This window comes from Marinomonas sp., from assembly GCF_039940335.1.
In the GTDB taxonomy this organism is placed as follows: Bacteria; Pseudomonadota; Gammaproteobacteria; order Pseudomonadales; family Marinomonadaceae; genus Marinomonas.
The window spans coordinates 230,686-346,028 of sequence record NZ_JBDVGW010000013.1 but is presented as its reverse complement, the minus strand read 5'-3'; the positions used below and the strand labels follow the sequence as shown (position 1 = coordinate 346,028).

Below are 115,343 nucleotides of genomic sequence, written 5' to 3'. Positions count from 1 at the left end.
TGTCATGATTACAGGTATGCAAATGGGTGGACAGCTGACCACAACCACAGAAGTGGATAACTGGCCTGGTGATGATCAAGGCGTGCAAGGCCCAGAGCTAATGGAGCGTATGCGTAAGCACGCTGAGCGTTTTGAAACAGAAATCATATTTGATCACGTCAATAAAGTTGATCTAGAAAATCGCCCATTTCGCTTAGAAGGTGACAGCGGTGTTTACACTTGTGATGCCTTGATCATTTCAACCGGTGCCAGCGCTCAATATTTGGGTCTTGAGAGTGAAACTAAGTTCATGGGGCAAGGGGTTTCTGCTTGTGCGACCTGTGATGGTTTCTTCTACCGTAACCAAGATGTCGCTGTGATTGGTGGCGGTAATACAGCTGTTGAAGAAGCGCTTTACCTAGCGAATATTGCTAAATCCGTCACAGTCATTCACCGTCGTGACAAGTTCCGCTCTGAAAAGATCCTAGCAGATAAGATTTTAGAAAAAGCTAAAAATGGCAACGTAAACATCGAGTGGCACTCAGAACTGGATGAAGTGTTAGGCGATGACGGTGGCGTAACAGGTATCCGTGTTAAGAATAACCAAACGGGTGAGAAGAAAGACATCGCAGTCGCCGGTGTGTTTGTTGCTATTGGTCACAAGCCAAACACAGATATCTTCCAAGGCCAGTTGGATATGAAAGATGGCTACTTGAAAGTACAAACGGGCTCAGAAGGCAATGCGACCCAAACCAGTATTGAGGGTGTCTTTGCCGCGGGTGATGTCAGTGATCATATCTATCGTCAAGCTATTACGTCGGCGGGCACGGGTTGTATGGCGGCATTGGATGCAGAGCGCTACTTAGATTCACTAGAATAAGTATTAGGTTTATTTTAGAGCAAAAAAAAATCGATCCTCGGATCGATTTTTTTTGTTTTCGCATCGCTTAAAAGCAAAGCGAGAAAGAAACTTAGGGTTATTCAGTGAGTGCTATTGAGCGTTGTACGCTTCTACGCCTTCAACAATCGCTTTTTTCGCTTCTTCAGCGTTTGCCCAACCTTCTACTTTTACCCACTTACCTTTTTCAAGAGTTTTGTAGTTTTCGAAGAAGTGCTCGATTTGGTCACGTAGCAATTGTGGAATGTCGTTCACATCTTGGATGTGACCGTATTCTTTGCTCAATTTTTCATGAGGAACAGCTACCAATTTTGCATCCATACCTGCTTCGTCAGACATGTTCAAAACACCAACAGGGCGACAGCGAATAACAGCACCTGGAACTACTGGGTATGGTGTAATAACCAATACATCAACTGGATCGCCATCATCGGCTAGCGTATTGTTAACGTAGCCGTAGTTAGCAGGGTAGAACATAGGCGCCGTCATGAAACGATCCACAATTAGGGCGTCCATATCTTTGTCTACTTCATATTTTACTGGGTTAGCTTGTGCCGGAATTTCGATAATTACATTGATATCGTTTGGCGCATCTTTGCCTGCAGGGATATTGCTATAGCTCATTGTAGTGTCTTCCAGAGTGTTAAATATGGGGCTATTATAAAAGCTAGATTGTGTCTATGCCAGTTATGATACCTATCCATAATCAATATTCACCATTTTTACGAAAGAAAAACGTCAAATCCGAGCTTAAAAACGCATAACTTATTGCTTTCTTTCTAGATTTAGCTAGTCTTAGGTAGTGATCAAAATATAGTCGTGAGGAAAAAATGACGAAATCTGAGCTGATAGAACTGCTAATCGATCAGCAATCACACTTGCCGGTCAAAGATGTAGAGCAGTCAATTAAAGCGATGCTGGAACATATGTCTGACGCTTTGGCAAATGGAGAGCGCATTGAAATTAGAGGTTTTGGTAGTTTCTCGCTTCATTATCGAGCGCCGAGAATCGGTCGAAATCCTAAAACAGGTGAATCGGTAGAGTTAACCGCAAAATATGTACCGCATTTTAAGCCAGGGAAAGAGTTGAGAGAGTTAGTCAATTCATTAGATGATGAAATGAACGAACTTAATTAATTTACATCTTATGCCTCGAATTTTTAGTGCTATCACGGCATAATGTTACCATTCTCATATTGGTAGGTTGAATTATGCTCAAATGGTTTAAAAGGGTTGTCCTAACCGTCCTAATCATTTTCTTTTTAGCCGTCGGTGTTTTTTTTGCGATACGCAATCCCCAACTCATTCGTCTAGACTTAGTCTTCTGGCAAGCACCAGAACTGAGTGTGGCTCTTTATACTATTATTGCTTTTTCTTTTGGTGCCATAGTTGCGCTACTGGTTAGCTCCATTACCTACCTACGCTCCGAACGTCAGATTCGTGTTTTACAACGTCGTTATGACAAAGTATTCAACGAATTAGATGCCCTAAGAAAAGACTCTATTACGAAAGAACTATCAGTTCGCAAGGAGTAATGGCGTTGGCCGAAGTCGGGTTATTTCTGGTTCTTTTTATTGCCCTGTTTGTTGGCTGGGCAATGGGGAAAAAAAGCCCTTCGAAGAAACCAAAGCAGGACAAAAAATCGGTTCCTGCAAACTATTTTCGCGGCTTAAACCACCTTCTTAATGATCAGCACTCGGAAGCTATTGATGCTTTTGTAGACTCATTGGAAGTCAATTCTGAAACCTTTGATATCCACCTAACATTAGGCAATCTGTTTCGTAAAAAAGGCGAGATCCAAAAAGCGATCAATATCCATCAAAGCCTTTTAGCCCGCCCAGAAATTTCTCAGCGTGAAATGCGTATGGTGCAACTCGAGTTGGCCAGTGACTTTATGTCTGCAGGCTTACTGGACCGAGCGGGTAGACTATTGCTCAACATGGCCTCTGCTAAGAAAAATGAATTCCAGCCGAAAATTCTTACCTTGTTGGTAGATCTGTACGAGTTTGAACAAAGCTGGGATAAGGCTATTCAAATTGGTGGTGAATTACTGAAAGAAGCGCCGAGTAAAAAAGAGACTAAGCGCCTCGCACATTTCCATTGTGAAATGGCCAATGAAGCTCAGAAAAAAGAGCAGTGGCGACAAGCTTTTCAGTATTACAAGTCTGCCCTAGAAGTTGATCCTAGTTGTGTTCGAGCCAGTATTGGCGCTGCGGATGTGCTTAGTCAGCAGAGTCGATATCGGGATGCGATAAAAGAGTTAAAACACGCTGCGGAACAAGATCCTGAATTTATTTCTATTATTCTACCTAAGCTGCGTGACAGCTATCAGCGCATCTGGGGCAGCAGTGGCTACTTCAAATTCCTTCAAGAGCAAAACCAAAAGAAACCTTCCGCTAGTTTAATTATGGCGTTGGTGGCTCATTATCGAGAAACCGATAAGGACTATGCTGAGATGTTTTTGGTAGAGCAGTTACGTGCTCACCCGACTATTAAAGGCTTTAAAGAACTGATTAACCTGCAATTAGCCGATAGTGATGATTATGACCAACAGCACCTAGTGGTATTGTATGAGCTGATTAATCAATTGGTTGAGGCGAAGCACAAATACCAGTGTCGACAATGTGGCTTTGCTGGACATCAGCTGCACTGGCAATGCCCAAGCTGTAAAAGCTGGGGCATGGTGAAACCGATTCATGGTTTAGAAGGCGAATAGCTTTCTGCCAAGGGGCATTCCTTCAAATACTAGTTTGCCCTGATATTTGAACTTTAGATAAGAGGACATTGAATGAGCTGCCAATCCCCTATAGTGGTTGCCCTAGACTTTCCAACCATGGCGCAATCCATTGAGATGGCGAAACGACTGGATCCAAAACTATGCCGAGTGAAAGTGGGGAAAGAGCTTTTCACTACAGCAGGCCCTGTCATTTTGGATGAGTTGCACAATTTGGGTTTTGATATTTTCCTCGATCTTAAATTTCATGACATTCCAAACACAGTCGCGAACGCTGTGTCTGTGGCGGCAAAGGCTGGCGTGTGGATGGTCAATGTCCATGCCAGTGGTGGTCGCCGTATGATGGAAGCCTCGGCAAATGCGCTACAGCAACTTCCTGATCAAGACACACTACTAATTGCCGTAACAGTTCTAACCAGTATGGATCAATCTGACTTATTGGAAGTGGGTATCGACCTAACGCCAGAACAGCATGTTAAACGCTTGGCAAGCTTGGCTAAGTCTTCTGGCATGGATGGTGTCGTGTGTTCTGCCCAAGAGTCAGCAATGTTATCTACCGAGCTTGGCAAAGATTTTGTCCTAGTGACGCCGGGTATTCGTCCTGTGGGTTCTGCTCAAGGGGATCAGAAGCGTATTATGACCCCAGTCCAAGCTATGGCAGCAGGCAGTCACTATTTAGTAATGGGGCGTCCAATCACGCAAGCAGACGATCCGATTGCTGTATTAACACAATCTAACCAAGATTTAGGGGTGGCAATATAAGCTTACAAATCGTTGCGAATAGCCTTTGAAAGGTAAGCAAGCTAACTTCTATTCTTAAACCGTTTCTCCAATGAGAAGCGGTTTTTTTATGGTTGCAAGCCTCTAACCAAAAGTTCTAATAAGGAAGGATTCTTTATGAAACATTTTATTTATGTCATGCGATCTCTAATGAAGCGCGCTGTGTTTGCTATGAGCGTGCTCTTTATATCAACAAGTTTGTGGGCCGCCACACCTTTAGACATTAATACGGCGAATGCCAAGGAATTGGCGGTGGTGATGAAAGGCGTTGGAGATAAAAAGGCTCAAGCGATTATCGATTACCGAGAACAGCATGGGCTATTCAAGTCCATCGAGGATCTGGTGAAAGTAAAGGGCATTGGCTCGGCTCTAGTGAGCCGTAACCAAACCTTGATTCGGGTGCAAGACGTCGAATAAATTAAGCGTGAGGGTGTTGAACTAGAAGGTGAGTTTCCTTTAATCGGGTCATTTATCTTCTAGTTCCTTAATGGCTTCATGCTGGCTAATGAAAATCTTCCCACTAAGACGCTCGATCAAAGTAGAGTCTTTTAGCCTATCCATAATAGGACCTTTCACCTCAGACAAATGCAGTTTTACCCCTGAATCTTTTAGCCTATCGACTATTTTTTCCAAGCTTTGTAACGCGCTAGCATCGATCATATTGATGGCGGTACACATTAGTACCAGATGCTTTATCTCTCTATTTTGGGAAACTAAGTATTGCAACCTTTCCTCGAACACACGTGCGTTGGCAAAAAAAAGATTTTCATCGATCCGTACCGTCAAAATAGTAGGGTGAGTTTCCACCGCAAAGCGCTGAACATTTCGATAATGCTCAGTCCCCGGTAAGCGGCCGACAATGGCAATATGGGGGTGGCTGGTGTGCCATAGGAAAAACAAGATCGAAAGCACTACACCAACAATCAGGCCCGTCTCCATGCCCTCTACCATGACCACACTGAACGTGATGATCAGTAAGCTGGCTTCTTTCTTAGAGAATCGCCATAAATCTTTAAGATCGGCCACACTGACTAATTGCAGCATTGAAAGAGAGATAATGGCGGCGAGAATGGCTTTAGGTAGGTAATAAAATAAGGGGGTTAAAAATAGCAGAGTCAGCAAAATAAAGAGAGCAGAAATGATACCTGTCATTGGGCTGGTAGAGCCACAATCGGCATTTAACACGGTGCGCGAAAACCCACCCGTCACGGGAAATGCCCCGCAAGCTGCTGAGCCAATATTGGCAAGGCCTAAGCCGACTAGCTCTTGGTTTGGGTCTATGTCTTGGCGTCGTTTGGCTGCAAATGACTGAGCCACGGAAACTGAGCCTATAAAACCAACAATGCTAATGAGCACAGCGCTGGGTAACAGATCTTTCACCAGTTGCCAGCTAAGCTGTTGGAAATTCAGCCCTAAAGGTGTGCTGGGTACAGCGCCAATAATACTTACGCCCATTTTATCTAAAGACAACCAAGCAACCGTCACAGTCGTCAAAACCACCACTAATACTGGCCCTGATTTGCCAAACAGCTGTACATATTGCTGAGAACAACCGCACTTTTCTAAAAAGCGGGCAAAGTAGCGGCGCATAATAAGTAATGCCGTGATTGCGACGGTACTTAATGTCAGGGTAGGTAGGTTGACCTCTGAAGCATGGCCGTAAAGGCTACGAGCTAAGGGGAATAACGTGCTCCCTGAGGATTCAATGCCCACCAAATATTTTATTTGGCCGATAACAATGAGCAGTGCGGAAGCACTAATAAAGCCAGAGACAACCGGGTGGCTGAGTAGGTTGGTCAAAAAGCCTAACTTTAATAAGCTTAATACCAACAAAAACACCCCAGACATAAAAGCCAGTAAAATCGCAATGGTGGCGTAATGCTCACTGCCCGTGGTGGCAAAAGGCAAAATAGCAGAAGCCGTCATGACCGAGGTGAGAGCGACAGGGCCAACGGCCAGTGATCGACTAGTACCAAATAAGGAATACAAAATAGAAGGTAAAATACTGGCGTACAAACCTGTAATGGCAGGTAAACCTGCCAGCATGGCGTAAGCCAAACTTTGCGGAATGACCATGATGGTGAAAATGAGGCTGGCCACGGTATCGTTTTTAAACGAGGTTTTATTGTAGGTTTTTAGCCATACGCTGGCGGGTAGATATTTTGCAAGTTTAGAGGTCATAGATTAAGCCAAAGTGATGGGCGTTTTTAAATAGTGTTGGCCATTGCTTTCTGCTGGAGGCAAATGGCCTGCCCGCATGTTGATTTGTACACTGGGCCAAATCAATTTAGGCATTTTCAGCGTGGCGTCCTTTTGATTGCGCATGTGGCAAAACTCTTCTTGGTTAATGCCAGATCGAATATGTAGGTTGTGTGCTTTTTGTTCTGCGACCGTGGTTTCCCAAGCGTAAAAATCACGGTTTGGTGCTTTGTAGTCGTGACACATAAAAAGACGAGTCTCCTCACCCAAAGCGAATATTTTCTGAATGGATTGATAAAGTTGAGCGGCATTACCGCCGGGGAAATCACAGCGTGCTGTACCGTAATCTGGCATGAATAGGGTGTCACCAACAAAAGCTGCCCCGCCAATTACATAGCAAACACAGGCAGGTGTGTGCCCCGGTGTGTGCAGCACTTTAATACTATGTTGGCCGAGTGATAGTTGGCTTCTCTCATTGACCAATAAATCGAATACGTTTGCTTTGGCCTGATGTTTTTCCTCTAAATTTAGTAGTTTCGAAAAGGTTTTTTGTACCGTATCAATATGTTCACCAATGACGATCTTACCCCCAAGTTGCTTTTGTATATAAGGGGCTGCCGAGAGGTGGTCAGCGTGTACATGAGTCTCTAATAGCCATTGCAGTGATAATTTTCGTTGTTGGATGAATCGAATAATGTTGTCTGCAGATTCAGTACTGGTCTGGCTCGCTCCATGGTCAAAATCCAGAACGGAATCAATAATGGCGCATTGTTGGCTCGTCTCATCTTCAAGAATATAGGTCACCGTAAAGCTGGCTTGATCGAAAAAAGCGTGGACCTGTAATGAGGTGGGAGAGAGTTGGCTTGCTGTAAACATAATTCACCTAAAGGTTATAAGCTTATTTCTTAATGTTATATTTATAGCTGAGCTTAGTAAAGAAAATCTCTGTGTATAAAAAGTGCAAATGCACCGGTTTAACTATGGCGAAAGGGAGGAAAAACCACACGTTAGTAACAAAATTTGTTAATCTGTGTCATTGATTGCACAGCCTAGGAAAGAGTCGTGTCAGAAGAATTTCAAGTCGTTTCATCTTATTCGCCAGCAGGTGATCAGCCTAAAGCCATTGAAAAACTTGTTAAGGGGGTTGAGTCAGGCTTGGCTCACCAAACTTTGTTGGGGGTGACGGGTTCTGGTAAAACCTACACAGTAGCCAATGTTATTTCCCAAGTGAAGCGGCCCACCATTATCATGGCCCATAACAAAACCCTGGCGGCTCAATTGTATGGGGAGTTTAAAGAGTTTTTTCCCAACAATGCGGTGGAATACTTTGTTTCCTACTACGACTATTACCAGCCTGAAGCTTATGTCGCGGCATCCGACACCTTTATAGAGAAGGACGCTTCGGTCAATGAGCATATTGAGCAAATGCGCCTGTCAGCAACGAAAGCCTTATTGGAACGACAGGACGTTATTATTGTTGCCACCGTATCCGCTATTTATGGCTTGGGCGACCCTCAGTCTTACTTAAAAATGATGTTGCACCTAGATCGAGGCGATCGTATTGATCAGCGTGCTGTATTACGTCGTTTAGCAGAATTACAGTACACTCGTAATGATCTAGTGCTAGAGCGTGGTAACTTCCGCGTGCGTGGCGACGTGATTGAAGTCTTCCCTGCCGATTCCGAAGACACAGCGATGCGTATCGAGTTGTTTGATGATGAAGTTGAACAGTTATCACTGATTGACCCACTAACCAATAAAACCCTGCGTAAAGTTCCTCGCATTACGATTTATCCGAAAACCCATTACGTTACACCAAAAGAAACCGTGCAAGCTGCGATAGAGCGTATCAAAGTAGAGTTAGATGAGCGTTTAGAGCAGCTTAAATCACTCAATAAATTGGTAGAAATGCAGCGTTTAGAGCAACGTACTCGATATGATTTGGAAATGATGCAAGAGTTGGGGTACTGCTCAGGAATCGAAAATTACTCCCGCTATTTATCTGGTCGTGAAGAAGGTTCACCACCACCGACTTTGTTCGATTATTTGCCTGACAATGCTTTATTGGTGATCGATGAATCCCACGTCACTGTGTCACAAATTGGCGCTATGTATAAAGGTGACCGCTCCCGTAAAGAAAACCTAGTGGAATACGGCTTCCGTTTGCCTTCTGCGATGGACAATCGACCGATGCGATTTGAAGAGTGGGAACAAATCAAGCCTCAAACCATTTTTGTTTCAGCGACGCCTGGAAAATACGAAGAGGAGCATCAAGATTGGGTGGTGGAGCAAATTGTTCGCCCTACGGGTTTGATCGATCCTGAACTAGAAGTACGTCCGGTGGCCACTCAAGTGGATGATTTATTATCCGAAATTAACCTGCGTTTACCTTTAGGTGAACGAGTGTTAGTAACTACCTTAACCAAGCGAATGGCGGAAGACTTAACGGATTACCTACATGAACATGGGATTCGTGTGCGCTATTTGCATTCAGATATTGATACCGTTGAGCGCGTGGAGATTATCCGCGACTTACGTTTAGGTGAGTTTGATGTGTTGGTGGGGATTAACTTGTTACGAGAAGGCTTAGACATTCCGGAAGTCAGCTTAGTGGCCATACTAGATGCCGATAAAGAAGGCTTCTTGCGGTCAGAGAAATCCTTGATTCAGACTATAGGGCGCGCGGCGCGTAATGTAAAAGGTAAAGCCATTTTATATGCGGATCGGATTACAGGTTCTATGGAAAGAGCGATTAACGAAACGGATCGTCGTCGTGAAAAACAAAAAGCTCATAACGAAGAACATGGCATCATTCCAACCGGTATTAGCAAATCCGTCGAAGATATAATGGAAGGGGCTTATAACCCTGGTGCAGGCAAGCGTGGTAGTAAGGTGAAGAAGGTCGCGGAAACGGCCAAAGACTACCAAGTTGAAAGTATGGAAGATGTGGCTCAGGTTAGAAAAGCTATAGTACAACTGCAAAAAGAAATGATTTTGGCTTCAGAAGAATTGAAGTTTGAATTGGCGGCGGGCTATCGTGATCAAATTCGCCAGTTACAGCGAAAGTTAAAAGATGTGGGTGAAGCCTAAACGGCTTGAGGTGGAAAAATGGCGATTACATTACGTAATTACAATATTATTCGGGTGATTGATAATGGTGTCATCGTCAATTGCACCGTGCTGGAAATGTGCTACGACTATGCATTGGTTAAGTTTAAAGGGAAAAATTACAAAGTGCCTTATCATCTTATTGACCAAGTAATCGGCCACGAATTATTGATTCCTACTTGATCAATTCTATTTTTGAATCTCGTTAAAAAATTGTTCCAAGAGGCTTGTCAAAAGCCCTTTGCTGGGTATAATAGCCCACACTTTTTAGGACTATAGCTCAGTTGGTTAGAGCGCATCCTTGACATGGATGAGGTCGGCAGTTCGAATCTGCCTAGCCCTACCAAATTATAAAGCCTCGACAGTTTGTGTTTATTCACTACGTCGGGGCTTTTTTGTATGTGTAGTTCCTTTCTAACCCTCTATGTCAGTATTTTGTAAGCGATTCATCTAATCCCTGTAATTTGCAAGGGATCATCACGATCTTAACGCTGATGTGATATTTTCGTACAAATTAAGTAACAAGATCAATATTGTTGTTGATACCTATTCTCACTACTGTTATTTTGTGTGCCAATTATCTTCGCTTGCTTGCAAAGCGTTGCCAAGTTTTGTTCATTTAAATAGGAAAAACAACCATGAAAAAGACACTCTTAGGCCTATGTGTAGCATTTTCAGCACACTCCATTGCAGCGGATCAATATGCTTTTGATATCACTCTGCAAGGTTATAAAGGTGATGCAACGTCTTCTGTTTCTTACGGTGGCCAAATTGCACGTCATGCGTTGCATAACTCTTTGAAAAAAGTTGTCAGCAAAGGTGATGAAGCAACTATGCTGCAGTATCTTTCTAGCAAAGCAAGCGGCTTAGAAATTCTAGACCCAGTATCAAAAGATGGTTTCAAGGTTAAACAAACACAAATCGATGAATTGTCGACAGGTAAAGACTTATTATCAAGCGCCTACGATGGTGTGGTAACAGGCTGGCCGGGCAACCCAACGGGTCAAGAACTGCTACAACAGCTTGTGACTTTAGCGGGCAAAACGAAAAACGGTTATGACCCAGTAAACGGTTATGACTACACTCAGTTAGTGTCTAAATTCGCTATGGGCGCCGTGTTTTATAACAAAGCCGTTAACCATTATTTGGAAGAAAAGCTGGAAGCGGATCAGCACCCGAATGATCAAGCTTACAAAAAAGGCACAGCTTACACAGGCAAAGAACACGTTTGGGATGAAGCTTTTGGTTACTTCGGTGCACCGGTAAATGGCATGTCGTTAACGGCGAAAGAAGTGGTTCAGGTTACTAAGCTTAACCCAGCTGTATTCTCCAAAGCCGACGCAAACGGTGATGGTGTTGTCGATCTAAAATCTGAAATGGCTTATGCGCACGCTTACTATGCAGCAAGTGTTGATGCGAGCGCAGGCACTAATTATTTCCACACCATTATGCAAGCCTTTATCGATGGTCGTAAAGTTATCACGTCAGCGAAGGGTGAAGTATTAACGGATGCTCAACGCAATGCGATTAAAGAGCAGGCGAAAATTATTGCCACCGCTTGGCAGCAAGTGATTGCTGAAGCAGCGTACAAATATGCTGGTAGCGTTTACTCAGACATTGAAAAAATCGCCATCATTGAAGAAGCTCACGGTGATGTGAAAAAAGCTTACCGTAACTATGTAAAACATTGGGGCGAGCTAAAAGGTTTTGCTTTAGCACTTGAGGGTGCGGGCCGTGATCTTGGTAACGCTCAAGCGGGTTTAGACCGCTTAATTGGCTTTAGCCCAATTTTGTTTGGTAACACGCAAGTCGTTGCTTTAGACGGCAAAGGTGGCTTCGTTCAAACGAGCGCTGTGACCATGCAAGAATACAAGCTTAATATGATCAAAACTCAGAACTTGTTAGCTCAAGCATTTAATCTAAAAGCGAAGCTTAATGACCGTACTGCGGGCATGAGTGACGTACTGAAGCAAATTAATGCAGCAGGTAATAGCGCTGAAAACGATTAATTTGTCGTTAGTATTATATGTTTGAAGTCTATTTAGGCTGGTTGGAAGAGGAGTTGGCGAGTGCCTTCTCCTCTTTCTTTGATATGGGCAAAAGAGTTTCCTTTGTCTATTTAATCTCTGCGTTCTTTACAGCAGCGGCCATTTTTTATTGGCGCTATGGTAAAGAAGGCTTTGGGCGTATGTCTGCCTTATTATCATGGCGAGTATGGTGGCATCCTTCTGCTCGGGCAGATTACCTCTTATGGATCGCCAATCGTTTCTTGTTGGCACTGATCCTTCCTAAAATGCTCAGCCAAGCAGTTTGGGTGAGCTGGTTATACTTCTTTTGGTTAGAGCAGGGATTCACTGCTTTTTCATTAGGCTGGCCAGACCTTTGGGTGATGGCGTTGTTTACCCTTTGTTATTTTCTTGCCGACGATTTTTCGCGTTTCTTTGTTCATTGGTGCTTGCATAAAAATGCCTATTTGTGGGCTTTTCATCAGGTTCATCACAGTGCCAAAGTGTTAACACCCTTTACCGTGTTTCGAACTCATCCAGTTGAAGGTGTCTTGTTTTTACTACGCTCTTTGTCTGTGCAAAGTGTGTTGATCAGTGTGTTTCTTCTGCTTTTCCCTCAGCAGGTTGGCTTGTGGCAAATCTTCGGGGTGATCGTCAGTTCTTTTGTGTTCAATGCTCTCGGGGCGAATTTGCGCCACTCAGGAATCGCCTTAAGTTACGGTGAAAAAATTGAAAGATGGCTTATCTCACCTGCTCAGCATCAGCTTCATCATTCTTTAGCACGAGAACATTATGATAAAAACTTTGGTGTGATATTAGCCATTTGGGATCGGATGTTCGGTAGCTGGTATAAAGGGGATGATAACCAAGTTATTCAATATGGCACTGGGTTGCTGATTGATCAGCAAGGCTGGCTTGGCCAATGGTTGCTACCTTTGACTCAAGTAAAGGGACTTGTTAGCAAGCGTGTTAAATCTATTTTTTGTATATGTTCCAGATGGGCAAAACGCTCTATCCCGACTAAAGGTCGGTAGATAATCTCTGGTCCATTGGAGGCGGGCAGGAGCTCTCCCGAACAATAAGTTGAGTTGGTAAGGTCATTTCTGGGTTAGGCTTTTTCCCAGATAAGATATCGAGAAGTAGCTTTATGGAGGTTTCACCGATAAGTTGCCGAGGCTGGTGGATGGTCGTTAATTCAGGGTAGCAATATTCACTTAGGGCAAGATTATCAAAACCGATGATGGAGAGTTGCTGAGGAACGTCAAACTCAAGATCTCGTGCTGCTTTTAACGCTCCTATAGCAGCCTCATCGCTATGACAAACAATGGCAGAAGGCGCGTTCTTTAGCGTCAATAGCTGTTTTGCTGCATTGTAGCCATCGATAAACGCAAGATCACTTTCTATTAGATACTCTTCATTATTCACCAATTTCCATTTCTTTAATGTTTCTACGTGGCCCATTATACGAGCGTTGAAAATAGGGCTTTGGCTTTTTCCAGAGATACAGGCGATTTTGTGATGCCCCATCATAATAAGGTATTCCACACCTTTCTTGGCACTGTAGTGATTGTCGATATGTACCGTTGGGATGGGTAAGTTAGAAAAGTACTCTGCCGCAATCACCATGGGTAATTTTACGTCACCTTTATGATTAATAATCATGGATTCAGGTATATCTGCTGTTAGGGATAATATGCCGTCAATTTGTTTGGTCTCATAAAGGTCTAAATAGCTTTGTAGACGTGTTACATCATTCCCTATGTCACCAATTAGCAGTTTATAGTTATGTTTATGAGCAAGGGCCTCGATACCATGAACGACGTCTGAGAAGAACGGACTTTCAATATTGGGCAAGATAACAACGATGGTTCGCGACTCATTTTTCCGCAGATTTCTCGCGAGTATATTGGGTAAGTAATCCATTTCTTTTGCCGCTTTTTCAACTTTTAAGCGGGTTTCAGCTGAAACAATTTCTGGATTAGCCAGAGCTCTTGATACTGTGGCGGTGGATACCCCAGCGAGCTTGGCGACGTCTTTCACTGTTGCCATAAATTAAATACCACTATTTAGGTGATGACTACATCTGCTTTGTCGTCGTGCTATAAGGTTATTTTGGTCTTTTGCACTGTCGATTTAATGCTCGCTTTATAGAAAAACGGCCATTAAGGTTAAAGCCTTAATGGCCTGGCGCTTCAATGTGTAACTCTTTATTAATACGCGGCGTCTTTAAAATAATAATCCGCTGCGTTCTCTTCGGTCACTAGGTCTGCACCTAGAATTACTCGAGATGGCTCATGGTACAAGTAGCCTATTTTTTCATTTTTAACACCGTGTACGGCAAGAGCAATACCTGATGCAATCATAGAAGGGCTGTATGTTACGGTTGCGCGAACCATTTTGCTGCCAGCCTGGATCATTTCAATAATATCTTTCGAGCCAGCACCACCTAATACCGTTTTAATGTCTTTGCGGCCGGATTCTTCGATAGCTTTTAGAACACCTTTTAACATGTCATCATCTTGGCACCAAACTGCATCAATTTTTGGGTGCTTCTGTAAGAAGTTTTCCATGACTGAAAGGGCTTTTTGAGTTGACCAATCACCTGGTTGCGAATCAAGAATGTTAATTTTAGGGTAATCCGCCATAACATCATTAAAAGCGTCTACACGTTGCTTGTTGATCGGGATTTGTAAACCTTCGATCACAACAACATTACCTTTGCCGTCCATTTCTTCTGCAAGCCATTGTGCACCAACGCGACCTAAGCCGACATTATCACCAGCAATGAAGACATTTTGAGCGGGAGTGGCGAGTTCACGGTCTACCACAACGGTATATATGCCTTCGCTGAAAGCTTCTTCGATAATTTTTTGTAGTGTCGCTGGGTTATGAGGAAGGATAACCAAGGCATCGATGCCTCGAATCATCAGGTCTTCAACATCGCCTACTTGTTTGGAGCCAGAGCTTGCAGCAACCACGTAAAACTCTATATCTTTTTCCTGTTCCTTTAGGTCCTTTACGGCTTTATTTGCCCACCATAACAGTCCTGCGGTCCAGCCATGATCAGCGGATGGCACACTAACACCGACTTTATATTTGGCCGCATAACTGGTGCTGACAAAAGCAAACAGCATAGTAAAGACTGCAACGACTTTCATGATTTTATTCTTATATTTCATGGTCTATCTCCGTATTACAGGTTTAGATTATTAAGATGCGTTGTGCACCTTGGATACTTGTTTCTCTCGTTACAAGAAAAACGAAGTGGTTAACGGTCACCTTTAAACTGCACGAGTACAGCGATAAGAATGACTAAGCCCTTCACCATGCCTTGTAGGTAAGGTGAAATGCCCATTAGGTTCATCATGTTATTGATAATGCCGAGAATAATGGCGCCGATCACTGTGCCCCAAATAGTGCCTTTACCACCGGTGAGGGCTGTTCCACCAATTACTACTGCAGCGATGGCGTCGAGTTCATAAAATAATCCTGCATCGCCTGGACTGACTGAATTTAGACGAGAAGCCAGTAGTACTGCAGATATGCCAACTGAGAGGCCAGCAATTAAGAAGGTAAGAAAGTAGACCCAGCGTACTTTTATAGCGGAATAGGACGCGACCTTGGCGTTTGAGCCGACAGCACATACATGGCGGCCAAAAGCACTGTGTTTAAGTAGGATGTGATAAGCGATGGCGAGTAGGATAAAAATCCACACAGGGTAGGGGATTGCCCATAAGTAACCACCACCGATATCTGAAAAGTGAGGGTTTTCAGAAACCATTTCCCCTGCATCACTGATATAAAGCGTCATGGAGCGAAAAATCGACATGGTTGCTAAAGTCGCGATAAAGGAGGCGACCTTACCCTTGGTTATTATTAGCCCGTTTATGGCTCCGAACATGGCTCCTAGTGCAATCGCCGATGATACTGCCATGGCTACTGCCCACCAGCCATCGCCTACGCCATTGATGATCATTATGGACAAGACACCGACTAGGGCGACCATTGATCCTACTGATAGATCTATCCCCCCAGCGATAATGACGAAGGTCATTCCCAACGCAATAATGCCTGTGTAGGAAACCTGTCTTAAGACATTGGTGATATTCCGAGGCATAAGGAAGTGTTCACTGGCTATAGATGAAAATAGCACTAGCAAAACTAAGGCTATAAATGGCGCATAGGTGGCCAAATCCAGCCGTCTTACGCGTGTAAGAATCAAAGACATGAGTAAACCTCTTTTATATTGTTGTTATTTTGAAAATTGGGTATTGGCAAGTCTGCCTATCAGCCGCTGGCGGCCTGCTTTAAACCTGCGGCATACAGCATGATCTCTTTTTCATTGATGGCGTCGCCGGTTAGCTCACCCATGATTTCGCCAGATCGCATAACAATTACGCGATGAGATAAGCCCATTACTTCTTCTAGCTCGGATGAAATGACAATGACTGAAACGCCTTGCTCAGTCAGACTTTGAATAAAGTGATAAATTTCTTTTTTGGTATTCACATCTATGCCACGGGTAGGCTCGTCGAGTATGAGAATACTGGGAGAGGTATCCATCCATTTTGATAGATAGACTTTTTGCTGATTACCGCCACTTAAGTTAATAAGGTTGGAGTGAATAGAAGCCGCTTTAATGTCAAACCGATCAACATAGTCACGAGCAACAGACTTCTCTTTTTTATGCTGAATAAGACCTTTAACATACGCGCTCAGTGAAATCAGAGTGATGTTTTTGGGAATATCAAAGTTCATGATTAATCCCTTACCCTGACGGTCTTCGGAGAGGTACGCCAATTTGTAATGCAGTGCGTCTGAAATATTTTCAATCTTTGCCGGTTGGCCAAAAACTTCTAGGTCACCGCTGTCTTTTTTTCTGAGGCCCATAATCGCCTCAGCCGTTTCTGTTCTACCCGCACCGATTAGCCCAGCGAAACCTAAAACTTCCCCTTTTTTGAGGTGAAAGTTGATGTTTTTCAGCACACCTTTAATTGAAAGGTTGCGAACTTTTAAGGCGTCAGTTTGTTGGTGTTCGGACAGTGGAGGGTAGATTTGATTAAGCTCCCTGCCGACCATTTTTCGAGCCATATCTTCTTCATCGATATCCTTCACATCATCTACGCTGACAAGATGACCATCTCGTAAGATCGCAAGGCGGTCACATAAAAATTTTACTTCTTTCAACTTGTGAGAAATAAAAATAATGGTCACGCCTCTTTGTTTCAAACGACCCACTAAGGCAAAGAAAATCTCAACTTCGTGATCGGTTAAAACCGTTGTTGGCTCATCCATGATGAGAATTTGCGAATCGTTTACTAGAGCCTTCGCAATTTCAACCATCTGTTTCTCTGCCACACTCAAGGTCTCAATGAGCGCTTCTGGGTTGAGTTCAGTCTTTAGTTCTTCCAGTAAGGATTTTGCTTTATTACGCATGGCCGTTTTATCTAACCAGCCTCTGCGTTTAATCTCATTGCCAAGAAAAATATTCTCAAACACATTAAGAGTACTAATAAGGTTGAACTCTTGAGGGATCATCGCTATTCCCAGCTTTTTTGCATCCGTCGCTGATTGAATATTGACTTCTTTGCCATTAATTTTGATGTCACCTGCCGTTTTCGTATAGATGCCACTAATGATTTTTAATAGAGTGGATTTGCCTGCTCCATTCTCACCTAAGATCCCTAGCACTTCACTGCCATAAATATCTAGCGTAATTTTATGAAGTACTCTTACTCCAGAGAACTCTTTCACAATGTTGTGAATTTGCATGATTGGCTCATTCATATTGTTACCCTCATTCATCACTTGTCGTTTCTGTTGGTGTGAGAGGGCACCAAGCGCCGTTATTCTCTGCAGACGCTAACACAGCAGATATAAACTTCATGCCTTCTACTCCGTCGTCAACACTAGGGATTAGGCCCTGAGCGGTATGAATGCTTGTACCACCTTGGATGGCTTCAATGGCGTCTGCAATTTCTAAATAAAGATTGGCAAACCCTTCAAGGTAACCTTCGGGGTGGCCCGCTGGAATACGTGTCAGTGCTGATAGGTGAGGGCTTGAGCCATGGCCCGCACGGGTGATGAGCTGCTTAGGCTCGCCAAACTTAGCTAACCACAATTGATTTGGCGACTCTTGGCACCACTCTATGCCTGCTAGCTCACCATAGACTCGAATTTTTAGCGCATTTTCATTGCCTGGAGCGACCTGGCTTGCCCATAACATGCCCTTGGCACCATTGCCAAATCGCAGCATGGTATGTACGTTATCATCCAGTCTTCTTCCAGGTACAAACGCCGTGAGATCCGACGCGACACTCTTGACTTGTTGACCACTAATAAAGCACGCAAGATTGAATGCATGAGTACCTATGTCACCTAGGCAACCCGCTTTACCTGACTTCTCAGGATCCGTGCGCCATTGGGCTTGTTTGTTATCCGTTGCTTCTGCTTTATCCGTTAGCCAGTCTTGGGCATATTCCACTTGAATGACGCGTAGATCGCCTAGTACCCCTGTATCCACAAAGTGTTTTGCCTGTCGTACCATTGGGTAAGCGGTGTAGTTGTGAGTAAGAGCGAAAAATACCCCCGACTCAGCCACAAGTTTTTGAAGCGCTTGGGCTTCCTGTAAATCTTTAGTGACGGGCTTATCACAGATCACATGGATTTTGTGTGTTAAGAAACAAGCAGCAACTGGGTAGTGCATATGATTGGGGGTGACGATAATGACGGCTTGAATGCCGTCTTCACGCCGTGCTTCTTGTTCTGCCATTTCTTGATAAGTCGCGTAACTACGATCTGGACTAATACCAAGATTCAAAGCGGAATTGAGAGCTCGTTGGGCGTTAGAAGAAAGTGCGCCAGCAACCAGTTCAAAGCGATCATCAATGCGACTAGCAATACGATGTACAGCGCCTATAAAAGCCCCGTCACCTCCGCCAACCATACCAACACGAATACGTTGATGACTCATGTTACTGCCCCTCCTTTAAACCTAATATTCTCCGGTTCATCGCTTGGTCAATCCCACTGCTGGCAAAATCATCAAAGTCACGTTCTGTTACCCGGATAAGGTGATCATTGACAAACTTCACGCCTTCAATGGCTCCGGCTTCAGGGTGTTTCATACAACACTCCCATTCAATGACCGCCCAACCGTCAAAATCATATTGGGTCAGTTTTGAAAAGATGCTCTTGAAGTCAACTTGACCATCACCGAGTGAACGGAAACGGCCAGCTCTATCGATCCAGTTTTGATAACCGCCATAGACCCCTTGACGACCTGTAGGGTTGAATTCAGCGTCTTTTACATGAAACATTTTGATTCGATCGTGGTACAGGTCGATGAACTGCAAATAATCGAGTTGTTGGAGCACAAAGTGTGAAGGGTCAAATAAAATATTGGCTCTTGAATGTTGGTTGACCGCATCAAGAAACATTTCAAAGGTGACGCCGTCATGAAGATCTTCACCGGGGTGGATCTCGTAACAAACATTGACGCCACAATGGTCAAACTCATTTAAGATGGGGAGCCAACGTTTGGCGAGCTCTTCAAAGCCTGCTTCAACGAGGCCTGCTGGACGCTGTGGCCAAGGATATAAGTAGGGCCAAAGTAGTGCCCCTGAGAAGGTTACATGGTTTGTTAAACCAAGATTTTTAGACGCTTGAGCAGATTTTAATAACTGACTTACCGCCCATTCTTGTCGAGCTTTAGGGTCGCCTTTGACTTTATCAGGGGCAAAGCCGTCAAACATATCATCATAAGCTGGGTGGACGGCAACAAGTTGTCCTTGTAGATGAGTCGAAAGCTCGGTAATTACCATGTCATGCTGAGCGAGAAAGTCTTTCAGGTACTGGCAGTACTCTAAGTCCGTTGCGGCTTTATCTAAGTCAAAGATACGTTCATCCCAAGTAGGAATTTGCACGCCTTTAAAGCCGATATCAGCAGCCCATCTTACAATATTTTCAAAGCTGTTAAACGGTGCTTCATCTCCAGCGAACTGAGCTAAGAAAAGAGCAGGGCCTTTCAAAGATCGCATAATATTAACCTCATATTTATTTTTATTGGGCGGAAAATTATTTGCTGTAATCGATTACATATTTTTAAGTTTTGTTACATCGCAGAGTATAGTGAAAAGCCTTTTTATGTAAACGCAGGCCGATTCAAGCTTGCTATGGAACCCCCACATTTCGGCTTAAAAAGCCTCAATGATCTCAGATTTTTGGCACATTATTATGTTTTTTTGTGAAGGTGTGTTGGTGGCTTTATCGCTGTAAAAGCTCGTACTGCATGGTCTTTGAGGTTGTATGTTTTTTACAGGATTGAGAGGGGTTATCATTTTTTGTTTTTTGTAAAAAATTTCCCTTTAAGGCAGTAATGTTGCTCTTACAAAGGTGCTTTAGCCGTTGTCTTCTCTTTCTCGTCCTTTGAGTGGCGTTATCTGCTTTTTTATTTGCTTCAGTGATAGCCCAGTGAAACTTTCCTTCTTTGCATTACAGTAGTTGCGACTTTTAGGGGAAAAATTCTTTAAAAAAATCCCAAAAAAGCTTTTCTTAATTTCAAAATGTGTCATTATGCGGAAATGAAGTTATATTTTATTCCGCAATACGGTATTTACTGGATTAAAGCTCTCTTTTAAAAAATAGTTTTGATAAGGGTTAAAGCACACTTTTTGGATCGCTATCAGAATAGATAGCTTACATTGTCAATAAAGGTTTTACGCCATGAAAAAAATAATAAAGTGGTTGTGGGAATGCATTGATATATTGATAACAACAATTCTCGCAATAATGGTTGTTTTAGTATTCACCAATGTTGTCTTACGTTATGGGTTCTCATCCGGGATCCGTTCTTCTGTAGAGTTATCTAGGCTTGGTCTTGTTTGGATCGTCTTGCTTGGGGCTGCTGTGGTATTACGCCGTGGTGAACACCTTGCGGTTTCGGAGTTCTCTGAGCGCTTCTTTCCATCGGCTGTACCGATTTTGAATCGCCTTATTTGGTTGGTAATTTTAGTCGCGTCTAGCATGTTGTTTATTGGTGCTTTGAATCAGACCGTCGCTAATTGGAATAATATTTCACCTTTAACAGGCTTGCCTTCTGCACTCTTTGCTCTAGCGGGCGTCATTTCTGGTTTGTTAATCGGGTTAATTTCTTTAGTCCGTATTTTTAATCCCAACTGGCTGTTAGATAAGGATACTGAAGAATGACATTAGCTATTTTTCTTAGTGTGTTACTGATCTCTATTTTACTAGGTCTGCCTGTTTCTTTTGCTCTGTTGTTGTCATCAATGGCACTGATGCTTCATATGGATTTGTTTAGTGCAGATATCTTATCCCAAGCTCTAATCAATGGTGTAGATAGCTTTACACTGCTTGCCATTCCTTTCTTTTTAATCGCCGGTGAAGTGATGGCAACAGGTGGCTTGTCAGAGCGAATCGTACGACTTGCGAATACATTTGTCGGTCATCGTAAAGGAGGACTGGGATACGTCGCCATTTTTACATCGATCTTATTGGCGGGTTTGTCTGGTTCTGCTGTTGCGGATGCCGCGGCATTAGTAAGTATTTTGTATCCCATGATGCGAAAAGCAAAATATCCAGAGGGGTCATCCATGGGGTTACTGGCCTCTGGCGGTATTATCGCGCCGGTTATACCTCCATCTATTCCTTTAATTCTAATTGGTGTTGCCGGTGGGATTTCTATTAAAAACCTATTTATAGGAGGCATAGTTCCAGGTCTATTAATGGGAGTAACCCTAGTTTTACTATGGGGATTTATCGTTCGCAAAGAAGAGTTAGCTGTTTCTGAAAAAGCATCATTGAAAGAAAAAATGGCAGCATTAAAAGATGGTATTTGGGCGCTGTTTTTACCAATTATTATTCTTGGAGGTATTCGGTTTGGTGTCTTTACGCCAACAGAGGCAGCGGTAGTTGCTGCGGTATATGCGATGCTGGTCTCTGCTTTTATCTATAAAGAGTTATCAATTAAACGATTAATTTATGTGTTAAAAAGAGCCGCTCGGTCAACGGCTATGGTGATGTTTTTAGTAGGCTGTGCAATGGTCGCAGCCTGGTTGATAACGGTTGCGCAGTTACCTCAACAATTAGCCGTCATACTTGAGCCTTTGATAGATAGTCCTCGTACTCTGATGGCGGTCATAATGCTGCTCGTTTTTCTAGTGGGTATGGTAATGGACTTAAGCCCTACCATTTTGATTCTTGTGCCTTTACTTATGCCGGTTGTAAAAATGGCCGGTATAGATCCCGTCTATTTTGGACTTATGTTCGTCATCAACACCTCAATTGGTTTAATTACACCACCAGTTGGAACTGTTTTAAATGTGGTATGTGGCGTTTCTCGCGTACCCATGTCTACTTCAATAAAAGGCATCCTGCCCTTTATTGGCGCGTATGTCGTGCTATTAGCACTGTTTATAGTGTTCCCCGACATTATTACTGTCCCGATGAAATTTATTATCGGTTAACCCGAGGAGAAAATAATGAAAAAAATAACAACTTTATTTAAGGGTGTTGGTCTTGTTTCTGTCTTGTCTGTAGCGGCATTAGCCAGTTCAGCGCAGGCAGCTACAACGCTCAAGTTGGCGCATGCTGCGCCTGAGACTGACCTTCAACAAGATATGTCCTTGTTCTTTAAAAAGGAAGTGGAGGCTAGAACCAATGGTGAGGTTAAAGTGAATATTTTCCCTCACGGACAGCTAGGTAATGACGCGCAGATGATTCAAAGTACGCGTTTTGGCTTGGTCGATTTTTCGATTGTCGGGCTTAATAATTATTCTGGTTTATTGCCAGAGTCCGCAGCCTTTACTTTACCATTTATGTTCCCTACTCGAGATGCTGCTTATAAGGTACTAGATGGCCCTGTAGGCCAATCTGTTTCTAAAGACTTGGAGCAATTTGGCTTGAAAGGCATGGGGTACCCTGAAAATGGTTATCGCAATATGACGAATAATCGAGCACCTATTCGTAGTCCTGAAGATGTGGATGGATTACGTATGCGGGTTAATGGTTCAAAGGCTCTAAATGATATGTTCAATTCGTTAGGTGCTAATCCAACACAGATTCCGGTGGCTGAATTGTATACAGCACTAGAGACTGGAGTGGTAGACGCTCAAGATCACCCTATTGGTGTCACGTTATCTTTTAAATTTTATGAAGTTCAGAAGTATCTCAGTCTCACTCAGCATGCTTACTCACCTTTGGCATTCACAATGAACTTAAAGTCTTTTAATAAGCTATCGGCAGATGAGAAAACAGTTGTCGAACAGGTCGCCAAGGAAGCTGTCGATATGCAACGTAAATTAAGCATAGCGAAAGAAGACAAAATGATCGCTGAACTTGAAGCAGGAGGCATGCAGGTAAACCGTGATGTCGATGGTGCTGCTTTCCAAGCCGCTGTGAAGCCAGTTTGGAGTGCTTTTATTGAAGAGCATGGTGACAAAATGGTCAATGATATTTTGGCTGCAGCGAAATAGCTCAGCTATCAGACTGACCCTCCCTTAATCGGGTCAGTCTGTACATAAAATTAAGTTTAGGTCCATTGAGGTAACTATGTTTCAAGAATTAAAGCAAAGAGTATTGGAAGCGAACTTGCAACTTCCTAAATACGGGTTGGTGACCTTTACATGGGGTAATGTTTCAGAGATAGATCGAGAAAGAAATGTTATCGCTATCAAACCATCGGGTGTTCATTATGAAAATATGACAGCTGAGGATATGGTAATAATCGACCTCCACGGCAATCGTATTGAAGGTGAGTTAAATCCTTCTAGTGATACAGCGACACATATTGAGCTTTACAAAGCGTTTCCAGCTATTGGTGGCATTGTCCACACTCACTCAAGACACGCCACTATTTGGGCGCAAGCAGGCTTGGATATTCCTGCTTTAGGCACAACTCACGCTGATTATTTTTATGGGGATATACCTTGTACCCGTAAACTGTCGGCAAACGAAATTGCAGAAGAATACGAAAAAAATACAGGTTTAGTGATTGTTGAAGAGTTCTCTCAACGTGGGTTAGATGCAAGTGCAGTTCCAGGAGCTATTATTTCTGGTCATGCTCCATTCTCGTGGGGTAAAGATTGCTTTGATGCTGTCCATAATGCTGTTGTGCTAGAAGAAGTGTCAGCCATGGCAATTGGCACTCGCTCGCTGAATACAGGCATAAAGGTTCAAAGTGAGCTACTAGACAAACACTATTTGCGCAAGCATGGCGAAAACGCTTACTACGGACAGAAGTAGTTCATTATGTATCAGATTTTAGCCCTTGACCTAGATGGCACTGTTCTTAAATCAGACCGAACTATTTCTGCAGATCTAATTCGTACGGTGCAGTATTTGGCTCAAAAAATACCAGTGGTTATTGTCACGGGTAGGCACCATACGACAGCTCGTCCTTATTACCATGAACTTGGGTTAACTGGGCCGATTATTTGTTGTAATGGCGCTTACGTATACGACTATCGGCAAGAAAAGGTTATTCAACATAACGCTATACCTAAGCCGTTAGCGAAGGATTTTTTGCAGCTGGCGCAAGACCAAGGGATGGCAGCCGTACTTTATACAACCCACGCTATGATGCATTCGATAACTCACCCGGTTCCTTATATTGATACCTTGGCCGATTGGGCTGAGCAGTATCCGAAAAATTTGAAGCCACAGATCTACAAGGTGGCCGATTTACGGCAAGAACTGGATGCCAATGATTTTATTTGGAAATTCGTATTAGAAGGTGAAGATGTGGCTTCTTTCGCGGACCAGTGTTTTGTAGCACAGAACTTTAGTGCAGAGCAGTCCTGGCAAGATCGCTTCGATTTTGCCTATAAGGGCAATACCAAAGGGGCTGCATTAGGTGCTTACTTAGCCTCCTTGGGGATCGATCCACAACATATGGTGGCGATAGGTGACCATCATAATGACATTAGTATGCTTAAGTTAGCTGGATTAGGGGTTGCTATGGGGAATGCTGGTCCGGAAATTAAAGCCATTGCTGACCAAGTCGCTGCTGGACATAATGATGAAGAGCTAGGCTTATCTAATACGTTACGGCAGATATTTGGGCTTGATGAGGAGCGCATATGAACTATTTCATAGGGCTAGATTCAGGCGGCACTTTTATGAAAGCCGCATTAATTGATAGTCGCGGACACCAGCTTGCGATTGCAAAAGTCTCTGCGCAAATAATTAACGGTCAACAAGGATGGGTTGAAAGAGAGCTTAACGCCCTTTGGTTTGATGCTAAGACTGCCATTACTAAGTTGCTAGATAAAGTAGCGATAGACCCGTCAGACATTAAGGGAATTAGCATTTCTGCTCAGGGTAAAGGCGCTTACTTATTAGACAAAGATGGAAATGACCTTAGAAATGGCATTTTGTCTTCAGATTCTCGGTCTATTGAGCTCGTTAAGCAATGGCAGGCCGAAGGTATACCAGAAAAAATTTATCCATTAACACTGCAAACTTTATGGACTGGGCATCCCGTCTCTATCGTGCGCTGGTTGAAGGATAACGAGCCTGATAACTATCAACGGCTCGGGGCTATCTTGATGTCCCATGATTATCTGCGTTATCGCCTAACTGGAGATATATCCGCTGAGCTAACCAATATATCCGAGAGTAACTTCTTTAACGCGAACACAGGACAATACGATGCCAAGCTTTTAAAAATATTTGGTATTGAAGAATGTTGGGATGCCTTACCTAAGGTTATTAAATCTGATCAATTAGCAGGTTATATTCGCGATGATGTCGCAGAAGAGACGGGTTTACACTCAGGCACCCCAGTCTTTGGAGGCCTATTTGATGTGGTTTCAACTGCTATTTGCTCAGGTATTAATTCAGATCAGCAAAGTTTGAACTATGTAATGGGGACTTGGGCGGTCACCTCAGGCATTGCTAGTGTCGCAAAACCGCAAGACAATCATCGCTATGTTTATGGTCATTATGTCGCGGACAAGCAGTATATTGTTCATGAAGCGAGCCCTACCTCAGCCAGTAATTATGAGTGGTTTGTCGATTATTTAGGGGAAGGAGGATCGTTTGATCATGAAGACAATCAAGCCTTGGTTAGCGCCCTTCCGGTAGCTGAAAGTGAGTTGCTTTTTGTACCATTTTTATATGGTTCCAACATGGGATTGGGTATTAAATCCGGTTTTTATGGTTTACAAGCCCACCATACAAAAGGGCATCTGATTCAAGCAATTTGGGAAGGCATTTTATTCTGCCATAACCTGCATTTAGAGCGTATGAGAATTCGTTTTCCTAGTGCCACGTTGTTAACTGTGACCGGCGGTTCTACTTCGTCGAGCGTTTGGATGCAGATGCTTGCCGACTTAACAGGTATGACCCTTGAAATCCCAGAACTAGAAGAAACTGGGTCGTTGGGTGCTGCTCTCATTGCAATGGTCGGTGCAGGTCAATATGACAATATCGAGCAAGGCTTGCAGTCTATGTCGATTCAGTCAAAGAGGGTTGAGCCTAACCAAGAGCATTACCAAAAATATCAGAAAAAATATCAACAATATTTGCGACTAGTAAACCTATTTAATGCTTTTGAGGAATCCAAATGACTAAACCATTATTACAAATTGCCCTTGACTCAACGGACATAAACAGTGGTCTACAAACAGCACAAAAAATTGCCAACTATGTTGATGTGATTGAGGTGGGAACAATTTTAGCGTTTGCAAATGGCGTTGAAAGTGTACGTTTGTTACGTAACCAACACCCTGATCATGTTATTGTATGCGATATGAAAATCACCGATGCAAGCGCAATTCTTACTCGAATGGCTTTGCAAGCAGGAGCCAACTGGGTCACGGTAAGCGCAGCAGCGCATATTGAGACCATCAGGGCAGCCTATAAGGTAACTCAAGAGCTTGGTGGTGAAGTCCAAATCGAACTGTATGGTCATTGGACACTAGAAGACGCTAAAGCTTGGGTTGATATGGGAATTAAGCAAGCAATTTATCATAGATCAAGAGATGCAGAGCTGGCCGGTGTGACATGGACGGAAGAAGATTTAATGAAGATGAAAGCCTTGTCCGACTTAGGGATTGAATTATCTATTACTGGTGGAATAGTACCAGAAGATCTCGTGCTGTTTAGAGAACTCAAAGTCAAAGCTTTCATTGCTGGTCGGGCATTGGCAAGTGAACAAGGTCAACAGATTGCTGAATCTTTCCATACTGAAATATCAAAATATTGGTAGGTAAAAATGAGTGAGCAAATAAAGTCACTTCTAAAATCATTAAGTGTTCTTGAGTTTCTTGGGCAGTATCCGAATGGTGCATCATTGCAAAAAATTGCCCAAGAAACTGCAATGACTAAATCATCAGCACACCGCATATTATCTACATTTGAGAGCGCAGGTTACGTAACGCAAATGTCAGGAGGGCGTGACTATCGTTTAACGATGAAGCTCTTGCATGTCGGTCAAGTGGCCCTTAATTCCGATGTGACAGGGTTGGTAAAGCCTTATTTGAAGGCGCTTCAGCATGAAATTAATGAAACCATTAATTTCATTTCTTTTGATGGGGATAACATTGTTTTTAAAGACAAAGTTGAACCGAGTAACGCCTCTTTTCGTACCCGTACTTATGTGGGGTTACATGCTCCAGCTTACTGTTCTGCAGCCGGGAAGTGTTTTTTAGCCCATGCTTCTATGCAAATTAAAGAAGCCTACTGGCAGCGTAATAATCATATGATGGAGCAATTGACAGAAAATACAATTCTAGAAAAGTCAGCTTTTTTGGCTGAGCTAGAGCGGGTAAAAGAACGTGGCTATGCCATCGACGATGAAGAAAACGAAGCGGGGATTTCATGTGTGGCCATTCCTGTTTTTAATCAAGACAATATGCCAATTTACGCGATTAGTGTGTCGTCTCTTACGCCAAGAATTACGCGCTTAGGGGTGGAGGCATTAGCAGGGCAACTTGCGAATACTGCGCAAAAAATACAAGGCAAGTTATTCTAAGGTAATAGTATGATCCATTTTAACAAACCGTTTCGTATCGGCATTTATGAGAAAGCTTTTCCAGTTGAGTTGAGTTGGCATGAACGCTTTGCTTATGCAAAACAATTAGGCTTTGATTTTATTGAGATATCCGTTGACGAAACTGAGCAGCGTCAAGCTAGGTTAGATTGGTCAGATGAAGAAATCTACGCACTGCGCCAGTTAAGCATTGAGCATGACATGCCGTTACAATCCATGTGTTTAAGTGCTCATCGTAAGTATCCTTTCGGCTCCATGGACGAAAATATCCGCGAAAGAGCATTTGAAATTATGGAAAAGGCCATTGCTCTAGCTTACAAACTTGGGATTCGCTGTATTCAAATGGCTGGTTACGATGTTTATTACGAACCTCAGTCAGAACAAACCCACCAACGCTTCATTGAAGGGATGCGTAAAGCAACAAAAATGGCAGAGCGAGCTGGAGTATTATTAGGGGTAGAAATAATGGATACCCCATACTTAAATTCTCTAGCTAAATTTGAAGTTCTAAAGCGCGAGATTCCTTCACCATTCTTTATGGCCTATCCTGATGTCGGCAATATTTCCGGTTGGAATCATCATGTTCCAACTGAATTGAAACTAGGTCAGGATCATATTGTACAGATACATTTGAAAGACACACTGCGAGTATCTCCGACCAGTAAAGGTCAATTTAGAGATCTTGTTATTGGCGAAGGTGAAGTTGACTTCCATAGTATTTTTAAAACCCTTGTTGAAATTAATTATGCGGCGCCATTTGTTATTGAAATGTGGGCCCAAAATGATAATTGGTTTGCCGATATTAAAGCCGCGAAAGCACGCCTTACCGCGATCGCAAATGAAGCTGGGTTACCCCTTTAGTTTTCCCCTAACTCACGTTAAGTAAGTAAATGTCTGCTACTACCTAATGTTCTACTTGGTAGTTAGTAGACCTTTTTACCCACCCTTTGTATGACACTTCTAAAAGAAGAGGATAGTTTGCATCTCCTATTTGTGATTAATTCTTTTAGCTTGTTTGAGGCGAGTGCGAGACCAGTCTAAAAAAATAGAAATTGTTCAAAAAAGCTTCATTTTATTTTTGTTTGTGTCATTATACGGAAGAATAACAACATCGAATTCCGAATTGCGGAATTTAATAAGGAGAGTAAAAATGCCTATCGTATCTGTCGAAACCCTTCAGAGCACTTATGAGAAAGTTCTACTTGCTCGTGACATGTCTCCAGAATCAGCTAAACGCTTAGCAAAAGGTTTTGCTGACATGGGAAATGAAGGGGTGTACTCACACGGCATTAACCGTTTTCCGGTTTTTATTAGTCAGGTCGATAAAGGTCAGATAAACCTTAAGGCAGTGCCAGAGTGTGTGAATCGTATGGGAGCTTTAGAGCAATGGGATTGCCACTATGGTCCAGGTGTTCTAAATGGGCTAGTGTGTGCTGATCGAGCAATGGAGCTTGCTCGAGAGCACGGCATAGGTATGGTAGGGATGAAAAATTCTAACCACTGGATGCGCGGAGGTGCCTATGTTTTAGAAATGGCACGTCAAGGTTTTGCCGGCATTGCTGCCACCAATTCAATTGCCGTTATGCCTGCTTGGGGTGGAAAGGATCATCGCGTAGGAACCAATCCCTTAATTATGGCCATTGCTGGTGATCCGCCCGTTTTAGTTGATTGCTCAATGTCCCAGTTCTCATATGGACAGCTGCAAAATCATGTTTTAGCCGATAAGCCTTTGCCTGTTGTGGGTGGTTATGATGACGAGGGTAACCTGACTCAAGACCCTCATGTGCTATGGAAAAATAAACGTATCTTGCCAATGGGATTTTGGAAAGGCTCGTCTATGTCGATTGTGCTCGACATGATGATTACTGCTATCTCTGGAGGGCGTTCTGTACCAGCAATCACAGAAGATCAGGATGGCGAATTCGGTGTGTCACAGTTTTTGATCGCAATCGACTTAAGTAAGACTATGGAAGCCTCTCAGTTTGCTTCAGAAATGCAACGTATTCGAGATTATGTAATGGCGTCTGAGCCGGCTGAAAGTGGAGAAGTATCGATTGCTGGTTCTAAAATTCAGCGGTTTATAGATAAGCATGAAGCTGCAGGTGGTATCGATATTCATGATGAAATTTGGCAGAGCATACAAAGCTTAGTTGACTAGTGGTTCAACAGAGAGCTTAGTGGCGATACGAATTAATATTAAGCTCTTTAAACACGAACCTATTGACTAACTAGAATAATAAAACTGTTATGTTTAAAACACAGTCGGATTGAATTAAATGCCAAAGGTCATCAACTTTTAAATAGCCCATAGGATTGTTAACATGGATTTTGAACAATATAAGCAATGTTTAGAAAATTTCAGTGAAGGGCGCTTTGAGTCTATACAAACAAGTTATGATGAGATTTGCCAAGCTCAAGATAAGCTTATTGAAGTGCTAGTAGAGCAGGGGGCGAGCATTAAGGGTTGGAAAGTGGTGGAAGATGATGAGTTATTTATCATTTCGCCTATTTTTGATTTCCAGATTTTTGCCAGTCACGGGGCTAAGTTGCCGGAAGAAAAGTTGACGGGTATAGAAGTGGAGATTTGTTATCAAAGCTATGTACCCGTTAACTCAATGGGCATAGAGCCATTATTAGATAAGGCTGAGCCATTAGTGGCGGCAGAAATTATGCGTCCTAAGATCAATTCAGACAGTTACCAATCCTGCGATTTTTATTATAACTACGGTATTGTGGTGTCCCACATTCCCCTGGCTGGGGAACAGTTTTTCCTTGAAAGTGGCAGTGGCAAGGTATTTGAGTACAGTACTGCAGAAGATGGTTTTTTTGATACTAAGTTAGCCATTCTGCGTAAAGGCATTGAAGAGTGTATACGTCGAGGATATGGACAAGAAGAATACTTCTTTATGACAGGAAGCCTGAATGGTTTGATTTCTTTAGATGAAGCGAGCGGAGTTAATCGTTTGGTGCATCAAGCCAATACCATGTTTGAATTTGCCTTAGAAAACTAATGCGCTAGGTATGAATCGTACGACATTAGGGCCTTTTTTAAAGGCCCTTTTTTGTGCCGAAGCCTTAGCTTAACTCCTGTATAAACCATTCTAGTAATGCTTGGTCAATGCTTGCTTGTTGGCGATAAAAGGGACTTAAAAAGTAAAAACCAAAACCACTTTCGTAGCGAATATCTAAAGGGTTGATGAGCTCTTTATTTTCTAATGCTTGGCGGGCAAACAATTCGGGTACTAGGGCGATACCTTGCTGTTGCTTGGCGGCTTCTAGTGAGAGAAAAAAGTGCTCAAAACCGTGACTATAAGTAGCATCATTAAGATGATTGCTGTCTGCTTCTATTTGATGAGCCAGAAACTGAGGCCATAGTTGAGGCCTTGTGACATGGGTGATCAGAGGGTGTTGTAGTAAATCACCTGGGGTATGGACAGCTGCCTTAGCCAGTAAATTAGGGTGTATTACTGGGACAAGAACCTCTTTGCTAAGCAAGCATGAGTTTTCATGGGTCAATGAAAGGGGCAGGCAGCGAATGGCAATATCTGCACTGTTTTGGTGGAATTGAAACTGACCATCTCCTAGAACAATTTGTAAGGATAAATCCGGTAGGTGGGAAGCGAGTTTATCTAATCTTGGGATGAGCCATAAACTGGCTAAAGAGGGAATCAAATTCAGTGTTAACTGTTGATTGTGATGATTTTTCTGTTGTAATTGCGCACTGGAGCTGTGGATAGTTTGTAAAGCATTCATGATGCTGGGCAAATATTGTTTGCCTGCATTGGTTAAGCTAATACCGTTCGCATTACGATCGAAAAGAGCGGTTTGTAAGTGCGCCTCTAATAGCTTTATTTGTTTACTTATCGCCCCTTGGGTAACACATAATTCCTCTGCTGCTTGAGAAAAACTCAATTTGCGTGCCGATGCTTCGAAAGCTTTAAGGGCATTTAGTGGAGGTAGTTTACTTGCCATGACTAACCCTATTACTTTTTTTCATACGGTCAGAGAATATATCGTTTGTTGTTGGGGGTAAAGAGCCCTTAGATTAAGGGCTCTTTCGGTCAATAATTACACACGAGCCCTGCTATGACACATATATTTCAACGCCACTGTCATGCCCAATTGCCTATCGCTACCCGTGGCGAAGGGGTATACCTCTTTGATCAGCACGGTAAAGCCTATTTGGACGCCAGTGGTGGTGCGGCTGTTTCCTGCTTAGGCCATAATCATCCCGCTATTCGACAGGCCTTACACCAGCAAATTGATCAGTTAAGTTATGCCCATAGTGGCTTTTTTCATACCCAAGCTTCTGAGCAATTGGCGGACCGATTGGCTGAACTCGCCCCTGGGGATTTAAATCATGTTTACTTGGTATCGGGTGGGTCTGAAGCGGTTGAATCTGCGCTAAAACTTGCGCGCCAATATTTCGTGGAAATAGACCAACCCCAGCGCCAATGCTTTATTTCACGTCGACAAAGTTATCATGGTAATACGCTTGGAGCATTAGCGGTCGGTGGCAACGCCCTACGCCGAGCGCCTTTTGCCCCTTTACTCATGCCAGTGGAGCATATCAGCCCTTGTTTTGCTTATCGTGGTAAAAGCCCAGAGGAAACAGAGTTTGATTACGGTCAGCGCATGGCCAATGAACTAGAGGAGCGTTTATTAGCCGTCGGCCCAGAAACCGTTATCGCCTTCATTGCAGAGCCTGTGGTTGGAGCAACGGCCGGTGCTGTAACCGCCGAACTGGGTTATTTCAAACGGATTCGTGAAATCTGTGATCAATACGGAGTGTTGCTTATTCTGGATGAAGTTATGTGTGGAATGGGGCGCACTGGTAGCTTGTTCGCGCAAGAGCAAGAAGGCATTGTAGCGGATATTGTGACCATCGCAAAAGGCTTGGGGGCAGGTTATCAGCCTATTGGTGCCATGATTGCGAGCTCAAAAATTTACGATGTCATTGATCAAGGTTCAGGCTTCTTTCAGCATGGTCATACCTATATGGGCCATGCAGTCGCTGCGGCTGGCTCCCTTGCAGTGTTAGACATCATTGGCCAGCAAGAAACTCTACAAGGAGTTATGCGTGCCGGTGATCTATTGCAACAATCACTTACAAACAAATTATTTGATCATACATTTGTTGGTGACATTCGCGGTAGAGGGCTATTTCGCGGTATTGAAATCGTCAAAGATAAAGACAGTAAAACCCCTTTTTCCATTAACAGCCGACTGCACACAAAAGTGAAAGCAAAAGCGATGGAGCATGGATTAATGTGCTATCCCATGTCTGGTACTTGGGATGGCGAGCAAGGGCATCACATTCTGTTAGCCCCACCTTTTATTATTAATGACGACGAAATTGAAGTGTTAGCGGAAAAAATGGCAACTACCATAGATTATGTTACACAGCAGGAATATAAAAATGAAAAAAACTATGCCTGATATAGGTGACATTGAAAATAAAAACCTTATTATTGTCGCCCCAAATGGTGCACGCAAAACAAAGTTAGATCACCCTAACCTACCGTTAAGCCCAGAAGAGCTGGCAGTTGAGGTCGAGAACTGTGTTGCGCAAGGTGCTGCAATGGTGCATTTGCATGCTCGTACAGCACAAGGAGCGCACTCTCTAGAAATTGAAGATAACCTTGCCGTTTATCATGTTGTTAAACAAAGGCTTGGGGACAAGGTGATTATCCAGCTGACGACAGAGGCAGTAGGGATTTATAATCCTGAGCAGCAAATGGATTTAATCAAGGCGATAGAGCCGGAAGCAGCCTCTTTTGCATTGGTGGAATTAATACCGACGCAAGAATCTGAAGAAATTGCCAAACAGTTTTTTCATTGGCTTACATTGCGCAATATAACTTCACAATATATTGTATATTCACCAGAACAATTATCATATTATCTGGATCTAAGAAGACGAGGCATTTTACCGGCTGAACAGCATCATTTATTGTTTGTATTAGGCCGTTACAATGAAAATTTAGAGTCAGAACCTAGTGACCTAGATCCGTTTTTAGAACTCGTTAAGCAGTTAGATGGGGTTCGCTGGGCCGTATGTGCTTTCGGATCGAAAGAGCAGGAGTGCTTGTTAAAAGCCGCTCGATTAGGTGGCGATGTGCGTATAGGGTTTGAGAATAATCTTTACACCACAGAGCAGGTTGTTGCGGACTCTAACGCTTCGCAAGTAAGAGATTTGGTGACTGCTCTTAATCGCGAGGGCGGCACTGTAATGGATGTTGAGACAGCAAGGAAGAACTTGTTTTCCGCATAAGCACTGTTAAAAAGTGCATTCAAAAGTAGGCGCTGTGCGCCTCAAATAAAAAAACCAAGGGGATAACCAATGAAAAAGCTTAAATCTGCATTGTTAGGTGCTGGTATTGCTACCTTATTTACAGCGGCTGCACCTGTTCAAGCCCAAGAGTTCATCACAATTGGTACAGGTGGTGTTACAGGTGTTTACTATCCAACAGGTGGTTCTATCTGTCGTTTGGTCAACGCATCACGTAAAGATCACGGCATCCGTTGTAGTGTAGAAAGTACAGGGGGTTCCATTTACAACATCAATACCATTCGTGAAGGCGATTTGGACATGGGTGTTGCACAATCAGACTGGCAATACCATGCCTACAATGGCACAAGCAAATTCAGCGACAAGGGCGCATTTAAAGATCTGCGTGCTGTCTTCTCTATTCACCCAGAACCTTTCACCGTGGTTGCTCGTGCTGATGCCGGCATCAAGTCATTCGATGACTTAAAAGGTAAGCGTGTGAATGTGGGTAACCCAGGTTCAGGTCAGCGCGGTACGATCGAAGTTCTGATGAAAGAATACGGTTGGACAATGGATGACTTTGAACTAGCTTCTGAGCTAAAAGCTTCTGAGCAGTCTAAAGCACTTTGTGACAACAAAATTGATGCGATGGTTTACGTAGTGGGTCATCCAAGTGGTTCTATTAAAGAAGCGACCACTTCTTGTGACAGCGTGATCGTAAATGTTGCCGGTAAAGAAGTAGACAAGCTAGTCACTGATAACTCTTTCTACCGTACAGCAACTATCCCAGGTGGCATGTACTCAGGTTCTCCTGAAGATGTACAAACATTTGGTGTTGGTGCGACATTCGTAAGTTCTACAAACGTTGCTGACGAGCTTATTTATAATGTTGTAAAAGCGGTTTTCGAAAACTTCGAAACCTTCAAAAAGCTACACCCAGCTTTCGCCAATCTTAAGAAAGAAGAGATGGTTAAAGATGGTTTGAGTGCTCCGCTTCATCCAGGTGCTGTTAAGTACTACAAAGAAGCAGGCTTAATGTAATCCGCAGCTTATAGCGCATTACATTAAAATAGCAGGGGCGTAAATGCCCCTGCGTTTTTCCGAATCGCATTAGGATAGCTTTTTATGACTTCAAAACATTTATCCGATACCGACGCGAATAATGAACAAGCAACAAATGTAGCCGATGAGTTTCTAAGCTCCGAAACCGGTAGTCGCCAATTCCACGGAAAAATGGCGACCATAGTTACAGTTGTTTTGATTGCTTGGGCTGCCTTCCAACTTTGGTACGCCTCACCATTACCTTTTATTTTTAATTTCGCGGCCTTCAATGAAGATCAGGCGAAATATATACATTTAGCGTTTGCCACATTTTTGGCCTTTTTTCTTTTTCCAGCCTCAAAAAGCTCCAGTAAAGATTCTGCCTCGATAGTAGACATATTGTTGGCGTTAGCTGCCTCTGGTACCTGTTTATATCTTCTGGTCTTTCGTAATGAATTAGCGACTCGTATGGGGGCGCCCACTACAGCCGATGTCGTGGTGGCTGTCGTTGGTGTGATCACTCTCTTAGAAGCGACTCGTCGCTCTTTAGGGCCACCATTGGTTGTGGTCGCCGTTGTCTTTTTGACCTTTACCTTCGCTGGCCAATATATGCCAGAGGTTATCTCTCATAAAGGTGCAAGTCTTAATAAAGTAGCGTCACACCAGTGGATTACTACAGAAGGTGTGTTTGGTGTTGCGATTGGGGTTTCAACAGCGTTTGTATTCCTTTTCGTTTTACTCGGTTCCTTATTGGATAAAGCCGGAGCGGGTAACTACTTGATTAAGGTATCTTTCTCACTGCTTGGTCACATGCGTGGCGGCCCTGCGAAAGCGGCAGTTGTTGCATCAGGATTAAGTGGCATCATTTCTGGATCGTCCATTGCTAACGTTGTAACCACGGGTACTTTTACCATTCCTTTGATGAAGCGGGTGGGTTTTCCGGGTACCAAGGCTGGTGCGATCGAAGTAGCGGCTTCGACGAATGGTCAGCTTACACCACCTATTATGGGGGCTGCGGCATTCTTGATGGTGGAGTATGTAGGTATTCCTTATATCGAAGTCATTAAGCACGCCATTCTACCATCTATCATTTCTTATATTGCTCTTGTGTACATAGTGCACTTAGAAGCGCTTAAGTTGAACATGCAGGGTATTGAACGTCTGCATAAGCCAACGTTCGCTCAGCGTATGTTGTCTTGGATGAGTACCTCGGTGATCTTATTGGTGCTGGGTATTGTCGTATATTACGGCTCAACCATACTTGAATCCTTATTAGGTGGTGCTGCAACTTTAGTCATGTTGGCGGCGATTATCGCAGCGTATTTTGCTTTGGTTAAATTGTCCGCGGCTTACCCTGATTTGGCGGATGATGAAGCCAGCATTACCTTAGATAAGCTGCCAGAAACGCGTCCTACTGTGTACTCGGGCTTGTATTTTGCGTTGCCTATCGTGGTCCTACTATGGGCATTAGCGGTTAAGCAATACTCTCCACAACAGTCTGCCTTTTATTCGGTTGCCTTCTTGATCGCTGTGGTACTAACCCACAGACCAATCAAATCTTGGTTCCGCAAAGAAGAGAATTGGGCGTCTCAGTTTAAGGTGTGTTGGAACGAATTTGTCGACGGTATGATCACCAGCTCACGTAACATGGTGGGTATTGGTATCGCCACTGCGGCGGCCGGTATCATAGTAGGTACAGTAACGCTCACCGGTCTTGGTCAGATGATGACAGAGTTTGTGGAGTTCATTTCCGGGGGCAATCTGATACTGATATTAGTGTTTACCGCTATCATTTGTATCGTCCTTGGCATGGGGCTACCAACCACAGCTAACTATATCGTGGTATCCACCTTAATGGCGCCAGTTATTGTGTCTTTAGGGGCAGAAAACGGTCTAGTGGTTCCGCTTATCGCTGTGCACTTGTTCGTGTTCTACTTTGGTATCTTAGCAGATGACACACCTCCGGTGGGGCTTGCGGCCTTTGCGGCAGCAGCTATCAGTGGTGATGATCCGATTAAAACCGGTATTCAAGGTTTTATCTATGACATTCGAACGGCAATTTTGCCTTTCATGTTCATCTATAACACTCAGTTACTTTTGATCGGTATTGGTTCTTTCTTTGATCTGGTTCTTACTATTGTCAGTGCGATTGTCGCCATTCTTGTGTTCTCTGCGGGTACGCAAGGCTACTGGTTGGTGAAAAGTCGCTTGTGGGAATCTTTAGTATTAGTCTTGATCGCTTTCTCTTTATTCCGTCCAGGGTTCTGGTGGGATATGGTTTACGAGCCGAAAGCGCAACTGCCGAGCAGTGCTTTGGTAGAGCAAATTGAAGGGCTGGAAAACGGCGGTTTTATTCAATTACAGGTAGAAGGTATTACCCTTGAGGGTGATGAAGTGAACAAGACGATCCCTATTCAACTAACCAATGCTTCCGGTGACGGTAATGCGCGTCTACAGTCTTTGGGGCTTAACATGAGCTACATGGATGATATTTGGACGGTGGATTACGTGGACTTTGATAGTCCTGCCGCCAAAGCAGGAATTGATTTTGGTTGGCAAATCACGGGCATCGAAGTGGAATCTGATCGTCCACCGAAAGAATTGGTATTTATACCGGCTATCTTGGTGCTACTGCTGATTCGCAAGTTACAGCAAAAACGAATGGCCAGCGCAGCAATAGCTTAGGGAGTTGATATGTACAATTCTGTATTAGTTCCAGTGGATCTTGCAGAGCAAGGTTATACGGATAGGGTAATAGAACATGCGCTGCATGTTCTAAAACCAGGTGGTAATCTGATTTTACTTACCGCCCTTGCGGGCTATCAAATGCCTATTGTTGGCAGTTTTTTTCAACCAGGTACCTTTGATAAAGCGGTTCGCACTGTGCATCAAAAATTGGTTGAGTTTGTGAACAATGAACTGCCAATTGAGGCGGATACCTGTACCATTAAAGTGGTTGAAGGGAAACCTGCTGAAAGCATCTTGAAAACGGCTCAAGAGCAAAATGTTGAAGCAATTGTGATGGCAAGTCACAAACAATCTCGTATGAGTAATATGATGATTGGTTCGGTCGCAAATAAAGTTGTGTGTCAGGCAAGTGTGCCTGTGATGGTCGTAAAAGGCTAAAGCACACTTGAACCGCTCGTTGAAGAAAGCTTTTTTATCTTGTATAAAATCGCTATATTCAGCGAGCGGTTTTTTTATGACCCCAAGAAACCAATAGCGCTATTTGAGGTCAAATTTCACTGCTCGCGGTTTTATAGCGATGCGAATGTGTGTATCAACCTAAAAGAGATTATGGATTATGACAAAACCTTATAACCCACTGAACGATCTGGAAACCCATGTGATCCTGAATAAAGGCACAGAGCGACCATTTACGGGTGAATACACCGATACTATGTCAGCGGGACTTTATCTTTGTCGTCAATGTGATGCTCCTTTATACCGATCAGAGCATAAGTTTCTTTCTCATTGTGGCTGGCCAAGTTTCGATGATGAGATTGCTGGCGCTGTTTGTCGCGTACCAGATGCAGATGGGCGCCGCATCGAGATTATTTGCAGCAACTGTGAAGGGCATCTAGGGCATGTGTTCGAAGGCGAGCGTTTAACCGAAAAGAATGTTCGTCACTGTGTGAACTCTATTTCAATGAAGTTTGTTGCTCAGGGCGAGCAATAAATACATATTCTTACCCCCTTCTTATCGTTAGAAAGGGGGCGAGTCAAAAATTTGATCTATCATTTGTGCCAAAGGAAGTTGCCCATCGTAGGCCTTTGAATAAGTACGAAGTCCTGCAATTTGAATTTGCAGGTGTCGAGCCATAAGGGCGCAATCTTTATCTAAGCCGATTTCGCCTTGTAGTTGAGCTTTTTCTAATTGAGTTTGAAAAGCGGACTCAATGGTCTTGAGAGAGCTTTTCGCCTCATCTAATAGTTCTGAATTGTCATTGGTGAGTTCGCCTATGGTTTTTGCAAGCATGCACATACTACTTGGTGCTTGTTCCGCTTGCACTATGATCAGTTCTTTAACAAAAGCTTTTAACCCAGCAAGAATAGAGTGTTCTGTTGTGCAGCACCTTTCTAATGTCAGAAGACCTTGTTGAGTGTAATGAGCGAGAGTTTCCTTAAATAACCCTTCTTTACTGCCAAAGGCTGCATAAATGCTGCCAGGGCGCATGTCGATAACATCTTGTAGCTGGCGCATGGAGGTTCCGTGAAAGCCTTTTTGCCAATATAAATTAGTCGCTTTATCTATTACTTGTTCGCGATCAAATTTGGTGCTTTTTGTCATCTTGGGTATCTCATGAAGGTTATTTTGAACATACGTTCAATTTTATATTGAACGATCGTTCATTTCTAGTTATATTGTCAGCATCTTGGTTGAGCTTAATCCGCTCAGCTTTCTAAATCGGACAATATAAAGGGCGTATCCATGAAAGATTTCACTATCCACACAATTGAGTCAGCACCAGAAGCTAGTAAGCCGTTATTAGAAGCTTCAGTAAAAGGCTTCGGCATGATTCCTAATTTACACGGCGTGATGGCCGAAGCACCTGGTTTGTTAGAGGGTTATCAATTACTACATAAATTGTTTTCGGAATCTTCTTTTAACGCAGAAGAGCTAACGGTTGTGTGGCAAACTATTAACGTTGAGCACGAATGTCATTACTGTGTACCAGCTCATAGTGCCATTGCTCAGATGATGAGTGTAGACGGTGCTTTAACAGACGCGTTGCGTAACGGTACTGCTATGCCAACAGAAAAACTGCAAGTGTTGCATGATACGACGCTAGCGATGACACGTAGCCGTGGTGTACTGACAGACGATGAATTGGCGGCCTTTTATGGTGCGGGCTATGGTCAGCGTCAAATTTTGGAAATTGTCTTAGGGCTTTCACAAAAAGTGATGAGTAACTATACGAATCATCTAGCGAAAACCCCAGTAGATGCGCCATTTGAGCCATTTCTTTGGAAAAAGTAATCGTTTTTAGCGTGCAAGAACGCTAATAATCTAGCCCAGTTTGAAAACCTTAAGTCAATGATGGAAGGTTTTTTTACTGGGCTTTTTTGCGTCTATAGATAATGAAGTAGTGGCTGGAATGAAGTTGAGGGTCTTCTAAGCTTATGTAAATCAACTTCCAATTGTATTATAATACCATGAATAAATATTAGAATAGACTATTCCAATAACTATAAACCAAGATAAGTTAGCGTAAGCAAAGAGGCTAAATCTATGCATTCAGTGTTGTTTTCTATGGATGAACTGGCACCGTTACGTAGCCAAGTTGGCGCGTCCAGTTTGATGGGCAAAACGATAGCAGGGCATGTGCAAGATGTGGATGCTTTTCTTCAACTGCCTCTAGAGGTTCCAGGGCATGGTGAAGCGGGTGGTTACGAACATAATCGCCATAAGCAGAATTACAAATACATGCATCTTGCGGGCAATTTATTTTTAGTTACCCAAGACAAGAAATACGCTGATTTTGTCGTCGATCTCTTGTCTCTTTACGCGGACAAATACCTTTCTTTTGGTTTTCATGTTCAAAAAAATACCAATCCTACCGGGCGTCTTTTCCACCAAATCTTGAACGAGCATTGCTGGTTATTATTCAGCAGCTTGGCTTATTCAAGTGTGCTTCATGTGATGACGGAGCAACAGCGTGCTCACATTGAAAGCCGACTATTTGAACCCATGCTGGACATGTTTACTGTCAAGTATGGGCACGATTTTGATCGCATTCATAACCATGGTATTTGGGCTGTCGCGGCAGTAGGCATTTGTGGCCTAGTATTAGGCAAGCCTGAATACATGAAAAAATCTATTTATGGCCAAGACAACAATGCAACAGGTGGCTTTTTAGCCCAGCTGTCACAGTTGTTTTCCCCTGCAGGTTACTATCTTGAAGGGCCTTACTACCACCGTTATGCCATTTATCCGACCTGTCTGTTTGCAGAAGTTATTCATCGCCATATGCCTGAAGTGGACATTTATGGTTATAAGGATGGCGTAATCGGCCGGACGGTAAATGCTTTGCTGGCAACGGCTTACCCTAATGGTGTCTTTCCTGCTCTTAACGATGCATCTCGCACTATGGGGGTGACCGATGCTGGCGTGCAGGTGGCATTAAGTGTTTTGAGTGAACATTACAGCTGTGATGATAATGTCATTGGTATGGCGGAATTACAGGGTGAAGTTTGGTTGCATGCGAGCGGCTTGTCTTTATCTAAAGCCCATGAAGAAGCGCAACAAAAAGGCGATGTTAAAAAGCCTTATTGGCCTAGTGTCGAATTGAATGAAGGGGCGAATGGTGATTGTGGTGCCATTGCCTTTTTGCGCTTAAAAGGAGAAGGCGAAAATATTGCGCAGTTGACGATGAACTATGGTCAGCATGGCATGGGCCATGGTCATTTTGATACGCTTGGTATTTCCTTCTACAACGGTGGCCAAGAAGTTTTAAAAGAATACGGGTTTGCTCGTTGGGTGAATGTTGAACCTAAATTTGGTGGTCGATATTTGCCAGAAAATGTTTCTTATGCACGCCAGACTATTGCTCACAACATCGTTACCGTCGATCAGCGCAGTCAAAACCATTTTGATGTGGTCCGTGCCGACAGCGTACATGGTACTCCCCATTTCTTTGTAGAAAAAAGTGATCAAGTCGCCGTCAGCGCTTTTGCTGAACAACACTATGATGATGTCATCATGCAACGTAGTGCGTTTCTCATTAACCATAAAGAATTTGACTCGCCTTTATTAATCGATTTGTACCGTATCGAAGGGGAGGGCGAGCATTGCTATGACTATTCCCACCAGTATGAAGGTCAAATCGTTCAAACTAACTTCAGCTACACTTCGTATACTGAATTGAGTCCATGGGGTGAAGATCAGGGTTATCAGCATTTATGGAAATTAGCGTCAGGCGAGGCACCCAAAAGCACCCTGATTAGCTGGTTACAAGGTAATCATTACTATTCTTGGCATGGCACCAGTTCCAACCATCAAGATGAAATTGTTTTTACCACAATCGGTGCGCAAGATCCGATTTTCAACCTACGCAATGACACAGGCTTTAGTTTGCGCAGTCATGGCGGTACGACCTTATTTGCCTCGGCACTAGAAACCCACGGCTATTTTAATGAAGAGTTCGAGCAGTCGACTCAGGCTCGAGGTAAGGTCAAATCGATTGAAATTATTGGCCACAATGAGCTGGGTTCTGTGGTGAGAATTTATCTTGGCCAAAAGGCCTTTGTTTTAATGGTGAGCAACCAAAAAGCGTGCATACAAAGTACTCAACATGAGCTAGTGTTTGCTGGTAAAACGTATTGCTGGCAAGGGTTTTATGCGGTTGAAGAGTGTTTGGTAAAAGGAGAGCAATAGAGATGAGTTACCAGCCATTATTATTAAGTTTTGACGAAGCGGCGCTATTAGCCAAACAATTGCAAGAAGATAGTTTACTTGGCAAAGGCTTACGCCGCGATATTGCCAAGGTGAAAGGCTACATAAATGACATTGGTATAGAGGTGCCGGGTCATGGTGAAGCGGGTGGTTATGAGCACAATCGACATAAACAAAACTACATCATTATGGACACGGCGGCGCGCTTATTCTTGATTACCCAAGAAGTGCTTTACCGCGATTTCATCGTTGCCATGTTGACCGAGTACGCCCGTGTTTACCCAACCTTGGAAGACAATACCAGTCGAGATACCAACCCGCCGGGCAAGCTATTTCACCAGACATTAAATGAAAATATGTGGATGCTATACGCCTCATGTGCCTACAGCTGTGTTTATCACACCTTGTCTGAAGAACAGAAAACACTCATCACCAATGATTTGTTTAAACCTATGATTCATATGTTCGTAGTCACCTATGGACATGACTTCGATATAGTTCATAACCATGGGCTATGGGCTGTGGCCGCAGTGGGTATCTGTGGCTATGCCATTGGCGATCAACAGGCCGTTGATCAAGCTTTGTATGGTCTGAAACTAGATCGAGTGAGTGGTGGCTTCCTCGCGCAATTAGATAACCTCTTTTCACCAGACGGTTACTACATGGAAGGGCCTTATTATCACCGCTTTTCATTGCGCCCGATCTTCCTATTCGCCGAAGCGATTGAGCGCCGTCAGCCAGAACTAGAAATTTATCAATACAACAATGCCATCATTAAAACCACTTCCTATGCGGTGATGGCGACGGCATTCCCTGACGGAAGTTTGCCGGCGCTCAACGATTCTTCAAAAACCATTAGTATTAATGATGAAGGCGTTATCATTGCTACTAGCGTGTGTTTTCAACGCTACGAGCAAAGCGACACCCTCATTAGCATGGCGAATCATCAACAAAATGTTTGGGTTCACAGCTCTGGTGAAGCACTTTCTACGGCGGTCGCTAATGCTGAGCAAATTAAACCTTTTACTTGGGGAAGCCTCTTCTTAAGCGATGGCCCTAAAGGGGAAAAAGGTGGTGTCAGTATCATTCGGCATCGTGATAAACAAGATGACGATACCATGGTGTTGTTGTGGTTCGGCCAACACGGTTCCGATCATAAATATCATTCAGCGCTAGACCATGGCCACTATGATGGCTTGCATTTAAGTGTCTTTAACCGTGGTCATGAAGTGCTACAGGATTACGGTTTTGGTCGTTGGGTGAATGTGGAGCCTAAGTTTGGCGGCCGCTATATTCCAGAAAACAAAACGTATTGTAAGCAAACCGTTGCCCATAATACGGTGACAGTGGACCAAAAAACTCAGAATAAATTTAACACCGCCTTAGCGGAAACGAAATTTGGTGAAAAGCATTTCTTTGAAGTATCTGACGCGAGTTTGCAGGGCATCAGTGGCATCATAGATAATTATTATGATGGTGTACGAATGCAGCGAAGCGTATTAGTGGCCGACATTGAAGAGTTTGAAAAGCCGCTGGTGATCGATATTTATCGCATCTTATCTGAGCAAACTCACGAGTACGATTTACCCTTCCATTTCCGTGGGCAGGTTATCCGCACCGACTTTGACTACGACTTTGCAAGTACGCTAAAACCTTTAGGGGATGATCAAGGCTACCAACACCTATGGCATATAGGGGAAGGGGAAGTTGAGGGCAGTGCATTAGTGAGTTGGCTTCACGATACCAGCTACTACAGCCTAGTATCGACTGCACCTAAAGGCAGTAAAGTGATTTTTAGTCGTATTGGCGCAAACGATCCTGATTTCAATCTACGAACTGAGCCAGCGTTTATCTTGCGTCAATCCGGTGCTAATCACGTTTTTGCTTCTGTATTAGAAACCCACGGCTATTTTAATGAGTCCATTGAGGCATCGAATAACGCTCGTGGTTTAGTGTCAAGTATTCAAGTGTTGGCTGAAAGTGCGGATGGTACCTTGGTGCAGATAGAGACGGTTAATGGCTCTAGTTATCGTTTTGGTGTATCGAATCGCGTGGGTGATGCGCAAAAAGAAGAGCATGTGATGACTACGAAGCAGGGTCGTTTTGTGTGGTCTGGGGCGATCGCTAAGCTTTAATTTTAGCGACTTAAAGGTCATTAAGTTGTTAACTGGTGGCCTTGTTTAGCGCTTTGAAAGTTAGTGGTGCAACATTTTGGGTTGTTGAAACATATTCTTACTCAAAATGCGTATAAAGTGTGCAAAAAGAACTTGATCTCAATAGTTTTTTATTTGTATTATTTTAACACAAAATGTTTGGTTTAAAGCTATACTCACAATGACAGGCTAATCGCCTGAAGCGGAAAGTGTAGTTATCGTTGCAAAGCCTAGGCTCTACATCGAAAGCTTATCGTCTACTCTAGTGGACTTTTAGCAGCACCAAGCTTGTGTTGGCATAGCTTTGTTGGCTGCGGCCATTCTATTTTGAATAGAATGGTTTTTTTATATTTGTAGTATTTAATACTGTCATATAGTTTGAATGCTCAAGCGCTCTAATTACAAAAATAAAGGGTAATAATATGGATGCAATTATTGTTGGAATATACTTCATATTCTTAATGGCAATTGGCTGGATGTTTCGTACATTCACAAGTACAACAAGTGATTACTTCCGTGGTGGCGGTAACATGTTGTGGTGGATGGTAGGTGCAACAGCCTTCATGACTCAGTTTAGTGCTTGGACTTTTACTGGGGCGGCGGGTAAGGCCTACAACGATGGTTTCGCAGTAGCGGTAATTTTCGTCGCAAATGCCTTCGGTTATTTGATGAACTACCTATACTTCGCGCCTAAGTTCAGACAACTAAGGATTATCACGGTTATTGAAGCCATTCGTATGCGCTTTGGTGCAACCAACGAGCAGGTCTTTACCTGGTCGAGTATGCCTAACAGTATTGTGTCGGCCGGTGTGTGGCTAAATGCATTGGCGATTATTGCTTCCAGTATTTTTGGTGTGGATATGACCACCACCATTATCATTACTGGTCTAGTGGTATTGGTGATGTCTGTAACTGGTGGTTCTTGGGCGGTTATTGCCTCGGACTTCATGCAGATGGTTATCATCATGGCAGTTACCGTTACTTGTGCAACCGTTGCCATTGTTAAAGGTGGTGGTGTAGGCGAAATCATTTCTAACTTCCCTTTAGATGAGGGCGGTAGCTTCCTTACAGGTAACAACCTTAACTACTTGAGCATCTTTGGTATTTGGGCTGTGTTTATCTTCTTCAAACAGTTTAGTATCACAAACAACATGCTTAACTCTTATCGCTACCTTGCAGCGAAAGACTCTAACAACGCTAAGAAAGCGGCATTGTTGGCGTGTGTATTAATGACTATGGGTCCTCTAATTTGGTTTATGCCAAGCTGGTTTGTTGCGGGTCAAGGTGTTGATCTTGCTGCCATCTATCCAGAAGCGGGTAAAAAAGCGGCGGACTTCTCTTACCTATACTTTGTTGAGCAGTACATGCCAGCGGGTATGGTGGGCTTGTTGATCGCTGCTATGTTTGCTGCAACCATGTCTTCAATGGACTCTGGTTTGAACCGTAACTCTGGTATTTTCGTTAAGAACTTCTACCAGACAATTCTTCGTCCAGACTCCTCTGAAAAAGAATTGGTATTTGTTTCAAAGCTGACTTCTACTTTCTTCGGTATCGCTATCATCTTGATCGCCTTGTTCATCAACTCTCTTAAGGGTTTGAGCTTGTTTGATACCATGATGTATGTCGGTGCCTTGATTGGCTTCCCTATGACGATTCCAGCTTTCCTAGGCTTCTTTATTAAGAAGACACCAGACTGGGCAGGTTGGGGTACCTTGGTCATGGGTGGGTTTGTTTCTTACTACGTGGGCTTCGTTGTGACACCAGAAATGGTTCAGAACCTATTCGGCCTACAAGAGCTAACAAGTCGTGAATGGTCAGATTCTAAAGTGGCAATTGGTCTTCTTGGTCATATTGTATTCACTGGTGGTTTCTTCATCTTCTCTACCTTGTTCTACAAGCCGCTTTCTGAAACTCGCCAACGTGATGTAGACTTGTTCTTCAACAACTTGGCAACACCTTTAGTTTCCGAAGGTAGCGTACAAAAAGCATTGGATAACAAACAACGTAAGATGTTGGGTACTTTGATTGCCATCGCAGGTATTGGTGTAATGGGTATGTTCTTGATACCTAATCCATTCTGGGGACGCTGTGTGTTCCTATTCTGTGGTGCTATCGTCCTAGGTGTTGGTCTACTATTGGTTAAAGCAGTAGATGATGTCGTGGAGCAGGAAAGCGCTGAGGCGTAATCCTTCTGCACCTAAGTGATAAGCTTCTAAAGGCATAACAACCTAGTTGTTATGCCTTTTTTTATGTCTTCAGAACGTGCCAATTCCTTGTTGATATCGCCTCTCCCAACATCACCGGTAACTGTAGTTCCTACGGAGCCATTGTTCGTATAAATACGCACTGATCGCTGTAGGTGCGGCTTTAGCCGCAGGCGGAAATCATGGTCGTGGAGAGAATGATCTAATTCAAAATTTACCCCTCAACACCGTCTGTAATTGTGGTTACTGCGGAACCATTTCCGCATAAATGCGAACGGATCTCTGTAGGTTTGGCTTTAGCCGCAGGCGGAAATCATGGTCGTCGAGAGAATGATCTGATTCAAATCTTACCCCCCAACACCGTCTGTAATCGTGGTTCCTGCGGAACCATTTCCGCATAAATGCGAACTTACATTTAGGGTGTTTGGGTGTGGCGATTCTGCATGAAAATACACGCCGACCTCTGTAGGTTAGGCTTTAGCCTAACGCGGAAGTCATGGTCGTGGAGAGAATGATCTAATTCAAACCTTATCCCCAACACCGTCTGTAACCGTGGTTCCTGCGGAACCGTTTCCGCATAAATGCGAACCTACATTTAGGGCGTTTGGGTGTGGCGATTCTGCATGAAAATACACGCCGATCTCTGTAGGTTTGGTTTTAGCCGCAGGCGGAAATCATGGTCGTCGAGAGAATGATCTGATTCAAATCTTACCCCCCAACACCGTCTGTAATCGTGGTTCCTGCGGAACCATTTCCGCATAAATGCGAACCTACATTTAGGGCATTTGGGTGTGGCGGTTCTGCATGAAAATACACGCCGATCTCTGTAGGTGCGGCTTTAGCCGCAGGCGGAAATCATGGTCGTCGAGAGAATGATCTGATTCAAATCTTACCCCCCAACACCGTCTGTAACCGTTCTTCCTACGGAACCATTTCCGCATAAATGCGAACCTACATTTAGGGCGTTTGGGTGTGGTCGTGGAGAGAATGATCTGATTCAAACCTTATCCCCAACACCGTCTGTAACCGTTGTTCCTACGGAACCATTTCCGCATAAATGCGGACCTACGTTTAGGTTGTTTGAACATTGCAGGCTAGGGTTTGAATCAATAAGAAAAGAGGAGGGCGCTAGACATAAAAAAACCAGTGAATCGATACCGATTCACTGGTTTTAAATTATGCTCAGTAACAAATTAGTTAGCGAGCGAATTTGGTAATGTCATTGAAATAGCTGGAACAAAAGTTACCAGGATTAAAGCACCTAACATGGCAATGTAGAATGGCCAAATAGTTCTAACAGCTTTCTGGATGGTAACACCGCCCACCACACAACCAACGAATAAACATGCACCGACTGGAGGTGTACATAAGCCTAGCCCCAAGTTCATCATCATCATGATACCGAAGTGTACAGGATCCATACCAAAGCCCACGGCAATTGGTAAGAAGATAGGGGTACAGATCAAGATCAATGCCGCCATATCCATGATCATACCCAATGTTAGTAATAACAAGTTAAGTAGTATCAAGATGACAATCGGATTGTCAGAGATAGAGGTGATGAAGTTCGAAAGTACAGCGGGTACTTGGTAGAACGCCAACATGTAACCAAACGCTGAGGCACAACCAATCAAAATCATGACCATGCCGGTCGTTTTGATAGAGCTAGTAACAGCCGTGATGAACGCAGTTGGTGTGAGTGAACGGTACACAAAAACGGCGACTAAGATGGCATATATTGCCCCGATAGCACCAGATTCCGTTACTGTGAAGACACCAGACAACGTACCGCCTACTACGATTACCGCCGTGATCAAACCTGGTACGGAGCCCAGGAAAGAAATGGCAAGAATCTTCATGCCTACGAATGGTTCAGTAGGGAATTTCTTCTTAATAGCGATCATGCGAGCAACAAAAGCCAGCAAACAACACATCAAGATGCCTGGTACGATACCTGCCATAAATAAGCTTGAAATTGAGATACCACCACCAGCGGCAACAACATAAAGGATCATGTTATGGCTAGGTGGGATCACAATACCGGCAATAGAAGAGGTCACTGTAACGTTTACGGCAAAGTCATCGTCATAACCTTTTTCTTTCATGACTGGAATAAGTAGAGATCCCAGTGCAGATATGTCGGCGACGGCAGAACCTGAAATTCCACCAAACAACATACTAGAAAAAATGTTTACTTGTGCAAGGCCACCACGCATCCAACCAACAGAGGAAGAGGCAAGGCGAATCAGGCGAGCAGCAATGCCCCCATGTAGCATAAGTTCACCAGCAAAGATGAAGAATGGTACGGCTAATAGTGCAAATGTTGACATCCCTGCAACAATGCGCTGATATCCCACCATCAATGGTAAACCTTCAAACATAAAGGCTGATATAGCGGCAATACCTAGGGCAAAGGCCACTGGTACGCCCATCAACATAATGAGGCCAAAAACACCTAATAAAATAGCTAAACCCATGTTATTTGTTCTCCTGGCGAGAAGATTGAGGCTGTGTAAATTGGTAAAGTGATCTTACAATTCGGTCGATAGAAAAGATGCAGATTAACCAGCCAGAAATGATAACAGGTATGTAACGTATACCATCACTAATACCCAAAAGTGGAATTTTCTTACCCCAAGCAAATTGTGCCAAATCAGTGACATGTACGGCCATAAGGAAGCCAAATGTCGCCATAATGATATCGGCAAATAGACCCACTAGAGCTTTGCCAGAGTCAGGCAATAGTTGAGTTAAGATATCTACACTAAGGTGTGTTCTTTCATGTATACCGACAGAAGCGGTCAGAAAGCTAATAGTGATGACAAGTAATAAGGAGAGTTGTTCAACCCAAGTAGGGGTATCATTTAGTATATAACGACCATATACCAACCAAGCGAATGAGAATATTAGCACTAGCATGCAGATGCCAGAAATAAGGTTTGCAAGGCGTTTAACTAAAACAATAGCAGTATCGTATATGTTCAGGATGTTGTTATTATTCATGATTTATCTCAATAAAAAGCGGGAACATAAAGTATGTTCCCGCTAATTGTTACCTAGTCGATGCTTTGAATTTCTTCAATGTACGACGCTAAAACTGGTGTTGCTTTAATCGCTTGCTCGTAAACAGGTTTCATTGCTTTAGAGAAAGCAGTGCTGTCTTCAACTTCGTTGAAAGTTACGCCAGCAGCCTCAACAATGCGACGGCTTTCTGCTTCACGTGCAGCCCATAGTTCACGTTGCATCGCGACACTTTTAGCGGCTTCAACTTTCAAAGCGGCCTGATCTTCGCTAGAAAGGTCATCCCATGCTTTTGTGCTGACACATAGACACTCAGGAATGATCAAGTGATGAGATAAAGAGTAGTATTTAGCGACTTCGTAGTGGTTAGTAGACTCGTACGATGGTGGGTTGTTCTCCGCGCCATCAACGACACCTGTTTTAAGAGATTGGTAAACCTCGTTAAACGCCATTGGTGTACCGTTACCACCTAGAGCTGCAATCATGCCAACATAAAGTTCGTTGTTCATAACACGGAACTTCATGCCTTCCATGTCGCTAGGTTTAGTAATAGGTTTAGAGTTGTTGTAGAAAGAGCGTGAACCCGCATCATACCAACCTAAAGATTTGATGCCGTAGTTAGACATAGCATCACTTAGACGATCACCAAAAGATCCGTCAAGCACACGGTGCATGTGGTCTACATCTTTAAAAATGAAAGGTAGGGAAACGATGTTTGCTTCAGGAATGTCGGTACCCATTGGCCCAAGGCTAAAGCCAGCAAATTGGATAGAACCGATTCGCATCATTTGGATAGCATCACCTTGGCTACCTAAAACGGCGCCGTTATACAAAGTACCACCAACACGACCATCAGTGACTTTTTCTGCGTTTTGAATGAAAGATTCAAGAGCGTCAGTAATAGGGTAATCTTTGTTATGGATGTTCCAACCAGTCCATGCGGAAAGAGCGGAGCCTGAAAAGACAAGTCCAGCTAGAGCGGCAGATGCAATAAGAGTTTTTTTCATTGTTTTTTTCCTCTTTTAATTTTTGTGCTTTTTTACAAAGCGGGCTTATTATTTTTAGAGAAACTAATTTTTACCGTATCTAATGGTTAATGGCAATAGTGTTATTGTATTATTTTATAATTCGTGTGAAAAAAATGTAATTTGTTAGGAGAGGTTCATGGCTAGGCAACAGAAAATATATGTTGTGAGACCAGTGTAGTCGCCTTATCGAAAGGATAGCAAGCGTTTTTACATCCGATAAGGCGACTTTAATCGTGTGATTATTACGCAGTCTCTAATTCTGGTAAACGGTGTTTTGAAGATTGTAAGTGATCAGCAGAGACGGATCTTGCCTTGGCACTGTCACCCGCCATGATTGCTTCATAGATAAGTCTATGCTCATTTAGACAGACGGCCCCATGTTTGGATGAATGCAAAATAAACGTTTTAAACATGGTGGTCAGGATATTACCAAAAGGCAGGTAAAAATCATTGTTGGTCGCATTGAAAATCAAGCGGTGAAAACTCAGGTCAACCTCTGTCCAAGTGTCTAGGTCAAAGTTTTCAGTGACCTTCACCATACGCTGAAAGATTTCGGAAAGTTCTATCCGTTGTTCTGCAGTGGCATGAATGGCCGCTAGCGCACAAGCTTCTGGTTCCACGGCGCGACGCAAGCCAAGAAATTGTGTGCAGAAAACTTCGGAGTCGCTAATGCCATCCATCCATTCGATAAGCTGGGGGTCTAGAAAATTCCAGTAAGCACGATGTACCACTTTTGTACCAATCTTAGGGCGTGATTCTAATAGTCCTTTAGACGTCAGCAATTTAATAGCTTCACGTAAAGCGGTTCGGCTCACACCAAACTGCTCACATAGGGCCATCTCATTAGGGACAATAGATCCTTGAGGTAATTCACCCGCTAAAATCCGACGGGCAATACTTCTTGCCACCTGCACATGAAGGCTGCGAGAAGAAGTTGAGATAGTAGAAAAGTTATTGGTCATGGTGTTCCTAACATTTAGGCGTGAGATCGAATGTTATAGAAATCTTGTACTTTGGATACAGGAATTAATCAGCAATTTTAACACATTCACGCATTTATTTTTATAATTTAAGTGATTTTAAAATTGTATTACTTAATGACGCATGCCGACTTTGTCATTAAAAATATTTTCGATCACTTAGAGACATACTATGCAAAAGTATAGGCCTTGCCTATAAAAATCATGACTAATCTCGTAAAAGTTACAAGTTGAAGACCTTGAATTTGGACAGATTGAAGTCTAGATTAATACTATTGTAGTACTAATAAAAATAAAAGGAGTGAAAAATGTTTAACGATCTATCTGATCAGAAGGTATTGATTACAGGTTCCACGGCTGGCATTGGCCTAGCCGTTGCGAAGCTTTTTGTAGCACAAGGCGCCAAAGTTGCGATCAACGGACGTAGTCAAAATGAGACCACTGAAACTGCGTTGGCCAATTTAAAAAGTCTTGCTGAGGATCCTAACAATGTTGTTTTTATCGGGGCAGATTTAAGCAAATCTAGCCAATGCGAGCAGCTGGTTACTGACTTTGTTAGTATCTTCGGTGGCATAGATGTATTAATTAATAACGCCGGTGGGTTAGGTGGGCGTTCAGGGCTAGAGCTCATTGATGATGCTTTTTATGATCACGTGATGGATTTGAATGCTCGCTCTGCCCTCATGATGACCAAGTACGCCATTCCGCACCTGCGTAAATCTGCGGCTGATTCCGGTAAAACCTCTTCAGTAATTAGTACTGGCTCCATCGCTGGTCGCGAAGGCGGAGGCTTAGGTGCTGGTATTTATGCCGCCTCGAAAGCTTGGTTGCACAACATTCATCGCAACTGGGTAAAAGAATACAGTAAGGATAATATCCGTTTTAATATTGTCTCACCGGGCACTATAGATACCCAATTTCACGCGGATAAAAGCGATGAGCTGAAAGATAAAATTGCCGGCAGTATTGCTTTTGGGCGCTTTGGCAGCTCCGAAGAACTCGCTCCCTCTTTTGCGTTCTTTGCTTCCCATCAATGCAGTGGCTACATCACAGGGCAAATCCTTGATGTGAACGGCGGACAAATGAGCCCGTAAGGGAAGCGAATCACCGTCTATATTGGGTTTATGCAAACCAGGCTCGGTCCTCACCAAGCTTGGTTTTTTTATGGGTTAGCTATTTCCCTAATTTAGACAAAACTTCTGGGCTCATAAATTTATGGATTACCAACATAAAGAAAATCGAGGGCACTAATAAAATGAGAGCAGTAATGGAAGCAATCTGATAGTTACCTTCCATACTGGCAGTATATAAGAGTAAAGGTAAGGTACTGATGTCTGGGGCTCCAACAAAGAAAGTACCGGTAAATTCATCCAATGATTCCAGAAAAACAAAAATACTGCTGGCGATTAAACCCGGAGCGGCTTGGGGTAGTACGATATGGAAAAACGTATAAATCGGTCCAGCGCCTAGATTGCGAGACGCACGTTCTAGCATAGGGTCAGTGGATGAAAACGCTGCGACACTGATCCATACGGAAAACATCAGACCATGAACACTGTGAACAATGACCACACCGAACAATGTACCATTTAAATTAAACTCATAAAAAAGGCGCGCAATATTCATATATACCGTTAGGTTAGGGAAGGCTTGGGGGATCAAAAATAACAGCATCCAAAAAACACGCCATGGCATACTGTGTTTAGATAGCGCATAACCTGCCGGCACACTCACCAATAAACAGACCACTACGGTTAAAAGGGCGATGATTAAACTGGTTATTAAGGATCCAGATACATCACTATAAGGGTTAAACACCTGCTGCCAATATTTAAAACCCCATTGGGATGGTAGGGCATTGGGGAAATACCAAACTTCGGTAACTGTCCAAATCATCAGGTTCATAATCGGACCGAACAGCACTAAAGCGAAGATCAGAATAAAGCCCATTTGCCCCCAAAAACTCAATTGAAAAGGCAACCGGCCGCCAGATAATAACCTCTGATGGGGCTTTAAATTATTTATCTGTTTCATGATCTTACTCCTTTATCCTCTAAGCTCTGACGTAAATAGAACCATGCCAATCCTGCGCAGAGCACATAAGACACCAGCCCTAAAGCATTCGCCACTGAATAATCCCCATAAGAGTTGACCCTAAAGGCCATGTCGGCGCTGATCATGGTGGGGGTTCCTGTTCCTATCATTAGTGGTACAGATAACACCGACATCATGGTCACGGTAGACAGCACCAAAGAAACGCCGATAGTTGGGGCAACTTGCGGCAAGATGATGTTAATTAAAATACGCACACGAGAGGCGCCAAGGTTACGAGCAGCACGTATTTGTGATTCATCAAGAGCTGCCATGGCGCCACTAATTAGTAGGGTGGTAAAGGCCAATTGCTTCCAAACAAAGGTAATGATGATGCCGCTCCAACCAAGAAACGAGACAGTATCCATGGGGGTCATTAGGCCGCTGGCAATGAAAGCATTATTCATCAAGCCGTTTTTGGCGAGAAAAGTACGCATCATTTGGGCGGTAACAATAAAAGGAATAAACAGCGGAAGACGATATAAAAAACCTAATAGAGTCACCACAGAGCGAAATGGCGATAAAGTAATTAGGGCGGCTATAGAAATGGATAATACCGCTAAAATAACCACACTGCTTAAGACAATAATCAGAGTAAAGAGTATGTCTGTTGAGTAGAGCTCAAAGATTTTTTCTAAATGCGCCAGTGTAAACTGGCCTGATTCCGCGGACACTGCAGAATACAGGGAAAAAGCCAACGGATATAAAAAAAAGATGGCGACCATAAGCGCCGCTGGAGCCACAAGCCAATAATAATGCGATGTTTTAACACCCATAGGAATAACCTTTATTAGGAGAAGCGAGAAAACACGACATTGCTCACAATGTGATGGATGCCATGTTTTCTCACAGAGAGGATCAATTAATTAGAGACTTTGCGCTCATAGCCTTCTTTTATGTCGTCAAAATATTCCGCGATCGGGAAGCTTTTGCCGTATTTGGCTAGGTCGCTTGGGGTAATTTCCGCAAACAATTTCTCCCAGCTGGCTTTGTCCAGTTTGCTTTTAACGTTATCTGCGTCAATGCCTGGGTACCAGTTAAAACGTTTCACAATTCCTTCCGCTTGTACTTCCGGGCTAGTAGCAAGTGTAATAAACTCACGAGCTAGCTGCGGGTGAGCGGCTTTGCTTGGTGTTACGTAATACATAGGTTGGCCAGGCATGCCCGGTCCAATCAAGGCTAACTTCATCGTTGGCGGGATCTTACCTTGATCTTTCCAGCTGTAAAACATATCTACCCATACTGGGCCCATGAAAATTTCACCACGATTCAACATGTCTAGAGTGCCGGCATTACCTGGAGTGAAGGTAACGTTTTGGTTAAAAGCTTTTAAATCTGTAAACGCTTGGTTCCATTCGTTTTTCTTTTGGCTATCGTAAGATTGGCTAGATAGAGTGTTAGCATCGCTACCGTAGGCATAAATCCAACCGGTGACAAAGCTCACCCCAGACATGCCATTTTTAATGCCGTTATAACCAAAGGCTTTTGGGTGCTTTTGTGTCCAAGTCACTAGTTCATCATAGGACTTAGGTGGGTTTTTGACGAAAGCGCTGTTGTAGGCAATCGCTGTTTGACTGTGGAACATAGGCATAACATAACCTTCCACATTGGTACCTAAAGCATTTTTAGCACTGTCTCGTGTCACTAAAGCCCCAGTACTAATGTCGTTACGGTAGTTAGCAAGTAACCCCTCGTTAACCATCTCACCACCAACTTTCTGATGAACAACGGCCACATCGATATCCCAGTTTTCTTGGTTACTGTCTTTTTGAGCGGACAGTTTTTCAAAAATTTTGTGTGAGCCAGCATCGCCAGGTCCTGTGCCGACCACCTTTATTTTGACGTCTGGATGCATAGCTTCGAATTTAGGCGCTAAATAAGTTTTTACGTAATCCACCATATTTTGGCTACCAGCAGTAGCAACGTTTAACACGGTTTCGGCTTGAGCAACGGCTGAAAATTGTGCGAGGCCAATTGTGGCAATGACAGCAATTTTAGTTTTAGTAAACATGATATTCCTCATTGATTCGACGTAAACGACATAAAGTTAGTTTGCACTTGGTTCTCGACCATATGATCGTAGATATGCAACTTAGAAATTGGAACACGTAGGGTAACGGGAGTGTTCATAGGCAAATCAGCACTGTGATCTACCTGTATAATGTGCGCCCCGCAGCGCACACTAATTCGATAATTATTGCCAAAAAAAGCTGTGTCTAAGACATGCCCTTGAGTACTAAGATCAGAGTTTTTTAGCTCTGCTAGCGGCGTTTCACTGGAGAGACTTAGTTGCACGCTTTTACTGCGAAAATACACTGATTTCGAAGACTGGCTAGAGTGTTCAGGTAAGTTCAAATTGAGTGTGATTGCAGCATCCTCACAGGGCCAAATGAGATGGTTTTCCGCCCCCATAAAATCTGCCACAAAGGCACTTTTGGGTTTTTGATAAATTTCTTCTGGGGTGCCTATTTGTTCAATGCGACCTTGGTTAAGGACGGCAATGCGATCGGCCATCACCAAGGCTTCTTCTTGGTCATGGGTGACAATTAAAGAGGTAAAACCGAGTTGTTTTTGTAGAGCTTTAATCTCATGGCGCACATTGAGACGTACCTTAGCATCAAGGTTTGATAAGGGTTCATCCAGCACCAATACATCCGGACGTATGGCCAAGGCACGAGCTAAGGCAACCCTTTGACGTTGACCACCTGACAGGGCGGTAACCTTCTCATCCTCTAAACCATCAAGTTTTACAATGCTTAATAATTCGCCAACTCTTTGCTGTATTTCTGCCTTACTGACTTTTTGTACCTTTAAACCATAGGCAATATTTTGCGCCACTGTCATATGGGGCCATAGGGCATAGCTTTGAAATACCATGGTGATATTGCGCTTCTCAGCAGGCAGTTGGCTAATGTCACGCTGACCGATAAAAATCTCCCCGTGGGAGATGGGCACAAAACCGCAAAGAGCATTTAGCAAAGTCGTTTTCCCACAGCCAGATGGACCTAACAGGGCAATCATTTCCCCTTCTTCAACGGACAAGCTGATATCGTTTAAGATACGTTTATTGCCGTAACCTGCTTGTAGGTTTGCCATGTGTAAGCGTGTCATCTAGTGCTCCGAGTTTGGCCCAGTAGCTGTTCTAGGCTTTTTTTAATTTATTTTGCAAAAATGAACACGTGTTCACTTCACTGTAAAAAAAATGTAATGTCTAAACGACATTATGGTTGCCTACTTTGTCGTACTTTTGTGACATTTTAATTAAAGCTGCAAAATAACTTTGAGAGAAAAAATGAAAATCGATGTGATTGGAAGTGGCAGTGCATTTTCTAAAGTCAACAATACCTCAGCGTTACATATTAGTGATGAGGCTAGTAAACAATGGTTGATCGACTGTGGACCCACGGTGCCAAGAGCGCTCTGGCAACGTGATTTAGAGGTGAATGCGATCGATGTTATTTACTTCACTCATATACACCCAGATCACAGTACTGGCCTAACCGCCTTGCTGAATAACTGGAAGAGCTTTAAACGCGAAAAAGCCCTACATATCTATTGTCAACGAGAGCAAAGAGAACCTTTACAGGCTTTAGTTAGCTTGGCCATATGGCCGCAAACGAGTATCGGCTTTGAAATCACTTGGCATGATATTGAAGAGGCTTTTTCATGGCAGAATTGGCATCTACAAACCGCTTCTACACAGCATGAAATGTCCAATAAAGCCATTCGTATTAGCGTGGATAATCAGGTGCTGTTTTACAGCGGAGACGGTCGTCCTACAGCCGCTACCGAAGCGTTAATGCAAGGTGCAGATTTGGCTTTTCAAGAATGTGCTTCGTTCCAAAGCTTAGCGCACGATGCTTCCCATGGTGACTATGGGGATTGCGTGCGTTTGCTAAAGCAGGGTGGCATTGGCCACTTAGGGCTCTATCACTGTTTTGATGATGCCATTGCTGACTTAAAGAAGGCCAGCCAGAGCGTAGAGAAACTATTCGTCAGTCGAGATGGCTTAAACCTAGATCTCGCGCAATTACCAACATCCATTGCATTGTAAATAATCAGGAGAAAATTTTGATTAAGCACCGCAAAAAATCTTCAGTTACGGCACAGGATGTCGCCTTACGTGCAGGTGTATCAAGGGCTGCGGTGTCGCGCACATTTACCAACAATGGCAGCGTGGCGAAACATACCCGAGAAAAAGTCTTACAGGCCGCTAACGAATTGGGTTATCAGGTGAATTTTTTAGCGCAAGGCTTAAACCGTAAGCGCAGTCAGCTAATAGGAGTGGTTGTAGCAAGGCTCAGTGACCCTTTTCGTAGCGGGTTACTAGAAGGTCTGCTGCTTGAAATCCAAAGACAAGGGTATCAAGCCATGGTCACCGAAGTGCGCAACGCCGATGGCTTGGAAGAGACCATTCGCCGCTTTACGCAATTTCGTGTCTCTGGCGTTATAGTCACGTCAGGACAACCCCCTAGTGAACTGGTCAATGAGTGTGTACAGCATAATATTCCTGTAGTGGGTATTAACCGCCAAATGGATATAAAAGATGTGGACTTCGTTTGTTCAGATAATAAAGCAGGGGCCGCTTTGGCTGCCCAACAATTGCTTGAAAGCGGCTGTAAACAACTTGCTTGGCTCAACTATAAAGATTCAACATGGGGGGGCATCAATCGTGGTGAGTGCTTTAAACATGCCATTGATCAACATCAACTTCAGGCTCTCGAATTATTGGCTGAACAAGACGGTTATCAGGGTGGTAGACAAGCTGCGCACCAGCTATGCGCTAGCCAAAATTGGAACATAGATGGTGTGTTTTGTGCTAATGCACAACTAGCATGTGGATTTCTCGATGGCATGCGTGAGCAAGGATTTAGTGCTCCACAAGATTTTCACTTGATCGGTTTCGACGATACAGAGTTGACCGGGCAATACAGTTATCAGCTTACCACTATTAGGCAAAACATTGACTTGATTGCCAAGCAAGCAGTCCTAAACTTACAAGCTCGTGGTCGTGATAACACGGCAAAGCAGCGCTTTGATCTTGTTCCAGTGACGCTAACTTTAAGGGCAACATCGCCTGCTTTAACTGATTAATTATTCTTGTTTTTAAGGACAACCAAATGCAAATAAGTAACCAAGATTCCATCTTAGAACAAGCGGTTAGGCTGGCAGGAGAAAAAGCCCAAGTGTTGCGCCAGCAAGGTTTATCGATAACAACAAAGGGCCGCCAAGACTTTGTATCTCAAGCCGATCTCGCTGTAGAAAAGACGCTTAAACAAACAATTTTGGCACTGTATCCAAATGATGCATTTTTGGGCGAAGAAGGGGGCTTTAGCCCAGCGGAAGAGCCTGAGAAAACTCATGGTATTTGGGTGATTGATCCAATTGATGGCACCAGTAACTATCTACAAAATATGGATTATTGGTGCGTATCTGTTGCGTATGTGGTGCAAGGTGAAATTCAATTAGGCTTGATCTATGCCCCTGATAGAAATGAGTTTTTCTTTACTCGAAAAGGTGAAGGAAGCTTTTTAAATGGTGAAAAACTTTCTATGAGTGAGCCGGAGGTGGGGCAGGTTATTATCGGGCTAGGGCGCTCTAATCGAAGACCTTTAAGCGATTATTTGAACGTATTAACTCATCTTGATGAACAGGATGTGGAATACCGACGCTTTGGTGCGGGCGCCTTGATGCTTGCCCATGTGGCTTGTGGCCAGGTTCATGGTTATTTTGAAGCACACTTAAACAGCTGGGATGCGTTAGCAGGCTTATTATTAATTGAACAGGCGGGTGGTAAAGTGCCGGATTTTTTAGCGAATGATGGCCTTTTAAAGGGAAATTCTATGTGGGCGGCTAGTCCTAAATTATGGGCGCAATTAAGCGTTGATTTAGGGGCTTAATAGCACTCGTTTCGTCAATGTTAGACCTACTGTAAATTACGCATAGGTCTCTATTAGAACATCGAGCATGGCAGCTGCCGCAATCGAAAGATTGGATCTAGGTTGACATATTACGCCCACTCGACGGGCAATTTCAGGTGATGTAATTGGGCGGCAAATGGCCCCTTGTTCTGTTGCCTGTTGTTGACACAGAGCAGGTACAACCGCTACGCCCATGCCTTCACTGACCATGCGACTAACCGTTGTGAGCTGGTGGGCATCAAAAGCCACATTTAACTCTATTTCAGCTTTTTGTAAGGCCATTTCTATCATGGTGCGTACACTGGATGGGCGCTGAAGGGTAATAAAGTCGTAAGCCAAGATCGCTTGCCAAGTTAGGCTTTGCTCTGCTTCTAAAGGGTGGTCCGCCGGCAAAATAGCAATAAACTTATCTTCGTATAAAGGATAGAACGCCATGTCGATAGGGTAATAGGGCTCAAAGGAAATACCTAATTCCACCTGATTGTTACTGACCATTTCCACCACGGTATCGGAAAGTACATCGTCAATAGCGACCTGAATATCTGGGTAGACATCATGGTAATTACGAATCGCTTTAGGCAACAATGACGCGGCAAAGGAGGGCATAGCCGCAATGGTGATCTTGCCTAGTTGCAAGGCGAAGCGTTGTTTCATTTCCTCTTCGGCATTTTCCCACTGCGCCAGCAGTCGTTTGGCGATCGGCACCAGCGCTTCCCCTTCAGGCGTTAAGGCTATGGTTCGTGTGGTACGTGTCAGTAATTTGCCACCTAAATTGTCTTCTAAATTCTTAATCGACAAGCTCAAAGCGGGCTGAGATAAGTGCATCATATTGGCCGCGCTGGCAAAACTCATGGTTTGGGCAACTGCTAGGAAGGCACGAACTTGCTTAATATTCATTTAAAAAACTTATTAATAAATAGGTAATTTAAATTTAATTAATTTATCCCCTTGAGTCAAACTGAGTCTCATCGATGCTTCCCCCAGAAGCATACTTAAAACACCGACTGATAATGGGAGAATAACAATGGCGGGTTTTGATAAGGTCGTAACCAGTTATGCAGCCGCCCTAGAGGGGCTTGAAGACGGTATGACTGTCCTAGCCGGAGGCTTTGGCCTATGCGGCATTCCAGAAAATCTAATTCAACAAATCAAACTTAAAGGCACTAAAGATCTTACCGTGGTATCCAATAACTGCGGTGTTGATGGCTTTGGGTTAGGCATTCTTCTGGTGGACAAACAAATCCGCAAGATGATCTCTTCCTATGTGGGTGAGAACGCACTTTTTGAAAAACAGCTATTGGCTGGCGAATTAGAGGTGGAATTGACCCCTCAAGGCACCTTAGCCGAAAAGATGCGCGCAGGTGGTGCTGGCATTCCTGCTTTTTACACCGCAACAGGTGTTGGAACACCCATTGGTGAAGGAAAAGAAGTCAAAGTTTTCAATGACCGTGAATACCTACTAGAAGAATCCATTACTGGTGATTTTGCCATTGTGAAGGGCTGGAAAGCGGATCGTTATGGCAATGTTGTTTACCGTCATACTGCACAAAACTTCAACCCACTCGCCGCCACGGCGGGCAAAATTACCGTGGTAGAGGTGGAAGAAATTGTGGAAGTAGGTGAGCTCGACCCAGCCCACATCCATACTCCTGGTATCTATGTTGATCGTGTTATTCAAGGTAGTTTTGAAAAACGCATCGAACAAAAAACCGTTAAAGCCGCACAGTAACGTCCCGTACGTTGTAGCAAACACTTTAAAAATAACAAGAGGTGAAAGATGGCACTTTCTCGAGAACAAATGGCACAACGTGTGGCCCAAGAATTACGTGATGGTTATTACGTTAATCTAGGGATAGGCATTCCAACGCTAGTAGCAAACTTCGTTCCAGACGGTATGGAAGTGATGCTGCAGTCAGAAAATGGTTTATTGGGCATGGGGGAATTTCCCACCGAGGAAACCATGGACGCCGATATGATCAATGCGGGTAAGCAAACGGTTACCGCTGTTAAAGGTGCATCGATTTTTTCTTCTGCAGAGTCCTTTGCCATGATACGTGGCGGCCATGTTGACCTAACGGTACTTGGCGCCTTCGAAGTAGACGTGATGGGCAATATTGCATCCTGGATGATCCCTAACAAATTGGTCAAAGGAATGGGCGGCGCAATGGACCTTGTTGCGGGTGCCGAGAACATTATTGTCACTATGACTCATGCGTCGAAATCTGGTGAGTCGAAATTATTATCCGCCTGTTCGTTGCCATTAACCGGCAAAGGTTGTATCAAAAAAGTATTGACCGACTTAGCTTGGCTAGAGATCAAAGATGGGGCGTTTGTGTTAAAAGAACGCGCCCCTGGCGTGAGTGTGGAAGAAATCCAGCAAAAAACTCAAGGCAAGTTAATTATTCCGGATCATGTTGCTGAGATGCAATTTAACTCACATTAAACCTTGTCGGAGAGAGCAATATGAAAGCTGTTATTGTCAGTGCTGCTAGAACGCCTATTGGTGCCTTTAATGGTGGTTTGTCTCCGCTTAGTGCCGTGCAAATTGGTACTCAGTTACTTACCGCTATGTTGGCTAAGCAGCCGCAGTTAAAAGAGCAGATAGATGAAGTGATTTTAGGCCAAGTACTTGCTGCAGGTTGTGGTCAAAACCCTGCGCGCCAAACGGCTCTTCATGCAGGTTTAGATCAAAGCGTGAGCGCCATGACCATTAATAAAGTATGTGGTTCTGGTTTAAAAGCGGTGCAGTTGGCGGCCCAAGCGGTCTTAAGTGGCGATGCACAAATGGTGGTAGCCGGTGGTCAAGAAAGCATGAGCCAAGCGGCCCACGTATTACCACAAAGCCGTAATGGTAAAAAAATGGGCGACTGGAAAATGGTCGACACCATGATCAGTGATGGTTTATGGGATGCTTTTCATGACTATCACATGGGGCAAACTGCGGAAAACATTGCCGAGCGTTGGGACTTTTCAAGAGCAGAGCAAGATGCTTTTGCGCTGTGTTCTCAGCAAAAAGCCGCCGAGGCACAGTCTAAAGGCCGTTTTGAAGACGAAATTGTGCCGATCAGTATAGCTCAGCGTAAAGGCGAGCCTTTAATCGTCGCGCAAGATGAACAAATTCGTGGCAATACCAGCTTAGAAACCCTCGCTAAATTACGTCCTGCCTTTGCCAAACAAGGCACAGTAACCGCAGGTAACGCTTCCACACTAAACGACGGTGCCGCCATGGTAATCGTCACCACAGAAGAAAAAGCTCAGCAATTAGGTTTACCTGTCCTTGCAGTGATCGAAGCCTCTGCCAGTGCTGGAGTTGCTCCTGAAATAATGGGCACAGGGCCAATATCGGCTACTCAAAAAGCCTTAAGTAAAGCGGGTTGGGACAGCCAACAGCTTGACCTTATCGAGGCCAACGAAGCTTTTGCGGTACAAGCTTTGTGCGTCAATAAAGAACTTGCCTTAGACACTAATAAAGTCAATGTGAATGGTGGCGCCATTGCACTTGGGCATCCTATTGGTGCGTCGGGTTGTCGAATTCTAGTCAGTCTAATACACGAAATGCAGCGACAAGATCTAAACAAAGGTTTGGCGACGCTCTGTATTGGCGGCGGAATGGGGGTCGCTATGCTGGTGTCGCGATAGGCACCAGAGAGTAATACCCCTAACAAAACTATGCCAAAAGCATAAATAAATAAGGCCTCGATCCGAGGCACCTATAATAAATATAATATTAGGACGATAACTATGAGCACAAATGTAGCCCAATTAACCCTGTTACAACGGCTAAGTAAGTTTTTTGTTACCCTGTTACAACGTTACCTACCAGACCCTTTTATCTTTGCCATCGTGTTGACCCTAGTGGTGTTCGTACTGGTGATGCCCAGTACAGGGCAGGGGCCTATGCAAGTAGTAAATGCTTGGGCTGGTGGCTTTTGGAAACTTCTAACCTTTGCCATGCAAATGGCCATGGTGGTGGTGACCGGTCATGCTATGGCCAGTGCGCCTGCGTTTAAACGTAAATTAGCCATGCTAGCGGGCATTGCTAAAACACCAGGTCAAGCTATTGTTTTGGTTACCTTTATTAGTGCGGCAGCATGCTGGATTAACTGGGGCTTCGGTCTAGTGGTTGGGGCAATTTTCGCTCGTGAAATCGCCGCTCGTGTGAAAGGTGTCGATTACCGTTTGCTTATCGCTTCTGCTTACAGTGGTTTCTTATTCTGGCATGCGGGTTTGTCGGGCTCGATTCCATTAGCGATTGCCAGCGGTAGTAATAACGAGGTCATCACGAATGGTGCTGTGGTCGGAGCGATTCCAACTTCTGAAACCATTTTCTCTACCATGAACTTGGCGATTCTTGGGGTGATGTTTATCACTATTCCATTATTGAATCGTTTAATGCATCCAGCCCCTCAGGATACGGTTTCTATTGATGCACATTTGCTAAATGAGCAAGAAGTTGAGCCCGAGCAAAAAGCCAAAGCGGATATGTCACCAGCGGAGCGTATGGAAAACAGCCGTCTGTTATCTTACCTGCTGGGTGCCATGGGCTTCGCCTATATTATTTATTACTTTGTGAATAATGGCTTTGCCTTAAACCTGAATATCGTCAACTTTACCTTCTTGTTTGCTGCGATTGTGCTCCATGGAACACCAAAAAGTTTATTAAACTCTGTTTCTCAAGGGGCAAAAAACTGTTCGGGTATCCTGCTGCAGTTTCCTTTCTATGCGGGCATCATGGGTATGATGACAGCCACTGGTGATTCTGGTGCTTCCTTGGCGGGGGTTATCTCTGAAGCGTTTGTGTCTGTATCAAATGAAGTGACCTTCCCATTATTTACCTTCCTAAGTGCCGGTATTGTGAACTTCTTTGTACCCTCAGGTGGCGGTCAATGGGCGGTGCAAGCCCCTATTATGATGCCTGCAGGGGCGGCCTTGGGTGTGGATGCTGCGAAAACTGCCATGGCCATTGCTTGGGGTGATGCGTGGACCAATATGATCCAACCTTTCTGGGCATTGCCTGCGTTAGCTATCGCAGGGCTTGGCGCGAAAGATGTCATGGGTTACTGCATTCTGGCCTTGTTAGGCTCGGGCGTGATCATTTCAATTGGCTTATTAGTATTTTAATAGCAGCGAATTGAGGATGAGCAAATAAACCAGCTGCGGCTGGTTTTTTTGTGCCTGCAATATCGCTTGTTACTGAGTGCTTAGGGTTTTGTAAATAAAGCTAAAGGGAAACAAAAAAAGATAATACACCTAAATTAAGCCTGCCTTTACATTGTAATGACTCCTTTTAGGAGGCGCTTCAATCAATAAAAATAAGATAAAAGGAAAAGCAGATGAAGAAAATTGTATCAATGACTTTGATCGCTGCGTGTGTAGCAGCATCCGCACCCGCCATGGCAGCCGGTGAAAAAATTGGCTTGCTAATGTCGGACTTACGACTAGAGCGTTGGCAGAAAGACCGTGATTTATTCACGGAAGCCGCTGAGGCAATGGGTGCTAAAGTCTATACTCAATCCGCAAACGGCAATGTGAATACACAAATTTCACAAGTGGAAAATATGATTTCCCGCGGTGTGGATGTACTGGTCATCGTGCCTGAAAACGGTGAAGTACTGGGTAATGTTCTGGCGGAAGCTAAATCAGAAGGTATTAAGGTATTAGCCTACGACCGCTTGATTAAGTTTGCTGACATTGATCTTTATGTATCCTTCGACAATATCCGCGTGGGTGAAATGCAAGCTGAGGCTTTGCTAGAACGCAAACCAAGCGGTAATTATTTCCTATTGGGCGGCTCTCCAACCGACAATAACGCCAAAATGTTCCGTCAAGGACAGATGAACGTTATCCAACCTGCCATCGATGCTAAGAAAATCAACATAGTGGGTGACCAGTGGGCCATGGGTTGGTCTGCTGAAGCCGCTTTGAACATCATGGAAAATGGCTTAACGGCTAACGCCAACAAGGTAGATGCCGTCGTGGCGTCTAATGATTCTACCGCAGGTGGTGCAATTCAAGCATTAGCGGCGCAAGGTTTAAGTGGCAAGGTGGTGATTTCCGGCCAAGACGCTGACTTAGCGGCAATGCGTCGTATTGTGGCCGGCACGCAAACCATGACAGTCTATAAACCGATTTCCAAGCTGGCAAAAACCAGTGCTGAAATGGCGGTTAAACTGGCTCGTGGCGAAAGCATTAACGTAAATGGTCATGTTAATAATGGCAAAAAAGACGTTGATGCTGTGTTACTTACTCCTATCGCGGTCACCAAAGATAACCTAGATGCAACCGTCATTGCCGACGGCTTCCACTCTCGTGACGACGTTTTCAACCCTTAGTTTGTTCGATAGCTGAATCATGGCACTCGCAAGAGTGCCTTTGCTTTTTCATAGAGGTGTCATTATGAAGCAGCCCTTATTGGATATGCGTGGGATTGTGAAAAGTTTTTCGGGTGTACGTGCTTTAAATGGTGTGAGCATCCAGCTCGACAAGGGCGAAGTATTGTCCGTGTGCGGCGAAAATGGATCGGGTAAATCTACCCTAATGAAAGTGCTGAGTGGAGTGTGGCCGTACGGTACTTATGAAGGTGAAATTCACTTTGATGGACAACAGGTTAAGGCGAGTAGCATTCGAGACACGGAAGCTTTAGGTATCGTCATCATTCACCAAGAGCTGGCCTTAGTTAAAGAGCTTAGCGTGCTAGAAAATATCTTTTTGGGTAATGAACTAGGCTCCCAGGCACGCTTAGATGACGAAGCCATGTACCAGCGTACGGCTGAGCTATTAAGCCGAGTAAAGTTAGATGTTCTACCCGATACGCCTGTGCGTGAACTTGGAGTTGGTCAACAACAGCTGGTGGAAATTGCTAAAGCATTAAACAAAGATGTGAAGCTATTAATTTTAGATGAGCCAACCTCTTCTTTAACCAGTAAAGAGATTGAAATACTGCTGGATATTGTTAAGCAGCTAAAGACTCAGGGTATTGCTTGTATTTATATTTCCCATAAATTGGACGAAGTACTAGCACTTTCTAACTGGGTGGCCGTGATCCGTGACGGCGACCATATTGCCACCAAAGCCGCGGACCAACTCACTCAAAACGACATTATAGGCATGATGGTTGGGCGTGAGTTAGACGAATTATTCCCCCGTGAATCCCACCCCATCGGCGAAGTGATGTTACGAGTGAAAGAAGCCACCGCCAGCCAGCATGGGGCATCTCGTCCTCAGGTAGATAATGTCAGTTTTGAGCTAAAACGCGGTGAGATTTTAGGGATTTCTGGACTCATTGGCTCTGGTCGAACCGAGTTGATGCAATGTTTGTATGGGAGCTATGAGGGACAATACCAAGCCCAGATAGAACTTGAAGGAAAAGACATCTCGATTCGCTCCCAGCGTGTGGCACTGCAGGCGGGAATTGCCATGGTACCAGAGGATAGGAAGCGTCATGGCATAGTGCCCATCATGGGTGTTGGTCGCAATATTACCTTGTCTATGTTGGGACAGTACTGCGGAATGCTCGGGCAAATAGACGAAGAGCGGGAAAACCAAGACATTGATGAGTATATCGCCCGTTTAAAAGTCAAAACGGCCACGGCAGAGTTGGCCATCAAAAATCTCAGTGGCGGTAATCAGCAAAAAGCCATTATTGCCAAATGTCTGCTCAGCAAGCCGAAAATTTTGATCCTAGATGAACCAACTCGCGGTATTGATGTGGGGGCTAAGTACGAAATTTACAAACTTATGTACGCGCTGGTGAAAGAAGGGGTTTCTATCATTATGGTGTCTTCCGAGTTACCGGAAGTTATCGGTATTAGTGACCGAGTGTTAGTGATGCATGAAGGGCGCCTGAAAGGCGAGTTTGATCATCAAGGCTTAACCCAAGAAATCATCATGAATTGTGCTATTAAAGAGGGCGCATAAAATGTTTAAAAAAATAAAAACCAATCAGTTACAACTTTTAGCCATGTTGGCCGCCATGCTGTTTATCGTGGTGTTCTTCTCCATCGCTACTGAAGGCGCATTTATTACGCCGCGAAATATTTCTAACCTATTGCGTCAAACCGCCATAGTGGGGGTGCTCGCGATCGGTATGGTATTCGTTATCATCAGTGCCGAAATCGACTTGTCGGTAGGCTCTATGATGGGGCTGCTGGGTGGCATCGCGGCCATTTTAGATGTTTGGTTCCATCTGCCCATCGCGCTAACAATACTGATCACAGTGGCCACAGGCTTGGTACTGGGTCTATTTAATGGCTGGTGGGTCGCCTACCAAAGAGTGCCATCTTTTATCGTTACTCTAGCCGGCATGTTGGCCTTTCGCGGCATCCTTGTGGGGTTAACAGAAGGGGTCACTGTTGCGCCGACGTCCAGTGCTTTAGCCGTAGTAGGGCAAAGCTACCTGCCTTCTGGCTGGGGCATGAGTGCCATCGGTTTATTGTGCCTAGGTCTAGTCGCCAAAGTGTACTCTCGCCGCCAAGCTCGTAGTAAACATAAAGTCGTCAACAAAGCGGCTAAGTTTGAATATGGTCAAGCGACCATTGCTGTTGTCTGCCTATTGACGCTGTTTTTTGTACTGGACAATTACCGTGGTATTCCAACGCCGATTTTGATCATGGGCATACTGATTTTGCTGGCAACCTATGTGGCCAAGCGCACAGCCTTTGGTCGTCGTGTTTATGCCATCGGCGGTAACATTGAAGCGACACGTATGTCTGGGGTGAATGTTGAACGTACCAAAATGATGGTGTTTGGCTTTAACGGCATGATGGTCGCGGTTGCCGCATTGATCCTTACTTCACGCCTTGGGGCAGGCTCTCCTGCTGCGGGTAACATGGCTGAATTGGACGCCATTGCGGCGTGTGTTATTGGTGGTACCAGTTTAGCAGGCGGTGTGGGTACGGTATTTGGTGCCATCATGGGGGCGTTAATCATGGCCAGCCTTGATAATGGCATGAGTATGCTGGATGTGCCGACGTTTTGGCAGTTAATCGTTAAGGGAGCCATTTTGCTGTTGGCGGTTTGGTTGGACGTAAAAACCAAGAAAGCCCAATAAGACACTATGGCAAGGTGCTTGAGTCATTAAGCGTCGCCTTTAAGGAGAATGATTATGTATATCGGCATTGATTTAGGCACCTCGGGTGTGAAAGTCATCTTAATGGACGAAACGGGTAAAGTGGTGGCAAGTGAAACCGCTGGGTTACAAGTCTCTCGTCCTCAACCATTGTGGTCGGAGCAGCAACCAGAAGATTGGTGGCAAGCCACAGATGCGGCAATGAAGTTGTTGGCTAAAGGGCAGGATCTCAGCCCAGTAAAAGCCATTGGCTTATCTGGGCAAATGCATGGGGCAACCTTGCTCGACAAGCAACATAAAGTGCTACGGCCTGCCATTTTATGGAACGATGGCCGTTCCTTTGAGGCGTGCAAAACCTTGCAATTACAGTGTCCAGAAGTGCAGTCCATCACTGGGAACTTGGTGATGCCAGGCTTTACCGCGCCAAAATTACTCTGGTTAAAAGAACATGAACCGAGTGTTTACCAACAAGTCGATAAAGTCTTATTACCGAAGGACTATTTACGCTTTCGAATAACGGGAGAGTTTGCCACGGATGTGTCCGATGCTTCCGGCACCCTCTGGCTCGACATGCAAAGTCGCGGTTGGAGTGATCGTATGCTGGCCGCCACAGGCTTGGATAAAACACATATGCCAAAGGTGCTGGAAGGTTGTCAGGTAAGTGGTTATTTAGACCCGCAGCTTGCGAAATCCTGGTCTCTAAGTTGTGTCCCTGTCGTCGCGGGTGGTGGTGATAATGCTGCTGGAGCGGTCGGAATGGGGGTGATTAAAGAAGGCCAAACCATGATGTCGTTAGGCACCTCTGGGGTTATTTTCTCGGTGGGCGATGGCTTTAGTGCTAACCCGGCGTCTGCGCTGCACAGCTTTGGTCATGCGTTGCCTAATACTTGGCATACTATGTCGGTGATTCTAAGCGCCGCCAGCTGCATTGATTGGGTGGTGAAACTGTCAGGCTTTGCTAGCGTGTCAGCGGCGTTTGAAGCGCTACAAACCAGTGGCAAAGAAACCACGAATGTGGTGTTTTTACCTTATTTAAGCGGAGAACGTACTCCTCATAATAACCCGAATGCTAAAGGCGTTTTTTGGGGAATGGATCATCAAACCACAGGACTTGATTTACTTCAGGCAGTGCTAGAAGGGGTCAGCTTTGCCTTGCTCGATGGTTTAGATGCGGTGCGTTCGGTGCAAGAGGTCAGTGAACAAATTGATGTCATTGGCGGCGGTGCACGCAGTGCCTATTGGCTGCAACTGCTGGCTGATGTGTTTGCGATCACCATGGATTACCGAGAAGGGGGAGAGGTTGGTCCTTCTCTTGGGGCGGCTCGTTTGGCAGCGATTGGTGTTCAAGGAGAGGCCGCAATTAATAGCATTTGTTATCGCCCTGGACTGATACAAAGCTTTGTACCAAACCCTCAGCGTAGCGCGTATTTATTAGCTCAGCGGGAGCGTTATCTGAGTTTGTACCAAGGTGTGAAAGGAATCCTTTAATCTGACAAGGGCTTGTAACAGGGAGGTTAAAGCCGTCACAATGGACATTCCTTATTAAAATAAAAAATCAGCGAAGAATGTATGTTTGAGAAACGCTATCGACTTAATTTAGTGTTTAATGCCAACAAGGTTTATGACAGACAAGTCATCGAAGGTATCGGCGAATATTTACAAGCTGCCCAGTGTGACTGGGATGTGTATTTCGAAGATGACTTTCGCTATCGTCTGGATGGGTTAAAAAGTTGGCAAGGGGACGGCATTATTGCCGATTTTGACAACCCCGAAGTGGAATCCCTATTACGGGACACCAACCTTCCTACCGTCGCCGTTGGCGGCTCTTATCAGCACCTCGATGATTATCCTCGTTTGCCCTATGTGGCGACCGATAATTCTGCGCTCGTACGGACTGCCTATGAGCATTTGAAAAATAAGGGGCTAGGTCAATTTGCCTTTTATGGCGTGCCCAGCACGGCCTATACCCGTTGGTCTTATGAGCGAGAAAAAGCCTTTGAAAAACAGGTGCAAGCCGATGGATTTGTGCCGCACATCTACCAAGGGCTAAGTACCAGTGCCGAGCAATGGGATACCGCCCAACAAGATTTAGAAGCTTGGCTGATTAACCTACCAAAACCCATTGGTCTCATTGCCGTGACCGACTCCCGAGCGCGGCATATTCTCCAAGCCTGCGATCATCTTAATATCTTGGTGCCAGAAGAAGTCTCTGTGGTGGGCATTGATAACGAAAATATGGCGCGTTATCTCAACCGCACGGCGCTTTCTTCCGTGCAGCAAGGCAGTAAAGAAATGGGCTATCAAGCGGCTAAAATGCTGCATCGCATGTTGCTCGGATATCCCTTGGAGAACGAGTTGGTGGTGGTTGACCCAGTGGGCATCGAAGCTCGCCAGTCGTCAGACTTTAGAGCCCTAGAAGACCCTTATGTAATGCAAGCTATGCACTACATTCGCCATAACGCCTGTCGTGGTGTGAAAGTCGCGCAAGTGGTGGATTATGTGGGCATTTCCCGAACCAACTTGGAAACCCGTTTTATCGAAGAAATTGGCTGTTCTATGCACGAGCAGTTGCACATGACTAAGTTTTATCGCGCCTGTGAATTGATCAGTGCTACGGACTTATCTTTTGATGAAATTGCCCGCACCTGTGGTTATCCTTCCGTGCAATATATGTACACTGTGACCCGTAAGAATTTAGGCATGACGCCGGGGGAATACCGTGTCGCATCGCGTTTAAATAAAGATTCCTAGAACACCCTGAAACCCTTTGTTCCATGCAATAAAAAAGCGCGCCATGAAATGACGCGCTTGTTTATTGCCAGTGGTTAGTCACGGTTTAGCGATAAATAAATCCACTCACAATGTTTTCTAACATTTCCTGCTGACCAGAAACCGGTTGAGGGTTAAGGTTCTGCTGTTCGGCAAAATCAGCCAAGCTCTGCAAAGAGTGCTGACCGGCTAAAATATCTTGGCCTAAGGACTCATTCCATTTGCCATAGCGCTGATCCAGATGTTTGTTTAGGATATCGCTTTCTAGCATTTTAACGGCTTTTTCTAATGACAAAGCTAGGGTATCCATAGCACCAATATGACCGTGGAATAAGTCTTCTAAGTTGGTGGATTGACGGCGCAGCTTGGTATCAAACATATAGCCACCGTTTTGGAAGCCACCAGATTTAAGAATCTCATAAGTCACCAAGGTGTACTCTTCTACGCTAGTCGGGTATTGGTCAGTATCCCACCCCAATTGAGCGTCTCCTTGGTTCGCATCTACCGACCCTAAAATACCTAATGAACAAGCCGTGGCGATTTCGTGGTGGAAACTATGACCTGCCAGTGTGGCATGGTTGGCTTCAATGTTAACCTTAATTTCTTTCTCTAGACCAAACTCTTTCAAGAAGCCATATACCGTTGCGGTATCGTAATCATACTGATGCTTAGTCGGCTCAGCAGGCTTAGGCTCGATTAACAAAGTACCTTTGAAACCAATTTTGTACTTATGCTCTACCACCATCTGCATAAAACGGCCAAGCTGGGCACGCTCACGTTTAAGATCGGTATTGAGCAGTGTTTCATAACCTTCACGACCACCCCAAAGCACATAATTCTGCCCACCCAATTTGTGGGTAGCATTCATGGCATGAAAGACTTGCGTTGCCGCATAGGTGAAGATTTCTGGGTTAGGGTTAGACGCTGCGCCAGACATGTAGCGAGGATTAGAGAATGCGTTAGCCGTCCCCCAAAGAAGCTGTAATCCAGTTTCTTCTTGTTTCGCTTGTAAAACATCAACCATAGCGGCGAAATTATTGATGTATTCCTTGATAGATTTCCCTTCAGGGCTGACATCCACATCATGGAAACTGTAGTAAGAAATGCCCAGTTTAGAGAAAAATTCAAACGCCGCATCGGCTTTTAATTTGGCGGCGGCCATTTCATTGTCGGCTTGATACCATGGGCGTTCAAAAGTGTTGGCACCAAACACATCACTGCCTTGCCAGCAGAAGTTATGCCAGTAACAAGCTGCCATGCGTAAGTGTTCTGCCATGGTTTTGCCCATCAGTACCTTATTAGCATCGTAGTGTTTAAAGGCAAATGGATTGGTGGACTGTGGTCCTTCGTATTTTACAAACGGCACAGTGTCAAAAAACGTGCTCATAATGAACTCCTTTGGTTTTTGTTTTTATTTACCCCTTGATCATTGGCTTTTTACGGAATTGCTTCAATTACGAAATTTTCCCTCTTGGTTATCGAATTTTCCTTCTGGTTTTTTGCCTCATCACAAGACGGTTTAGCACGGCCTAGAAGCAAAATGTTATGATGCTGTGATCGAGGAATAGGAATGGCTGGTGAAAACGAGACCCTTAATAAATTTTGTGATGCTGCGTCGGGAGTTTGACTTTCGTGGCATTGAAATGGGGCGCTGGGTGACAGAGGCTGAGCGTGATAAAGCGGCGGTTAATTTTCATCAAGCGTTGCAAGATCTGATGCAGGTGTTAGGGGCTCCCCACAGCCTTATTTCATTGCGAGGCAGTCTCGGCATCCAATATGGCAAAGGCGGGCGACCGGGCGTGGCGGCGCATTATATGCCTGCTACGCGTCAGCTAGCCTTAGCGAAAAACGCAGGGGCAGGAAGTTTAGCCCATGAATGGTTTCACGCTTTTGACCATTATATGGGCACAAAAATGTTTGCTACGTTAGGGAATGATGAATTCGCCTCATTTGGTTGGATAAACAACGCAGTGATGAACCCGCATCCTCTTAATGATTCACTGGCAGCCTGTTTTAAAGCAATTATGTTAAGTCCAGATGGTCAATCTACCAGCGAGTTATTTCAGCGCTCAACCCAAGCCGATCGGACTCATAAAATACTCTATTACGCGAAACCAGAGGAATTAGCCGCTAGGGCATTTGAAGCCTTTGTGGAGGACTGTGCCCCTCACAGTCATTTCTTAGTGCGAGGGACACGTTATTCGCCAGAAGCCAAAAGTGGTCTTTACCCCCAAGGGGCAGATCGCGAGCGCATCAACCAAGCGTTTAAAGAGTATTTCCACACATTAGGCCAAGCGCTATTTCGAGAGCTGGGTTAACGCCGGCTTTTCTGCTGGTGGATGTGCTGGATTAAGGCGCGCAGTTTGGCGGGTTTGGCGGGTTTCGCCATGTAGGTGACTTCTTGTTTCTTACACGCCTCGATTAAATCCGCATCCCTAAGGGCGGTGATCAATACCGCTGGAATGGTCTTACCGGCTTTGTCTCTTAAGCGTTGAATTAAGTCTAAGCCATCTTGATTGTTATCAAGGTGATAATCGACCAATAACAGCTCGGCCTCACCTGATGCTTCAAGCGCCTCACCATAGCGATTAAAGGTCTGATACTCACATTGCCAATGGCTAAGTAGGGTGCTGATGGCCGCTAGATTATTGTTGTCATCATCAATACACCAAACCTTACATTGAGCGCTTCTATCGGCGGTCACCGCAGGGCTGGCGCTGATCACTGGGTTAGGTGCTTGTGACTGCTTAGCCAAAGGAATATAGATACCAAAACGGCTGCCTTTATTGGGTACGGAGTGGACTTCTGTGGTGAGATTAAGTTGCTTCTGCATGCGCCGCACTAAGCCTAATCCTAACCCCATACCCGGTTCTTGGTTATTTTCCCAGCGATAAAAGTCGTCGAAGATTTTTTGCTGTTCTGTCATCGGGATGCCAACGCCTGTGTCCCACACTTGTAAATAAACAAAGCCTTCACGACGGCGCGTGCTAAGCAAAACACTCCCTGTTTGGGTGTATTTCACCGCATTAGATACAAAGTTTTGAATGATACGGCGCAGATAAATCGCATCGGAATGTACACGGCAAGGGTTAATATGAGTGCGTAGTTGTAAATTTTTATTTTCAGCAATCACCCCAAACTCTGTAATGATGGGATGTAATATGTCCTGTAGGTCACAATCGGTGAGTTTTGGCTGAATCGCCCCTTGGTCTAAGCGAGCAATTTCTAACAAGGTGGAAATGAGCATCTCGGTGGACTCAAGGGAGTCAGAAAGCTTATCCACCACTTGCCCAGCTGCGTTGGGCATGTCACTCGATTGCAACACTCCCATGTAGAGTTTAGCGGCATTCAAAGGCTGCAAAATGTCATGGCTTGCTAACGCTAAAAATTCGGTTTTCGACGCATTTGCGTGCTCGGCTTCGGCCTTAGCTTTGATTAGAGCTTGCTCTGCTTGGCTGCGTCGGTCGATTTCTTGCAGCAGTTCATGGTTAATGCTTTGTACTTCTTCAGAGCGCGCTTCTACACGCTTCTCAAGGTCAATGTTGGCTTCTTTTAGGGCTTGTTGGCTTTCAATGTGGTCGGTTACGTCGGTGTAACTGGTCACAAAACCGCCGTTAGGCAACGGGTTACCTACCATTTCAATTACCCGACCACTGGCTCGACGGCGCAAGAAACGGTGGGCAGTGCCTTTGCGCAAATGTTCAAGTCGTTTGCTCACCAGCTCTTCAATTTGCCCCACACCACATTCGCCGCGCTGGGCATTATAACGAATGAGTTCTTCCACCGGTAAGCCAACTCGCAACATGCCTTCTGGGTAAGGGTAGAGAGACAAATAGGTTTTATTCCACGCCACGATACACATGTCTTTGTCGACCACACTGATACCTTGATCGAGATTGTCCATGGAAACGAACAGTAGGTTTTGGCTGAACTGTATAGCTTGGGTGGTCTCATCTAGGTAAGTCACCATCTCTTCTACCTTGATCTGTTTGTCGATCAAAATAGAGTTAATGATGGTACGGGCGGAAGAGCCGCCTAAAACGCCCCCAAGAATACGCTCACAATAGTCGATAAATAAGCGATTAGGGGTCGCATTGGCGACGACAGTTTGGTTGTAATCCTGCTCGAAACTGGACAAAACCTGCTGGCACTTTTGCTTGCCTAGGAAGGTTTCCAGGAGCACAAAGAAGTCACTGTTTTTGGCTTTACTTTTGGCCTTGAAAAAACCGTTTTCTAACTCGGTGGTTGGACTCACAAAGGCCGTGGCTTGAATTCTATCAATGAGCCGTTCAGTGGATAATAAGGAACCGATTATATAGCCAATAACGTTGGCGATTAAGCTGATCACTGTGCCGTAATTGATCATTTCACTGCGCGTCTGTGCTCGTTCAAGCCCCCAGTCCATATTGCCGGTTAGTGGTAACATGGTGAACAGTAACCAGCACAAGAAGCCCAAAGTGAGGCCTGTGTACACTCCATAAGCATGACCGCGCTTCCAATACAAACCACCCAATACGGCCGGCATGAGTTGCAGCACCAAGGAGAAAGCGAGTATGCCTGTACCTGCCAAGGATTCGGTGTTGGCCATGGTTTGATAGTACAAGAAGGCCAACATCAAGATACCCATCATCACAAAACGGCGGATCATTAAAATGCGTCTTTGGTAGACCGGCAATACCTGCTGCTGAGCACTGGCGCGGGCCAACATGAGAGGCAGGATAACATCGTTACTGATCATGATGCTTAGGGCAAAGGTCGCCATGATGATCATGGCCGTGGTGGCGGAAATACCTCCTAGGAAGATCAACATCTGCAGGGCTAAATTATCGGACGCCAATGCAAACTGAATAACATAAGTATCGGCATTAATATTATTGGCAAAAAGGCTCTGCCCAGCAATGGCAATGGGCGGAATAATCACGGCAAAGATCAGCAAATATAGAGGGAATAGCCAGCGGGCCATGGTCGATTGCTTAGGGTTTTGATGATCCACCACGGTGACATGAAACTGTCTAGGTAGGCAGACGACGGCCGCGGCAGACATAAAGGTTTGCATGATAAAAGCAAAAGAGAGAACGCTGTCAGCGCGCCAAACACTGGTGTCTATGCGTCGGCTGATGGTGTCAAAGTCCAGATCCTTCACCATTATAATCGCCACCGCACCGACAGCGACAATGGCGATGAGTTTGAACAAAGATTCGGTGCCAATCGCCAACATCATACCGGATCGATATTCGGTGACTTCCACTTTTCGTGTGCCAAAAAGCATCGCAAAAACGCCCACTAAGATGGTTGCACACAGCACCACTAGGCTGGCCGAGGACTCTTCTTGTTTGACAAACAAAGAGAAATTAAAGGCAATGGCTTTGAGTTGAAGGGCGATATAGGGAATCACCGCTAGCATGGCGATAAGGATCACCAAAGGAGCCGTCATAGGGCGCTTGCCATAGCGGGAAGAGATAAAGTCGGCGATGGACGTGATATTTTGTTTATGGCTGACGTTGATCAGTTTGCGCAAAAATGGGAAGGCGAAGGTATAAAGTAAAATAGGCCCTAATAAAATGGGTAAATAACTCCAGCCAGAGCGGGCAGCCTCACCAATGGAGCCAAAGAAGGTCCAAGCGGTACAATAGATAGCAAGGGATAAGCTATAAACGATAGGGTGACGAGTAAGGCGTTTTGCCATTGGGCTGTCGTTGTCTCCCCAAAGGGCAATCCAAAACAGTCCTAGGACATACAAGATGGCTAATACAATCCAAAAAAACGTCATTTCGTCATATACCCAATATCTTAATGATTCCTAATCGTCCTAGTATGGCCAACCATCGGAGAATGATGGCTAACATTGAGCAATGTAACACAGGCGACGGAAGAATCCTCTAAGACTAAAGTCGTGCCGGGTTAAAGCTCGGATTGTTTCTAATTAAGAAATTCACCTTATTATATCAGCTCGTCTTAATTGCCATGACAAAATGCTACAATGGCAAACATGTCGTGACGAGATGGAAGGAAAGCGAATGCAGTCATCAGTTCCCAGTGAGAGAATCAAAGCTTATCACGCACATTTATACTACGAAGACGAGGAAGGCTTAGCCTTGGCTCAGCAGGTAGCTCATCAAGCAGAGCAACGCTTTTCTATTAAAGTAGGGCGTTTTCATCGCCAAGCGCTTGGCCCTCATCCAGTATGGAGTTGTCAATTGTCCTTTGATAGAGAGACCTTTGCGCATATCGTGCCTTGGCTAATGTTAAACAGAAACGGCGTTGATGTGTTCTTACACCCGATCACAGGGGATGATTATCGTGACCATAGTCAAGGAATTGCTTGGCTAGGAAAGTCCTATGACCTTGATATTTCGAGATTTATCACCATATAGAGGGTTAGATTTACCCAAGGAAATAGTATGGAAGACTGGTTTAAGCAATTTGTGATTTTATGGTCTGTGATAGACCCAATAGGGACTATCCCTGTATTTTTGGCCGCGACGGCGAGCTTTACTCAGCCCGCTTTAGCAAGAAAGGTTGCTTTAAAGGCGGTATTGATTGCTGCCGTGGTTTTACTGTTCTTTGTGGTCGCTGGGGAATACTTACTTGATGAAATGGGCATACCTCTAGAGGCCTTCCAAATAGCCGGGGGGTTAGTGCTGTTCTTGTTTGCTTTGACCATGATCTTCGGGGAAAGCAAGCCAGATGAAGAAATGGGCATGATAGAAAAAGGCTTACACAGTGCTGTCTATCCTTTGGCAATTCCGTCTATTGCCTCACCAGGTGCCATGATGGCCGCCGTGTTATTAACCGATAACAATCGCTTCTCTATTATGCATCAAGTCATCACTACAGGGGTGATGCTCAGTGTGCTCTTGATCACGTTTATTCTTATGCTGTTGGCAACTCACATCCAAAAGATCATTGGAGTAGCAGGGGCCAGTGTGATCAGTCGAGTCATGGGGCTTATTTTAGCGGCTGTCGCGGTTAACTCAGTGTTAACAGGAGTGGAGCTGTATTTTGGCCTTGAAACGGCGGTTTCAAGTAGTTCTGCCTTGAATGGTTTATAAATGCAGATTCGCTTAGCTCACGCCAAAGATGCTCTGGCCATCGCAGAGGTTGGCCAATCTTTGGGCTATGCAGAAGACGTCATTACAGACTTAGCCGAGCAACGACTCTTGGCCTTGCTCGGCTCTAAACAAGACCAAATTTGGGTTGCTGAACGCGAAGATAAAATCGTCGGCTGGTTACATGCTCAGCATGCTTTTCGACTGGCTTCTCCGGACTTTATCGAGATATTAGGGCTGTCAGTAGCAGAAGACGCGCGACAGCAAGGTATTGGGCGCGCTTTGGTGGCTGAAGCCAAAAACTGGTCACACGATCTTGCGGTCGTGCTCAGAGTGCGGACGAATCAACAAAGAGTAAATGCACTGGCCTTTTATTCATCTATTGGTTTTAGTTGCCATAAACAGCAAAGCGTTTTTCAATGGTCAGACAACTTTTAATAAATCACCTGCTATAAAATCCAACGCCGCCAAAAAAATATTAATTTCCCCCTAGAAAAATCCTCGATCATCCCAAACTTCATGGCTATACGCTAGTTATTGGTGCTATGTCTCGTTATCATAGCAGTACAAGCTAACGTTCGGGTTCGTGATGTGTCGGTGTTATGCAAAAACTGTTTGCTTGTATCAAGCACTCGTTCCCCCATACATTTTAAAGTTGGAGAAGACAATGCAAATTGCAGAAAACACCGTGGTAAGCATGCACTACACATTAACAGATGACCAAGGACAAGAGTTGGATTCGTCTGTTGGCCAAGAGCCATTAGTATTTTTAAGTGGTGCGCAAAACATCATTGATGGTCTTGATAAAGCGCTTCAAGGCAAAAGTGCTGGTGAAAAACTGGCTGTTGAAGTTGCACCAGAAGACGCTTACGGTGCGGTACACGAAGAATTGATTCAGAAAGTTCCTCATGAAAACTTCCAAGGGGTTGATGAAATCCAAGTGGGTATGCAATTTATGGCGCAAACCCCAGGTGGCCAACAACCTGTAACGGTTATCGGTGTAGAAGACGACGGCATCATGTTAGATGGGAATCACCCGCTAGCAGGTAAAACGTTAAGCTTCGATGTTGAAGTGATTGAAGTACGTGAAGCGTCTGCTGAAGAGCTAGAACACGGTCATGTACACGGTGAAGGCGGTCACCAGCACTAAGTTTAAAACAGACTAAACGAAAAGCGGCGATTGTTATCAATCGCCGCTTTTTTTTATCCTTGGAATCTTAAGGATAACGTGTGAAGAAACTTATTAAGATTGCTGCTAATTCTTGAGGCATGGCTAGCTGCGGAAAGTGACCACAATCTAAACTAGCAACTTCTGTGGCAGGCACCAAAGCTTGCATGGCTTTTTGTGCAATCGGCCTCACTGAACGGTCCTGCAGGGCTTCAACATATAAGCGAGGGATGCGCCCAGCACCTTGTTCCGTCCACACATTACTACTGTAGCGGGCAGAATTGGGTTGGCGTACCAAACGTTGAGACACTTGCAAAGCACAGTCAGGGTCAATGTCATGCAGAAAGATTTTTAGCGCGGCCTCAACAGGCACTCGCGTCCCGCCAGTGGATTCTTGCAAATAGGGGCCTATGCCACTTACATCATGACCCTGTGCGCTCAGTTGTTGGCATAATTGATCAAACCTAAGACCACTCGGAAGCATCATACCCGCCACATAAGCGATGCTCTTGATCCGCTCTGGGATAGCTTCAGCAACCCCAGTCGCTGTTAAGCCGCCTCCGGAATGAGCAACCAGATAAATATCACCGGTTAACTCAGCAATTTTTTTGACTACTTGTTGGCAGTAATCGGCAAGGCTTACGTCAAATTCCTCAGGGTCATCCTCTAGGCTCCCTATCAAACTAATGGGATGAAGCTGATAATCCGCTTTAGACAAATAAGGCGAGAGATCTTGCCACGCCCAACCACTGGCCCAAGCGCCGTGGATTAAAATAATGTGTTTCATCATAAAACTCTTAAATGGTGACAGGGACTATTTAGCCTTAAAGATAAGTACGTCTGTACATCTCACGCATGTGTTCTTCTACCGTCACAGGCGCATACTTAGCTTGCTCGGAGGGTGCCAAACAACTTTCTATGCAGGCGACTTTATGGTCTGGATGGCCACTAAAAAAGAAAGGAATCGAATAACGTTCTTTGCCACTTCTATTGATCACTCGATGGCGTGTGGATTGATAGGTATCATTCGTCCAGCGAGCAATCATGTCCCCTAGGTTAACGATATAGCTACCTGCGATGGGCGGTGCAGCCAACCATTGCTGGTTGTCGTGATCCCATACCTCTAAGCCACCATTTTCATCTTGTAGCAAAAGAGTGATACCACCAAAGTCAGTATGAGCACCACAGCCTTTTTCATCTGGATGGCTCATGGAGGGTTGAGGTGGATAATGTAGTAAACGCAACGTCACCAGAGGGTCTTGGCAAAAATCTTTGAAATAATCTTCTTCCAGCTCCAGCGATAAAGCCAAAAGACGCATGATTTTAGTCGCCAGCTGGGTAAGTTGTTGCAAGTATTGGTTAGAGGCTTGCTGGAAGGTAGGCATGTTTTTAGGCCATTGGTTAGAGCCATAGTTGAAACGACCAGCTTGTACCATAGGGTGGTTTTCAGGCAGATCTGTGCCGATGTAAAAACCTTCTTTTAAATCTGGTAAACCATTGGCTTCAAGGGTTTGATGCTTGATTGGTTCGTAACCACGGTTGGCTTTAGACTTCTGTGTGCTAATGGCTAATTTTTGAGTTTCTGGTTGGGCAAAAAAATGTTTAGCTTGGTCAAATAACTCAGCTTGAAGGCTACTTTCTATGCCGTGGCCAGTAATATAAAAAAAGCCTTTGTCTCGACAAGCCTGGGTAATATTCGTGGTGATCTTAGCGGTTTCTGTAGGGTCATTAAGCGCTAAATTAGTTAGGTCAATAATGGGTAGCGCAGGGGCGTTGCCGTCCATATTTCATCTCCGGAAAAAAGTGTATGGGATTCATCCTAGAGTGAATTTGTGTTGCCTTCAAGAAACCATTTTAGCTCACCTCGATGCTATTTCGGCATCACTTTAGGTGCTTTCTGCTAGAGAAGTCAGTGTGTCGCATAAAGCTCTAGCAAAAAAGTCCATGGCTGTGGTTAAGTGCCGCCCACCGCGCACATATACCCCCAAGTCGGAATAAAACGGTTGCTGGTGAGCGATGGGGATATGCATTAGGTTACCCTTGGCAAGGTCATCTTCTATACCGATGCGAGTTTGAAAGGCAATGCCTGCACCACGCAGCACCATGCGACGGGAAAATTCAAAAGAGTTGCATTCAATACTAGCGTGGGGAGCGCCTAGTTGGGCCAGTAAGGGCGCCATGTGTAGGTAGGTAGATGTCCCAGGTTTGCTCATTATAAGTGGGTGCTGGGCGCATTTTCGTAGCGTCACCTTGGTTCGCTTGGCGAGAGGGTGATCTGGGGTAACCACCGCCCCAAGTGGAAAACGTGCTAAGGCTAATTGCTGCATTTCTTCGTAGCGGCTTAAGTCAAAACCTAACCCTATGTCGGCTTGCCCTGAAATGATCGCAGGGGCAATGGCATCGGACCCAGCAATACTTAAACCCACAGTAATATTGGGGTATTTTAGGTTGAAGCTTTCCAATAAGTTTGGGAGTAATTCAATGGAAGGGCCTTCAACACTGATGATTTCAACATGGCCTCGATGCAAACCTTGCAGCGCCTCGAGTTCACTGTGCATACGTTCTGCGTCTTGCAACACGGTACGCACATGATGAGCAAAAATTTCACCTGCACTGGTGAGCCGTAAACCATTGGCTAAGCGCTCAAAGAGTGGCACACCTAATTCATCTTCAAGCTTTAAAATCTGCCGACTTACCGCCGATGACGCAACATGTAAATGCCGAGCGGCTTCTCGGATGGAACCGTGCCGAAAAACCATGTCAAAGTAATACAAAGCATTGGCATGGAAGTGTTTACGGGGCAGTTTGGCGTCAGGCTGCATAGTCACTAAACTCGTGTAAAAGCCTAAACGTACCTGACAATGGTGCGTAATAGCAAAACTAATTGGCTTGTCGAGTCGTTCGGCTGAGACACTTGTTCGTTGTTGTTAATCGTTAAGAGGGGTGATAGCGCTGACGATCTTATCTCGATAATCTTGGGGGAGCTCGATAGCGGCTTTTAATTTTTTCGAGAAGCAAACATAAGTGACTTCTGCATCGGCGACTAAGGCTTGGGTGTCAGCATTGATAATGCGCTGCTGCATACTGATGCTGCGATTGCCTATTTTGGAAAAGGCAGTTTGCACTTCTAGGGTTTCCCCAAAATTGGCTTCGGCGCGAAAGTTAATATTGATGTTTACAATGGCCCAAGCGATGCCTTGCTTCATTAAGTCTGTGCCCATACCAAAGTCATCAAAAAACGCCCAGCGACCTTCCTCTAAAAACTCTAGATAACGGGCATTGTTCACATGCTGAAAGATATCAAGATGGAAACCACGAACCTTAATGTTGACCTTGCTGATCATACTATTCTCCCTTTAACTATTTATTTTCGCTGAAATGAAATAGAAGAATACGTAGCAGAGGGTCAGAAAAAAATAGCAAAAACGCTCAAGTTTACTGGCAGATTACGGGTGCTCACCTTTAAATGCTGGGTTCTTTCTCGTCTGCTTTGATGAGTGATTTTAATTCGTCCGGTAGTTTATCTAAGGCCTGTTTTAGTGCTTCTAAACAAGCAGGATCTATGGCGGTATTGAGGTTCTCTGTCATGATATCGAGGGCTTTTGAAACCGGCATAGCGCCGCGGTAGGGGCGCTCAGCGGTAATGGCATCAAAGATGTCAGCGGTGGTGATGATCCGGGTTGGCAAAGAGATTTGCTCTGCATTGAGCTTATTGGGATAGCCTGTACCATCCAGTTTTTCATGATGGCTGCCAGCCATTTCAGATAAGTTTTGCAAGGCGGTGATTTTCGAGAGAATGTCCTTGGTAAATTGTGCGTGTTTCTGCACCGCCAGCCATTCATCCTGATCCAGCTTACCGGGTTTATCTAAGATGGCATTGCTTACCCCAAGCTTGCCCACATCATGCAGCAGCGCTGCTCGCTTGAGCCATTTTCTAAGCTCATCATCAATCCCCATTTCTTGTGCGATGAGGTCTGTAAAGAGCGCCACACGTTCACTATGACCGGATGTGTAAGGGCTTTTTGAATCGATGATTTTACCAAAAGCAGACACGATACAATCCAGATAGCTATCATCCAGCAAGAGATTTGCTTTGGCCGGGGCGAGGTCCATCACGGCATTTGAAATGCTTGAAGAGGCCAGAGTGTCACAGAAATTTTTATCTAACACAATTTCATTCATGGCTTCTACAAGGGCTGGGTCAAACCAGCTGCCACTGCGTTGATTGGCTTCTGTCATGGCAGTCGATAGATCATTTTCTATCTGAAATACATCGATCACTTGCGCTAGCAGGGCGATACGAGAATTGAGTGGAATGTTGGATCCCACTAGGTTTTCAGGTCGGCCCTTACCGTCCCAGTGTTCATCCAGAGAATGCACTCCTTGAGCCACGGCTTCACTGAATCTTAATTCACGAGCGATATCTGCTCCTCTTGAGCATCGAGTTTCGATGAGCTCTTGGGCATAATCGGAACCATTTTTTAAAATGTCTATGGTTGCGCTAATGCGGGTAAGCCAATTTTTGTCTTTCCCTGTGTTATTCATCACAAAATTGATCACGCTAGAAAGGCTTGTGCCTACCGTTTTAAAACTGCGCTTAAACTCTTGGTCATTGGTGAGATAAAGCTCACAAATACGCGCCGCATTACTACTACAGCCAGTGTCTTTTAATAGCAGAGTAAAATATAGGTCGTACAATTGTGTTTCGGATAAACCAATTTTTTCACCAATATGCATACCAATCCAGCAACAGCGAATACAATGCTCAGGTGGCTGGCCTTCCGTCATATCTAAAGCTACGGTTAATGACAACATCAACTCGGATAGCTTGATATAGTTCGATTCAGGTAAATAGGAGGAGGCTAGGGTCATTCAATCAATCTCTACGCAAGAGGAGGCGAGTACTAAGACTATGTGTTTCTATACGCGTTTGCCAAGTAATTTACAGCCTATTTGGGAGATGGCTGTTTTCTAGATAGGTTTTTTAAGCGCTCAATAGAGGGTGAAATAGATAATAAATATTGATAATCTGATAAGAATTTTAGTAATTATAGTGTGAAATTTGAAAATGAACGCTGAGCATTTACGTTTGTTTATTCGCCTCGCGGTGACCCATAACATTAGCCAAGCAGGTAGCGAACTGGGTTTATCCCCTGCGGTGGCCAGTAATCATATTAATAAATTGGAACAAAGCTTAGGTGTGCGTTTGTTGCACCGCACCACCCGTAAAATCTCTCTGACCGAAGAAGGCGAAGCTTTTCTACCTTATGCTCACGATGTCTTATCGAGCATGGAAGCCGCCCGAAACTCTGTTGGAACGGGTGACGCCTTGCCAAGTGGTAAGCTGCGGGTCACCGCACCTGCTTCATTTGGACGTATGCACTTGGTGCCTGCGCTGAAAGGCTTTCTACAACAATACCCAGACCTTTCGGTGGATTTGCGTCTTTCGGATGCCATTGTCGATATGGTAGAAGGGGGCTTTGATGTGGCAATACGTAATGCGGAGCTGAAAGACTCCAGTCTGATTGCCCGAAAATTAACGGTCGATAAGCGGATTGTTTGCGCAGCACCCAGCTACTTAGAAGAGCATGGCGAGCCTCAAACCCCTGAAGAACTGAGCACTCATCAATGTCTTAACTTAATGCATTTCGATACATGGCGATTTAAGCAGCCTCAAGGGGAGCTCGCCATTAAAACCAAAGGGAACCTGCAGACGGACAATGGCGAAGCCATGCGCGATGCCTGTGTCCTTGGGTTAGGGTTGGCGATAAACTCCACTTGGAGCGCCTACCAGCATTTACAATCAGGTGAACTGGTTCAAGTATTAAAAGACTTTCCATTGGCCCGACAAACCGCCATTTGGGCTGTGTACCCAAGCTCTAGGTTATTGGCGCCTAAAGTGCGGGTATTTATTGATTATTTTTCGGCGCAATTTGGCGATAAACCCTATTGGGATCAAGCTTGCCAGCAGGCGAATTGAGATTCATCTACTGCTAACCTCCAGCGTATCTTGTCTATACTCTGGGGGTTTTTATTGAAATAATGCCGCGTCTTTAGCTCACTCATACCAAGGGGGTAGTTTTGTTTAAATCCATTCATCATGTGGCCATTATTTGTTCGGACTATGCTGTGTCCAAGGCTTTTTATGTTGAGCTATTAGGTTTGAAGGTGATTGCTGAAAATTATCGAACCGCGCGCGCTTCTTACAAGTTGGATTTAGCCTTGCCTGACGGTGGTCAAATCGAACTATTTTCTTTTCCTGATGCGCCTCTACGCCCTTCACGACCTGAAGCTCAAGGGCTAAGGCACTTGGCATTCAATGTGGATTCGGTGGAAGACACAGTCACCTATTTGCAAAGTAAAGGTGTGGAAGTGGAGCCGATTCGTGTGGATGAATACACTCAACGTAAGTTCACCTTCTTTAGCGACCCAGACGGCTTACCTTTGGAAATTTACCAAGCAGGTTAATCTTGAGTAGGGCGAATCATGGCTACATGCTCGATACCATCTTCCAAATAGGGTGAAGACACAACCTCAAAACCGTGGCGCTGATAAAAATTTGCAAGATGGGCTTGAGCGCTGATTTTGATCGGCTGTTTTGGCCAAAGTTTATTGGCTTGGGCAATGGCTTGCTCGATAAGCTGATGCCCCAATTTTGCTTGACGATACTCTGCTGTGACCAGCACTCGGCCAATGGCCACATGTCCTTCATAACAAACATCTGGTGCCATGATTCTGGCATAGGCAACGGCGTCTTGATCCGCTAGGGCGTATAGGTGTTGGGTATCGTTTAGGGTGTCGATACCATCCAATTCTGGGTAAGGGCAGTTCTGCTCAACGACAAAAACATCACAGCGGATTTTTAGTAGGTCATATAAGCGTTGTACGGTTAATTCATTGAAGGTGTGGTTGTGCCAGGTGACCATGTCTTTGTCCTAAAATCGTGTGCTTCAAAGCGAGTTATTTTGGATAAAAAGGCAGGGCTAAGTAAAGCCTTATTATTGGCGGTCTATGATATATCTATAATGAATTTATATTTTAAGCATTCATATTGTATTGTTATATCTTGATTGTCAAAAAAACAACAATAAAATGAAAGAGATGACGATGAAAAACGGTTCGAAAAGATGACTGAGAAGTGTCTATTGAACTAGTGGCGATTCAATACCGGAAAAATTGACTCTGATTACATGAACAGTCGCTTTGAGAAATATCTTAAAGAGCTAAACAAACACCAAGATCAAGCCGATATAGAGCTCACACTTAATGAACTGCATAAATCTTTTGCAACGCTGACACAAAGTGAACAGAAATACGCCGAACTGGTAGAAGGGCATAGCTTCAGAGATTGCATCAACGACTTCAAAGAGAATGCCGAAAACGCTCGTCTAAACGCTGTCGTAGAGGCTTTAGGCGTAGATCAAAAACTATTAATTAGCTTAATCAATAGTAAAGTTGATGATAAAAACCTCAACAGTTTTGGCCGCTTTGATGCGCTTAAAGAATCGGTCGATAAAGACAAAGCAAAAAAATATTTTGAAAGCTTAGAGCACACCACACTGCTCATTTTCAAAGTGAACATGAGAATAGACAAAATGCTTAAGGACTTCGTATTGAGTGGAGGTGTTGAGCAGTAACAGGTTGCCAACGAGAGCATAAATGTTAATTTTTGATGATAAAGGGAGAAACATTTGCTACAAGCCATAATAAATGGAAAAGCTGGGCGTATAGATGTAGGTGGAAAGGGGGAGAGTGTTAGTTGGAAACAGCTCTACCAAACAAGAGAAGACTTATTGACGTCAGCGTTTTTTAATCGCTTTGCTTACCTTTCTCCTATTATTCAGCATCGTATTCTTAAATTTATATTTGATGGCACTGGCGACTTTACTTGTTTTGAAGGGATTGATTATTGGCCAAAATACGATTTGCCTGATCGTGATGATCGTCAGTTTGTAGAGCCCGACCTTCTCATTAAATTCAAAGATTTTGATCTTCTTGTAGAGGTAAAGCCTCCACAGGGAGGTAATCAATATGTTGATCAGTGGCGAGCTGAAATTGAAGGTTACTTTGCACAAGAACAAGATGTCAAAGAGATTTACTTTCTTGCTATCGGTCGTATTGAATCTGTTTCGAAAATAGAGCGGGATAGCTTATTTCGGCATGATCAGTACAAATTAAAAGGCCTAGCTGTAATATCTTGGAAGTTCGTGGCTAAAAATCTTTTTCAATTACTCCATTCAGATGAGCCACTTACACAAGATAAATTCATTCTAAGCGATATGTTGGGGGCCTTATCACTTTATGGTATTCGAGGAAATGATCTCCATTGGAACGCTCTTAGGTCTTTTCCTACATTCTCGTATGAACCAATGAAAACGTGGTCTTACGAACCAATTATTCCTTCTTTTGTTCAAGAGCAGGGCAGCTCTTTCGAATTTAAAGAGATGGTTAAAAATAGAGTACCTTTTGACTTAGGGAACATGAAAAAATGGACAATATAGAAAGCAAAGAATTATTCAATCAGGTTCGTTCGGCACATCGTTTACTGGCTGCCTATTATCAGCGCATATTTCAGCTGTTAACGGACGTAAGCGGTGATGAGCGTTTAGGGCTTAATTACTATTTATGGGAACCATCTGATTTTTCTCGCCCGTGTCAGAAACAAACAAATGTATTCAATAGATCAGCATGGGATCTATTGCCAGGTATGAATACGAATTATTTATTTCATAACGCCAAAGACAATAATAAGCAGCAATCAGGTGAGTGGATGCTTGATATGTGCGTGATTGCTGACACAGGGACGCATGACAATCAAAATTTAGACCCTCTTGAAGACGCATTGGCTTTAAAAATTCTTCCTGAAAATGCGAATAGCATCTTGCGGTGTTATTTTTTTACGGCGCATAAAGAAACCTATCTAAATTGGTATGATGGCTTTTGGAATGCCTATCCTTATGAAGAGTGTAGTGATGTGAAAACACCTAAGTGCATTGATGAAGAGCATCAACTGTATACTAGTGGTTTTGAAATCTCTTTAGACGAACTAACTGGCGAAAATGCGAAAGAATTGTTAGTTGAGAAAATTATGCAATTTAGAGATGCTTTATTACAAATTGAATAATTACGCTAGGCGTTGTCGCACTATGGCTGCTGACGCTACCGTTTTGGGAGAGTTTTGTTCATAACATCATGGGTATAAACAACGCTTCCGAAGTGACTCATTTAGTGATGGTTATGATTGGCTTCTATGTTGTTTTTGCATTTACCAATGTCATTGATAGCTATTTCTATGGTCTCGGTCGAACGGACTTGATGCTCTACCAATCGTTGATCGTAAACACCCTGTTTTATGGCGCAGCTTTTATTAGTTATCAGCAAGGGCTGTTTATCCCTTCTTTGAACAAAATCGCGATTATGTTTGGATTAGGCATCACACTAGACGCAGCTATAACTTGGTTTTTATATCGTATGATAAGAAAGCAAGAACAGACAAAGAGCTCCTATGCTTAGCTTCAGAAAAAACTATGGAAAACTATTAAGAGAACAAGGGAGTACGCAAAATGAATGAGCAAGAGTTTATAAAGATAATTAGGGACCAGTACTTAAAATCACGTGATTTAATTCATTGTTCTGATGAATACAACCTTCAAAGAGGATTAAGCCACTCTATCTCTGGAGCTACAGAAGACTTATTTGGCGTCTTTATCGCCAAGCATCTTGATGATAAAGACATAGAACTCTGGGTCGATAAAAATATCAGCATAAACCTTGATGATGGAAAGCGAGTAAAAAGCTTCAGGCCAGACCTTTTTATCATAAAAAACAATGTCATGACTCATTACTTTGACCTAAAAATGGATTTAGGATGGAGTCGAAATCTGAAAGACTACCTTTCTGAAAAAGAGAGTTTCATTTCGGACATTAGGGCCAAATCAACATCCTGGTATACTGATAGCAAAAAAAAGAAGAGATTTTTCGAAATTTCTCCCGTATTGAAATATCAAATAATAGTTGTCAGTAAAATGAACTGTGGCAAGGCTTATAATGAAAATTTTGCCTTAGCAGGTCAGCTATCTAATGTGGAAATGTACACATTAACCGATAAAGTACACCCTAATACATATGAAGATAATTTTGATTTAATAGAAATCAATATAGACGAATTTACACGCCTCCTAGCAGATACTGAAGATCAATTAGACTACTTAAAATCAATGGTTTAGGTTTTTTTTGTAAGCTTAGTTTAGTGAGTTTTTATGTTTCACATACATAATGAGGTCGTGAGAAAGGAATTTAAACTAAAGTAAAATTAAGCCCAACCTAATGTAAAAGAGGTTGGGCTTAAAGTTGATGTTCAGAGCATATCTCTAAAAGTTAAAAAAGCTAAAGCTGATGTTAGTGATAAAGATATTATCGAGATTATGATTGGAGAAGATGACTTTTTAAAGCTATCAAGTTGGACTTGTTGGTTCTTAATAAGTTGGAATAACTGTTGGATTTCATCATCATGCCTAAGGTCATTTGCATTGCTCAACTCTTTAATTTTTTTCGATTCATCATTTAGCGTATTTATTTTTTGAAGCTGCTCTTCATCATTTTGGTCGCTCTTTCTAAGGATTTCTGATGTTTTTAAGTGTATAAGAGCTTGAATTTCTTGATCGCTTTGGTCAGACTGATTTCTAAGTTCAGAAATTTGTTGCGTTAATTCAGCGTCTTTTAAGTCGCTAATTTTTTGTACATTATCTAAACCTAATTTTTGTTCTTTTTGTAGCTCCACTAATTGTAAGTGTCTGTTGGTATATTCATCAGCTTGACTTAAAATTATTTCAGCAAATTCTTCCCCAGACTCATTTAATTCGATGATCTCGCCGTTAGCATTTTTAAACCCATGTTCAACCATCTTAGACATAGCCTGCATCATTATGGTTGAATACTCTATAGATGACTTAGTAAAAATTATTGCCTCTTGAATGAGGTCATTCATTTCTGCTATTGCTTCGTTTGTTCGAACAAGGGCATTACTAGTGGCAGTAGCTTTTTTCCCGGTTTTTCCAAAGAAGCCGACCTTCATATTTTGTGCATACTCTGCATCTGTTTTAGCTTCTTGAATACGTTGGGAAACACGTTCTATATGTTCATAAATTTCTATAGCTTTTGATTTTGCGTTTTCGATAATACTATGGTCACTAATTGCTATTGGTAATTCCTCAGCTAAAATTAGATCATCGACTGATATAGCTGTGTTTTCTGTAGTGCTTGGTGTCTTGCTTAAAGTTTGAAACATTTTACATCCTTACTGTAGTTTATTGCGTAGAGCTGCCATTGCATTTTTTCGATTAATTTTTGAGTTTTGAATTCTTTCGTGGCTTTCTGAAATTGCTTTGTGAGTTTGAGCTAATACTTCTTTTGTTTCATGAGCTTTAACTTCCAGATATTTGTATGCATCACTTAAAGCAAACCAAGATTGAGCAATTTTATACTCAACAACTACACCGCTCTGGTAAACCATCTGTATTTGTAGCTTAGCTTTCTTGTTTGAATTTCTAAAAGAGTCCATCATGTAGAGAACAATAGTTGTTAGTAGTCCTCCTGCTATTGAGCTTAATGTAACAGCAATAGCATCACTTACAGTGCGTTGTTCTCCACCAAAAGATGGAAGAGGGAATAGCATTAATGGTTGAATTCCTGGAATAGATAATAGAAATTTTTCTATAAGCTCAGTTAAAGCTAAAGAAGCTGCACCAATCAGACCAGCTGTGAGTATTTTAAGAGCCTGATACCTTGATTCTTCTTTAGTCATATTACTTGGTGGTGAGACTAATATTTTTATTGCTTGAACTAAAGATACGAAACCAGCCCTTATCATAGAAACAAAGCGTTTAAGAGTTGTGGCAAAAAGATTGATGGCGAAGACAACAATATTAGATAAAAATGCAGTTACACCAGCCTCAATGGATCCAGAAAGTGTATCCTTCCAGTTAGATTTGATAGTCTCAATTGTAATTTTAATGCGACTTTTAAATCTCTTGAAAATACTCTTAAAAGATTCTTCACCGAATTTACTGAAAGTTGCTTTAATCTCATCAAAAATCGCTTTTATACACTCTCTGATTATCACACCCAAAGCAGAATAGGCGGCTATTTTTGCTGCATCTTTGGCTCCTGTAGTTAAGAGCTCTTTTGAATACTTTTTCACTGCTGCCTTATTAATTTCTCTATTGATTTCCTTTCTAGCTTTTTGATCTACCGCCTTAGCCTTCTCCTTATCTATGTCGAAATATTTTGCATTAGTTCCCCCTGATTTTTTATGTTCCCCATCAAGCCATTCATCCATAGATTTATCGCCTTTAGATTGATTTGCAGGGCCACTGGTAAAGGCTAAATTTTCATCTTGTGTCGCTAGCTTTGCTCTCTCTTCAGGAGATAAGTGAAGATTAGTAGCTGCATTTCTTTCAATTTCTTTGGCCGAAACGACATGATCAATATGCGTCCGACCATCTTTAGGTAGAGGTTTACCAGTATATTGGTCAATGATAACTTCGTTTTCTTGAAATGCTTTTTTTCTAAGGTTGGCTAATGGAGAGTCGTAGCCTGTTTCTGACCTTACATCTTGCCATTTCTTAGTTCCATTATTATTACTTTGGAAATCTTCATACTTTTTAGAGTCAACTGCATTGGATGTTATTCCTTTTTCAAAATTATGCGTAGTGGTTACGTTACCACCATCTCTTGAATCAATAACCAAGCTAGCTAAACCGAATTGAGACGTGATAGTGTCAAAAATATTAGTCTTGCAAAGATCTAATAACTTTTCAGATTCACCACTAGAAGATTGTTTCTTTAACTGTTCCATTTCTAGTAAAGCTTCCTCTAATCCAGTAGAAACCTCAATTTGGATTTTTTCTAACTTATCCATCTTTTCGAAATCAGAAGAATGTAGATCTATATTAGGGTTAAGAAGGTCGAATGGTTCTTGGTAATGCGGAGAATTAGTATGCATAAATTATCCTTTTTAGATGCATAGAGGTTAATAAACTATAATTTATAAAGACGCAGTATTAAAGCTTTATATCTGGTAATTAATTATGTGTATGAAGCTATAAACCAGTCTTCCATCAACAGTCTTCTTTTCTGTAGCAAACCCCCTCGCTGATAGGCGGCCTCTGCCTGATCTTTTAGCTTATGCGCTAAGGCATGCTCAATTACTTCTCTCGGAAAGCTGGTGGTTTCACCCGCCCAATCTCTGAAAGTTGAACGAAAGCCATGCTGGGTTCAGCCTTTTCGATCCATGCGTTTAAGAACGGCTGTAAGCGTTATATCCGACATCTGCTTACCCTGTTGACCAGGAAAGACTAAATTGCCACTAGCGACTCTTGGAAGCTCCTGAAGTATCTTTATTGCACCGGTTGAAAGAGGAACTCGATGTTCTTTACGTGCTTTCATGCGCGCCGCTGGGATAGTCCATATCTTGTTATCAAAATCTATTTCATCCCAGGTGGCGCCACGCACTTCACCCGAACGAGCAACAGTTAATATTGAGAATTCAAGCGCTCTGGCTGAAAGGCCAGGGCGCTTGGATAGCTCTTTCATGAAATCAGCAATTTCAGCGTAAGGTAAGGCTGCATGATGCTTACGTTTCTGAATCTTGCTTGGTTCTGGTAACAGGGGTTTAAGCATACCTTTCCAACCAGCTGGATTATCACCTTCTCTAAATTCTTTTGCTTTCACATAATCTAAGATCGTTTCAATACGCCCACGTAGACGGCTAGCCGTTTCATTCTTTTCAAGCCAGATCGGTTGAAGTACTTCAAGTATGTGAGTCTTGTTGATTTGATTAACTGAAAGGTGACCGATAACAGGGAAGGCGTAGTTCTCTAAGCTAGAACGCCATTGAGCAATGTGCTTGATGTTCTTAAGCTCTTTTTATTTCATGTTTAAGACTAATTGAGCGCACTCACTGAAGGTGGTATTTCTACCTTGTTTACGAATGGCTTCGGCTTTACGCTCTTTCTTGGCATCTAGTGGGTTGATGCCTGCTTTGATTTCACTGCGTAGCTCTCTCGCTTTATCTCTTGCTTCTGCAAGCGTTACTTCAGGATAACTGCCTAATCCAAGGAAAAGCCTGTTAGGGACTTCCTTGCCTTCTTTGTTTACTCTGGTTCCCATAAGCATGTTGAGTACCCAGCTTCTAGAATTACCTGATACTTTTAAAGACAAGCCACTGACACTACCAACGGCATGACGACCATCCTTTTTAATCTTAGAGACAGCGAGGGCAGTAAGCTCTTTTGCAATTTTTGGCATCGAATTTCCTTGTACATCAACTAGTACATCAATAGAAGTGAGATTTTAGTATATCTGGCTGGACACTATTGGATAAGGGTCTAATGTAAGGTGCTGATATATAATGAATAAATATATTATAGTGAACTTTGCTGGAAGCTATTATGGCGGCCTTGCTCGCCTCCATGTTTTACCTACGCCTAGATCGAAGCATGGGAGTATTGATGAGTACTTTGTTGGCATTATCCGTCTGGTTCTCACATTATATCGCGGCGCAAACGACATTTATTTGGTTAACCTGTGGTATTGGGTTGTTTGTGGTGGGGTAGATTTTTCAGTTCGTAGGACATTATTTTGAAGGGAAGAAACCAGCCTTTGTAGACGATATTATGGGCTTAATTATTGGGCCATTATTTGTAGTGGTGGAGGCTTTGTTCTTGCTTGGCTTTAAGAAGTCATGGCAACAACAAATTAAGACAGCTTGTCAGCTAAGAAATCAAAATAAAGAAGAGTAACGAAGAGAGAAGATTGGGTGGTACGCTAGTGTTTTTATTCTTGCGACCAGTCCAGTGAGTCATGTATCCCATAATGATGGGGACTCATAGCATAAAGAAGGGCTTAAGAATTAAGCGTGCTTCATAGTACGTGGGTTAAGGTTAGCCTTGATTTTAGCAAAAAATGTTTTAACAGATGTTACTGCAGAAGAAACTACTTCAACAATGTATTCTGCACGTTCTGCGTTAGCAATGGCAGTGTATTTTTCAGTCTCAGAAATATAAGTGATGTTTGCTGAATCTAACAGTTCAACTAAAGATTTTGAGTTTTTCATCTTGTGCTCCTAGTGATTTAATGAATGAAATAAATGTTTTCAATAATTAAATGGTAAGGGGGCAGAGGCACAAAGACAAACGATAAAAAATACCCTAATAGATGAGTAAAACTCAACCATACACTCAGTTAACCCTCATTCTACTTGATCATTCACTTTTGGCCAGCTTTCAAAATGCACACTCGATTCTAGAGATTTTCGAGGTAGCCAGCCCGCTCGTTGTAAGTCTGGGGTGGTGTGAAATTCCTTCACATAACCCAAACACAGATAGGCAATGATATCGATGTCTTGGGGGATATTGAGAGCGTCACGAATCACATCATCATGCACTATGCTCACCCAGCCCATGCCAAGATTTTCGGCTCGGGCGGCCAGCCACAAGTTTTGTACTGCACACACAGAACTGAACAGATCCATTTCTGGTTTAGCGGTTCGGCCAAGCACCACAGGGCCTGTACGTTTACGATCACAGGTGACACAAATACCCACAGGAGACTCTTCAATACCTTCGAGTTTAAGCCCTTGATATTGTCGTTTTCGCTCGCCTGTGAAAAGTTCTGCCGCCTCTTCATGGGCCTGTAAAAAGCCTTGTTTGATTTTCGTTTTGGTGACTGGATTTTTAACCACGATAAAGTCCCAAGGCTGCATGAAACCGACACTTGGAGCATGATGAGCCGCTAATAAAATGCGTTCTATTACTTCATCAGGGATAGGGTCGCTAATGAACTCGCGACGAACGTCACGACGGGCAAAGATGGTTTTGTAAACCGCGTCTCTCTCTTGCTGGGTAATTTGCATAATGGCTACTTAAATCCAGTGCTAAAATCAGCGGCCATTATGCCGAGGCCCATCTAAGAAAGCGAATGAATAAGCCTAATGCTATCGTTAGATAAGATCATATGTAGGCGATTCTTCGCGCTTAGTGGGCATCTTTTATGGCTCGTTTGTTGTGCTTGGCTGGGGGATGTCTTGGAAGCTTTTGCCCATGGTTTGTTCGCCCACATACTTTGGATCGAAGGCTGGGCGGGTAAATATTTTACGCAGCATAGGCTCAAAGTATCCCAAGGGTTTGGTCGGGTAGTCTGGGTCAAAAGAGCTTTGGTCCCAACGCTCACAAAAGTCTACGCAGGCTTGATACCAAGGATGATCTTTTAGGTAATCTCTTTCGTTCGGATCGCCACCTAGGTGGTGAGCATAGTAAAAATTCTGGAATAAACCGTGCTGATTAATGACCCAAGTGACTTCTGGTCGCACATAAGGTCGCAGGATGGCCGCCGCATACTGGGAATGATTATAGGGGGCTAGGTCATCGCCAATATCATGGATCAGTGCAGCCACTATCATTTCTTCATCGGCGCCATCCGCTTCGGCTCGTGTTGCAGACTGCAAGGAGTGCTCAAGGCGGGATACCTGATAACCCGATAGGGTGTTCTCAAGGTTTTTCAATGTTGCCAGTAGGCGGTCAGGCAAACCTGTTGCATAGGCTTCTTCGTGTTCGGTTAAAAACAAATACTCTTCTTTGGTGCCATCTTTCATTTGACGGAATTGAACGTTTTTCATTGTAAATCCTTCGTTAAATCGTTTGGCTTTGCTTGAGCGCTTTGTAGCGACCTTTCGGCTCGTCTAAATCAATGTAGGCACCTTGTAAATGTCGTATTCCCTCATTGCTATCAAACCCTGTTCTACCATGCAGTACACGAGAGTTATGAAACATTTGTAATTGACCTGGCTCAAGCTTAAAGCGCCATTCAAAATCAGGATGGCAAAATAATTGTCCTAAACGCTTACGGGCACGATGAAAAGGAATGAGCTGATTTTCAGGTAATAACGGCAAATAATCTAGTCTTGGGCTATAACTGACCCCTTCTACACGGCCGCTGGTATCTGTTTGTATGATGGTACGACGCTCAATTAGCTCAACACTTTTATCTTTGTAACGGTAACGGACAGGTACTTCACACAGTAACTGGTAACCTTCAGGGTCTTCACGCTTTAATTGCTCGATCACTGCTAAGCTATCGACCAAGGTAGATAAACCACCAGATGTTTGATTATCCAAACAATGAAGCAGTTGAATGCCGGGCATAGGGTCACGATATGGGTTATCTGTATGGGCACCCAAGGGAACAGAGCGGTAAGCTAAATCGGTTGAATTGGGTCGCGTATATACCTCGAAATATTTACCAAAATTGGTTTCGCGTACATGACCAAATTTACTGGCGACGTCTAGAATAGCATCTGGCTCATTTGGCACATCTGTTACGATAATGACACCGTGAATGAGAAACGCTTCTAACCCTTTAATAAGCCCTGCCTGCTCCGTTAGTTCCTGAAAGGGAATGTAAAAAGAAGATTTATCTGAATGGCTTTTCCACGCTTTGGTAACCGGAGCACCGTCCCAAGGGTCAAAATCCGCATAGAATTCTGTTAGGTCGTATTCACCTACATAACCATCACTGAAAGTAATAGAGACTTTTGACTGACCTTTTTTTTCCACGTGTAATAAGGCGATATCGTCATCGAGTTGATGAGGATCAAACAACCTCTGTTTGGTGATTTGATCTAAATTTATCGCATCCTGGCAGCGCTCGCGTAACCATAATGCTGGTAGTGGATAGTGATTCCCTTCAATACTGGCGCTAATTGAGGGGGGCTCTTCATTGACAGAGAAATTTACTTGTTGCATTTTAAGCCTCTCATGCTGTTGTCGGCGCAGTATCGAATACTCTACGGGCGAATTACAGAGGCAAAAACTTATGCAAAGTATGCAAAATCCTAATGATTAAAGAATCCGAGCTTCCAACCCTTAGTTCTTTGCTGGCTTTTGAAGCCAGTGTTCGCAACCAGTCTATGACGGACGCCGCTCACGAACTGGGTATTACTCAACCTTTGGTATCCCAGCGTATACGTTCTTTAGAAGAGATTATTGGGGGGATATTAATTGATCGAAGTATTAAACCTTTGGCACCCACTCAGGCAGGCCTTAAGTATTATCATGAGCTGAAAGAGCCATTAGAGGCTATTCGGCATGCTACGATGAAAGTAAAGAGTGACGTACAAGAGCCTCGTACGAAGATATCCATTAGTGTGTATTTTGGATTTGCTTTTCATTGGCTTATGCCCAGATTACAGCGTTTACAAGAGGCGTTTCCAGACTATTTGTTCGAAGTACTACCCACCAATAGCCTCAAAGAAGTCCTGGCTTCCAAAGCAGATATTCTGTTTCATTTCTCAACCAGCACTGGTCAATATCAATTCGAGAAGTTATTGATTCCAGAAGAAGTTTACCCCGTTTGCTCGCCGGATTTTGCTAAAAAGTACCAACTAAAGTCAGGTGATATCTTAGAAAGCTTGCATAATTTACCCTTATTGCACAAAGACAAAGGTGATGAACGATGGTTTGACTGGCAAAACTGGTCAGAAAAGCTTGGTATTAAGCCCCCAAACCACCCAGTCACATTTTGTTATCACAACTATCCTCTAATGATTGAGGCAGCAGTGAAAGGTCACGGAGTTTGTTTAGCTTGGGAAGGCCTAATTAACGCCTTTATTGATGAAGGGGAATTAATACCATTGGGGCCAAGAATAAAATCAATTAATCGAGGTTACCAAATTTGTTCTAACTATTATTCTACGTTTGCCGTGGGGAATGTTATAAATTGGCTCATCGATGAGGTAGAAACACCTAATGTATGAGTTAAATATGCTAGAGTAACCGCTAAGATTGCTCTTGTAGCCATTGAATAAAAGCTTGTACTTGATTGTCATTGAACATGTTTTTATGACAGACAATGCCCCATTCTCCTGCGTCTTCTACTTGATGGTCAACAGGCACTACCAAGCGTCCAGTCGCTAGATCCCTGTCCGCAAAAGGACCATTTACCAGAGCGATACCTTCACCAATAACGGCCATTTCAAGAGCGGCAGCAAGGGTATCTACTTCTATGATTTCTGGGCCGGTAGGTTCGGTAATCTGGACACCTGCGGATTCGAACCAGTCTTTCCAACTCCAATACTTTTCTTCTGTGTAAACCGAAATTAATGGACTGTGCTGTAGCTCTTTTGCTTCTGGGTGATTTGTAAGGGTAGCCAATAATTCTGGACTGCAAACAGGAAAGACGGTGGAGGTAAATAAGGGTTGCCAGTGCAAATAGTCTGGTAATGCTTGTGTTTTATAAATGATGGCGACGTCGGCGTGTTTCTCATCGAATTCCCAATCTGCATTGTAAGTACTGATTTCTAAGTTCACATCTGGGTGGCGCTTTTTAAATTTTGGCAAACGGGGGGCGAGCCATCGAATCGAGGTGGTGATGTAGGTTTGCACTCGCAAGGTCGGTTGGCTGATTTGGGAACGAACTTCTTCGGTGCCGACTATTAAGGTTTCTAACGCTTTACGAACAAAAGGATAATAACGCTCGCCGGCTGGTGTTAAGCGTATATGGCGACCCTCTCGCTCGAAAAGCTTACAGGCTAAGCTGTTTTCTAATGTCTGAATTTGATGACTGATGGCTGGGTGAGTAAGGCTGAGTTCCTCGGCGGCACCGCGCACGCTTTGTAGCCGGGCTGCGGCTTCAAAGCCTTTGAGAGACTTAAGAGGAGGAAGCTTTCTTAGGTCAATCTTATCGAATGATGGATCATCCTGCGTTCTGTCGAGTATTTCATTTTTCATTTAATTACCTGTTTCAAACGACTGGGGCAGGTAGATTGCCGAGTATCTTCTAGTGTAATGGATTGCCAACAGGGAAGTCTAAATGATTGGAAGGTTTTTTTTACCGGAGCTCTCAAAAAAAATCAATTTTTAAGCGTGCGAGCCATGGTTAATCTTAATTAAATTTCACAGCAGATTAAGAGGTGTCGCAATGCAGGTAGGTTTTATTGGGTTAGGTAATGTCGGTGGTCAATTAGCAGGTAGCCTGCTAAGGAATGGCATGAATGTGATGGTTCGTGATCTAGACGAATCTTTAATGGCGAAATTTCAAGACAAGGGCGCTCTAACAGCGACTTCACCTAAAGCATTGGCTGAGGCATGTGATGTTATTATTACTTGTCTACCATCTCCGGCTGCTTGCTCTCACGTCATGGAAGCAGAAGATGGTGTAATTGCAGGCATTAGTGCAGGCAATATTTGGCTAGAAATGAGCACTACAGATGAAGCGGAAATCAAACGAATCGCTGCCATTGTACAATCAAAACAAGCGATGGCGGTGGATTGCCCAGTGTCGGGTGGTTGTCACCGTGCGGGCACAGGTAACATTTCCATTTTTGCTGGCTGTGAACGCCAAGCCTTTGAAACTGTATTGCCCATTTTGACGAAAATGGGTCGCCGCGTTATTCATACAGGCCCCCTTGGTAGTGCGACAGTCTTAAAGCTGATCACTAATTACCTGTGTAGTGTTCATCTAGTGGCTTTATCTGAGGCGCTAACAGCGGCCAAAGTGATGGGGCTGGATATGAATGTGGCTTATGAGGGCATCAAAGCTTCCTCTGGTAACTCTTTTGTGCATGAGACTGAATCTCAGGTTATCTTGAATGGTAGTCGTGATATTAGCTTTACTCTGGATCTGGTTTCTAAGGATGTGGGTCTATTTAATGAGGTCGCTAAGCGTCATGGCATGCCGTTAGAAGTTGCGCCATTAATCGTTGATATATTCAAAGATGGTCAAGCTCGTTACGGCGATCGTGAGTTTTCGCCAAACATAATTCGTCGTATGGAAGAAGCCTGTGACGTTAAAGTATTGGGCAAAGGCTTCCCAGCGCAAATGGTCGATGATGAGCCAGAAGAGCCTGGCTATGAAGTGAAAATTCCATTCCGTAGTGATGTCTAAGTTCTAGTTTCTTCACAACAAGACAGCAAAAAGCCCCTTGATCAGTCGACCAAGGGGCTTTTTGAGTACCTGCGAATGAATGCTCAGACATAAAAATTTATGGGCAGATAATGGCTTTGGTTTCTATGTATTCGTGCATGGCTTCTTCGCCCCACTCACGACCATTTCCAGATTGCTTAACCCCACCAAAAGGGGCGTACATCGAAAAGAAACTGCCTTGAATATAACATTGACCGGCGTCTAAGCGCGCAGCAATAGGCAACGCTGACGCTTGGTCTTTGGCGTATACCCCAGATGAGAGGCCATATTCGCTGTCATTCGCAATGTCTATAGCGTTCTCGACTTCATCATATTCCATAATACATAACACAGGACCAAAAATTTCCTCTCGGGCAATCCGCATATCACGAGTCACTTTGGTAAAAATAGTCGGTTTCACATAATAACCTTTTGACAAACCTTCAGGTCGGTCAGTCCCTCCTACCAAAAGCTCGGCACCTTCCTCAATCCCAATCCTAATGTAGTCCTGAACTATATTGAACTGTTGAGCAGAAGCTAATGGACCCATCGTAGAACTTTCATGGTTTGGGTCGCCTACTACCTGTTCTTGGGCAACTTGAGCGGCGATCTTAATGATCTCTTGATAGCGGCTTTTGGGGACTAGCATACGGGTTAGTGCATTACAGGTTTGGCCGGTATTCCCCATCACATCTTCTACACCATAGCGAACGGCTGCTTCAAGGTCGGCATCTTCTGTAATGATGTATGCAGATTTCCCCCCCAATTCTTGGCATACGCGTTTCACACTAGAGGCCGCATTCTTAGCCACTTCGATTCCTGCTCTGGTAGAGCCGGTAAAGGAAATCATATTTACTTTAGGGTGCTCGGCAAGCATCGGACCTATGACGTGACCACGGCCAAAAAGCAAATTAAACACACCGGCTGGTAGGCCGACTTTATGGATGATTTGCGCCATGATTTGATCGGCCAGAGGCGTCTGTTCTGCAGGTTTTATGACCACGGTACAGCCTGTGGCTAAAGCCGGCGCCAATTTACCAACTAGCTGATGTAGCGGATAGTTCCATGGATTAATGAGCGCACAAACCCCGATAGGTTGTTTGGTAATGAGGTTGTTTTCTCTTTGTTCGACTTTATCAATCATGGGTGCCATTTCGGCGTAATAACGCATAGCCTCTATCGCACAGTCGATATGGAACGCCCCTGTTAGGCTTGTTGGGCAACCCATGCTCTGTACATGTGCTTGGATTAAATCGTCATAGCGGTTGAGCATCTCATCGGCAATGGCGTTTAAGTATTCTGCGCGTTTCTTATTTGAGGTGTTGGACCAAGCCGGTAGGGCTTGGTTGGCCGCAGCAACAGCTTGGTTAACATCGCTTTCGGTGGCCATGGTCACCTTTGCAATGCATTCCTCTGTAGCGGGATTAACCAGTGGAAAACGATCCGGCCCGGTGAGTGGATACCAGTTGCCGTTAATGTAGGCGTTTTCAAGGTATTGCATAAAGTCAGACTCCATAATGTGGGCAGAATTTCATAGAGTCAGGTTAATTGAGTGATAGATAAGTAACAATTCAGTTTTTTTCACCTCGATTGGTAAAAAATAATAACCGTCAATGATAAGGCCGACATAGGCAAGTTTACAAAGTAAACACTGAGAGCAACTTGATTGAAGAAAGGTTCAAGCAAGTTGCTAATATAGGTAGGGAGGTTTAGCTACAAACGGACGTTAGTAGAGCATCGCTCTTATCCAGTTGGTGCCAAGTTTGCTTGTGGTTGTTGTCTTGTTGTGAGGCACTGAAGTTCTGAGTAAAGTCAGTACGGGCGCCTTGTAAGCAATCCACAATTTGCGGCACGCGTTTGGCGACGCTGCGTCGCTCAAAGAAATACAAATCGACAAGAATCAAATTTGGGTCAATTTTGTTTTGAGCAGAGTTGGCCACATCCGCAGCAATAAATCGCATAGTTTGCGGGTATAAGTAGCTCCATGGACGCCAAGGGGCTTTTTCTTCCACCGCTTTTACGACCACGACACCTTCCGGGAGTAGACTTGCTTGATGTTCATACCAGTCGTATTCACCCTGTACTTGAAAACCTAACATAGCAAGGCCTGCCAGCGCAGGAACTAGCCATTTAGGCGCATTTTGTTTTGATATTTTTCTGATCAAGAGGGCAATACCCGCGCCACCGACACCGGCGAAAATCGTCGCAATGAGTTCCCAAATCATAAATATTCTCTTTATTAGTCTTGTGTGAATGAAGCGAGCCTTCCTTCTGGAAGACTCGTTCATTGTCGTGAATCACTTTTATAGCAGTGACTCTAAAGTATCACAACATCTTAGTGGTCAACCGCACCGCCAGCTCCTTGAGGGTAGCGAACGCTTTCTACTAGATCTTGAATTTCTTTTGGTGGCTCTTCTGTCATAGAAGATACTGAGAAAGCAACCGCGAAGTTAATCATGGCACCAATGGCACCAAATGATAGCGGAGACACCCCAAATAACCAGTTATCAGGCGTATTGGCAAAAGACGCTGTGCCAGGAATAAAGAACCAACCTAGGAACATAAAGATGTAAACCAAGGTACAGCCTAAACCTGCTAGCATGCCGGCAATGGCACCTTTACTGTTAATACGTTTCGAGAAAATACCCATCATCAACGCAGGGAAGATAGAGGCCGCAGCGATACCAAAGGCTAAAGCAACCACCTGGGCGGCAAAGCCTGGCGGATTCATACCTAAGTAAGTTGCCACCACTATCGCGACGAACATGGATATTCGTGCTGCTCGCAGTTCCCCCTTATCGCTTATATTGGGGTTGATGGAGCCTTTGATCAAATCGTGACTCACGGCTGAGGATATGGCTAAGAGCAAGCCTGCCGCCGTTGATAAGGCTGCTGCTAAGCCACCTGCCGCAATCAAACCAATTACCCAAGAAGGCAAGTTAGCAATCTCTGGGTTCGCCAGTACGAGAATATCGCGGTTAACCACCAATTCGTTGCCTTCCCAGCCACGAGCTGTTGCTTCTTCTTGGAAAGCAGGTGTGTCGTTGTAGAACTGCACACGGCCATCGCCATTCTTATCATCAAACTTGATAAGACCTGTGGTTTCCCAAGTTTGTACCCAATCAGGACGTTCCGCATATTCGATCGGTTGTTCTGTTGGACCAGATGGGTAAATAGTCGTCAATAGGTTTAGACGAGCCATAGACGCTACAGCAGGTGCTGTTAGGTACAATAGTGCGATGAATACCAATGCCCAACCAGCAGACCAACGTGCGTCAGCCACTTTAGGTACGGTGAAGAAACGAATGATAACGTGAGGCAAGCCTGCAGTACCAATCATTAGAGACAAGGTAAACAGAACCATGTTTAGCTTGTTGTCTACATCGGCAGTGTAATCCCTAAAGCCAAGTTCACGCACCACTTCATCCAGTTTTTGCAATAAAGGAATGCCAGACTCAGTATGGTTAGAGAACAAGCCAATTGCAGGTAGGAAGGTATCGGTTAGTTGCAAAGAGATGAACACAGCAGGAATCGTGTAAGCGATGATCAACACCACATACTGAGCGACCTGAGTGTAAGTAATCCCTTTCATACCACCTAATACGGCATAGAAGAAAACCACAATAGCGGCAATGGTTAGGCCCGTGTTCTTATCGACTTCAAGGAAGCGAGAGAAGGCCACACCAGCACCTGTCATTTGACCGATAACGTAGGTTACCGACGCAATGATCAAACAAGCTACGGCGACCAAACGCGCGGTGCGGCTGTAGAAGCGATCACCGATAAAGTCTGGCACAGTGAACTTACCGAATTTACGTAGGTAAGGGGCGAGCAGCATGGCCAGTAACACGTAGCCACCTGTCCAACCCATGAGGAAGGTTGAGTTTGCATAACCACCGGCGGCGATCAAGCCCGCCATAGAGATGAAAGAGGCCGCGGACATCCAATCTGCTGCCGTCGCCATACCATTTAGTACTGGGTGAACCCCACCACCGGCAACATAGAATTCTTTCGTTGAGCCTGCACGTGCCCAAAAAGCGATACCAAAGTAGAGGGCGAAGGAGCCACCGACAAAGAGTAGATTTATGGTAAATTGATCCATGCTTATTACTCCTGTAGGCCAAATTCTTCATCTAATTTGTTCATTTTCCATGCGTAGAAAAATGTCAAAATGATGAAAGCAATGATGGAACCTTGCTGTGCGAACCAGAACCCAAGGTCTGTGCCGCCAACTTGAATACCTGAGAGCATGGGACGTAAGAGAATGGCAAAGCCATAAGATACCAGTGCCCAAACCACTAAGCTGCCTAAAATCAGCCTAAGGTTTGCTTGCCAGTATTTTTCTGCATTTTTGCTATGATCGGACACGATAGGTCTCCTTATAATTATTTTTATGAGCTAGATCAATCTATCAGTAGCTGAGCAAAGATGAAGTCCGACTTTAGTCGTAGAGAGGGTAAATAGCTCACTATAGAGGTCGCGTGACTCATGCAAGAAATTGACTTAAAAGAGAAAAATCTGAATGAATGAAGATTTAAGAAACAAGATTCTGCGAGTTTGTGAGCAAAAGATTCAACAAAAAGGCGAGACAGTGCAGGTGTCCTTCTACGCATTTTTTGCCAATAAAAATGATGATCCAGCGTTATTGATGAGTGCAGCCCGCTGGTGGATTGAAGAAAACCAATTAAACCATTTTGAAAAAGCTCGGAAAATTCACGCCATGGTGGCCGCAATGGATAGTAATGGTTAAAACTATGAGCAAGATGACCAATATTTGTTTATCGCAACTGAATATTCAAAAAATCACCCCAGAAGAAACCTTGCCGTTGCGGCAGCAAGTACTTTGGCCTGCCGCATCATTAGAAGACTGTCGGCTAACGGATGACAACATCGGTTGGCATTTCGGCGGCTTTTATCAGCAAGAATTAGTCTGTGTGGCCTCGGTGTTTATTGACCAGCAACAGGCACGATTACGAAAATTCGCTACCTTGCCAGCCTATCAAGGCCAAGGCATAGGGCAAATGATGTTGACTCGGTTATTGGCAGAGCTTAGTCAGCAAGCGGTGACACAGTTTTGGTGTGATGCCAGAGAAACCGCCATCGGTTTTTACCAAAGGTTTGATATGCAAGTACAGGGGGAGCGCTTTTATAAATCGGATGTGGCGTATCGCAAAATGACCTTAGAGCTAGAACCCAAAGAGGCAAACTAGCATGCCCCTTTGGGATGTATTGTATTAGGCAGGTAAGTCCTGCACTAAAACAAAGTCTTTTATGTCTGCATATTTCGCATTAAAAGGTTGGCGCTGAACTGGGTACTTGCCCGCAGCAAAATCTGCCATGAGCTGATTAGCCTCTTGCCAACAATCAACTTGCGGGATTACTTGATCTCCATGGCTCTTAGGTTCAAACCATTGATTTGCCAAGTGCGCTAATGCCATAGGCTGCAGTTGGTGGTTTTGAAAGCGCCACACATCGCTGCTGGTGTCGTAGGCATAATAGGGCAGAAATGCCAGTCCATGGTTGGCCACAAACTCAATGGTTTGCAGAATAAAGTCCGCCTCTTGGTCGCTGATAAAATAGTTAAGGTTAAATCGCACCCAGCCCGGTTTGACGAGTTTTTCCTGATCCGCCAAGGCTTGCTGAATACGTTGCGATTTAGCTTTATCAATGTTCAGCAACTGATGTCCATAGGGTCCAGCACAGGAACAGCCCCCGCGCACTTGCAAACCAAATAGATCATTTAATAACGCCGTTACAAAACCATGGTGAAGATAGCCATAAGGGGTCTTAATTCGCACTGCGGTAATCGACAAACGTTTGGCTTGAGCATGCCCTAAGCGTTCAATATTCGGTTGATTGGCCCAGCGTTGCTCCATCTTGGCAATCAGTTCACTTTCTCTTTGTTCAATCGCTTCTTCACCCACTTGTTGTTTAAGGTGCATCACTAAGCCGGCGCGAATGGACTCTAGAATCGCTGGTGTGCCGCCTTCTTCACGACGCTCTCCAATGGGTAAAAACTGATGATCATCTGGGGTGACGAACGAAACCGTGCCACCGCCAATATGGCTCGGTTGGGCATTGGCGATAAGGGATTTCTTTACGACTAAAATGCCCGGTGTGCCCGGTCCACCAACAAACTTATGCATCGAAAAGAACAGAGCATCTTTGCTTAACTCTTTACTGTCTGCAGGGTTCATATCAAGAGAGACATAGGGCGCTGCGGCGGCGAAATCCCAGAAAGATAAGGCGTGATAGCGATGCAGCAGTTGGGTGATTGCTTTCTGGTCTTCCAAAATACCCGTCACGTTCGAGGCCGCGCTAAATGTGCCGATAATGCGTTTACCTTGGTGTTCCTGTAATGCCACTTCCAAGGCTTGCAAGCAAACGCCGCCTTGTTCACCTTCAGGAATTCGTTGCATCACAACACCGAGCTCTCGCCAAGGTAATTCATTGGAGTGGTGCTCATAGGGGCCGAGCAGGACACAGACAGACTGGGCTTGCTCTGGGCTGAGGTTTCGTAACCCTAGTTGACTAATGAGAGTGTTGATGGCGCTGGTAGCACCACTGCCACAAAACACCACTAAGTCATCGTCATTGGCGTTCACCGCTTGGCGTATTTGTTGCCTTGCTTGTTCACGAAAGGCGCTAGTCTGTTGGCCTGTAGCATTGGCTTCCGTATGGGTATTGGCGTAGAAAGGCATAACCGTGTTTTGTAAACTGGACTCGATAAAGTCCAGACTACGACCAGAGGCGGTGTAATCGGCATAGCACAACTTACGTAAGCCAAAAGGCGTTTGGATTTGCTGCGCTTTGCCGATTAAGCCTTGGCGGATTTTATCAAACCAAGTGTCGGCTGACGACGGTTCAGAAGTGGGCGCATTAAGGGTATTTAACTCTGACATCTTTACCTCTCGGGAGCGCCCTTTAACTAGTTCGAGTCTGCTTTGCCCTTAATAGGTAAGGGTAACTCCGTGGTCCATTTAATTTGTTCCATGGCGAAGTTTGAAGTGACATCGGACAGTGAAGTCGCGCTGATTAAGCGTTTATAAAATCGGTCATAGGCTGGAATATCTTTCACCAGCACTCTCAATAAATAATCGTAATCCCCAGCCATGCGATAAAACTCCATGACCTCGGGAAAGCTGGCAGCCACCTTGGTGAACTCTTCAGCCCAATTTGCCATGTGTTGGTTGGTCTTAACCTGCACAAAGACGGACACCCCTAAACCCAATTTGTCGGCATCTAACAAGGCGACTTTGCGCTTGATATAACCCGACTTTTCAAGTTTCTGAATACGTCGCCAACAGGGGGTTTTAGACAGTCCTACCTGCTGTGCCATGACTTCTGTAGAGATACTATCATTGCTTTGAATTAAGGCAAGTAGTTGCAAATCAATGTCATCTAAGTCCATTTCGTACTCTTTAATGGTGATTTTTTAGGAATATGTTTCTCATTATTGGTCAAGGAATAATTTCGGGCAACTCTATTCTCAAAATGCCTTGAAAGCAGGAATGGGGTGCTTGGAAATTGTCGAAAATTTTTGGGAAAAAACTTTTAAAAATAGAAAAGAAAGGTGGGTTTTGTCTGCAAAACCCCTCTAGGAGCATTCTCCTAGAGGGGTTGAGTGCCATTAATTTGCGACGGGTGTGTTAATAGGTTCTTCTGGCGTGGCTTTTAAACGCGCCAAAATATTGTGTACGTCTTCCTTGATCATCAATAGCACAGGGATCAATACCAGAGTAATCACAGTGGCGAACATGATGCCGTAGGCCAGAGACACCGCAGCAGGGATGAGCATCTGTGCTTGGCGGGAGGTTTCCCAAAGAATCGGGATCAGTCCTGCAAAGGTGGTAAAGGATGTCAGCAATACTGCTCGCAATCGGCTACGACAAGCTAAGCTAATGGCCTTACGAACATGGCTAGTCTCGTTGCGCAGATCATTAAAACGCGAAACCAATAGCAAACTGTCGTTGACCACCACACCACTCAGCGCCAAGATGCCGTTCAAAGAAAAAATGCCTAGAGTTAGACTGTTCATCCAATGCCCAAGGAGTGCCCCGATGATACCAAATGGAATCGCCATCATAATGATCAAAGGCTGAGAATAAGATTTAAGTGGGATGGCGAGCAAACCATATATGATCAACAATGCAATCAAAAACATTTCAGACATGGAAGACTGGGTTTCAGCTCGTTGTTCAGCCTCTCCAGAGAAGTACACAGAAACACCTGTAAACTGACGTTCTAATTGAGGAACAACTGCGTTTTCTAGGTATTCGACCACTTCGGTGGCCGACATGGTGTCTTTATCGACTTCGGAAGATAGATATAAAGAACGTTTTCCATCAATGCGCACAATGCGTGTTTCGGCATCTTGTTGAGACAATGTGGCAACTGAAGACAAAGGAATTCGTGTTCCATCATCTAAGGTGATTTTGGTGTTCATGACGTCAGAAGGGGACTCTTGCTGGTCGTCAGGGTAGCCTAAATGAACCTCCACTTCGTTGTTTTCACGCTGGAAGCTTTGCACATCATCACCATCAAAGTTATTTGATATTTGCGACGCCAAACCACTCGTCGTTAAACCAAGCAAACGACCTTGTTCGTTCAGCGCTAAAACCATGCGAGATTCAGTGGGCGTACTGTTTTGTTCTATACCTGTGACCGCCGGTAACGTTTCAAGCTGAACCAATAGTGCTTCCATGGCACCGTTAAGGACACTGCTATCGTTACCACGAAGTTCGACTTTTAAGGCGTCAACGGTTTCTCTAGCGCTACGAATACGTAGGTTTTTTACGCCTTCTGGCATACCAGAAAGCTGCTGCCATTTGCTGGCAAACTGAGCGGATGTATAAGGTCGGTCAGTGATGAGCTCGATACGAATATTCCCTGATTGATCACCACTGGCCGTCACTTGAATATTTTCGATGGCGACTTCACCAACCGCTTGTCGATTAGGCCTCGCAGGACGTTCCGCTCCACGGTTGTGGTCTGTTTCTGGTGGCCCACGACGCTCTCCAGAAGCGTTATTGCTCGGAGTGCGTAATGCAATATCCGCTTGATAGGCTGCTTTTTCTAGTGCCAGCAAGACTTTCTCGGTCTGTCCATAGCTGACATCGTTTTGCATGGTCACACTACCACGTACCGTATCACCCGGAATTTGTGGGAAAAAACTGGTTCGAATGGCGCCCGTAAACGGCATGGACATGACTAAAATGAAAATCGCCATAAAAAAAGCCAAAACCGCGTAACGATAATTAAGCGCGACCTCGATAGTAGGGCGGTAAATGCGTTCACTGAACCATTCTAGGCCATTGTCTGCCCCGCGCTGAATGAGCGCCCAAAGGCGGGCAATAGGGTTTGTTCGAGTCGATTTTCGTGTGTTGATATGGGCTAGATGAGCCGGCAAAATAACTTTTGATTCAATGACAGAGAGGACTAAACAAATTGCCACCACAATGGCGAACTGAGAATAAAGTTGACCTAATCGTCCTTCAATGTTGGATAAAGCCCAGAAGGCCGCTACGGTAGTGAAAACACCAAATAAAGTTGGTACGGCAACTATCATGGTGCCTTTAATGGTACTTCCAAGGGTGTCGCCTTCTTTGGAGCGCACCGTATAAATGCTTTCTCCCACCACTACGGCATCGTCCACCACTATGCCTAATGCCATGATAAAACCAAAAGTAGTAAACATGTTTAAGGTTAAGCCGATGCTCTCTGTACCCATGAAAAATAAGGTGCCAAAGAAAATAAAAGGTAGGCCCATAGCGACCCAAAATGCCACTGTGATGTTGAGAAATATGGCCAACAGTACAAAGACTAAGAAAACCCCAGTCACGGCATTTTCGACCATCAATTCTAAACGTTGATTAATGGATTCACTGCGATCGTACCAAGTGCCGACATTTACGTTTGGTGGCAGTCGACCGCTGTCCTGCCATTCTTGCAAGATTGCTTTGGCGGCCACAACGGAATTTGAAATATCACTGGTGCCTTTCGTTAATACTTGAATAGCAAGGCTGTTCTGGCGGTTGAAACGAGACAAAACAAACTCATCATCATCGTAGCCGTCACTAATACTGGCGACATCACTCAATAATAAAGTGCCGCCGTTATCGTTAGTTTGTAAGGGAATTACCGCAAACTGGCTTTTAAAATAAGCTTGTTCTGCGGCACTGATGCTCATATAAATATCTTCATCTCGAAGGGTAGCGACTTTGGTGGTGGAGGACTCGGCATTGATGGCATCTGCAAGATCATCCAGCGTTAAATTGTAAGCCTCAAGTTTGTTCTTATCGACATTCACCTTGATCATAGGATCAAGCCAGCCAGTTATAGAGGTGGCGCTAATGTCTTCACTGGCCAATAAGTCGGCTTCCAGCTCGTTGGTCAACTGCTGCAAAGTACGGCGATCAGCGTCACCGTAGAGCTGGATCCAAATAGAGTGCTCTTCACGCACATCTTTGGAGATTAACGCTGGGTCTGCGTCGTCAGGAAAAGACGTGATCTGGTCGATTTCAACATCAATATCGGCCATAAGAGTATCGATGTCGTAACCATCAATCATTTCAATACTGGCGGAACCTGAGCTGGAGGTAGAGGTGGTAGTGATATTTTTAATCCCCGGGATGCTCTGTAAAGCCTGCTCTATGGGGATCGCAATGCCTTCTTCGTTTTCTTTGGCTGAACCGCTGTCGTTGCTGACATAAACAGCGACCTTATTGGGTGAAAGGCTAGGGAACGCTTCTTTGTTGATGGACCCTACGTTTAAGACGCCAAGCGTGATAATAAGCACGAGTAATAGATTGGCGGCCACAGGGTTACCAGCAAACCATGGAATAATACCTTTAGGCTGATCGATTGGGCTCATGGCTGGTTACCCTTTTGAGAAGCATTAATATTCTCAATAGGGGCCACAAGTGCCCCTTTGATATAGCTGTTATAGGGTTTAATTAAGACTTGATAGCTTTTGTCACGCATCCCGACTGGCACATCAATGTAAACGTATTGGGTATCAACAAATTTTGGCGTGGTTTCAAAGGCTGCCAAACGACTGTCTTCGTCAAGATACCAAATTTCGCTTTTTTGACTGAGGGCAGTATTGGGCAATCGCCATAAATTATCGAGCGCTTTGCCTTCTAAGCTAATGGTGACAAATGAACCTAAAAGTAGAGGTGTGCTTTGCGTAAGCGGGTTATCCAGACCAATCACTAAACTGCGCATACGCGTTGTTTCATCAATATGCAGTCCGACACTGAGGATTTTGCCTTGCCACTGACTGTCATCATCAATACTGTGGATGGTGACGGGCCATTTTTTTTCCAGCAACGTAGAAGTATCAGGGAGCTTTAGCCAATCGCTGTTGGACAAATCGATCTGTATTTCTGCTCGATCAATGCTGTAAAGCGTTCCAACCTCACTGTCGCTGCTTAAATAGCGACCAGGAGAGATAGAACGTGCGGTGATGAGAGCATCAAAGGGAGCCTTTATTTTAGTATGTGCTAAATCTGCTTGAGCGTCTTTCAACGCTTCTTTTGCTGCATCAACTTCGGCTTGCGCCGCTGCTAACTGAGGCTCTCTTAAAACCAAATCTGAATCAGGGGCAGTATTAAACCCTGCCGCTTGCCACTCCGCTTTGGCTTGTTCACCTTGACGAATTTCTTCCTTTAAAGCTAACACTGCACTGGCGAGTGTATTTTTTGCTGAAGCAACATTACTGCTCAATTCACTGTTATTTAAGCTGGCAAGCAGGTGACCTTTTTTGACAATTTGACCACTTTCAAACTGATTAGATAACTGGCTTACTTCGCCACTGACTTGATTTGTGAGTGTGAGTTCATAGCGTGGTTCGACTAAACCAGAGGCGTTAATCTTGGCGGAGTAAGTGCCGGTTGTTGCCTCTATGACCGAAATCTGTATGGCTTCTTCAGGGGCTTCGGGGCGTGGTTTACGCACCTGACTATTTTTTTCTGCTATCGCGGCACTGATGTAAACATATACTCCCGCTAAGACAGCCAATGCCAAAACTAGAGCGATCCATTGTGGTAAACGTTTCATTGTTGCTTCACTCCAAGCCCTAAAGCGAGTCCTAAATCGACTCGATTTGATAAGTGTTGATAGATGAGATCATCGAGTTCTGCTTCGAGATCAAAAGTTGTCGTTTGTACATCGATTAAATCGCTTAATTCAACTAAGCCTGTACGGTATTTTTTCTCGTATTGTTTTAGATTATTTTGAGAACTGATGAGTGCGTCACGGGTGTATCTTTCTTGCAAAGCCAGTACATTTTCCTGTCCTAAAGCATTCTCAACCTCGTACACCGCATTGAGTAAAGTTTCACGGTAATCTTGAAAAGCTTGAGCGGTTTCTAACTTGGCAATTTCGGCTGCGGCTTTTAATTGTCCGCCTTGATATAAAGGCTGTGTCAGTTGTCCAAGTAAGGACCAGATAGGTGAACCAAATAAAGCTTTACTGGGTGATTCTGCTGTTTCACTCAAGGTTGCACTGAGACTAATACTGGGCAACATATCTTTGTAAGCCACCGTAGTGCTTAAGTCGGCTGCCTCAATGGCCAAGTAAGAAGCTTTCAGATCCGGACGTCGTTGTAAGCTTTGGTTCGGAAGGTTCAGGAATGTAATATCGACGCTAGGGTAGTCAATTTTTTCAGCTATGTTGGGTAGCTCATCAGTACCAAGATACAGTTGTAAATCACGTTTCTCGATAGCAAGTTCTTCTATGAAAGAGGCTAGGTCACTTCGGGACTGTGAGGTTGAGGTCCGGGCTTCATCTAGTGCCTCTAAGTCCCCCAAACCGTTACGAAAACGTTTCAGTATTAAGCCTTCATTCGCTTCTAATAAGGCTAAGCGTTGCTGCTCGATTTGAATGGCGCGCTGTTTGGCCGTAATGGCGAGCCATGACTTCATAACATTCGCGATCAAGGTGTCTCGACTGGACTGATATAATGCTTCATCACTGGCAAGTGATTTTTCTGACGCTTGTTCTGATACAGCCAATTTTTGCCATAAATCAACTTCCCAGCTGACCGTAATATCAGCGGTATAACTGCTGTTGGAACCTTCTGATTTTCCGGCAGAGAAACCCGCTTCCGCGGTCGGGAGTTGTTCACCATGCTCGCTCTTTATTTCCCATAAGCTGGCTTGTAGTGTGAGTAACGTCTTTTGCAAACTTGGGTTCGACGATAGGGCTTGTTGGATCAGTTGTTCAAGCAAAGGGTCATTGATAAGGTCTGTCAAATAGCTAACTTCCGCCACCTGATCAAGCTCTTCCCAAAGATAGGGTTTATTTTCGGTGATGTTGTCAAACTCTTGTTGAGCTAGCTCCGTGTAGTTGTCCCTACTTTGTGAACTGCTACACGCCGCGAGTATAAGGCATGAGCAGAGTAGCCCTAGCTTCCTAATGGCTTTGTATCCCATTTGGTTTATCCACTGTTATGAATGGTTGAGTTAAAGTGTGTGCTGAGTTTATGAATAGCTTAAACACAGAGTACCGTTATCATAGGATCTGATTATTACTGGAATTTTTTATGGATTTAAGTTTCTTTGCGTTTCTTTACATTTCAACTTGTTGTTTTTGTGACACATTCTCGAGCGGATTGAGGAATTCTAGCAATGCTGTAAAATTGTTCGAAAATATGGTCAAATGAAGCACATGTTAAGTAATGAAAAGTTAAATAAAAAGCTCAAGAAATGGCAAACTTGGCCGATATCATTAGTCACAAAGATGTAACTGGATAACATATGGCATTACCTCCGATCAACTCAACGGCGTCGAATCTATATTCTTCGCAATTGGCGACAAAGCAATACCAACAAACTTCTGCGTCTGAGGATAAAGAAGAAAAGGTCGTGCAAGTAGCCGAAGAAGCAGTTGAGGACGCTAAGGAAGTACCAGAAGAAAACAGCATCAAATCTTTTACCCACGGCTTCTTTGGCCTAGATAAGCCAGGTGAAGTGGTAGAAGAAGAAAAGAAAGACGATGCCTACACCGCTGGCAAAGTGATGAAAACCCTAGGTACTATTGGCAGCATCATCGCCATTATTGTCTAACCCAAGCTAATTACCCCTGTTCCATCAGCATTTCTTTATACGCCTCAGCAATCAAACCCACGCCTTTACTGGTTTTCTCCACATCACTGTCACTAAAGCCAATCCGCATACAATGACGGAATTTTCCGGTGGCTGAAAACAGTGAGCCCGGTGCAAAGCTAACGCCTTTTTCACGGCATAAAACCTCTAGCTTCATCGTGTCTATGTGAGGCTCTAACTCCACCCAGAGAACAAAACCCCCCACAGGAAAACTCACCCGAGTATGGTTTGGGAAAAAGTTTTTTATAGCGTTTAACAGATGGTCACGTTGTTTTTCATAAGCTTGACGTACGCGTCTCAGGTGCTTCTCGTAGCCCCCTTCACGAATAAACTTAGCGACGGCCAGTTGAGGAAAAAGCTGACACATAGAGCTGCTCACGTATTTGATGTGAGTAACCTTGTC

At 44.1% G+C, this 115,343-nt stretch carries 109 protein-coding genes, 1 tRNA gene and 2 pseudogenes (2 of these 112 only partly in view); 64 read left to right on the top strand and 48 right to left on the bottom strand.

Annotated features, from left to right (window positions below):
* Positions 1–859, top strand: the 3' portion of a protein-coding gene (gene trxB, locus ABJF92_RS11265; RefSeq protein WP_446815893.1) for a thioredoxin-disulfide reductase. 95 nt of this gene lie to the left of the window's left edge; 859 of the gene's 954 nt are visible here — the last part of the coding sequence; its start codon lies off the left edge, out of view; its stop codon occupies positions 857–859.
* Between the two features lie 111 nt (positions 860–970).
* Here trxB and ppa read toward each other — a convergent pair whose 3' ends face one another.
* Positions 971–1,501: an inorganic diphosphatase gene (ppa, locus tag ABJF92_RS11260; RefSeq protein WP_446815892.1), complete on the bottom strand. Its 531-nt coding sequence runs from the start codon at positions 1,499–1,501 to the stop codon at positions 971–973.
* A 206-nt stretch (positions 1,502–1,707) separates the two neighbouring features.
* On the opposite strand from ppa, the gene ihfB reads away from it, so the two are divergent.
* From ihfB to ABJF92_RS11235, 5 genes are all read left to right on the top strand, one after another.
* Complete coding sequence (gene ihfB, locus ABJF92_RS11255) at positions 1,708–2,013, top strand: integration host factor subunit beta (RefSeq protein WP_446815891.1); 306 nt, start codon at positions 1,708–1,710, stop codon at positions 2,011–2,013.
* Positions 2,014–2,087: 74 nt separating this feature from the next.
* On the top strand, positions 2,088–2,411 hold the full coding sequence (locus ABJF92_RS11250) for a lipopolysaccharide assembly protein LapA domain-containing protein (protein ID WP_445975089.1): 324 nt from the start codon (positions 2,088–2,090) through the stop codon (positions 2,409–2,411).
* Positions 2,411–3,592 carry a lipopolysaccharide assembly protein LapB gene (gene lapB, locus ABJF92_RS11245; RefSeq protein WP_446815890.1) on the top strand — a complete coding sequence of 394 codons (1,182 nt, stop codon included), beginning with the start codon at positions 2,411–2,413 and terminating at the stop codon, positions 3,590–3,592. The genes ABJF92_RS11250 and lapB overlap by 1 nt, the downstream gene beginning before the upstream one ends.
* A gap of 72 nt (positions 3,593–3,664) precedes the next feature.
* Positions 3,665–4,372 (top strand): orotidine-5'-phosphate decarboxylase, encoded by a 708-nt coding sequence (gene pyrF, locus ABJF92_RS11240; RefSeq protein WP_446815889.1) that lies wholly within the window; start codon positions 3,665–3,667, stop codon positions 4,370–4,372.
* Positions 4,373–4,507: 135 nt separating this feature from the next.
* The gene (locus tag ABJF92_RS11235) at positions 4,508–4,807 is read left to right on the top strand and encodes a ComEA family DNA-binding protein (RefSeq protein WP_446815888.1); all 300 of its coding nucleotides are present in this window, start codon (positions 4,508–4,510) and stop codon (positions 4,805–4,807) included.
* A 48-nt stretch (positions 4,808–4,855) separates the two neighbouring features.
* Here ABJF92_RS11235 and ABJF92_RS11230 read toward each other — a convergent pair whose 3' ends face one another.
* Together ABJF92_RS11230 and ABJF92_RS11225 are read right to left on the bottom strand one after the other, a co-directional pair.
* Entirely contained in the window at positions 4,856–6,571 is a 1,716-nt protein-coding gene (locus ABJF92_RS11230; RefSeq protein ID WP_446815887.1) for a SulP family inorganic anion transporter, read from the bottom strand.
* A gap of 3 nt (positions 6,572–6,574) precedes the next feature.
* Entirely contained in the window at positions 6,575–7,465 is an 891-nt protein-coding gene (locus tag ABJF92_RS11225) for an MBL fold metallo-hydrolase (RefSeq protein WP_446815886.1), read from the bottom strand.
* A gap of 186 nt (positions 7,466–7,651) precedes the next feature.
* Between ABJF92_RS11225 and uvrB the strand changes: the two genes are divergently transcribed.
* From uvrB to ABJF92_RS11200, 5 genes are all read left to right on the top strand, one after another.
* On the top strand, positions 7,652–9,679 hold the full coding sequence (gene uvrB, locus ABJF92_RS11220) for an excinuclease ABC subunit UvrB (RefSeq protein ID WP_446815885.1): 2,028 nt from the start codon (positions 7,652–7,654) through the stop codon (positions 9,677–9,679).
* Positions 9,680–9,697: 18 nt separating this feature from the next.
* Positions 9,698–9,880 carry a hypothetical protein gene (locus ABJF92_RS11215; RefSeq protein ID WP_445975082.1) on the top strand — a complete coding sequence of 61 codons (183 nt, stop codon included), beginning with the start codon at positions 9,698–9,700 and terminating at the stop codon, positions 9,878–9,880.
* A gap of 86 nt (positions 9,881–9,966) precedes the next feature.
* Positions 9,967–10,043 (top strand) — tRNA-Val (locus ABJF92_RS11210).
* A gap of 292 nt (positions 10,044–10,335) precedes the next feature.
* Positions 10,336–11,706, top strand: coding sequence for a DUF4856 domain-containing protein (locus ABJF92_RS11205; protein ID WP_446815884.1), 1,371 nt, complete (start codon positions 10,336–10,338; stop codon positions 11,704–11,706).
* Positions 11,707–11,723: 17 nt separating this feature from the next.
* The gene (locus ABJF92_RS11200; protein WP_446815883.1) at positions 11,724–12,737 is read left to right on the top strand and encodes a sterol desaturase family protein; all 1,014 of its coding nucleotides are present in this window, start codon (positions 11,724–11,726) and stop codon (positions 12,735–12,737) included.
* Here the strand turns inward: ABJF92_RS11200 and ABJF92_RS11195 are convergent.
* The 6 genes from ABJF92_RS11195 to ABJF92_RS11170 all read right to left on the bottom strand — a co-directional run bounded on the left by ABJF92_RS11195 (position 12,724) and on the right by ABJF92_RS11170 (position 19,742).
* The gene (locus tag ABJF92_RS11195) at positions 12,724–13,752 is read right to left on the bottom strand and encodes a LacI family DNA-binding transcriptional regulator (protein ID WP_446815882.1); all 1,029 of its coding nucleotides are present in this window, start codon (positions 13,750–13,752) and stop codon (positions 12,724–12,726) included. The genes ABJF92_RS11200 and ABJF92_RS11195 overlap by 14 nt on opposite strands.
* A gap of 161 nt (positions 13,753–13,913) precedes the next feature.
* Positions 13,914–14,882, bottom strand: coding sequence for a substrate-binding domain-containing protein (locus tag ABJF92_RS11190; RefSeq protein ID WP_446815881.1), 969 nt, complete (start codon positions 14,880–14,882; stop codon positions 13,914–13,916).
* 89 nt (positions 14,883–14,971) lie between these two features.
* Positions 14,972–15,931 (bottom strand): ABC transporter permease, encoded by a 960-nt coding sequence (locus ABJF92_RS11185; protein WP_446815880.1) that lies wholly within the window; start codon positions 15,929–15,931, stop codon positions 14,972–14,974.
* Between the two features lie 59 nt (positions 15,932–15,990).
* A complete protein-coding gene (locus ABJF92_RS11180; protein WP_446815879.1) occupies positions 15,991–17,490 on the bottom strand; it encodes a sugar ABC transporter ATP-binding protein in 1,500 nt (499 codons plus the stop codon).
* Between the two features lie 10 nt (positions 17,491–17,500).
* The gene (locus ABJF92_RS11175; protein ID WP_446815878.1) at positions 17,501–18,676 is read right to left on the bottom strand and encodes a Gfo/Idh/MocA family protein; all 1,176 of its coding nucleotides are present in this window, start codon (positions 18,674–18,676) and stop codon (positions 17,501–17,503) included.
* Between the two features lies 1 nt (position 18,677).
* Positions 18,678–19,742, bottom strand: a complete 1,065-nt coding sequence (locus ABJF92_RS11170; RefSeq protein WP_446815877.1) for a sugar phosphate isomerase/epimerase family protein — start codon at positions 19,740–19,742, stop codon at positions 18,678–18,680.
* 685 nt (positions 19,743–20,427) lie between these two features.
* On the opposite strand from ABJF92_RS11170, the gene ABJF92_RS11165 reads away from it, so the two are divergent.
* From ABJF92_RS11165 to ABJF92_RS11115, 11 genes are all read left to right on the top strand, one after another.
* Complete coding sequence (locus ABJF92_RS11165; RefSeq protein WP_446815876.1) at positions 20,428–20,910, top strand: TRAP transporter small permease; 483 nt, start codon at positions 20,428–20,430, stop codon at positions 20,908–20,910.
* On the top strand, positions 20,907–22,187 hold the full coding sequence (locus ABJF92_RS11160) for a TRAP transporter large permease subunit (RefSeq protein WP_446815875.1): 1,281 nt from the start codon (positions 20,907–20,909) through the stop codon (positions 22,185–22,187). The genes ABJF92_RS11165 and ABJF92_RS11160 overlap by 4 nt, the downstream gene beginning before the upstream one ends.
* Positions 22,188–22,202: 15 nt before the next feature.
* The gene (locus tag ABJF92_RS11155; RefSeq protein ID WP_446815874.1) at positions 22,203–23,195 is read left to right on the top strand and encodes a TRAP transporter substrate-binding protein; all 993 of its coding nucleotides are present in this window, start codon (positions 22,203–22,205) and stop codon (positions 23,193–23,195) included.
* A gap of 76 nt (positions 23,196–23,271) precedes the next feature.
* On the top strand, positions 23,272–23,964 hold the full coding sequence (locus ABJF92_RS11150) for an L-ribulose-5-phosphate 4-epimerase (protein WP_446815873.1): 693 nt from the start codon (positions 23,272–23,274) through the stop codon (positions 23,962–23,964).
* A 6-nt stretch (positions 23,965–23,970) separates the two neighbouring features.
* Complete coding sequence (locus tag ABJF92_RS11145; protein ID WP_446815872.1) at positions 23,971–24,804, top strand: Cof-type HAD-IIB family hydrolase; 834 nt, start codon at positions 23,971–23,973, stop codon at positions 24,802–24,804.
* Positions 24,801–26,291, top strand: a complete 1,491-nt coding sequence (locus ABJF92_RS11140) for an FGGY-family carbohydrate kinase (protein ID WP_446815871.1) — start codon at positions 24,801–24,803, stop codon at positions 26,289–26,291. The genes ABJF92_RS11145 and ABJF92_RS11140 overlap by 4 nt, the downstream gene beginning before the upstream one ends.
* Positions 26,288–26,932, top strand: a complete 645-nt coding sequence (locus ABJF92_RS11135; protein ID WP_446815870.1) for a 3-keto-L-gulonate-6-phosphate decarboxylase UlaD — start codon at positions 26,288–26,290, stop codon at positions 26,930–26,932. The genes ABJF92_RS11140 and ABJF92_RS11135 overlap by 4 nt, the downstream gene beginning before the upstream one ends.
* Before the next feature lie 6 nt (positions 26,933–26,938).
* The gene (locus ABJF92_RS11130; RefSeq protein ID WP_446815869.1) at positions 26,939–27,697 is read left to right on the top strand and encodes an IclR family transcriptional regulator; all 759 of its coding nucleotides are present in this window, start codon (positions 26,939–26,941) and stop codon (positions 27,695–27,697) included.
* A 9-nt stretch (positions 27,698–27,706) separates the two neighbouring features.
* The gene (locus ABJF92_RS11125) at positions 27,707–28,576 is read left to right on the top strand and encodes an L-ribulose-5-phosphate 3-epimerase (RefSeq protein WP_446815868.1); all 870 of its coding nucleotides are present in this window, start codon (positions 27,707–27,709) and stop codon (positions 28,574–28,576) included.
* Between the two features lie 289 nt (positions 28,577–28,865).
* The gene (yiaK, locus tag ABJF92_RS11120) at positions 28,866–29,873 is read left to right on the top strand and encodes a 3-dehydro-L-gulonate 2-dehydrogenase (RefSeq protein ID WP_446815867.1); all 1,008 of its coding nucleotides are present in this window, start codon (positions 28,866–28,868) and stop codon (positions 29,871–29,873) included.
* Between the two features lie 163 nt (positions 29,874–30,036).
* Positions 30,037–30,726, top strand: a complete 690-nt coding sequence (locus ABJF92_RS11115; protein WP_446815866.1) for a hypothetical protein — start codon at positions 30,037–30,039, stop codon at positions 30,724–30,726.
* A gap of 64 nt (positions 30,727–30,790) precedes the next feature.
* Here the strand turns inward: ABJF92_RS11115 and ABJF92_RS11110 are convergent, their stop codons facing one another.
* The gene (locus ABJF92_RS11110) at positions 30,791–31,687 is read right to left on the bottom strand and encodes a LysR substrate-binding domain-containing protein (RefSeq protein ID WP_446815865.1); all 897 of its coding nucleotides are present in this window, start codon (positions 31,685–31,687) and stop codon (positions 30,791–30,793) included.
* Positions 31,688–31,801: 114 nt separating this feature from the next.
* Here ABJF92_RS11110 and ABJF92_RS11105 point away from each other — a divergent pair, with 114 nt between their 5' ends.
* The 6 genes from ABJF92_RS11105 (at position 31,802) to ABJF92_RS11080 (ending at position 38,706) form a co-directional block, all read left to right on the top strand.
* Positions 31,802–33,154: an aspartate aminotransferase family protein gene (locus tag ABJF92_RS11105; protein ID WP_446815864.1), complete on the top strand. Its 1,353-nt coding sequence runs from the start codon at positions 31,802–31,804 to the stop codon at positions 33,152–33,154.
* Positions 33,135–33,989 (top strand): 3-keto-5-aminohexanoate cleavage protein, encoded by an 855-nt coding sequence (locus tag ABJF92_RS11100; protein ID WP_446815863.1) that lies wholly within the window; start codon positions 33,135–33,137, stop codon positions 33,987–33,989. Before ABJF92_RS11105 ends, ABJF92_RS11100 begins: the two co-directional genes overlap by 20 nt.
* Positions 33,990–34,058: 69 nt before the next feature.
* Entirely contained in the window at positions 34,059–35,027 is a 969-nt protein-coding gene (locus ABJF92_RS11095) for a TAXI family TRAP transporter solute-binding subunit (RefSeq protein WP_446815862.1), read from the top strand.
* 84 nt (positions 35,028–35,111) lie between these two features.
* On the top strand, positions 35,112–37,712 hold the full coding sequence (locus ABJF92_RS11090) for a TRAP transporter permease (protein WP_446815861.1): 2,601 nt from the start codon (positions 35,112–35,114) through the stop codon (positions 37,710–37,712).
* Between the two features lie 9 nt (positions 37,713–37,721).
* Positions 37,722–38,153, top strand: coding sequence for a universal stress protein (locus ABJF92_RS11085; protein WP_446815860.1), 432 nt, complete (start codon positions 37,722–37,724; stop codon positions 38,151–38,153).
* Between the two features lie 178 nt (positions 38,154–38,331).
* Entirely contained in the window at positions 38,332–38,706 is a 375-nt protein-coding gene (locus tag ABJF92_RS11080) for a methionine-R-sulfoxide reductase (protein ID WP_446815859.1), read from the top strand.
* 27 nt (positions 38,707–38,733) lie between these two features.
* Here ABJF92_RS11080 and ABJF92_RS11075 read toward each other — a convergent pair whose 3' ends face one another.
* Entirely contained in the window at positions 38,734–39,318 is a 585-nt protein-coding gene (locus ABJF92_RS11075; protein WP_446815858.1) for a TetR/AcrR family transcriptional regulator, read from the bottom strand.
* Between the two features lie 141 nt (positions 39,319–39,459).
* Here ABJF92_RS11075 and ABJF92_RS11070 point away from each other — a divergent pair, with 141 nt between their 5' ends.
* The 4 genes from ABJF92_RS11070 to ABJF92_RS11055 all read left to right on the top strand — a co-directional run bounded on the left by ABJF92_RS11070 (position 39,460) and on the right by ABJF92_RS11055 (position 46,762).
* Positions 39,460–40,008: a carboxymuconolactone decarboxylase family protein gene (locus ABJF92_RS11070; protein WP_446815857.1), complete on the top strand. Its 549-nt coding sequence runs from the start codon at positions 39,460–39,462 to the stop codon at positions 40,006–40,008.
* Positions 40,009–40,260: 252 nt separating this feature from the next.
* Positions 40,261–42,405, top strand: a complete 2,145-nt coding sequence (locus tag ABJF92_RS11065; RefSeq protein ID WP_446815856.1) for a heparinase II/III domain-containing protein — start codon at positions 40,261–40,263, stop codon at positions 42,403–42,405.
* Between the two features lie 2 nt (positions 42,406–42,407).
* A complete protein-coding gene (locus ABJF92_RS11060; RefSeq protein WP_446815855.1) occupies positions 42,408–44,558 on the top strand; it encodes a heparinase II/III domain-containing protein in 2,151 nt (716 codons plus the stop codon).
* A gap of 440 nt (positions 44,559–44,998) precedes the next feature.
* Complete coding sequence (locus ABJF92_RS11055; protein WP_446815854.1) at positions 44,999–46,762, top strand: sodium:solute symporter family transporter; 1,764 nt, start codon at positions 44,999–45,001, stop codon at positions 46,760–46,762.
* 1,211 nt (positions 46,763–47,973) lie between these two features.
* Here the strand turns inward: ABJF92_RS11055 and ABJF92_RS11050 are convergent.
* The 4 genes from ABJF92_RS11050 to ABJF92_RS11035 all read right to left on the bottom strand — a co-directional run bounded on the left by ABJF92_RS11050 (position 47,974) and on the right by ABJF92_RS11035 (position 51,791).
* Positions 47,974–49,257 carry a TRAP transporter large permease gene (locus tag ABJF92_RS11050; protein WP_446815853.1) on the bottom strand — a complete coding sequence of 428 codons (1,284 nt, stop codon included), beginning with the start codon at positions 49,255–49,257 and terminating at the stop codon, positions 47,974–47,976.
* A 1-nt stretch (position 49,258) separates the two neighbouring features.
* Positions 49,259–49,783: a TRAP transporter small permease gene (locus ABJF92_RS11045; RefSeq protein ID WP_446815852.1), complete on the bottom strand. Its 525-nt coding sequence runs from the start codon at positions 49,781–49,783 to the stop codon at positions 49,259–49,261.
* Between the two features lie 53 nt (positions 49,784–49,836).
* Positions 49,837–50,808 carry a TRAP transporter substrate-binding protein gene (locus ABJF92_RS11040; RefSeq protein WP_446815851.1) on the bottom strand — a complete coding sequence of 324 codons (972 nt, stop codon included), beginning with the start codon at positions 50,806–50,808 and terminating at the stop codon, positions 49,837–49,839.
* Positions 50,809–51,071: 263 nt separating this feature from the next.
* Entirely contained in the window at positions 51,072–51,791 is a 720-nt protein-coding gene (locus ABJF92_RS11035; RefSeq protein ID WP_446815850.1) for a FadR/GntR family transcriptional regulator, read from the bottom strand.
* A gap of 326 nt (positions 51,792–52,117) precedes the next feature.
* Between ABJF92_RS11035 and ABJF92_RS11030 the strand changes: the two genes are divergently transcribed.
* Positions 52,118–52,903, top strand: a complete 786-nt coding sequence (locus tag ABJF92_RS11030; RefSeq protein ID WP_446815849.1) for an SDR family NAD(P)-dependent oxidoreductase — start codon at positions 52,118–52,120, stop codon at positions 52,901–52,903.
* A 79-nt stretch (positions 52,904–52,982) separates the two neighbouring features.
* Here the strand turns inward: ABJF92_RS11030 and ABJF92_RS11025 are convergent, their stop codons facing one another.
* The 4 genes from ABJF92_RS11025 to ABJF92_RS11010 form a co-directional block, all read right to left on the bottom strand.
* Positions 52,983–53,843 carry an ABC transporter permease gene (locus tag ABJF92_RS11025; RefSeq protein WP_446815848.1) on the bottom strand — a complete coding sequence of 287 codons (861 nt, stop codon included), beginning with the start codon at positions 53,841–53,843 and terminating at the stop codon, positions 52,983–52,985.
* Positions 53,840–54,676 carry an ABC transporter permease gene (locus ABJF92_RS11020; protein WP_446815847.1) on the bottom strand — a complete coding sequence of 279 codons (837 nt, stop codon included), beginning with the start codon at positions 54,674–54,676 and terminating at the stop codon, positions 53,840–53,842. Before ABJF92_RS11020 ends, ABJF92_RS11025 begins: the two co-directional genes overlap by 4 nt.
* A gap of 86 nt (positions 54,677–54,762) precedes the next feature.
* Positions 54,763–55,911: an ABC transporter substrate-binding protein gene (locus tag ABJF92_RS11015; protein WP_446815846.1), complete on the bottom strand. Its 1,149-nt coding sequence runs from the start codon at positions 55,909–55,911 to the stop codon at positions 54,763–54,765.
* Positions 55,912–55,919: 8 nt separating this feature from the next.
* Complete coding sequence (locus ABJF92_RS11010; protein ID WP_446815845.1) at positions 55,920–57,011, bottom strand: ABC transporter ATP-binding protein; 1,092 nt, start codon at positions 57,009–57,011, stop codon at positions 55,920–55,922.
* Between the two features lie 181 nt (positions 57,012–57,192).
* On the opposite strand from ABJF92_RS11010, the gene ABJF92_RS11005 reads away from it, so the two are divergent.
* The 3 genes from ABJF92_RS11005 to ABJF92_RS10995 are packed head-to-tail and all read left to right on the top strand — an operon-like array spanning position 57,193 to position 59,800.
* Positions 57,193–57,954 (top strand): MBL fold metallo-hydrolase, encoded by a 762-nt coding sequence (locus ABJF92_RS11005; protein ID WP_446815844.1) that lies wholly within the window; start codon positions 57,193–57,195, stop codon positions 57,952–57,954.
* A gap of 17 nt (positions 57,955–57,971) precedes the next feature.
* Entirely contained in the window at positions 57,972–58,994 is a 1,023-nt protein-coding gene (locus ABJF92_RS11000) for a LacI family DNA-binding transcriptional regulator (RefSeq protein ID WP_446815843.1), read from the top strand.
* Positions 58,995–59,020: 26 nt separating this feature from the next.
* Complete coding sequence (locus ABJF92_RS10995) at positions 59,021–59,800, top strand: inositol monophosphatase family protein (RefSeq protein WP_446815842.1); 780 nt, start codon at positions 59,021–59,023, stop codon at positions 59,798–59,800.
* 36 nt (positions 59,801–59,836) lie between these two features.
* Here the strand turns inward: ABJF92_RS10995 and ABJF92_RS10990 are convergent, their stop codons facing one another.
* A complete protein-coding gene (locus ABJF92_RS10990) occupies positions 59,837–60,718 on the bottom strand; it encodes a LysR family transcriptional regulator (RefSeq protein WP_446815841.1) in 882 nt (293 codons plus the stop codon).
* Positions 60,719–60,845: 127 nt separating this feature from the next.
* On the opposite strand from ABJF92_RS10990, the gene ABJF92_RS10985 reads away from it, so the two are divergent.
* The 9 genes from ABJF92_RS10985 (at position 60,846) to ABJF92_RS10945 (ending at position 71,639) form a co-directional block, all read left to right on the top strand.
* Complete coding sequence (locus tag ABJF92_RS10985) at positions 60,846–61,550, top strand: CoA transferase subunit A (protein WP_446815840.1); 705 nt, start codon at positions 60,846–60,848, stop codon at positions 61,548–61,550.
* Positions 61,551–61,598: 48 nt separating this feature from the next.
* Entirely contained in the window at positions 61,599–62,264 is a 666-nt protein-coding gene (locus ABJF92_RS10980; protein ID WP_446815839.1) for a CoA transferase subunit B, read from the top strand.
* A gap of 20 nt (positions 62,265–62,284) precedes the next feature.
* A complete protein-coding gene (locus ABJF92_RS10975) occupies positions 62,285–63,460 on the top strand; it encodes an acetyl-CoA C-acetyltransferase (RefSeq protein ID WP_446815838.1) in 1,176 nt (391 codons plus the stop codon).
* 102 nt (positions 63,461–63,562) lie between these two features.
* Positions 63,563–64,942 carry a TIGR00366 family protein gene (locus ABJF92_RS10970; protein ID WP_446815837.1) on the top strand — a complete coding sequence of 460 codons (1,380 nt, stop codon included), beginning with the start codon at positions 63,563–63,565 and terminating at the stop codon, positions 64,940–64,942.
* Positions 64,943–65,154: 212 nt separating this feature from the next.
* On the top strand, positions 65,155–66,153 hold the full coding sequence (xylF, locus tag ABJF92_RS10965) for a D-xylose ABC transporter substrate-binding protein (RefSeq protein WP_446815836.1): 999 nt from the start codon (positions 65,155–65,157) through the stop codon (positions 66,151–66,153).
* Between the two features lie 64 nt (positions 66,154–66,217).
* Positions 66,218–67,738 carry a xylose ABC transporter ATP-binding protein gene (locus ABJF92_RS10960; protein WP_446815835.1) on the top strand — a complete coding sequence of 507 codons (1,521 nt, stop codon included), beginning with the start codon at positions 66,218–66,220 and terminating at the stop codon, positions 67,736–67,738.
* A gap of 1 nt (position 67,739) precedes the next feature.
* The gene (locus ABJF92_RS10955; protein ID WP_446815834.1) at positions 67,740–68,870 is read left to right on the top strand and encodes a sugar ABC transporter permease; all 1,131 of its coding nucleotides are present in this window, start codon (positions 67,740–67,742) and stop codon (positions 68,868–68,870) included.
* Positions 68,871–68,924: 54 nt separating this feature from the next.
* Positions 68,925–70,376 carry a xylulokinase gene (xylB, locus tag ABJF92_RS10950; RefSeq protein ID WP_446815833.1) on the top strand — a complete coding sequence of 484 codons (1,452 nt, stop codon included), beginning with the start codon at positions 68,925–68,927 and terminating at the stop codon, positions 70,374–70,376.
* 81 nt (positions 70,377–70,457) lie between these two features.
* Entirely contained in the window at positions 70,458–71,639 is a 1,182-nt protein-coding gene (locus ABJF92_RS10945; RefSeq protein ID WP_446815832.1) for a XylR family transcriptional regulator, read from the top strand.
* An 85-nt stretch (positions 71,640–71,724) separates the two neighbouring features.
* On the opposite strand, the gene xylA is transcribed toward ABJF92_RS10945, so the two are convergent.
* Positions 71,725–73,044, bottom strand: coding sequence for a xylose isomerase (gene xylA, locus ABJF92_RS10940; protein WP_446815831.1), 1,320 nt, complete (start codon positions 73,042–73,044; stop codon positions 71,725–71,727).
* Between the two features lie 190 nt (positions 73,045–73,234).
* Between xylA and ABJF92_RS10935 the strand changes: the two genes are divergently transcribed.
* The gene (locus tag ABJF92_RS10935) at positions 73,235–73,975 is read left to right on the top strand and encodes a CLCA_X family protein (RefSeq protein WP_446815830.1); all 741 of its coding nucleotides are present in this window, start codon (positions 73,235–73,237) and stop codon (positions 73,973–73,975) included.
* Here ABJF92_RS10935 and ABJF92_RS10930 read toward each other — a convergent pair.
* On the bottom strand, positions 73,972–77,427 hold the full coding sequence (locus tag ABJF92_RS10930) for a hybrid sensor histidine kinase/response regulator (protein ID WP_446815829.1): 3,456 nt from the start codon (positions 77,425–77,427) through the stop codon (positions 73,972–73,974). The genes ABJF92_RS10935 and ABJF92_RS10930 overlap by 4 nt on opposite strands.
* Before the next feature lie 247 nt (positions 77,428–77,674).
* On the opposite strand from ABJF92_RS10930, the gene ABJF92_RS10925 reads away from it, so the two are divergent.
* The 4 genes from ABJF92_RS10925 to ABJF92_RS10910 all read left to right on the top strand — a co-directional run bounded on the left by ABJF92_RS10925 (position 77,675) and on the right by ABJF92_RS10910 (position 79,856).
* Positions 77,675–78,031 (top strand): DOPA 4,5-dioxygenase family protein, encoded by a 357-nt coding sequence (locus ABJF92_RS10925; RefSeq protein ID WP_446815828.1) that lies wholly within the window; start codon positions 77,675–77,677, stop codon positions 78,029–78,031.
* A 27-nt stretch (positions 78,032–78,058) separates the two neighbouring features.
* On the top strand, positions 78,059–78,709 hold the full coding sequence (locus ABJF92_RS10920; protein ID WP_446815827.1) for a MarC family protein: 651 nt from the start codon (positions 78,059–78,061) through the stop codon (positions 78,707–78,709).
* Entirely contained in the window at positions 78,710–79,144 is a 435-nt protein-coding gene (locus tag ABJF92_RS10915; RefSeq protein ID WP_446815826.1) for an N-acetyltransferase family protein, read from the top strand.
* Between the two features lie 229 nt (positions 79,145–79,373).
* The gene (locus tag ABJF92_RS10910; protein ID WP_446815825.1) at positions 79,374–79,856 is read left to right on the top strand and encodes an FKBP-type peptidyl-prolyl cis-trans isomerase; all 483 of its coding nucleotides are present in this window, start codon (positions 79,374–79,376) and stop codon (positions 79,854–79,856) included.
* A 67-nt stretch (positions 79,857–79,923) separates the two neighbouring features.
* Here ABJF92_RS10910 and ABJF92_RS10905 read toward each other — a convergent pair whose 3' ends face one another.
* The 5 genes from ABJF92_RS10905 to ABJF92_RS10885 all read right to left on the bottom strand — a co-directional run bounded on the left by ABJF92_RS10905 (position 79,924) and on the right by ABJF92_RS10885 (position 84,746).
* Positions 79,924–80,664, bottom strand: a complete 741-nt coding sequence (locus ABJF92_RS10905) for an alpha/beta fold hydrolase (protein ID WP_446815824.1) — start codon at positions 80,662–80,664, stop codon at positions 79,924–79,926.
* A 34-nt stretch (positions 80,665–80,698) separates the two neighbouring features.
* The gene (locus ABJF92_RS10900; RefSeq protein ID WP_446815823.1) at positions 80,699–81,658 is read right to left on the bottom strand and encodes an isopenicillin N synthase family dioxygenase; all 960 of its coding nucleotides are present in this window, start codon (positions 81,656–81,658) and stop codon (positions 80,699–80,701) included.
* A gap of 102 nt (positions 81,659–81,760) precedes the next feature.
* Positions 81,761–82,696 (bottom strand): LysR family transcriptional regulator, encoded by a 936-nt coding sequence (locus ABJF92_RS10895; RefSeq protein WP_446815822.1) that lies wholly within the window; start codon positions 82,694–82,696, stop codon positions 81,761–81,763.
* Positions 82,697–82,801: 105 nt separating this feature from the next.
* On the bottom strand, positions 82,802–83,218 hold the full coding sequence (locus ABJF92_RS10890; protein WP_446815821.1) for an acyl-CoA thioesterase: 417 nt from the start codon (positions 83,216–83,218) through the stop codon (positions 82,802–82,804).
* A gap of 118 nt (positions 83,219–83,336) precedes the next feature.
* Complete coding sequence (locus tag ABJF92_RS10885) at positions 83,337–84,746, bottom strand: HD-GYP domain-containing protein (RefSeq protein WP_446815820.1); 1,410 nt, start codon at positions 84,744–84,746, stop codon at positions 83,337–83,339.
* A gap of 196 nt (positions 84,747–84,942) precedes the next feature.
* On the opposite strand from ABJF92_RS10885, the gene ABJF92_RS10880 reads away from it, so the two are divergent.
* Positions 84,943–85,854, top strand: a complete 912-nt coding sequence (locus ABJF92_RS10880) for a LysR family transcriptional regulator (protein WP_446815819.1) — start codon at positions 84,943–84,945, stop codon at positions 85,852–85,854.
* A gap of 101 nt (positions 85,855–85,955) precedes the next feature.
* On the top strand, positions 85,956–86,342 hold the full coding sequence (gene gloA2 / locus ABJF92_RS10875; RefSeq protein WP_446815818.1) for an SMU1112c/YaeR family gloxylase I-like metalloprotein: 387 nt from the start codon (positions 85,956–85,958) through the stop codon (positions 86,340–86,342).
* On the opposite strand, the gene ABJF92_RS10870 is transcribed toward gloA2, so the two are convergent.
* Positions 86,339–86,800 (bottom strand): GNAT family N-acetyltransferase, encoded by a 462-nt coding sequence (locus tag ABJF92_RS10870; RefSeq protein ID WP_446815817.1) that lies wholly within the window; start codon positions 86,798–86,800, stop codon positions 86,339–86,341. The two genes, gloA2 and ABJF92_RS10870, sit on opposite strands and share 4 nt — an antisense overlap.
* 246 nt (positions 86,801–87,046) lie before the next feature.
* On the opposite strand from ABJF92_RS10870, the pseudogene ABJF92_RS10865 reads away from it, so the two are divergent.
* The 5 genes and pseudogenes from ABJF92_RS10865 to ABJF92_RS10845 all read left to right on the top strand — a co-directional run.
* Positions 87,047–87,511, top strand: a pseudogene (locus ABJF92_RS10865) (type I restriction endonuclease subunit R, EcoR124 family); the annotation flags it as partial.
* Positions 87,512–87,565: 54 nt separating this feature from the next.
* Complete coding sequence (locus ABJF92_RS10860) at positions 87,566–88,375, top strand: hypothetical protein (protein WP_446815816.1); 810 nt, start codon at positions 87,566–87,568, stop codon at positions 88,373–88,375.
* Positions 88,363–88,998, top strand: coding sequence for a hypothetical protein (locus tag ABJF92_RS10855; RefSeq protein WP_446815815.1), 636 nt, complete (start codon positions 88,363–88,365; stop codon positions 88,996–88,998). Before ABJF92_RS10860 ends, ABJF92_RS10855 begins: the two co-directional genes overlap by 13 nt.
* 104 nt (positions 88,999–89,102) lie before the next feature.
* Positions 89,103–89,387 carry a hypothetical protein gene (locus ABJF92_RS10850; protein WP_446815814.1) on the top strand — a complete coding sequence of 95 codons (285 nt, stop codon included), beginning with the start codon at positions 89,103–89,105 and terminating at the stop codon, positions 89,385–89,387.
* A gap of 50 nt (positions 89,388–89,437) precedes the next feature.
* Complete coding sequence (locus ABJF92_RS10845) at positions 89,438–90,100, top strand: hypothetical protein (protein WP_446815813.1); 663 nt, start codon at positions 89,438–89,440, stop codon at positions 90,098–90,100.
* Between the two features lie 131 nt (positions 90,101–90,231).
* Here ABJF92_RS10845 and ABJF92_RS10840 read toward each other — a convergent pair whose 3' ends face one another.
* The 5 genes and pseudogenes from ABJF92_RS10840 to ABJF92_RS10820 form a co-directional block, all read right to left on the bottom strand.
* Positions 90,232–91,161, bottom strand: coding sequence for a hypothetical protein (locus ABJF92_RS10840; protein WP_446815812.1), 930 nt, complete (start codon positions 91,159–91,161; stop codon positions 90,232–90,234).
* Positions 91,162–91,170: 9 nt separating this feature from the next.
* Positions 91,171–92,877, bottom strand: a complete 1,707-nt coding sequence (locus tag ABJF92_RS10835) for a hypothetical protein (protein ID WP_446815811.1) — start codon at positions 92,875–92,877, stop codon at positions 91,171–91,173.
* Between the two features lie 272 nt (positions 92,878–93,149).
* Complete coding sequence (locus ABJF92_RS10830) at positions 93,150–93,554, bottom strand: tyrosine-type recombinase/integrase (RefSeq protein WP_446815810.1); 405 nt, start codon at positions 93,552–93,554, stop codon at positions 93,150–93,152.
* A 12-nt stretch (positions 93,555–93,566) separates the two neighbouring features.
* Positions 93,567–93,776: pseudogene (locus tag ABJF92_RS10825) on the bottom strand (phage integrase central domain-containing protein); the annotation flags it as partial.
* A 24-nt stretch (positions 93,777–93,800) separates the two neighbouring features.
* Positions 93,801–94,181 (bottom strand): Arm DNA-binding domain-containing protein, encoded by a 381-nt coding sequence (locus ABJF92_RS10820; RefSeq protein ID WP_446815809.1) that lies wholly within the window; start codon positions 94,179–94,181, stop codon positions 93,801–93,803.
* A 143-nt stretch (positions 94,182–94,324) separates the two neighbouring features.
* Between ABJF92_RS10820 and ABJF92_RS10815 the strand changes: the two genes are divergently transcribed.
* Both ABJF92_RS10815 and ABJF92_RS10810 read left to right on the top strand, forming a co-directional pair.
* Complete coding sequence (locus ABJF92_RS10815) at positions 94,325–94,489, top strand: hypothetical protein (protein WP_446815808.1); 165 nt, start codon at positions 94,325–94,327, stop codon at positions 94,487–94,489.
* Positions 94,490–94,675, top strand: a complete 186-nt coding sequence (locus ABJF92_RS10810; protein WP_446816473.1) for an Mpo1-like protein — start codon at positions 94,490–94,492, stop codon at positions 94,673–94,675.
* 110 nt (positions 94,676–94,785) lie between these two features.
* Here ABJF92_RS10810 and ABJF92_RS10805 read toward each other — a convergent pair whose 3' ends face one another.
* The 4 genes from ABJF92_RS10805 to ABJF92_RS10790 all read right to left on the bottom strand — a co-directional run bounded on the left by ABJF92_RS10805 (position 94,786) and on the right by ABJF92_RS10790 (position 97,675).
* On the bottom strand, positions 94,786–94,989 hold the full coding sequence (locus tag ABJF92_RS10805; RefSeq protein ID WP_446815807.1) for an RSP_7527 family protein: 204 nt from the start codon (positions 94,987–94,989) through the stop codon (positions 94,786–94,788).
* Between the two features lie 135 nt (positions 94,990–95,124).
* Entirely contained in the window at positions 95,125–95,787 is a 663-nt protein-coding gene (bluB, locus tag ABJF92_RS10800) for a 5,6-dimethylbenzimidazole synthase (protein ID WP_446815806.1), read from the bottom strand.
* A gap of 135 nt (positions 95,788–95,922) precedes the next feature.
* Positions 95,923–96,549, bottom strand: coding sequence for an HD domain-containing protein (locus ABJF92_RS10795; RefSeq protein ID WP_446815805.1), 627 nt, complete (start codon positions 96,547–96,549; stop codon positions 95,923–95,925).
* Positions 96,550–96,562: 13 nt separating this feature from the next.
* Positions 96,563–97,675, bottom strand: a complete 1,113-nt coding sequence (locus ABJF92_RS10790) for a TauD/TfdA family dioxygenase (RefSeq protein WP_446815804.1) — start codon at positions 97,673–97,675, stop codon at positions 96,563–96,565.
* A gap of 92 nt (positions 97,676–97,767) precedes the next feature.
* Between ABJF92_RS10790 and ABJF92_RS10785 the strand changes: the two genes are divergently transcribed.
* Positions 97,768–98,685 carry a LysR substrate-binding domain-containing protein gene (locus ABJF92_RS10785; RefSeq protein ID WP_446815803.1) on the top strand — a complete coding sequence of 306 codons (918 nt, stop codon included), beginning with the start codon at positions 97,768–97,770 and terminating at the stop codon, positions 98,683–98,685.
* Positions 98,686–98,707: 22 nt separating this feature from the next.
* On the opposite strand, the gene ABJF92_RS10780 is transcribed toward ABJF92_RS10785, so the two are convergent.
* A complete protein-coding gene (locus ABJF92_RS10780) occupies positions 98,708–99,658 on the bottom strand; it encodes a LysR substrate-binding domain-containing protein (protein WP_446815802.1) in 951 nt (316 codons plus the stop codon).
* Between the two features lie 190 nt (positions 99,659–99,848).
* Here ABJF92_RS10780 and ABJF92_RS10775 point away from each other — a divergent pair, with 190 nt between their 5' ends.
* Positions 99,849–100,814: an NAD(P)-dependent oxidoreductase gene (locus tag ABJF92_RS10775; RefSeq protein WP_446815801.1), complete on the top strand. Its 966-nt coding sequence runs from the start codon at positions 99,849–99,851 to the stop codon at positions 100,812–100,814.
* 97 nt (positions 100,815–100,911) lie between these two features.
* Here ABJF92_RS10775 and ABJF92_RS10770 read toward each other — a convergent pair whose 3' ends face one another.
* The 4 genes from ABJF92_RS10770 to ABJF92_RS10755 form a co-directional block, all read right to left on the bottom strand.
* On the bottom strand, positions 100,912–102,333 hold the full coding sequence (locus ABJF92_RS10770) for an aldehyde dehydrogenase family protein (RefSeq protein ID WP_446815800.1): 1,422 nt from the start codon (positions 102,331–102,333) through the stop codon (positions 100,912–100,914).
* A gap of 208 nt (positions 102,334–102,541) precedes the next feature.
* Complete coding sequence (locus ABJF92_RS10765; protein ID WP_446815799.1) at positions 102,542–103,057, bottom strand: hypothetical protein; 516 nt, start codon at positions 103,055–103,057, stop codon at positions 102,542–102,544.
* Positions 103,058–103,167: 110 nt separating this feature from the next.
* Positions 103,168–104,934, bottom strand: coding sequence for a sodium:solute symporter family protein (locus ABJF92_RS10760; protein WP_446815798.1), 1,767 nt, complete (start codon positions 104,932–104,934; stop codon positions 103,168–103,170).
* Between the two features lie 5 nt (positions 104,935–104,939).
* The gene (locus ABJF92_RS10755) at positions 104,940–105,200 is read right to left on the bottom strand and encodes a DUF4212 domain-containing protein (protein ID WP_446815797.1); all 261 of its coding nucleotides are present in this window, start codon (positions 105,198–105,200) and stop codon (positions 104,940–104,942) included.
* A gap of 154 nt (positions 105,201–105,354) precedes the next feature.
* Between ABJF92_RS10755 and ABJF92_RS10750 the strand changes: the two genes are divergently transcribed.
* Both ABJF92_RS10750 and ABJF92_RS10745 read left to right on the top strand, forming a co-directional pair.
* Positions 105,355–105,582 (top strand): DUF6500 family protein, encoded by a 228-nt coding sequence (locus tag ABJF92_RS10750; protein WP_446815796.1) that lies wholly within the window; start codon positions 105,355–105,357, stop codon positions 105,580–105,582.
* Between the two features lie 4 nt (positions 105,583–105,586).
* A complete protein-coding gene (locus ABJF92_RS10745; protein WP_446815795.1) occupies positions 105,587–106,042 on the top strand; it encodes a GNAT family N-acetyltransferase in 456 nt (151 codons plus the stop codon).
* A 24-nt stretch (positions 106,043–106,066) separates the two neighbouring features.
* Here ABJF92_RS10745 and ABJF92_RS10740 read toward each other — a convergent pair whose 3' ends face one another.
* The 5 genes from ABJF92_RS10740 to ABJF92_RS10720 all read right to left on the bottom strand — a co-directional run bounded on the left by ABJF92_RS10740 (position 106,067) and on the right by ABJF92_RS10720 (position 114,268).
* Positions 106,067–107,734 (bottom strand): aminotransferase class V-fold PLP-dependent enzyme, encoded by a 1,668-nt coding sequence (locus ABJF92_RS10740; protein WP_446815794.1) that lies wholly within the window; start codon positions 107,732–107,734, stop codon positions 106,067–106,069.
* Between the two features lie 26 nt (positions 107,735–107,760).
* Positions 107,761–108,243 (bottom strand): Lrp/AsnC family transcriptional regulator, encoded by a 483-nt coding sequence (locus ABJF92_RS10735; RefSeq protein ID WP_446815793.1) that lies wholly within the window; start codon positions 108,241–108,243, stop codon positions 107,761–107,763.
* A gap of 219 nt (positions 108,244–108,462) precedes the next feature.
* Positions 108,463–111,705: an efflux RND transporter permease subunit gene (locus tag ABJF92_RS10730; protein WP_446815792.1), complete on the bottom strand. Its 3,243-nt coding sequence runs from the start codon at positions 111,703–111,705 to the stop codon at positions 108,463–108,465.
* On the bottom strand, positions 111,702–112,892 hold the full coding sequence (locus ABJF92_RS10725; protein ID WP_446815791.1) for an efflux RND transporter periplasmic adaptor subunit: 1,191 nt from the start codon (positions 112,890–112,892) through the stop codon (positions 111,702–111,704). The genes ABJF92_RS10730 and ABJF92_RS10725 overlap by 4 nt, the downstream gene beginning before the upstream one ends.
* Positions 112,889–114,268 carry a TolC family protein gene (locus tag ABJF92_RS10720; protein ID WP_446815790.1) on the bottom strand — a complete coding sequence of 460 codons (1,380 nt, stop codon included), beginning with the start codon at positions 114,266–114,268 and terminating at the stop codon, positions 112,889–112,891. The genes ABJF92_RS10725 and ABJF92_RS10720 overlap by 4 nt, the downstream gene beginning before the upstream one ends.
* A gap of 324 nt (positions 114,269–114,592) precedes the next feature.
* On the opposite strand from ABJF92_RS10720, the gene ABJF92_RS10715 reads away from it, so the two are divergent.
* The gene (locus ABJF92_RS10715; RefSeq protein WP_446815789.1) at positions 114,593–114,901 is read left to right on the top strand and encodes a hypothetical protein; all 309 of its coding nucleotides are present in this window, start codon (positions 114,593–114,595) and stop codon (positions 114,899–114,901) included.
* Positions 114,902–114,911: 10 nt separating this feature from the next.
* Here ABJF92_RS10715 and ABJF92_RS10710 read toward each other — a convergent pair whose 3' ends face one another.
* Positions 114,912–115,343, bottom strand: the final stretch of a protein-coding gene (locus tag ABJF92_RS10710; RefSeq protein WP_446815788.1) for an aminotransferase-like domain-containing protein. It continues 993 nt past the right edge of the window; 432 of the gene's 1,425 nt are visible here — the last part of the coding sequence; its start codon lies off the right edge, out of view; it ends in the stop codon at positions 114,912–114,914.

Coding starts and splice junctions, on each gene's coding strand:
- ABJF92_RS10895 (WP_446815822.1), bottom strand. CDS start 82,696: ATGCAGCCTGACGCCAAACTGCCCCGTAAACACTTCCATGCCAATGCT.
- ABJF92_RS11155 (WP_446815874.1), top strand. CDS start 22,203: ATGAAAAAAATAACAACTTTATTTAAGGGTGTTGGTCTTGTTTCTGTC.
- ABJF92_RS10845 (WP_446815813.1), top strand. CDS start 89,438: ATGAATGAGCAAGAGTTTATAAAGATAATTAGGGACCAGTACTTAAAA.
- ABJF92_RS10830 (WP_446815810.1), bottom strand. CDS start 93,554: ATGCTTAAACCCCTGTTACCAGAACCAAGCAAGATTCAGAAACGTAAG.
- ABJF92_RS10740 (WP_446815794.1), bottom strand. CDS start 107,734: ATGTCAGAGTTAAATACCCTTAATGCGCCCACTTCTGAACCGTCGTCA.
- ABJF92_RS11185 (WP_446815880.1), bottom strand. CDS start 15,931: ATGTCTTTGATTCTTACACGCGTAAGACGGCTGGATTTGGCCACCTAT.
- ABJF92_RS11165 (WP_446815876.1), top strand. CDS start 20,428: ATGAAAAAAATAATAAAGTGGTTGTGGGAATGCATTGATATATTGATA.
- ABJF92_RS10945 (WP_446815832.1), top strand. CDS start 70,458: ATGTTTGAGAAACGCTATCGACTTAATTTAGTGTTTAATGCCAACAAG.
- ABJF92_RS10720 (WP_446815790.1), bottom strand. CDS start 114,268: ATGGGATACAAAGCCATTAGGAAGCTAGGGCTACTCTGCTCATGCCTT.
- ABJF92_RS10905 (WP_446815824.1), bottom strand. CDS start 80,664: ATGATGAAACACATTATTTTAATCCACGGCGCTTGGGCCAGTGGTTGG.
- pyrF (WP_446815889.1), top strand. CDS start 3,665: ATGAGCTGCCAATCCCCTATAGTGGTTGCCCTAGACTTTCCAACCATG.
- ABJF92_RS11105 (WP_446815864.1), top strand. CDS start 31,802: ATGACACATATATTTCAACGCCACTGTCATGCCCAATTGCCTATCGCT.
- ABJF92_RS11190 (WP_446815881.1), bottom strand. CDS start 14,882: ATGAAATATAAGAATAAAATCATGAAAGTCGTTGCAGTCTTTACTATG.
- ABJF92_RS11035 (WP_446815850.1), bottom strand. CDS start 51,791: ATGACCAATAACTTTTCTACTATCTCAACTTCTTCTCGCAGCCTTCAT.
- ABJF92_RS10735 (WP_446815793.1), bottom strand. CDS start 108,243: ATGGACTTAGATGACATTGATTTGCAACTACTTGCCTTAATTCAAAGC.
- ABJF92_RS10775 (WP_446815801.1), top strand. CDS start 99,849: ATGCAGGTAGGTTTTATTGGGTTAGGTAATGTCGGTGGTCAATTAGCA.
- ABJF92_RS10900 (WP_446815823.1), bottom strand. CDS start 81,658: ATGGACGGCAACGCCCCTGCGCTACCCATTATTGACCTAACTAATTTA.
- ABJF92_RS10985 (WP_446815840.1), top strand. CDS start 60,846: ATGGCGGGTTTTGATAAGGTCGTAACCAGTTATGCAGCCGCCCTAGAG.
- ABJF92_RS11200 (WP_446815883.1), top strand. CDS start 11,724: ATGTTTGAAGTCTATTTAGGCTGGTTGGAAGAGGAGTTGGCGAGTGCC.
- ABJF92_RS11150 (WP_446815873.1), top strand. CDS start 23,272: ATGTTTCAAGAATTAAAGCAAAGAGTATTGGAAGCGAACTTGCAACTT.
- ABJF92_RS11025 (WP_446815848.1), bottom strand. CDS start 53,843: ATGAAACAGATAAATAATTTAAAGCCCCATCAGAGGTTATTATCTGGC.
- ABJF92_RS11235 (WP_446815888.1), top strand. CDS start 4,508: ATGAAACATTTTATTTATGTCATGCGATCTCTAATGAAGCGCGCTGTG.
- ABJF92_RS10820 (WP_446815809.1), bottom strand. CDS start 94,181: ATGCCAAAAATTGCAAAAGAGCTTACTGCCCTCGCTGTCTCTAAGATT.
- ABJF92_RS11055 (WP_446815854.1), top strand. CDS start 44,999: ATGGATGCAATTATTGTTGGAATATACTTCATATTCTTAATGGCAATT.
- ABJF92_RS11110 (WP_446815865.1), bottom strand. CDS start 31,687: ATGGCAAGTAAACTACCTCCACTAAATGCCCTTAAAGCTTTCGAAGCA.
- ABJF92_RS10880 (WP_446815819.1), top strand. CDS start 84,943: ATGAACGCTGAGCATTTACGTTTGTTTATTCGCCTCGCGGTGACCCAT.
- ABJF92_RS11015 (WP_446815846.1), bottom strand. CDS start 55,911: ATGTTTACTAAAACTAAAATTGCTGTCATTGCCACAATTGGCCTCGCA.
- ABJF92_RS10815 (WP_446815808.1), top strand. CDS start 94,325: ATGGCGGCCTTGCTCGCCTCCATGTTTTACCTACGCCTAGATCGAAGC.
- ABJF92_RS11030 (WP_446815849.1), top strand. CDS start 52,118: ATGTTTAACGATCTATCTGATCAGAAGGTATTGATTACAGGTTCCACG.
- ABJF92_RS10920 (WP_446815827.1), top strand. CDS start 78,059: ATGGAAGACTGGTTTAAGCAATTTGTGATTTTATGGTCTGTGATAGAC.
- ABJF92_RS10970 (WP_446815837.1), top strand. CDS start 63,563: ATGAGCACAAATGTAGCCCAATTAACCCTGTTACAACGGCTAAGTAAG.
- ABJF92_RS11060 (WP_446815855.1), top strand. CDS start 42,408: ATGAGTTACCAGCCATTATTATTAAGTTTTGACGAAGCGGCGCTATTA.
- ABJF92_RS10870 (WP_446815817.1), bottom strand. CDS start 86,800: ATGGTCACCTGGCACAACCACACCTTCAATGAATTAACCGTACAACGC.
- ABJF92_RS10745 (WP_446815795.1), top strand. CDS start 105,587: ATGAGCAAGATGACCAATATTTGTTTATCGCAACTGAATATTCAAAAA.
- ABJF92_RS10855 (WP_446815815.1), top strand. CDS start 88,363: ATGGACAATATAGAAAGCAAAGAATTATTCAATCAGGTTCGTTCGGCA.
- ABJF92_RS10990 (WP_446815841.1), bottom strand. CDS start 60,718: ATGAATATTAAGCAAGTTCGTGCCTTCCTAGCAGTTGCCCAAACCATG.
- ABJF92_RS10960 (WP_446815835.1), top strand. CDS start 66,218: ATGAAGCAGCCCTTATTGGATATGCGTGGGATTGTGAAAAGTTTTTCG.
- ABJF92_RS10785 (WP_446815803.1), top strand. CDS start 97,768: ATGATTAAAGAATCCGAGCTTCCAACCCTTAGTTCTTTGCTGGCTTTT.
- ABJF92_RS11075 (WP_446815858.1), bottom strand. CDS start 39,318: ATGACAAAAAGCACCAAATTTGATCGCGAACAAGTAATAGATAAAGCG.
- ABJF92_RS11205 (WP_446815884.1), top strand. CDS start 10,336: ATGAAAAAGACACTCTTAGGCCTATGTGTAGCATTTTCAGCACACTCC.
- yiaK (WP_446815867.1), top strand. CDS start 28,866: ATGCCTATCGTATCTGTCGAAACCCTTCAGAGCACTTATGAGAAAGTT.
- ppa (WP_446815892.1), bottom strand. CDS start 1,501: ATGAGCTATAGCAATATCCCTGCAGGCAAAGATGCGCCAAACGATATC.
- ABJF92_RS11020 (WP_446815847.1), bottom strand. CDS start 54,676: ATGGGTGTTAAAACATCGCATTATTATTGGCTTGTGGCTCCAGCGGCG.
- ABJF92_RS10975 (WP_446815838.1), top strand. CDS start 62,285: ATGAAAGCTGTTATTGTCAGTGCTGCTAGAACGCCTATTGGTGCCTTT.
- ABJF92_RS10915 (WP_446815826.1), top strand. CDS start 78,710: ATGCAGATTCGCTTAGCTCACGCCAAAGATGCTCTGGCCATCGCAGAG.
- ABJF92_RS11070 (WP_446815857.1), top strand. CDS start 39,460: ATGAAAGATTTCACTATCCACACAATTGAGTCAGCACCAGAAGCTAGT.
- ABJF92_RS10715 (WP_446815789.1), top strand. CDS start 114,593: ATGGCATTACCTCCGATCAACTCAACGGCGTCGAATCTATATTCTTCG.
- ABJF92_RS11095 (WP_446815862.1), top strand. CDS start 34,059: ATGAAAAAGCTTAAATCTGCATTGTTAGGTGCTGGTATTGCTACCTTA.
- ABJF92_RS11080 (WP_446815859.1), top strand. CDS start 38,332: ATGACAAAACCTTATAACCCACTGAACGATCTGGAAACCCATGTGATC.
- ABJF92_RS11130 (WP_446815869.1), top strand. CDS start 26,939: ATGAGTGAGCAAATAAAGTCACTTCTAAAATCATTAAGTGTTCTTGAG.
- ABJF92_RS11090 (WP_446815861.1), top strand. CDS start 35,112: ATGACTTCAAAACATTTATCCGATACCGACGCGAATAATGAACAAGCA.
- lapB (WP_446815890.1), top strand. CDS start 2,411: ATGGCGTTGGCCGAAGTCGGGTTATTTCTGGTTCTTTTTATTGCCCTG.
- bluB (WP_446815806.1), bottom strand. CDS start 95,787: ATGCAAATTACCCAGCAAGAGAGAGACGCGGTTTACAAAACCATCTTT.
- ABJF92_RS10930 (WP_446815829.1), bottom strand. CDS start 77,427: ATGACGTTTTTTTGGATTGTATTAGCCATCTTGTATGTCCTAGGACTG.
- ABJF92_RS10780 (WP_446815802.1), bottom strand. CDS start 99,658: ATGAAAAATGAAATACTCGACAGAACGCAGGATGATCCATCATTCGAT.
- ABJF92_RS10760 (WP_446815798.1), bottom strand. CDS start 104,934: ATGGATCAATTTACCATAAATCTACTCTTTGTCGGTGGCTCCTTCGCC.
- ABJF92_RS11005 (WP_446815844.1), top strand. CDS start 57,193: ATGAAAATCGATGTGATTGGAAGTGGCAGTGCATTTTCTAAAGTCAAC.
- ABJF92_RS10840 (WP_446815812.1), bottom strand. CDS start 91,161: ATGTTTCAAACTTTAAGCAAGACACCAAGCACTACAGAAAACACAGCT.
- ABJF92_RS11175 (WP_446815878.1), bottom strand. CDS start 18,676: ATGAGTCATCAACGTATTCGTGTTGGTATGGTTGGCGGAGGTGACGGG.
- ABJF92_RS10750 (WP_446815796.1), top strand. CDS start 105,355: ATGAATGAAGATTTAAGAAACAAGATTCTGCGAGTTTGTGAGCAAAAG.
- ABJF92_RS11100 (WP_446815863.1), top strand. CDS start 33,135: ATGAAAAAAACTATGCCTGATATAGGTGACATTGAAAATAAAAACCTT.
- ABJF92_RS11135 (WP_446815870.1), top strand. CDS start 26,288: ATGACTAAACCATTATTACAAATTGCCCTTGACTCAACGGACATAAAC.
- ABJF92_RS10765 (WP_446815799.1), bottom strand. CDS start 103,057: ATGATTTGGGAACTCATTGCGACGATTTTCGCCGGTGTCGGTGGCGCG.
- ABJF92_RS11065 (WP_446815856.1), top strand. CDS start 40,261: ATGCATTCAGTGTTGTTTTCTATGGATGAACTGGCACCGTTACGTAGC.
- ABJF92_RS11225 (WP_446815886.1), bottom strand. CDS start 7,465: ATGTTTACAGCAAGCCAACTCTCTCCCACCTCATTACAGGTCCACGCT.
- ABJF92_RS10890 (WP_446815821.1), bottom strand. CDS start 83,218: ATGATCAGCAAGGTCAACATTAAGGTTCGTGGTTTCCATCTTGATATC.
- ABJF92_RS10730 (WP_446815792.1), bottom strand. CDS start 111,705: ATGAGCCCAATCGATCAGCCTAAAGGTATTATTCCATGGTTTGCTGGT.
- ABJF92_RS10910 (WP_446815825.1), top strand. CDS start 79,374: ATGCAAATTGCAGAAAACACCGTGGTAAGCATGCACTACACATTAACA.
- ABJF92_RS10790 (WP_446815804.1), bottom strand. CDS start 97,675: ATGCAACAAGTAAATTTCTCTGTCAATGAAGAGCCCCCCTCAATTAGC.
- ABJF92_RS10980 (WP_446815839.1), top strand. CDS start 61,599: ATGGCACTTTCTCGAGAACAAATGGCACAACGTGTGGCCCAAGAATTA.
- ABJF92_RS10925 (WP_446815828.1), top strand. CDS start 77,675: ATGCAGTCATCAGTTCCCAGTGAGAGAATCAAAGCTTATCACGCACAT.
- ABJF92_RS11125 (WP_446815868.1), top strand. CDS start 27,707: ATGATCCATTTTAACAAACCGTTTCGTATCGGCATTTATGAGAAAGCT.
- ABJF92_RS11040 (WP_446815851.1), bottom strand. CDS start 50,808: ATGAAAAAAACTCTTATTGCATCTGCCGCTCTAGCTGGACTTGTCTTT.
- ABJF92_RS10725 (WP_446815791.1), bottom strand. CDS start 112,892: ATGAAACGTTTACCACAATGGATCGCTCTAGTTTTGGCATTGGCTGTC.
- ABJF92_RS11050 (WP_446815853.1), bottom strand. CDS start 49,257: ATGGGTTTAGCTATTTTATTAGGTGTTTTTGGCCTCATTATGTTGATG.
- ABJF92_RS11010 (WP_446815845.1), bottom strand. CDS start 57,011: ATGACACGCTTACACATGGCAAACCTACAAGCAGGTTACGGCAATAAA.
- ABJF92_RS11250 (WP_445975089.1), top strand. CDS start 2,088: ATGCTCAAATGGTTTAAAAGGGTTGTCCTAACCGTCCTAATCATTTTC.
- ABJF92_RS10770 (WP_446815800.1), bottom strand. CDS start 102,333: ATGCAATACCTTGAAAACGCCTACATTAACGGCAACTGGTATCCACTC.
- ABJF92_RS11170 (WP_446815877.1), bottom strand. CDS start 19,742: ATGCGATCTTTGAAAGGCCCTGCTCTTTTCTTAGCTCAGTTCGCTGGA.
- ABJF92_RS10955 (WP_446815834.1), top strand. CDS start 67,740: ATGTTTAAAAAAATAAAAACCAATCAGTTACAACTTTTAGCCATGTTG.
- ABJF92_RS10885 (WP_446815820.1), bottom strand. CDS start 84,746: ATGACCCTAGCCTCCTCCTATTTACCTGAATCGAACTATATCAAGCTA.
- ABJF92_RS11085 (WP_446815860.1), top strand. CDS start 37,722: ATGTACAATTCTGTATTAGTTCCAGTGGATCTTGCAGAGCAAGGTTAT.
- ABJF92_RS10995 (WP_446815842.1), top strand. CDS start 59,021: ATGCAAATAAGTAACCAAGATTCCATCTTAGAACAAGCGGTTAGGCTG.
- ABJF92_RS10795 (WP_446815805.1), bottom strand. CDS start 96,549: ATGAAAAACGTTCAATTCCGTCAAATGAAAGATGGCACCAAAGAAGAG.
- ABJF92_RS10805 (WP_446815807.1), bottom strand. CDS start 94,989: ATGAAAAACTCAAAATCTTTAGTTGAACTGTTAGATTCAGCAAACATC.
- xylA (WP_446815831.1), bottom strand. CDS start 73,044: ATGAGCACGTTTTTTGACACTGTGCCGTTTGTAAAATACGAAGGACCA.
- ABJF92_RS11145 (WP_446815872.1), top strand. CDS start 23,971: ATGTATCAGATTTTAGCCCTTGACCTAGATGGCACTGTTCTTAAATCA.
- ABJF92_RS11180 (WP_446815879.1), bottom strand. CDS start 17,490: ATGAATGAGCCAATCATGCAAATTCACAACATTGTGAAAGAGTTCTCT.
- ABJF92_RS11115 (WP_446815866.1), top strand. CDS start 30,037: ATGGATTTTGAACAATATAAGCAATGTTTAGAAAATTTCAGTGAAGGG.
- ABJF92_RS11230 (WP_446815887.1), bottom strand. CDS start 6,571: ATGACCTCTAAACTTGCAAAATATCTACCCGCCAGCGTATGGCTAAAA.
- ABJF92_RS11045 (WP_446815852.1), bottom strand. CDS start 49,783: ATGAATAATAACAACATCCTGAACATATACGATACTGCTATTGTTTTA.
- ABJF92_RS11140 (WP_446815871.1), top strand. CDS start 24,801: ATGAACTATTTCATAGGGCTAGATTCAGGCGGCACTTTTATGAAAGCC.
- ABJF92_RS11160 (WP_446815875.1), top strand. CDS start 20,907: ATGACATTAGCTATTTTTCTTAGTGTGTTACTGATCTCTATTTTACTA.
- xylB (WP_446815833.1), top strand. CDS start 68,925: ATGTATATCGGCATTGATTTAGGCACCTCGGGTGTGAAAGTCATCTTA.
- ABJF92_RS11195 (WP_446815882.1), bottom strand. CDS start 13,752: ATGGCAACAGTGAAAGACGTCGCCAAGCTCGCTGGGGTATCCACCGCC.
- ABJF92_RS11215 (WP_445975082.1), top strand. CDS start 9,698: ATGGCGATTACATTACGTAATTACAATATTATTCGGGTGATTGATAAT.
- ihfB (WP_446815891.1), top strand. CDS start 1,708: ATGACGAAATCTGAGCTGATAGAACTGCTAATCGATCAGCAATCACAC.
- xylF (WP_446815836.1), top strand. CDS start 65,155: ATGAAGAAAATTGTATCAATGACTTTGATCGCTGCGTGTGTAGCAGCA.
- ABJF92_RS10835 (WP_446815811.1), bottom strand. CDS start 92,877: ATGCATACTAATTCTCCGCATTACCAAGAACCATTCGACCTTCTTAAC.